General features: G+C 40.0%; 79 protein-coding genes (1 of these 79 cut by a window edge). 33 read left to right on the top strand and 46 right to left on the bottom strand.

The window, feature by feature from the left end; translation table 11 throughout:
• Positions 1-749 precede the first annotated feature (749 nt).
• Together O1D97_RS18315 and O1D97_RS18310 are read left to right on the top strand one after the other, a co-directional pair.
• Positions 750-1,712, top strand: coding sequence for an integron integrase (locus tag O1D97_RS18315; protein WP_269127638.1), 963 nt, complete (start codon positions 750-752; stop codon positions 1,710-1,712).
• 962 nt (positions 1,713-2,674) lie between these two features.
• Complete coding sequence (locus tag O1D97_RS18310; RefSeq protein ID WP_269127637.1) at positions 2,675-3,523, top strand: MOSC domain-containing protein; 849 nt, start codon at positions 2,675-2,677, stop codon at positions 3,521-3,523.
• A gap of 86 nt (positions 3,524-3,609) precedes the next feature.
• Here the strand turns inward: O1D97_RS18310 and O1D97_RS18305 are convergent, their stop codons facing one another.
• From O1D97_RS18305 to O1D97_RS18255, 11 genes are all read right to left on the bottom strand, one after another.
• Positions 3,610-5,196 carry an ABC-F family ATPase gene (locus tag O1D97_RS18305; protein WP_269127636.1) on the bottom strand — a complete coding sequence of 529 codons (1,587 nt, stop codon included), beginning with the start codon at positions 5,194-5,196 and terminating at the stop codon, positions 3,610-3,612.
• 174 nt (positions 5,197-5,370) lie between these two features.
• Positions 5,371-5,979, bottom strand: a complete 609-nt coding sequence (gene cobO / locus O1D97_RS18300) for a cob(I)yrinic acid a,c-diamide adenosyltransferase (protein WP_269127635.1) — start codon at positions 5,977-5,979, stop codon at positions 5,371-5,373.
• Positions 5,980-6,432, bottom strand: coding sequence for a hypothetical protein (locus O1D97_RS18295; protein WP_269127633.1), 453 nt, complete (start codon positions 6,430-6,432; stop codon positions 5,980-5,982).
• Positions 6,419-10,153 (bottom strand): methionine synthase, encoded by a 3,735-nt coding sequence (gene metH / locus O1D97_RS18290; protein WP_269127632.1) that lies wholly within the window; start codon positions 10,151-10,153, stop codon positions 6,419-6,421. Before metH ends, O1D97_RS18295 begins: the two co-directional genes overlap by 14 nt.
• Positions 10,154-10,342: 189 nt before the next feature.
• On the bottom strand, positions 10,343-12,217 hold the full coding sequence (locus O1D97_RS18285; protein ID WP_269127631.1) for a coiled-coil domain-containing protein: 1,875 nt from the start codon (positions 12,215-12,217) through the stop codon (positions 10,343-10,345).
• 162 nt (positions 12,218-12,379) lie between these two features.
• Positions 12,380-15,013, bottom strand: a complete 2,634-nt coding sequence (gene pepN, locus O1D97_RS18280; protein ID WP_269127630.1) for an aminopeptidase N — start codon at positions 15,011-15,013, stop codon at positions 12,380-12,382.
• A 12-nt stretch (positions 15,014-15,025) separates the two neighbouring features.
• Entirely contained in the window at positions 15,026-15,850 is an 825-nt protein-coding gene (locus tag O1D97_RS18275) for a DUF2797 domain-containing protein (protein WP_269127629.1), read from the bottom strand.
• Entirely contained in the window at positions 15,850-16,131 is a 282-nt protein-coding gene (locus O1D97_RS18270) for a YeaC family protein (protein ID WP_269127628.1), read from the bottom strand. The genes O1D97_RS18275 and O1D97_RS18270 overlap by 1 nt, the downstream gene beginning before the upstream one ends.
• A 50-nt stretch (positions 16,132-16,181) precedes the next feature.
• A complete protein-coding gene (locus O1D97_RS18265) occupies positions 16,182-17,057 on the bottom strand; it encodes a rhomboid family intramembrane serine protease (RefSeq protein ID WP_269127627.1) in 876 nt (291 codons plus the stop codon).
• 49 nt (positions 17,058-17,106) lie between these two features.
• On the bottom strand, positions 17,107-17,988 hold the full coding sequence (locus tag O1D97_RS18260; RefSeq protein ID WP_269127626.1) for an NAD(+) kinase: 882 nt from the start codon (positions 17,986-17,988) through the stop codon (positions 17,107-17,109).
• 150 nt (positions 17,989-18,138) lie between these two features.
• On the bottom strand, positions 18,139-19,044 hold the full coding sequence (locus O1D97_RS18255; RefSeq protein WP_269127625.1) for a 1-aminocyclopropane-1-carboxylate deaminase/D-cysteine desulfhydrase: 906 nt from the start codon (positions 19,042-19,044) through the stop codon (positions 18,139-18,141).
• A gap of 264 nt (positions 19,045-19,308) precedes the next feature.
• Between O1D97_RS18255 and ydiJ the strand changes: the two genes are divergently transcribed.
• Complete coding sequence (ydiJ, locus tag O1D97_RS18250) at positions 19,309-22,386, top strand: D-2-hydroxyglutarate dehydrogenase YdiJ (RefSeq protein ID WP_269127624.1); 3,078 nt, start codon at positions 19,309-19,311, stop codon at positions 22,384-22,386.
• Positions 22,387-22,474: 88 nt separating this feature from the next.
• Positions 22,475-23,215: a fused MFS/spermidine synthase gene (locus tag O1D97_RS18245; protein WP_269127623.1), complete on the top strand. Its 741-nt coding sequence runs from the start codon at positions 22,475-22,477 to the stop codon at positions 23,213-23,215.
• A 79-nt stretch (positions 23,216-23,294) separates the two neighbouring features.
• On the opposite strand, the gene pgm is transcribed toward O1D97_RS18245, so the two are convergent.
• Positions 23,295-24,935, bottom strand: a complete 1,641-nt coding sequence (gene pgm / locus O1D97_RS18240; protein ID WP_269127621.1) for a phosphoglucomutase (alpha-D-glucose-1,6-bisphosphate-dependent) — start codon at positions 24,933-24,935, stop codon at positions 23,295-23,297.
• 127 nt (positions 24,936-25,062) lie between these two features.
• Positions 25,063-26,193, bottom strand: coding sequence for a beta-ketoacyl-ACP synthase III (locus tag O1D97_RS18235; RefSeq protein ID WP_269127620.1), 1,131 nt, complete (start codon positions 26,191-26,193; stop codon positions 25,063-25,065).
• Positions 26,194-26,400: 207 nt separating this feature from the next.
• Between O1D97_RS18235 and O1D97_RS18230 the strand changes: the two genes are divergently transcribed.
• Entirely contained in the window at positions 26,401-27,558 is a 1,158-nt protein-coding gene (locus O1D97_RS18230) for a patatin-like phospholipase family protein (RefSeq protein WP_269127619.1), read from the top strand.
• A gap of 53 nt (positions 27,559-27,611) precedes the next feature.
• Here O1D97_RS18230 and hpf read toward each other — a convergent pair whose 3' ends face one another.
• Positions 27,612-28,010, bottom strand: coding sequence for a ribosome hibernation-promoting factor, HPF/YfiA family (hpf, locus tag O1D97_RS18225; RefSeq protein ID WP_269127618.1), 399 nt, complete (start codon positions 28,008-28,010; stop codon positions 27,612-27,614).
• A gap of 315 nt (positions 28,011-28,325) precedes the next feature.
• On the opposite strand from hpf, the gene O1D97_RS18220 reads away from it, so the two are divergent.
• Positions 28,326-30,464, top strand: a complete 2,139-nt coding sequence (locus O1D97_RS18220; protein ID WP_269127617.1) for a dihydrolipoyl dehydrogenase family protein — start codon at positions 28,326-28,328, stop codon at positions 30,462-30,464.
• A 276-nt stretch (positions 30,465-30,740) separates the two neighbouring features.
• Here the strand turns inward: O1D97_RS18220 and O1D97_RS18215 are convergent, their stop codons facing one another.
• Positions 30,741-32,318 carry a coiled-coil domain-containing protein gene (locus O1D97_RS18215; protein ID WP_269127616.1) on the bottom strand — a complete coding sequence of 526 codons (1,578 nt, stop codon included), beginning with the start codon at positions 32,316-32,318 and terminating at the stop codon, positions 30,741-30,743.
• 342 nt (positions 32,319-32,660) lie between these two features.
• Between O1D97_RS18215 and O1D97_RS18210 the strand changes: the two genes are divergently transcribed.
• The 5 genes from O1D97_RS18210 to O1D97_RS18190 all read left to right on the top strand — a co-directional run bounded on the left by O1D97_RS18210 (position 32,661) and on the right by O1D97_RS18190 (position 36,791).
• The gene (locus O1D97_RS18210) at positions 32,661-33,530 is read left to right on the top strand and encodes an SMP-30/gluconolactonase/LRE family protein (protein ID WP_269127615.1); all 870 of its coding nucleotides are present in this window, start codon (positions 32,661-32,663) and stop codon (positions 33,528-33,530) included.
• Positions 33,531-33,578: 48 nt separating this feature from the next.
• Positions 33,579-35,315: a proline--tRNA ligase gene (locus O1D97_RS18205; protein ID WP_269127614.1), complete on the top strand. Its 1,737-nt coding sequence runs from the start codon at positions 33,579-33,581 to the stop codon at positions 35,313-35,315.
• Between the two features lie 102 nt (positions 35,316-35,417).
• Complete coding sequence (arsC, locus tag O1D97_RS18200) at positions 35,418-35,762, top strand: arsenate reductase (glutaredoxin) (protein WP_269127612.1); 345 nt, start codon at positions 35,418-35,420, stop codon at positions 35,760-35,762.
• Positions 35,762-36,361, top strand: a complete 600-nt coding sequence (gene wrbA, locus O1D97_RS18195; RefSeq protein WP_269127610.1) for an NAD(P)H:quinone oxidoreductase — start codon at positions 35,762-35,764, stop codon at positions 36,359-36,361. Before arsC ends, wrbA begins: the two co-directional genes overlap by 1 nt.
• 22 nt (positions 36,362-36,383) lie before the next feature.
• Positions 36,384-36,791, top strand: a complete 408-nt coding sequence (locus O1D97_RS18190) for a DUF2069 domain-containing protein (protein WP_269127609.1) — start codon at positions 36,384-36,386, stop codon at positions 36,789-36,791.
• A gap of 88 nt (positions 36,792-36,879) precedes the next feature.
• On the opposite strand, the gene cysB is transcribed toward O1D97_RS18190, so the two are convergent.
• Positions 36,880-37,854: an HTH-type transcriptional regulator CysB gene (gene cysB, locus O1D97_RS18185; RefSeq protein WP_269127608.1), complete on the bottom strand. Its 975-nt coding sequence runs from the start codon at positions 37,852-37,854 to the stop codon at positions 36,880-36,882.
• 107 nt (positions 37,855-37,961) lie between these two features.
• Between cysB and O1D97_RS18180 the strand changes: the two genes are divergently transcribed.
• Both O1D97_RS18180 and O1D97_RS18175 read left to right on the top strand, forming a co-directional pair.
• The gene (locus O1D97_RS18180; protein ID WP_269127607.1) at positions 37,962-38,729 is read left to right on the top strand and encodes a sulfite exporter TauE/SafE family protein; all 768 of its coding nucleotides are present in this window, start codon (positions 37,962-37,964) and stop codon (positions 38,727-38,729) included.
• A 46-nt stretch (positions 38,730-38,775) separates the two neighbouring features.
• Positions 38,776-39,849: a 3-deoxy-7-phosphoheptulonate synthase gene (locus O1D97_RS18175; protein ID WP_269127606.1), complete on the top strand. Its 1,074-nt coding sequence runs from the start codon at positions 38,776-38,778 to the stop codon at positions 39,847-39,849.
• Between the two features lie 75 nt (positions 39,850-39,924).
• On the opposite strand, the gene nfuA is transcribed toward O1D97_RS18175, so the two are convergent.
• Positions 39,925-40,506: a Fe-S biogenesis protein NfuA gene (gene nfuA / locus O1D97_RS18170; RefSeq protein WP_269127605.1), complete on the bottom strand. Its 582-nt coding sequence runs from the start codon at positions 40,504-40,506 to the stop codon at positions 39,925-39,927.
• A 231-nt stretch (positions 40,507-40,737) separates the two neighbouring features.
• Here nfuA and O1D97_RS18165 point away from each other — a divergent pair, with 231 nt between their 5' ends.
• From O1D97_RS18165 to fusA, 6 genes are all read left to right on the top strand, one after another.
• Positions 40,738-42,399 (top strand): nitrite/sulfite reductase, encoded by a 1,662-nt coding sequence (locus O1D97_RS18165; protein ID WP_269127604.1) that lies wholly within the window; start codon positions 40,738-40,740, stop codon positions 42,397-42,399.
• A complete protein-coding gene (locus O1D97_RS18160; protein ID WP_269127603.1) occupies positions 42,383-42,850 on the top strand; it encodes a DUF934 domain-containing protein in 468 nt (155 codons plus the stop codon). Before O1D97_RS18165 ends, O1D97_RS18160 begins: the two co-directional genes overlap by 17 nt.
• A gap of 139 nt (positions 42,851-42,989) precedes the next feature.
• Positions 42,990-43,658, top strand: a complete 669-nt coding sequence (locus tag O1D97_RS18155) for a TIGR04211 family SH3 domain-containing protein (protein WP_269127602.1) — start codon at positions 42,990-42,992, stop codon at positions 43,656-43,658.
• A 1-nt stretch (position 43,659) separates the two neighbouring features.
• On the top strand, positions 43,660-44,829 hold the full coding sequence (locus tag O1D97_RS18150; protein ID WP_269127601.1) for a cation:proton antiporter domain-containing protein: 1,170 nt from the start codon (positions 43,660-43,662) through the stop codon (positions 44,827-44,829).
• Positions 44,830-44,964: 135 nt separating this feature from the next.
• A complete protein-coding gene (locus tag O1D97_RS18145) occupies positions 44,965-45,741 on the top strand; it encodes a ferredoxin--NADP reductase (RefSeq protein ID WP_269127600.1) in 777 nt (258 codons plus the stop codon).
• A 468-nt stretch (positions 45,742-46,209) separates the two neighbouring features.
• Positions 46,210-48,294, top strand: a complete 2,085-nt coding sequence (gene fusA / locus O1D97_RS18140) for an elongation factor G (RefSeq protein ID WP_269127599.1) — start codon at positions 46,210-46,212, stop codon at positions 48,292-48,294.
• A gap of 78 nt (positions 48,295-48,372) precedes the next feature.
• Here fusA and O1D97_RS18135 read toward each other — a convergent pair whose 3' ends face one another.
• The 7 genes from O1D97_RS18135 to O1D97_RS18105 all read right to left on the bottom strand — a co-directional run bounded on the left by O1D97_RS18135 (position 48,373) and on the right by O1D97_RS18105 (position 54,154).
• A complete protein-coding gene (locus O1D97_RS18135; protein WP_269127598.1) occupies positions 48,373-49,425 on the bottom strand; it encodes an aldo/keto reductase in 1,053 nt (350 codons plus the stop codon).
• A 90-nt stretch (positions 49,426-49,515) separates the two neighbouring features.
• Entirely contained in the window at positions 49,516-50,589 is a 1,074-nt protein-coding gene (locus O1D97_RS18130; protein WP_269127597.1) for a cytochrome-c peroxidase, read from the bottom strand.
• Positions 50,590-50,792: 203 nt separating this feature from the next.
• Positions 50,793-51,047 (bottom strand): cell division topological specificity factor MinE, encoded by a 255-nt coding sequence (minE, locus tag O1D97_RS18125; RefSeq protein WP_191600242.1) that lies wholly within the window; start codon positions 51,045-51,047, stop codon positions 50,793-50,795.
• A 1-nt stretch (position 51,048) separates the two neighbouring features.
• On the bottom strand, positions 51,049-51,858 hold the full coding sequence (gene minD, locus O1D97_RS18120; protein ID WP_269127596.1) for a septum site-determining protein MinD: 810 nt from the start codon (positions 51,856-51,858) through the stop codon (positions 51,049-51,051).
• Positions 51,859-51,930: 72 nt separating this feature from the next.
• Entirely contained in the window at positions 51,931-52,653 is a 723-nt protein-coding gene (minC, locus tag O1D97_RS18115) for a septum site-determining protein MinC (protein ID WP_269127595.1), read from the bottom strand.
• A 241-nt stretch (positions 52,654-52,894) separates the two neighbouring features.
• On the bottom strand, positions 52,895-53,221 hold the full coding sequence (locus tag O1D97_RS18110) for a hypothetical protein (RefSeq protein ID WP_269127594.1): 327 nt from the start codon (positions 53,219-53,221) through the stop codon (positions 52,895-52,897).
• 36 nt (positions 53,222-53,257) lie between these two features.
• Positions 53,258-54,154, bottom strand: coding sequence for an EamA family transporter (locus O1D97_RS18105; protein ID WP_269127593.1), 897 nt, complete (start codon positions 54,152-54,154; stop codon positions 53,258-53,260).
• Between the two features lie 138 nt (positions 54,155-54,292).
• Here O1D97_RS18105 and O1D97_RS18100 point away from each other — a divergent pair, with 138 nt between their 5' ends.
• Entirely contained in the window at positions 54,293-55,753 is a 1,461-nt protein-coding gene (locus O1D97_RS18100) for an aminotransferase-like domain-containing protein (protein ID WP_269127592.1), read from the top strand.
• Positions 55,754-55,827: 74 nt separating this feature from the next.
• On the opposite strand, the gene O1D97_RS18095 is transcribed toward O1D97_RS18100, so the two are convergent.
• Entirely contained in the window at positions 55,828-56,547 is a 720-nt protein-coding gene (locus O1D97_RS18095) for an SIMPL domain-containing protein (protein ID WP_269127591.1), read from the bottom strand.
• Between the two features lie 354 nt (positions 56,548-56,901).
• Between O1D97_RS18095 and O1D97_RS18090 the strand changes: the two genes are divergently transcribed.
• The 4 genes from O1D97_RS18090 to O1D97_RS18075 all read left to right on the top strand — a co-directional run bounded on the left by O1D97_RS18090 (position 56,902) and on the right by O1D97_RS18075 (position 61,381).
• The gene (locus O1D97_RS18090; protein WP_269127590.1) at positions 56,902-57,852 is read left to right on the top strand and encodes a sugar ABC transporter substrate-binding protein; all 951 of its coding nucleotides are present in this window, start codon (positions 56,902-56,904) and stop codon (positions 57,850-57,852) included.
• 199 nt (positions 57,853-58,051) lie between these two features.
• A complete protein-coding gene (locus tag O1D97_RS18085; RefSeq protein ID WP_269127589.1) occupies positions 58,052-58,873 on the top strand; it encodes an ABC transporter permease in 822 nt (273 codons plus the stop codon).
• Position 58,874: 1 nt separating this feature from the next.
• Positions 58,875-60,383 (top strand): sugar ABC transporter ATP-binding protein, encoded by a 1,509-nt coding sequence (locus O1D97_RS18080; RefSeq protein WP_269127588.1) that lies wholly within the window; start codon positions 58,875-58,877, stop codon positions 60,381-60,383.
• A complete protein-coding gene (locus O1D97_RS18075; RefSeq protein WP_269127587.1) occupies positions 60,380-61,381 on the top strand; it encodes an ABC transporter permease in 1,002 nt (333 codons plus the stop codon). Before O1D97_RS18080 ends, O1D97_RS18075 begins: the two co-directional genes overlap by 4 nt.
• A 92-nt stretch (positions 61,382-61,473) precedes the next feature.
• Here the strand turns inward: O1D97_RS18075 and O1D97_RS18070 are convergent, their stop codons facing one another.
• From O1D97_RS18070 to O1D97_RS18055, 4 genes are read right to left on the bottom strand one after another with little or no spacing between them, the layout of a single operon-like run.
• Positions 61,474-62,757: an ATP-binding protein gene (locus O1D97_RS18070; RefSeq protein WP_269127586.1), complete on the bottom strand. Its 1,284-nt coding sequence runs from the start codon at positions 62,755-62,757 to the stop codon at positions 61,474-61,476.
• A 13-nt stretch (positions 62,758-62,770) separates the two neighbouring features.
• Positions 62,771-63,469, bottom strand: coding sequence for a response regulator (locus O1D97_RS18065; protein WP_269127585.1), 699 nt, complete (start codon positions 63,467-63,469; stop codon positions 62,771-62,773).
• A 58-nt stretch (positions 63,470-63,527) separates the two neighbouring features.
• Positions 63,528-63,929, bottom strand: coding sequence for a DUF3019 domain-containing protein (locus O1D97_RS18060; RefSeq protein WP_269127584.1), 402 nt, complete (start codon positions 63,927-63,929; stop codon positions 63,528-63,530).
• A 15-nt stretch (positions 63,930-63,944) separates the two neighbouring features.
• Entirely contained in the window at positions 63,945-64,793 is an 849-nt protein-coding gene (locus O1D97_RS18055) for a MipA/OmpV family protein (protein ID WP_269127583.1), read from the bottom strand.
• A 228-nt stretch (positions 64,794-65,021) separates the two neighbouring features.
• Here O1D97_RS18055 and O1D97_RS18050 point away from each other — a divergent pair, with 228 nt between their 5' ends.
• The 4 genes from O1D97_RS18050 to O1D97_RS18035 all read left to right on the top strand — a co-directional run bounded on the left by O1D97_RS18050 (position 65,022) and on the right by O1D97_RS18035 (position 67,399).
• The gene (locus O1D97_RS18050; protein WP_269127582.1) at positions 65,022-65,459 is read left to right on the top strand and encodes a hypothetical protein; all 438 of its coding nucleotides are present in this window, start codon (positions 65,022-65,024) and stop codon (positions 65,457-65,459) included.
• 62 nt (positions 65,460-65,521) lie between these two features.
• Positions 65,522-65,971 carry a hypothetical protein gene (locus O1D97_RS18045; protein ID WP_269127581.1) on the top strand — a complete coding sequence of 150 codons (450 nt, stop codon included), beginning with the start codon at positions 65,522-65,524 and terminating at the stop codon, positions 65,969-65,971.
• A 478-nt stretch (positions 65,972-66,449) separates the two neighbouring features.
• On the top strand, positions 66,450-66,752 hold the full coding sequence (locus O1D97_RS18040) for a hypothetical protein (RefSeq protein ID WP_269127580.1): 303 nt from the start codon (positions 66,450-66,452) through the stop codon (positions 66,750-66,752).
• A gap of 59 nt (positions 66,753-66,811) precedes the next feature.
• Positions 66,812-67,399 carry a CBS domain-containing protein gene (locus O1D97_RS18035; RefSeq protein ID WP_269127578.1) on the top strand — a complete coding sequence of 196 codons (588 nt, stop codon included), beginning with the start codon at positions 66,812-66,814 and terminating at the stop codon, positions 67,397-67,399.
• Between the two features lie 174 nt (positions 67,400-67,573).
• Here O1D97_RS18035 and O1D97_RS18030 read toward each other — a convergent pair whose 3' ends face one another.
• Both O1D97_RS18030 and O1D97_RS18025 read right to left on the bottom strand, forming a co-directional pair.
• The gene (locus tag O1D97_RS18030) at positions 67,574-68,614 is read right to left on the bottom strand and encodes a diguanylate cyclase (protein WP_269127577.1); all 1,041 of its coding nucleotides are present in this window, start codon (positions 68,612-68,614) and stop codon (positions 67,574-67,576) included.
• Positions 68,615-69,283: 669 nt separating this feature from the next.
• The gene (locus O1D97_RS18025) at positions 69,284-70,159 is read right to left on the bottom strand and encodes a LysR substrate-binding domain-containing protein (protein WP_269127576.1); all 876 of its coding nucleotides are present in this window, start codon (positions 70,157-70,159) and stop codon (positions 69,284-69,286) included.
• A gap of 98 nt (positions 70,160-70,257) precedes the next feature.
• On the opposite strand from O1D97_RS18025, the gene O1D97_RS18020 reads away from it, so the two are divergent.
• Positions 70,258-70,671, top strand: a complete 414-nt coding sequence (locus O1D97_RS18020; protein ID WP_269127575.1) for a VOC family protein — start codon at positions 70,258-70,260, stop codon at positions 70,669-70,671.
• A complete protein-coding gene (locus O1D97_RS18015) occupies positions 70,668-71,636 on the top strand; it encodes a 2-hydroxyacid dehydrogenase (RefSeq protein WP_269127574.1) in 969 nt (322 codons plus the stop codon). The genes O1D97_RS18020 and O1D97_RS18015 overlap by 4 nt, the downstream gene beginning before the upstream one ends.
• Positions 71,637-71,837: 201 nt before the next feature.
• Here the strand turns inward: O1D97_RS18015 and O1D97_RS18010 are convergent, their stop codons facing one another.
• A complete protein-coding gene (locus tag O1D97_RS18010; RefSeq protein ID WP_269127573.1) occupies positions 71,838-72,434 on the bottom strand; it encodes a protein-methionine-sulfoxide reductase heme-binding subunit MsrQ in 597 nt (198 codons plus the stop codon).
• A gap of 105 nt (positions 72,435-72,539) precedes the next feature.
• The gene (locus O1D97_RS18005; protein ID WP_269127572.1) at positions 72,540-73,307 is read right to left on the bottom strand and encodes a nuclear transport factor 2 family protein; all 768 of its coding nucleotides are present in this window, start codon (positions 73,305-73,307) and stop codon (positions 72,540-72,542) included.
• An 85-nt stretch (positions 73,308-73,392) separates the two neighbouring features.
• On the opposite strand from O1D97_RS18005, the gene O1D97_RS18000 reads away from it, so the two are divergent.
• On the top strand, positions 73,393-74,304 hold the full coding sequence (locus O1D97_RS18000) for a LysR family transcriptional regulator (RefSeq protein ID WP_269127571.1): 912 nt from the start codon (positions 73,393-73,395) through the stop codon (positions 74,302-74,304).
• A 95-nt stretch (positions 74,305-74,399) separates the two neighbouring features.
• On the opposite strand, the gene O1D97_RS17995 is transcribed toward O1D97_RS18000, so the two are convergent.
• Positions 74,400-75,293 (bottom strand): LysR family transcriptional regulator, encoded by an 894-nt coding sequence (locus tag O1D97_RS17995; RefSeq protein ID WP_269127570.1) that lies wholly within the window; start codon positions 75,291-75,293, stop codon positions 74,400-74,402.
• A 145-nt stretch (positions 75,294-75,438) separates the two neighbouring features.
• Between O1D97_RS17995 and O1D97_RS17990 the strand changes: the two genes are divergently transcribed.
• Positions 75,439-76,161, top strand: a complete 723-nt coding sequence (locus O1D97_RS17990; RefSeq protein ID WP_269127569.1) for an outer membrane protein — start codon at positions 75,439-75,441, stop codon at positions 76,159-76,161.
• Between the two features lie 114 nt (positions 76,162-76,275).
• Here O1D97_RS17990 and O1D97_RS17985 read toward each other — a convergent pair whose 3' ends face one another.
• From O1D97_RS17985 to O1D97_RS17960, 6 genes are all read right to left on the bottom strand, one after another.
• Positions 76,276-76,872, bottom strand: coding sequence for a PqiC family protein (locus O1D97_RS17985; protein WP_269127568.1), 597 nt, complete (start codon positions 76,870-76,872; stop codon positions 76,276-76,278).
• A gap of 20 nt (positions 76,873-76,892) precedes the next feature.
• Positions 76,893-78,536, bottom strand: a complete 1,644-nt coding sequence (gene pqiB, locus O1D97_RS17980; RefSeq protein WP_269127567.1) for an intermembrane transport protein PqiB — start codon at positions 78,534-78,536, stop codon at positions 76,893-76,895.
• On the bottom strand, positions 78,536-79,804 hold the full coding sequence (locus O1D97_RS17975) for a paraquat-inducible protein A (protein ID WP_269127566.1): 1,269 nt from the start codon (positions 79,802-79,804) through the stop codon (positions 78,536-78,538). Before O1D97_RS17975 ends, pqiB begins: the two co-directional genes overlap by 1 nt.
• Positions 79,805-79,934: 130 nt before the next feature.
• The gene (locus O1D97_RS17970) at positions 79,935-80,312 is read right to left on the bottom strand and encodes a PH domain-containing protein (protein ID WP_269127565.1); all 378 of its coding nucleotides are present in this window, start codon (positions 80,310-80,312) and stop codon (positions 79,935-79,937) included.
• A gap of 68 nt (positions 80,313-80,380) precedes the next feature.
• The gene (locus O1D97_RS17965) at positions 80,381-80,812 is read right to left on the bottom strand and encodes a secondary thiamine-phosphate synthase enzyme YjbQ (RefSeq protein WP_269127563.1); all 432 of its coding nucleotides are present in this window, start codon (positions 80,810-80,812) and stop codon (positions 80,381-80,383) included.
• 90 nt (positions 80,813-80,902) lie between these two features.
• On the bottom strand, positions 80,903-82,147 hold the full coding sequence (locus tag O1D97_RS17960; RefSeq protein ID WP_269127562.1) for a uracil-xanthine permease family protein: 1,245 nt from the start codon (positions 82,145-82,147) through the stop codon (positions 80,903-80,905).
• A gap of 525 nt (positions 82,148-82,672) precedes the next feature.
• Between O1D97_RS17960 and O1D97_RS17955 the strand changes: the two genes are divergently transcribed.
• Entirely contained in the window at positions 82,673-84,031 is a 1,359-nt protein-coding gene (locus O1D97_RS17955; RefSeq protein ID WP_269127560.1) for a hypothetical protein, read from the top strand.
• A 100-nt stretch (positions 84,032-84,131) separates the two neighbouring features.
• Here the strand turns inward: O1D97_RS17955 and O1D97_RS17950 are convergent, their stop codons facing one another.
• The 6 genes from O1D97_RS17950 to O1D97_RS17925 form a co-directional block, all read right to left on the bottom strand.
• Positions 84,132-84,404: an SbcC/MukB-like Walker B domain-containing protein gene (locus tag O1D97_RS17950; RefSeq protein WP_269127558.1), complete on the bottom strand. Its 273-nt coding sequence runs from the start codon at positions 84,402-84,404 to the stop codon at positions 84,132-84,134.
• A gap of 7 nt (positions 84,405-84,411) precedes the next feature.
• On the bottom strand, positions 84,412-87,885 hold the full coding sequence (locus O1D97_RS17945) for an AAA family ATPase (RefSeq protein WP_269127557.1): 3,474 nt from the start codon (positions 87,883-87,885) through the stop codon (positions 84,412-84,414).
• Positions 87,882-89,330, bottom strand: coding sequence for an exonuclease subunit SbcD (gene sbcD / locus O1D97_RS17940; protein ID WP_269127556.1), 1,449 nt, complete (start codon positions 89,328-89,330; stop codon positions 87,882-87,884). Before sbcD ends, O1D97_RS17945 begins: the two co-directional genes overlap by 4 nt.
• A 42-nt stretch (positions 89,331-89,372) precedes the next feature.
• Entirely contained in the window at positions 89,373-90,236 is an 864-nt protein-coding gene (locus tag O1D97_RS17935) for a 2Fe-2S iron-sulfur cluster-binding protein (RefSeq protein WP_269127555.1), read from the bottom strand.
• A 102-nt stretch (positions 90,237-90,338) separates the two neighbouring features.
• Positions 90,339-91,814 carry an aminoacyl-histidine dipeptidase gene (locus O1D97_RS17930; RefSeq protein ID WP_269127554.1) on the bottom strand — a complete coding sequence of 492 codons (1,476 nt, stop codon included), beginning with the start codon at positions 91,812-91,814 and terminating at the stop codon, positions 90,339-90,341.
• A gap of 45 nt (positions 91,815-91,859) precedes the next feature.
• Positions 91,860-92,649, bottom strand: the 3' portion of a protein-coding gene (locus O1D97_RS17925; protein WP_269127552.1) for a carboxypeptidase M32. Its footprint extends 701 nt past the window's final position; only the last 790 of its 1,491 coding nucleotides appear in the window; its start codon lies off the right edge, out of view; the stop codon is at positions 91,860-91,862.

The raw sequence follows: 92,649 nt of genomic DNA, 5'->3' as shown, positions 1-92,649 counted from the left end.
TAATGGGGTCATCACTGAATCCTCCAATTATGAATAGAGAATTAAGTTTGGTAACGAATCATAAAATTAGAAAGGAAATAATGAACCGCTCCGCGAAGCGGCTTAGTTCAACGCTTACATAAGCGGAAAATTAAAGTTGGCTAAAATTTGAAGCGAAGCGAAAAAAGCCAACTGTAATTTTTCCGTTTGATGTTCTTGTTATGTGTTACCTAACTTGCGCGGTTACGCTAATAACCAAAAGCTGATAAATAACACACTTGTTAAAATTTAAAATTAAACCTGAAGAATTAACCAAGAAAAGAATACTTAATGTGAATTCAATCCCTGAACCTGAAAGTTTAATACCATTTAATTGCGCCCTACTTTAAATTCTTAATCACGTTTTAACAACGAATAATTTTAAGAATTAGCACTGACACATAACATTTTAATAATGCGCACGCTCATTTAGACAATTTGGAAAACCTCTGAAAAACTTTATAAACAATTGAATATTATAACTTTTATAAAATTATTCACAAAATCCAAAACTGGAAAAACGAGCGTGCGTGTTTACACATTTATCCACGGCCTGTTATTTCTGCTGAGGATAGTATTATCCATTGATACTAAAAGACTTTCTGAATTCTTGCTAGTACAAACGCGCAACACCTTGAGTTTTTTAGACAAAGCGAGCCAATTATTGGCAACCCAAAAAATAAACTGTATATTTGTACAGTTTATTTTAAATTATCCACAAGGAGTGTGTGATGTCATCTAGTCCGTTTCTTAATTTTATTCGCGGTGAACTTAGACTACGCGGCTACAGCCTTAAGACAGAGAAATCTTATCTATATTGGATTAAATACTTTATTCGTTTTCACCATCTTAAGCATCCTAATAGCATGGGCGCTGAAGAGGTAAGAGACTTTCTTTCGTTTTTGGCTGTTAAAAAACACGTTTCTATTAATACCCAAAAATCCGCATTGAATGCTTTAGCTTTCCTGTATAACAAACTACTTGATCAACCATTGGGAGATTTAGGGTTTCAGCATGCTAAACAAGGTAGACGATTACCTATTGTTTTAGAAGTTAAAGAGATTCAAAAAATACTAAGTTGTTTAAATGAACGAGACCACTTAATTTTTTCATTATTATATGGATCAGGACTTAGGATTAGTGAGTGTTTGAGAATTCGTATTCAAGACATTAATTTGGAACAAGGCAGTTTGGCGGTACGATGCAGCAAAGGTAATAAAGACAGAACAACCATTTTAAGTCGTAAACTCGCTGAGGCATTAAATAAGCAAAAAGTTTATGTTCAAAAAGTTCTACAAGAAGATAATCAAAAGGGCTATGGCCCATCATTGCCTTTTGCACTTGCTAAAAAATACCCTAATGCATTTCGGCAGTTAAGTTGGATGTTCTTATTTCCTTCTACGTCAATCAGCCCCCATCCTTTCACGGGTGAGCTCTGCCGACACCATTTGCATGATTCAGTACCTCGTAAGGCCTTAAAAAAAGCCGTTTATGCCGCTAAGATTATAGATAAAAGAGTCAACTGCCATACGTTCCGTCACTCTTTTGCAACACACTTATTAATGGCGGGTAGAGATATTCGAACCGTTCAAGAACTTCTGGGTCATAACGATGTATCAACCACACAAATTTACACCCATGTTATAGGCCAGCATTTTGCTGGCACTGATAGCCCAATTGACTTAATCCTATAAAAGCTTGTTCTTAAATAAAAAGAATAAGTCGGTATTATCAAAAAACACTTTGTTGGCTTAAAGACCAACGTTTTGTACCCTCTAAGAGAGTTTGGATGACTCGAAAGCGCTTTGTCGGCCTAAAGGCCGGACCTACGTTTTATGTTCCAAGAGAGTTTGGGTGATTCAAAAGAGTTTTGTCGGCCTGAAGGCCGGACCTACGTTTTATGTTCCAAGAGAGTTTGGGTGATTCAAAAGAGTTTTGTCGGCCTGAAGGCCGGTATCTACAGAAGATTCTCATTTTTAGGTGTGATGTGATGCTACATAAAAAGTCTGCGTTTTTTCTGCGCTGACGACGACAGTGACGCAAGCAGAAAAGGCGCAGGCTTTTTGTGTTTACGCGCTCTTAGAGAGTTTGAATGACTTGAAAGTGCTTTGTCGGCCTGAAGGCCGGACCTACAGAAGATTCTCATTTTTAGGTGTGATGTGATGCTACATAAAAAGTCTGCGTTTTTTCTGCGCTGACGACGACAGTGACGCAAACAGAAAAGGCGCAGGTTTTTTGTGTTTACGCGCTCTTAGAGAGTTTGAATGACTTGAAAGTGCTTTGTCGGCCTGAAGGCCGGACCTACAGAAGATTCTCATTTTTAGGTGTGATGTGATGCTACATAAAAAGTCTGCGTTTTTTCTGCGCTGACGACGACAGTGACGCAAGCATAAATGGCGCAGGCTTTTTGTGTTTACGCGCTCTTAGAGAGCTTGAATGACTTGAAAGTGCTTTGTCGGCCTGAAGGCCGAACCTACGTTTTGGAAGGCGCGAAGCCGTTCTTGAAATTCTTTTGTTTTTATATGGGCTTTGATATATTCAGGTGACATGTAAAACCAAAGTTTCATTGGTATGAATGTCCCAGCAATCCCAGTCTGTTCTTCACTAGGTTAAAGGGCGTGACATTTATGCAACACCTCTCAAATTAAGGAAGAAAATGCCAGCTACTGTTAGCGAACTCGCCATTTATCCAATTAAATCTATTCAAGGAATCAAGCTGACTCAAGCGGTCGCCACTGATTCCGGCTTCTTTAATGATAGACGCTATATGCTTGTAAAGCGTTCAGGCGAGTTTATTACAGGCCGCGAGAACCCATCCCTGACCTTGGTTCGATGCATCATTCACCCAGACGACACGTTGGAATTAAGCCATCCAAATACAGACATTAAGCTTGTCATTGACCCTAATTCATTTAGTGACCGCAGGATAACGGTGACCATTTGGGAAAACGAAGTGGAAGCACGGATTTGCGGGAGCCAATTCGATCAGTGGTTTAGTTCAGTATTGGGTGAAGAAGTGTTATTAACCTTCTTTGACCAAGATTCTAAACGAGTCACTAAGCGCAGGCCAGAGATGCCTGTAGCTTTTGCGGATGGATACCCTTATTTGATTACCTCAAAAGCCTCTTTAAACGCACTGAATGATCGCTGTTCTGAAGCAATGAGCATGGAAAGATTTCGCAGCAACATCGTTGTCGATCACTGCGATGCCTTTGAGGAAGACACTTGGCAAACCATTAAAATCGGGGAAGCCATCTTTGAAGCCACAAAACCTTGCTCTCGCTGTATTTTTACTACCTTAGACCCAATAACAGCACAAAGAAGTCGTAAAGGCGAACCCATCAAAACGTTGGCGAAGTTCCGCATGACAGCGGAGAAAGAAGTCACCTTTGGGATGAACTTTGTCTGCATTCAAGAAGGGATCGTAAAAGAAAACGATACGATTGAAGTCATCTCATACAGAGTAGCTGAGCAGTATCAAGATAAAACCGCCACTAAAAGCTAACCTATCGCGCTGAGGGTTCTGCAACAAAATACAATGAAAAAAGCCAGCTATAAAAGCTGGCTTTGAAAAAACAGTACGGCTGCGAACTATACTTCTTGGCTCTTTAGATAATCATCATATGAACCGTGGTAATCGACTATGCCTGTTGGCGTCAATTCAATAATACGGGTTGCAAGAGAAGATACGAACTCACGGTCATGGGAGACAAACATCATGGTGCCTGGGTAGTTTTCTAGAGCCAAGTTCAAAGATTCAATCGATTCCATATCCAAGTGGTTAGTTGGCTCATCAAGTAACATGACATTGGCTTTTTGCAACATCATTTGACCAAACAACATACGGCCTTGCTCACCACCAGATAGGACTTTTACGGACTTTTTAATATCCGTTTGTGAGAACAATAAACGGCCTAGCACAGCACGAATGTTCTGCTCTTCTTCGCCTTCTTTAGCCCATTGCCACATCCAGTCTACTAAATCCATGTCTTTTTCGAACATGTGAGCGTGGTCCTGAGCATAGTAAGACAATTCAGCATTTTCAGACCATTTTACCGTGCCTGCCGTTGGTTCTAAGTCGCCAACAAGACATTTCAATAGCGTGGATTTACCGATACCATTTGGCCCGATAATGGCAATTCGCTCACCGACTTCAACCATCAAGTTAAAACCACTGAACAATTCTTCATCAAAAGTTTTTCCTAAGCCTTCAACTTGTAACGCCATACGATGCAATTTCTTTTCTTGATCAAAACGGATAAATGGGTTTTGACGGCTTGAAGGTTTCACTTCTTCTAATTGAATCTTATCAATCTGTTTCGCACGCGATGTGGCCTGCTTAGATTTAGAGGCATTTGCAGAGAAGCGGCTGACGAAGGCTTTTAATTCATTAATTTGCGCTTTCTTTTTAGCATTATCCGCTAATAAACGTTCACGAGACTGAGTCGCTGCTGTCATGTATTCATCATAGTTACCTGGGAATAAGCGTAATGCGCCGTAATCCAAATCCGCCATGTGAGTACAAACACTGTTTAGAAAGTGACGGTCATGGGAAATAATGATCATGGTGCAGTTACGTTCGTTCAGTACGCCTTCCAACCAGCGGATAGTATTAATATCCAAGTTGTTTGTTGGTTCGTCTAAAAGCAAGATTTCTGGATCAGAGAACAAGGCTTGAGCAAGCAGGACACGCAATTTCCAACCCGGTGCAATTTCTGTCATCGGGCCATAATGCTGGTCTAATGGAATGCCCACGCCCAACAACAATTCACCCGCACGCGCTTCAGCCGTGTAGCCATCCATTTCCATGAATTCTGCTTCTAAATCACCCGCTCGTAAGCCATCCGCTTCGGTCATGTCAGGGTTAGCATAAATAGCGTCTTTTTCTGATTTTACAGCCCATAGCTCTTCATGGCCCATAATCACAGTATCAATAACAGAAAAAGCTTCATAAGCGAACTGATCCTGCTTCAGTTTACCCAAACGCTCATTCGTGTCTTTAGAAACGTTGCCAGACGTTGGTTCTAAATCGCCCCCTAAAATTTTCATAAAGGTGGATTTACCACAGCCATTGGCTCCGATTAAACCATAACGGTTCCCTTCGCCAAATTTAACTGAAACATTTTCAAATAACGGCTTAGGGCCGAATTGCATGGTGATATTTGCGGTAGTAAGCAAGGTGATCTTCCGAATTAATGTAATGAATTTATTCCGTAATGATAAACGTCTGTAAACGCTTAAAAATCATACACAGATAGAATGGCGGTATTATGCCATAATTTTCTGGCTGAATCAGAGAAAGGCGAAGAAAAAAACATCAAATAATGGATTCCTAGTGAATCCATTCACTCTTTAAAACTCCAGTCCTTTTTGAGCTTTAATACCACGCTTAAAGGCATGTTTAATTTCTTTGATTTCACTCACGGTATCCGCTAACTCAATGAGAGACTCTGCCGCGCCACGACCAGTAACAACAAGGTGTTGATGTTCTGGACGTGCCAGAATGGCTTGAATCACCTCATCCTCATCTAAATAATCGTAATGCAACAAGTAGGTTAATTCATCCAATACAACCAGATCAAGGCTTTCATCTTTTAACATTTTATGGGCATGCTGCCATGCTTCTAAAGACGACGTTACATCTTGTTCTCTATTCTGAGTTTCCCAAGTAAAGCCGGAAGACATGATTTCCCATTGAACATTGGGCTGGGCTTTAAAAAACTCAATCTCACCTGTGTCCCAATCCCCTTTTAGAAATTGCACAACGCCTACTTTCATACCATGGCCCAAGGCACGCGCTACCATTCCTAATGACGAACTGGATTTACCTTTACCATTGCCTGTTAGCAAGACAAAGGTACCCTTGTCTGTTTGAGCTTTAGCAATGCGCTTATCCACATGAAGCTTAATCTTTTTCATACGTTCAGCGTGCTTTTCTGGATCTTGAATGGTTTTTGCCATTTATTCTTCTTCCAATTTCTGTTTAAGGGCATGTAAAAAAACATCGCAAGCCACATTCATTGCCACAGACTCATGTTGCCATGTCGAAGCACTAAACCAACCGGAATAGCCAATTTGAAGTGACACTTCAGTCGCACCATCCGCTGTCTCTTTTAACTCAATTTGCCAATTTTCACTACACAATTTGTGATGATAACGATAAAAAGAAAAACCAATCATGCTGTGGTCTTCTACTTTATTTATCCGCCCCTTCTTTTCTGATTCACCAGTGAATATAGAATACTTAGCAATAATAGGATCACAATAAAGTAAACCGTTTGGTAAACGTACATCCTTTAATATTGGATTCCACTTCCAATAAGAATGCATGTCTACCAAAGCCAACCAAATTTCATCAACGGGTTGATAAAAAACCATTGATGTTTGTGTAAAAAAACGACTAGATTCGGTCATCTTCAGGGTCGTAGCCTAAGTTAGGAGCTAACCAGCGTTCTGCATCGTCTTTCGACATGCCTTTACGGTTAGCGTATTCCTCTACTTGGTCTGGGCCAATTTTACCCACACCAAAATACGTGCTTTCTGGACGAGCGAAATACCAACCGCTGACCGCCGCTGTTGGCCACATAGCGTAGCTTTCCGTAATACTGATGCCGGTGTTATTTTCTACATCCAACAACGACCACAATTTTGCTTTTTCCGTATGATCGGGACATGCCGGATAACCTGGGGCAGGACGAATACCTTGATATTTTTCTTTAATCAATTCTTGGTTTGTTAATGCTTCGTTTGGAGCATATCCCCAGATCTCTTTACGAGCTTTTTCATGTAGGTATTCAGCACAGGCTTCCGCTAAACGGTCAGCAATGGCTTTAATCATAATACTATTATAGTCATCATGATCTTTCTCATAGGCTTCAACCAAAGGATCAATACCAAATCCAGTTGAACAAGCGAAGGCACCAAAGTAATCTTCAGCCCCACTGTCTTTAGGTGCAATAAAGTCCGCTAAACTGTGATTGTATTTACCTGGTGCTGTCAATTCATTCTGGGTTCGTAAGAAAGATAAAGTCTCTAGTACCTCAGTGCGATCTTCATCAGCATAAAGCTCTACGTCATCATGGTTAACCTGATTTGCAGGAAAAACGCCAATAACCGCTTTCGCTTTTAATGACTTAGTTTTTATCACATCGTCCAACATCGCCAATGCATCTTCATACACACGAGTAGCTTCAACACCTACGACGGCATCCGTCAAAATTCTCGGATAGGCCCCCGCTAACTCCCATGTTTGGAAAAAAGGAGTCCAATCAATATAATCCTTAAGATCCTCTAGATTAATGTCGTTTTCATCAAACACTGTAACACCCAATTTATTCGGCTTCGCAACAGGTACGCTCCAATCAATAGGTTGTTTATTTTGGCGCGCTTTAATAATGGAAACCCGGCGTCCAGCACTGGCTCTGTCTTTATAACGTTTACGCGTTTTTTCATAATCCAGTTTCACTTCGTCAACAAATTTTTGACGTCGTTCACCTTTTGACATTAGTGCGCTGGCTACCCCAACACTGCGGGAAGCATTGGTCACATGCACCACTTGATTGCGTTTATAATTTTGTTCAATCTTGACAGCAGTATGCGCTTTTGACGTGGTTGCACCGCCAATCATTACGGGAATATCAAAACCTTGACGCTCCATTTCTTTGGCCACATGTACCATTTCATCCAATGAAGGAGTAATTAAGCCAGACAAGCCAATGATATCGGCACCAACCTCTCGAGCCGTTTTCAGAATTTTCTCCGACGGTACCATCACCCCAAGATCTATCACTTCGAAGTTATTACACTGCAACACCACACCCACGATATTTTTACCGATATCATGCACATCGCCTTTCACTGTGGCCATGACAACCTTGCCATTACTCGAAGACGCCGTATCTTTATTACGTAACTTTTCTTCTTCAATAAAAGGCATTAAATAGGCGACCGCTTTTTTCATGACTCGAGCAGATTTCACCACTTGGGGTAAGAACATTTTACCGGATCCGAATAAGTCACCAACAATGCCCATACCATCCATTAGTGGGCCTTCTATCACTTCTAAAGGGCGGTCAAAAAGCAATCTCGCTTCTTCTGTGTCGTCATCAATAAACTCAGTAATGCCTTTCACTAGCGCATGGCTCAATCGTTCACCAACGCCTAAAGAGCGCCATTCTTGGGCCGCCTTTTCTACTTCTTGTGCGCCACTACCAACATATTCGCCTGCAATTTCTAATAAATTATCCGTGGCGTCCGGCGTTCTATTTAAAACCGCATCCTCTACTGCTTCACGTAGTTTTGTTGGTATGTCTTCATACAGTGCTAATTGCCCTGCATTTACTATCCCCATGGTCATGCCATTTTTAATCGCATGGTAAAGGAAAACGGCATGAATCGCTTCCCGTACATGGTTATTACCACGGAAAGAGAAAGACACGTTGGAGACGCCACCTGAAATTTTTGCGTATGGTAGCTCTCTTTTTATGTCGCCACAGGCTTCAATAAAATCAAGGGCATAGCGATTATGCTCTTCAATCCCCGTGGCGATAGCAAAGATATTCGGATCAAAAATAATGTCTTCTGGTGGAAAACCAACCGTTTCGGTAAGCACCTTATAAGAGCGTCGACATATTTCGATTTTACGCTCCCTAGTATCTGCCTGACCGACTTCATCAAAAGCCATAACAATAACGGCCGCACCGTATTTTCTGACTTTATTCGCTTGCTCAATAAATTTTTCTTCACCTTCTTTCAAGCTGATGGAGTTCACCACACCTTTACCTTGAATCCATTTCAAGCCAGTTTCTAAAATTTCCCATTTAGAAGAGTCCAGCATGATAGGAACTCGAGAGATATCTGGCTCGGAAGCAATCAACTTTAGAAAACGTTCCATGGCCGCTTCTGAGTCCAACATGCCTTCATCCATGTTGATATCAATTATCTGAGCCCCATTCTCTACTTGTTGTCGAGCCACATCTAATGCCGTGTCGAAATCGCCCTCCTTAATTAGTCGTTTAAACATAGCGGAGCCCGTAACGTTCGTTCTTTCACCGACGTTAACGAAGAGTGATGACTCATCTATATTAAATGGCTCTAGCCCAGATAAGCGGCACGCTTTTTCAATTTCTGGAATCACTCGAGGCTGACAGGATGCAAAGGCATCAGCAAAGGTTTTTATGTGTTTTGGTGTCGTACCACAGCAGCCACCAATAATGTTAATAAAGCCATCATCCACCCAACCTTGGATTTCTTCTAACATCTCTTCTGGTGTTTCATCGTATTCGCCAAATGCATTTGGAAGTCCGGCATTTGGATGCGCAGAAACATAAGTATCCGCGATTCTTGAAAGTTCACCCACATATTGACGTAGATCTTTTGGGCCCAAAGCACAGTTAAGACCAACACAAATCGGTTGTGCATGGGAAATTGAATTCCAGAAAGCCTCCGTCGTTTGACCTGATAATGTTCGACCAGAGGCATCCGTTATAGTGCCAGAAATCATAATTGGGTAACGCACACCGGTTCTTTCAAAATATTCAAGAACCGCATAGATAGCCGCCTTAGCATTTAAGGTGTCAAAAATGGTTTCAATTAAAATCAGGTCCACGCCACCTTTAATCAAACCATCCACTGAGACAAGGTAGGCAGCAACCAACTCATCAAATGAAACATTACGATAACCAGGGTCATTGACATCAGGGGAGATAGAACAGGTTCGACTTGTGGGTCCAACGGCTCCCGCCACAAACCTCGGTTTATTTGGATTTTGCGCCATAAACTCATTCGCCACTTCTCTTGCAAGGCGTGCCGACTCAAAATTCAATTCATAACTCAATGTTTCCATATTGTAATCCAACATGGAAATGGAATTTGCATTAAAAGTATTGGTTTCTATGATGTCGGCGCCAGCGGCAAAGTAATCGCTGTATATCGCTCTAATAATGTTCGGTTGAGTAAGGGAGAGTAAATCGTTATTTCCCTTAAGGTCACTAGCCCAATCAGCGAATCGCTCTCCACGGTAATCACTCTCTTCCAATTTATAATCTTGAATCATAGTGCCCATAGCACCATCAAGAATTAAAACGTTTTGCGCGAGTCTTTGCTCAATAATGGAATATGAATCCGACTTTACCACTGGGTATACCTCTGAATATGTTAATGCACATCTACTATAACGAATTGCTAAAGACGAACGCTTGAAAAATAATAATGTGAAAGTGAATTTTTTAAGATTAACAATGAAATAGGCATAAAAAAGCGCTCAATAGAGTTTCCTTTATTAAGCGCTTGTAAGCATTGTCTCAATCGCCCTAGCCTTAATTCATTATTCTTTACTTTTACCTAAACGGCCAACGAAAAAGCCACCGAGTAAACCTGCAAAAATAGCAAAACACCAAAAGCCGTATTTTTCCCAGAAATCATCATTTTCAAGGGTCACTAAAGTTTGATCTCGGTAAACTTGTCGACTAAAACGCTGATCGTGATATTGAATTTGTTGGTGTATAAAAAGATCCGCTCTAGCCGCCTGATGTGCGCTTAAACCGCTAATTCTCCAGCGCCACGTTAATTTTCCATTTTCAACAACCGCTTCCGCTTCCGTTGCGCTAATAAGGTCAAAAGCGGTATCAACCACTAATTCAGCAACATAGACCTGTCCAGGAACCACATTTTCTACGTCGGCGGTGACAATCACTTCAAAAGCACTGTTCAAAGGCATGGCCGTCGGACGTTGCCAACGCACATTCGCGATGTTACTTTTTAACTGATCTTCAAGGAAATTCACTTCGGCCTCAAAAGGAATGAGAGCGTTAATTTGCTTTTCTAAAGCAGACTTTTCTGCCGTTAATGCTTTTTCTCTGAGTGACAATTTTCTTAACTCAGATTCAATTCTATTACGTTCATCCTTTAGCTCAGTCATCTCTTTATTTAACTTAGACTCTTTAACTTTATTGAGATCCAACTCCGAGCGCACGGCCGCTAAAGATAATTCAGTATTACGATTAATTTTAGATAGGTTTTCTAAATTTCTTTGTAATTCGGCTAATTCAGCATTGTTTACTGGAGCCAATTGCTCTACTGCGGAACGGGTATGTGCTTGGTACTTACTCAGTAAAGTTTGTTGTACCTCTAACATTTTTTCTAATTGATCAATTTTAGATTGTAATCGATTATTTTCTTGACGGAGAGATTCACCACTAAATCCTTCTGACTCTACAGTTGTCGCTGCGTTTCGAGCCAAAACCAGATCGCCTGTAACTTTCCTTTCGGACTTAAAGTTCGCATCCGCTTGTAATTCTGCGATAATTTTATCTTGTACTGATATACGATCCCACAATACTTGATGTTGGGCTCTAGAATCCGCTATCGCCCCTCCTAAATCAAAGTTTTTTTGTTTAATCTTAAGATACGAATCCCTTAAACCTTGATTGTCTTTCTCTAATGATAAGTACTGTTGTTCTAAGGTTTTGTGGCGATCTGTCAATAGAGCATGTCTATCCACAAGCGTTTTTTGCTTATTTAGTAAATCTAACACCGTTTTACTATATTCATCATTTAAGGCCTGCAGATTAATCACATTTTCATAACCTGAATCCGACTCCATTAAACACTCTTCTGTTAAAGGACGTTCAGGTGAAACGACAATCTGAGCATTAGGTGTGCTATTAAACTCAAGACTCTCTGTACACTCTTTCGTGGCTTGATGTACAAGATTTTTTTCTTTAAGCGTATGTGATAAAAGGTCAGTTAATCGAAGATTTTCCGCCTCTAATACCGCTAATTTATTTCTTAGTTCATTGTCTTTTAATTTTAATGCAAGGTAACGTGCTTCAAAGTGTCGATTATCCGACTTTTCATCTTCCAGCAATTTTAATGAGGTAATACTTGAATGATTAGAACTGTTTTGCAGAAAAAGGATTTTTTCCTCTTGCTCATTTAACTTAGTATTCAATTCAAACAATTCAGCATTATTTGACTCAATCTGTTTGAGTAAAAGTGTAATTTCTGACTGGTTTTTTTGTAATGTATGCTTTAATTCAAGGTTTTCATTCGTTAGCCGCTCTTTCTCGGCATCCGTTTTCGTTGGCAATGGCGCCGTTATTTCAATCGTACTTTCTTGAATCTCTTCACGAGTCGTTGAACACGAAGAAATAACAAAACTAAAGGCGATCGTACCTATCAGTATTTTCCACCTAACCATCTTTTGCTCCTTTAAAACAAGCCAAGACCACTTAACAAGGTTTATCTTATGACAGATTATCCATTAGATTGCAAAAAATCGTCACTAAAAACGTCATTTCAAGAAGAAGCGTTAACACTAAATAGGGTAACGCTTCTTTAACTAATCTAGTTTTATTATAGACTAAGCAAGACTTTTCGATACCACTTCAAAGACATCTTTCGACAATTCTTCTGACAAAATTCTTTCTAGTTGCTTTTGCATAAGAACCGAAAGATTTGGTTTCATTTTTCTCCAACGTGTGAGCGGAGTACATAGTCTTGAGGCCAATTGAGGGTTGCGCTTATTAAGCACAATGATTTGATCTGCAAGAAATGCGTAACCCGCACCCGTTTCATTATGGAATGTACTGACACTGCTTCCCAATCCACCGAGTACCGCTCGAACTTTATTCGGATTTTTCAAGTCAAAAGCATCATGTTGCATAAGCTGTTTAACCTGTTCCAATCCATTATCGGCCTCTTGTGCCGCGATTAACATTAGCCATTTATTCACAACTAAGGCTTCATGGGACCACTGGGAATAGAAACTGTCTAACATAGATTGAAATTCAGGGTGCGTCGTATTCACAGCAATAGACAACGCCGAAAATTGATCCGTCATATTGTCAGCAGATTGAAACTGCGATAACACCGCCCTTTCAGCCGCCACGGAATTCGTTTCACTCCAGTAGGACAAAGCGGCATTCTTTAATTGACGCTGAGAAATTTGTTGTGCATCCGGTGAGTAATCCACATCCACATTATTGGCTTCATAACAATTAGCAAACTCTTGCTCTAACGCACGAGCAATGAGCTGCTTAAGATAGGTTCGCGCCTGCTTAATGGCTTGAGGGTCTACTTCTTCAGAGATTTCAGACAAGTAAGCTTGACTAGGCAATGATAAAATAAGTGAGACCATGGATTTATCTAATGACTGATCGTCCAGCAAGGCTTTAAACCCAAGCAACAATTGAGACTCAATCGATAAGACTTCGCCACGTCGAGCTTGCGAGATTAAAGTATTTAATTCTCTTACGGCCAATTCTTGAGCCGCATTCCAGCGGTTAAAGCCATCCTCATCAGACGACATTAAGATACTCAATTGCTCAACCGTGTAATCATAAGATAATTTAACCGGAGCGGAAAACCCTCTTAATAGGGAGGGAATCGGTGCCGTATCAACCTGCTTAAACTCAAACACCTGCTCACTCAAGTTCAATGTCAATACGTGACTAGTGTCATTTTTGCCATTCAGCTCAGAGGTAAGAGCCTTACCGTTCTCATCAAGTAAGCCGACTCGAATAGGCATCAACAGTGGTAATTTTGTTGGTTGATTTGCCGTTGGAGGTGTCGCTTGAGTCAAGGTTAACTGATAGGTCTTAGTGACTTCATCATACGATCCTACCGCTTCTACTCTTGGCGTACCCGCTTGAGAATACCAACGTTTGAATTGAGACAAATCAATACCACTCGCGTCCTGCATTGCTTGCACAAAATCATCACACGTAACCGCTTGACCATCATGTCGCTCAAAATACAGATCGGAACCTTTACGGAAGCTATCCTCACCTAATAAGGTGTGTATCATGCGCACAATTTCAGAGCCTTTTTCATAAATCGTCAAGGTGTAAAAATTGGAAATTTCAATAAATGAAGACGGCCTTACTGGATGAGACATAGGACCCGCATCTTCAGCAAATTGCGCTGTTTTCAAAAAAGAAACATCCTCAACACGCTTCACTACAGGTGAGTTCATATCCGCTGAAAACTGCTGGTCCCTAAAGACAGTAAAGCCTTCTTTTAAACTTAATTGGAACCAATCACGACAAGTAACACGATTACCTGACCAGTTATGGAAATATTCATGAGCGACAACCGCTTCAACTCGTTGGTACCCGTCATCGGTTGTGGTTTTTGGGCTCGCTAGTAAGCAAGAGGAATTAAAAACGTTCAAGCCTTTATTTTCCATTGCGCCCATATTGAAATCATCAACAGCCACAATCATAAATATATCAAGATCGTATTCACGACCGTATTTTTCTTCATCCCACTTCATTGAACGCTTCAACGCATCCATTGAATAATCTACTTTGTCGATGTTATGAGATTCCGTAAATATTTTTAGTGTAACAGCACGATTACTTAGAGTAGTAAACTGATCTTCAATAACCTCTAAGTTCCCTGCCACTAAAGCAAATAGGTAAGCCGGTTTTGGGAAAGGGTCATGCCAAACAGCCACCGTTTTACCTTCTTCATTCAGGCTACGACTCACTTCATTGCCATTTGATAGCAGTACCGGGTACTTATCTCCATCAGCAATAATAGTGGTAGTAAACACGGACATGACATCAGGACGATCTAAATAATAGGTGATATGACGAAAGCCTTCCGCTTCACACTGAGTACAAAACATGGACGAAGAACGATACAAGCCTTCAAGTCTAGTATTGTTTTGCGGTTCTATAAGCGTTTCACAGGTTAATACAAATTCATCCGCCGTGGCCGTAATAATAATTTGATGATTACGTAAACGATATTCTTCTGGCGGTAATTGATAGTCGTCCATAGCTAGGGCGATTAACTTAACATCCTCCCCTCCATCCAAAACCAAAGGTGCCGTTCTAAATTTTGATTTAGGGTTACGTCGCATGTGCAAGCGTGAAGTAACAATAGTGACAGATTCATCTAAATCAAAAGTAAGTTCTGTCTTATCTATTAAAAACGCAGGAACTTGATAGTCTTTTAAATAAATCGCCGAAGGTTGGCCGTCTTTCATAGTATGCGTGTCCTATACAGTAAACTTTGCGTGATAACCGGTGTATTTACGAATGTTGATCACGCCCGTGTCCAACATCCAATATTGCCCTTTAATGCCCAATAACCGTCCCTCTACAAGGGGTGTTTTTTCGGCATTTATACTGACAACTTTTGTGGGGTATTCAATTACAGGATAAGTAAAGGTATGGGTTTCATTGTGGTCTGACAGGTCAGTAATGGACTGCAGCCCAAATTCGTGCTGTAAAGAATCTAAGCTTTCATAAACAAGCTCAATCAATCGCTCTTGCTCTTGCTCTAAATCCATTGCAGGAGCATCACCTTTGAGCATGGTTCGCCAATTCGTTTTATCCGCTACAACCTCTTTAAAAAGCGTCTCCACCAACCCAGATATACGCCGGTTACTAACACTAAAAATAGCCCGGCCTTGGGTTGCACCCTGATCTATCCATCGAGTCGGTAATTGATCGCCACGGGTAATACCTACTTTCAATGAAGAAGAGTTGGATAAATACACGTAATGACTTTGCATACAGTATTTTTCAGCCCATTCAGGCTCACGACAAGTACCTAAATGATGATGGCACTTTTCAGGGCTCATAATACAGGTATCGCAAGCGGCCAATTTAGTAAAGCAACGATAACAAAAACCCTGGCTAAACGACTTCTTTGTTGCCTTTCCACAATGAGTACATTCAATTGTGCCATCGAATTGAAGCGCTACTTTTTGACCAATCAATGCATTGAGTGGGATCTGTTCATTTCCCATTTTCAAATTGTACTGAACTTGACCATCGAGCACGTGCACCGGCATTTTCCGGATTAGACCTTGTAACATTAATGTTTTACCTGTGTTGAGCTATCTACCCATTTTACGGTCTCATGCTCAAGGGTTTCAGTTTTGCTCTCACACCCTGTATGTGCATTTCGATCGATAAAGCCAACGCGCTGCTCTTCGCTTTTATTGGCATAATCATAGGCAATGATCGCCTGCAGACACAATTCTGTTTGTTCCGCCGTTAAACGTACTCCATTTGACCATTTACCCAATTCAACGGCGTATTTCAACTGTTCGTAAACTTCAGGAGTCAAATTATTAATCATATCGTTAAAATTCATTACATATTCTCTTAAGCTTTTATCATCACGGTCTGCGTTGACCAAATTTATTAACGTCGTTTTATGAGTAAACCATACACAAGCGCACAGACTAAACCACTCACCAGCCCCACTAAATGGGCCGTATTCGCCATATTACCTAGACCTAATGATGAGGGTAAATCCGTATAACCAATACCCAACCATATTAAAAAGAACATCATTAGCCCTTTACTAATCAACCTTGGCCACTTTGAATCGATATAAGGCATAAGCCAAGCAAAACCAATACAACCATACACCACGCCAGACAGACCACCAAAAAGCGGTGATTGCACATCCCAATATTGGAAGGTATTGCTGGCCACCGCCATGATTAGCACACCGATTAACCAAACAAAAGCGCCGACAAGTTTCTCTATCTTACGACCGATTTCCCACACCCAAAGCAAATTGAACACCAAGTGCATCATACTAAAATGCACAAAAGCAGGTGTTAATAAACGCCAATAGGCATGAGTGTCCCACATACTTGATAAGGGCATACTGTATAACAGGTTATTTTCAACAATGATGGGGGTAATGGTAAACCAGCCTAAAGAGGCATAACTTGTTCCCAATTGTGTTATTAAAGAAACCAGAAGCGTGATCGCAATAAGAAATAAGGTAACGGGGTACTGCTTGCAGGCTAAATATAGGGTATTTTTATTTAGGACTGCGTTTTTTTGCTTAGCGTGGGAAGAGTTGATTACCACTTCCTCTTGTGGGGCATGGCCTTCATAAATAGCAATCAAACGATGTACTTCAGTCGCGTAGGCTTTGTCTACAACCCACAGTTCATGCACACCTTGGTTAAAGGTAATTTGATGTCCTATCTTATGCTGCCATAGCATTTTACTAAGCGCTTCCGGCGATTGGTGCTCAAGAAATCGATACGCTAAAAACATTGTCTAATATAACCTATTATTCTTGAACCCATTCGCTTCAAGATAAAGTTTACGATGAATAGCCTGTTTGCCAGCCTAACTTGTTACGACATACATCATAAAAATCATGGCTTTTCGGATGGATTAGCCGAATTCCACCAGCCTTACGATTAATGTGTATCTCATCTCCAGGAGCGGCCGTAATATGTAACTGGCCATCACAACTCACACTTGGATAAGTCAAATTCGACTCACAGACAACAATACGTATACGTGCATTGGAGTCAATAACAATAGGACGGTTACTTAATGTATGTGGGTGCATGGGGACCAATACTAAAGCATCTAATTTTGGCAACATAATAGGCCCACCAGCGGAGAGTGCGTAAGCCGTCGAGCCTGTTGGCGTAGCCACGATTAGACCATCTGACTTTTGATTCATGACGAATTGATCATCAATAAACAGATCAAAACGAATCATTCTTGCCGATTTACCTGGGTGCAATACCAAATCGTTTAAAGCAACGCCATCACCACTTGGACGGTTTTGACGCTTTATTTTAGCCTCTATCATAAAGCGCTTTTCTTCAAAAAAATCGCCGTTAAAAATAGGGTCTAACTCTTCTGCCAAAGCATGAGGAGAAATATCAGTTAAAAAACCAAGCGTACCACGATTTATTCCTAATACTGGAATGTCGTAATTACAAATCGCTCTTGCCGCCCCTAGAAAGCTACCATCCCCACCCACTACCATGGCTAAATCACATTGATTACCTAGCTGCTTTAATGGAGCCGTATCGACTTTGATACCAGGCAACATAGACGATAGATCTTCTTCAAGAACCGCTTCTTTACCAATTTGTTGCAGATATTCTAATAACTTTTTAACGGTATCTAATACTTGAGGCTTATCTAATCTTGCTATTACCCCGACACGTTTAAAATGGCCCATCTGCTCTACTCTTTTCTAGTCAATTAACACTAATAGATAACACTCTCTGTAATTGAGCGTGCCATAGAATGGAACTTTAACATGTTCCTAATGTGTACCGCTATGCAGTGACTTGAATTCACAACATTTTATATTTGCAGACAGCGTGCTTTAATTTAGAAATGGATACCCTCGACGGCCTTGAAGACCACCTGTATGGATCAACAACGTTTTCTCTAACGGCCAACGACCTAATGTCATTTCATTGATAACACCAAACAGCACTTTCGCAGTATACACAGGGTCAAACTCCACATCAGGGTTCAAAATAGAGAAAACCGTTAGAAAATCCTTTAACTCCACTGTCATTCTTGCATAACCTCCAAAATGATAACGATCGTCTATAAGTAACCTAGAATCATTTTTGTCTATACTAAGGTCTGCATTTACGTTATGGGCATGAAAAAGAATGTCCTCTCTCAAACCTTTGCCGCCCTTGATTGCGGGAATAACCGTCAATTTTTCAATGAGGTCATTTGCAAGAAAACCGGCACAGGTCGTTCCAGTACCAGCACTCATAACCCAATGAGAGAATTCAGCGCCACCTGCATTATAAATAGTACACGACCAGTCAAAGCACCCTTGCGCTCCTAATGCATTCGCCCCTCCCTCAGGAATCCAGTAACACCCCTCAATATAATGATCGATCTCTGCTTTGACCGAGGACGCCATGCCTTGACGATAATCGTACCGTGAGCTGGGCCAAAGCATCCCTCCCTGATTGACGAAATCCACTAACGTAGGGGTCAAGTTTGGCTGCAACTCACCTCGGATAACCGCCACCGCTTGCATTTTTTTGGCAGCACAAATATTCCCTAAAGCATGTACATGATTAGAAAATGGCCCGCCAAAGCTGGCTATCGCTTTGGCCCCCTTCGCCTTAGCCTCTGCTAGATTATATTTTAATTTGTGCCATTTATTACCTGGGGCGCCTTGATGTTCTAGGTCCCCACGATATACGGTTAATTGATAACCTCTTTCAGAAAGCAATTCTGGAAGGACAATTTTTTGAAACAATGCTCACCCCTCTAGTTTGTTAAATACGAGCACAATTATTTTGAATACAAGTGCAACAATATCACAAAGGGAAAATGAGACGCACATTAAACAAGATGACACTCTCAAAATGATTTTCCTCTCCCCTTTCAATCAAAAACACCCACGATACAAGAAGTTATGAATTTAACCTGTGACCCCATTCAAAAAATTCATATAAAAACATCACTTCTTATAACAAGTTTTTGTTAAAATATTGGACGCTAATTCATGTGGAGAAAGAGAATGATTCCAAAGTTAACTGAAGTCTCGCCAGTTCAGACTCAATACCTCAACTTTATTGAGAACCTGAAGGCTTCAGGATTCTCAGGGGACACTTACCCTGACTATGCCAATCGTGTTGTTTTATCCACTGATAACTCTATTTATCAAGTATTACCTCAAGGGGTGATCTACCCAAAATCAGTAGAGGACATTCAAGCATTAGTAACACTTGCGAATCAAAAAGAATTTCAAGACATAGTATTAAGCCCTAGAGGCGGTGGTACAGGAACAAATGGCCAATCACTTACAGATGGTTTAGTTGTTGATTTATCGAAATACATGAATCAAATTTTAGAAGTCAATGTGGAAGAAGGTTGGGCTCGCGTTCAAACCGGTGTGGTAAAAGATCAGCTAAATAAAGCGATCAAAGAGCAAGGTTTATTTTTTGCTCCGGAATTGTCTACCAGCAACAGAGCAACTATAGGAGGCATGATCAATACCGATGCCAGTGGCCAAGGCTCTGTAATGTATGGTAAAACCCGTGACCATGTGCTGGCGCTAAAAACCGTCCTACTCGATGGAACAACATGGGATTCCAAGCCAATAGCCGATGAGGAACTCCAACAAATCACACAAAGAAGTGATTATGTAGGGACTGTCCATAGAACCGTAGATCATGCCTTTTCTCACAACAAACAAGCCATAGAAGACACCTTCCCAGAACTGAATCGTTGCTTAACGGGTTATGACCTAGCGCATATCCGCAACAAAGACGGCCTATTCGACCTCAACTCGATCCTATGCGGTTCAGAAGGTACGCTGGGATTCATTGTTGAAGCCAAAATCAATTTGCTTCAGATTCCTAAATTCGCCGCTCTAGTAAATATTCGCTATAACAGCTTCGAATCCTCTTTACGTCATGCAAAAGAACTACTTTCAGCCCAACCAACTTCAATTGAAACCGTCGATTCTACCGTTCTAGGATTGGCTAAAAACGATATTATCTGGGAAAGTGTTGCCGATTTTTTCCCTTATGTGGAAGGCGAAGACGTTCAGGGTATCAACCTAGTTGAATACACAGACAACGATGAAACCACACTCAAACAACGTATTAAAACACTAACAAATCAGTTGGATCGAATTAATAAAGAAACATCCTGTACACTTGGATACACCATTGCTGCAGGGCATTCTAATGTCAATAAAATTTGGGGAATGCGTAAAAAATCGGTAGGACTTCTGGGAAATGCATCGGGTGAAAAACGCCCCATTCCTTTTGTGGAAGATACCGCCGTGCCACCAGAGAACCTTGCAGACTTCATCATGGAGTTTCGAGCAGTACTAGATAGCTATAACGTAAAATACGGGATGTTTGGCCATGTTGACGCTGGCGTTTTACATGTCCGCCCTGCCATCGACTTAAAAGACGAATCTCAAGAACCGCTTATCAGAGAAATAACCGATAAAGTCGTCGCCCTTACTCAGAAATACCATGGACTTCTTTGGGGAGAACACGGTAAAGGTATCCGTTCAGAATATTCACCGGCATTTTTTGGTGACCTTTACCCAGTAATTCAACAAATAAAAGCCGCCTTTGACCCATTTAATCAGCTTAATCCAGGAAAAATAGCCACACCACTTGAACTCGGTGTAGAACTATTAAAAATTGATCAAGTACCTCTTCGCGGACAATTCGATCGTCAAATCCCAATCGCGAACCGAGATCAATTTAAAGAAGGTATGTATTGTAATGGTAATGGCGCTTGTTTTAACTTTGATCCAGATGACGCTATGTGCCCTTCTTGGAAAGGTACAAGGGATAGACGTCATTCACCGAAAGGCCGAGCCTCACTCATACGGGAGTGGGTACGAGCATTAAGCGCCCAAGGGATTAACACTCAAAGCGCAAGCAAAAGCGTTAGAAACCGCCATTTTTTAACGTCTTTTCTTCCAAAACTGCGAAATACAATAGCAAAGCGACGAGGAGAATATGACTTTTCTCATGAAGTTCACGAGTCCATGATGGGCTGCTTGGCCTGTAAATCTTGTGTGGGTCAATGCCCTATTAAAGTGGATGTCCCTGAGTTTCGTTCAAAGTTTTTGGAAATCTATTACGGTCGTTATTTACGTCCAGCTAAAGACTACTTTGTCGGTTCATTGGAGTTTATTATTCCTACATTATCAAAAGCCCCGATGCCTTATAACTGGATAGTGGAAAGACAATGGATCAACCATCTAACCAGTAAATACATGGGGTTAACAGACACCCCAAGTTTAAGCAGAATCAATCTTAAAAAAGAAATGGCCCATAGAGGCATTCGGTTAGCAACCCCCATGTCACTAGAGGCCTTAAACCCTAGAGACAGACGTCGAGCCGTTATTGTAGTCCAAGACGCGTTTACCAGTTTTTTTGAAACCGAACTCGTATTAGACACCATGGAAATGCTGAATCGCCTCGGATTTCAAGCGTTTCTTGCACCTTACCGTCCAAATGGCAAACCACTGCACGTCCATGGATTTCTGAAAGCATTTAATCGGGCTGCAGGTAAAAATCTAGATATGCTACAGAACCTTTCATTTTATGGACTGCCTTTTATTGGTATCGAGCCCTCTATGACCCTAGCTTACCGATCTGAGTACACGAAGGCATTTGGCGACTCAAGAACCATCCCTAAAATCCAGTTATTACAAGAATGGTTAGCACAACAAACCGAACACCTAGAAAAGCAGCAACTGTCTCTTGGCCATGATACTTACCATTTAATGGCCCACTGTACGGAAAAAACCAATGCGGCCCCGTCAATCAATAATTGGGTGAGTATTTTTGAAAAACTTGACTTACAGCTCAAGGTAGAAGCGGTTGGTTGCTGCGGAATGGCTGGCACCTATGGTCATGAAGCTCAAAATTTAGAGACATCAAAAGCTATTTATGAACTTTCATGGCAATCTAAAGTTCAAAATGATGACTTGCAACTCAAATTATTAGCAACAGGCTATTCTTGTCGCAGTCAGGTGAAGCGAATGGACCATATTAATTTGCCGCACCCCGCTCAAGCACTCTTAAAGCACATACGTATTGCTCAAACGCAATCTTCTTAAGCCATTACTCCGCCATCCGTGCGATATCAGAATTATCACACGGATGGCGGAGTCTGAGCTATTTCACCTAACATAATAATGAGCTTTCATGACAACTTCTAACATCCTTTATAGCTGTAATGACGAATACGGTAATATTCATGTCTTGGACGATGGACAGTATCGCATTCTGTCTTTTGCAAAAGGCGACGAACAAAGCAAACAAAAACTATCGACTCCTTTTGTACTGCAACATGAATACACTCAAGCTATGATGCTTGTGTTGTTATTTAAACACCCCAAACGCATAACATTATTAGGACTGGGAGGCGGGTGCTTACTCACAACACTGCATAACCATATTGCAGGAGTGAATTTAACCGCCGTTGAACTGCGCCCACACGTAATAGACATTGCCGAACGTTTTTTCCGGCTGCCAAAAGGGAAAAAAGTACAGATCATTGAGCAATCAGCTAACGATTATCTAGACAGAAAAGACCAAAAAAAAGTCGACATTCTGTTCACTGATATATACAACACTAAAGGAATGGATGAATCCGTTCTGCAGCAACGCTTTATAGAACAGTGCAATAGACACATAAAAGATGATGGCTGGTTAGTATTAAACTGCTGGTCTGAGCACACAAATCACCCAGAATTAATTGAATCTTTACGAGCGTATTTTCTGGACATTAGAGCATTAGATACGGGTTGTGGAAACTGGGTGCTTTTGGCCAGTAAATCATTCCAAGAACCGTCCGAAAAACACCTAAAAATGCAAGCTCAGAAGCTTTCTTCTGATTTAGGGTTCAATTTAACCAAATGGCTTAGTCGGCTAAACGAAGTGTAACCCCCTTTGGATCGCCTGCCAATACTCAGGCGGCCAAAGGGGCGTTTTAAAAAGCAGTCTCTTTAAAAAATACGCTCTTTCACCCAAGAACTCGATTCACCAATGCCTTAGCATCTTCTTCAAGCTCCGAGAGGTGTGCTAAAGACACAAAGCTTTCTAAATAGATTTTATAGACATTCTCAGTACCTGATGGTCTCGCCGCAAACCAACCATTCTTCGTTTCCACTTTCAGTCCACCAATGGACGCACCATTACCTGGAGCCTCAGTTAGAATACGAACAATCGCATCACCTGCCAAGGTATCACTGGCAACTGAACTGGCACTTAGGCTAGACAATAGCGCTTTATTTTCTGACGTGGTTGGTACATCAATACGCTTATAGTAAGGCTGACCGTATTTTTCAACCTGTTCACGATAAAGTTGTTGCGGGTCTTTTCCAGTTACCGCAAGTATTTCCGCGGCCAACAGAGCAAGAATAAAACCATCTTTATCCGTTGTCCAAACGGAACCATCTCTCCTTAAGAAAGAGGCACCGGCGCTCTCCTCTCCACCAAATCCCATGGAGCCAGAATAAAGCCCATCAACGTACCATTTAAAGCCAACAGGCACTTCACATAAATTACGACCTAAACCACCAACAACACGGTCAATTATGGCGCTCGATACAAGCGTTTTACCAAACTGCACATCACGGCTCCATTGAGGCCGATGTGTGGCTAAATATTCAATAGCAACGGCCAGATAAGCATTCGGATTCATCAACCCTGATGAAGCACAAACAATACCATGACGATCAAAGTCTGGATCATTACTTACCGAGATATCAAACTTGTCTTTTTGTTTTAGCAAATTCATCATGGCGTATTCAGAAGAACAATCCATACGAATTCGACCGTCTTTATCCAATGGCATAAAACCGAAAGTAGCATCCACTTTCGTATTGACAATCGTAATATCCAGTCCGTATCTATCAGCAATAGGTTTCCAATAATGAATACCGGACCCACCCATAGGATCAACACCAATTTTAATACCGGCTTTAGCGATAGATTCCATGTCAATTACACTCTCTAATTGAGAGACATAATGTTCGATATAATCAAACGCTTCTAACAGGTTAGACTCAACTGCGAGGGTAAGATTCTGTCTCTTAACCCCTTGCAGTTGATCTAATAAAAGTTCATTTGCTCGCTTTGCGATCCAATTTGTGGCTTCTGTTTCTGCAGGACCGCCTTTAGGAGGGTTATATTTTATGCCGCCATCTTCTGGAGGATTATGAGATGGTGTGATCACAATGCCATCGGCCACATCTTGTTCTTTGGCATTATGCGTCAAGATTGCATTCGATATGACAGGGGTTGGAGTATAACCACCATCTACAGGAACTCGTACCCGCACATCATTTGCCGTAAAAACCTGTATTGCCGTTTGATAAGCCGGTTCTGATAGTCCATGGGTATCTTTACCTAAATACAGAGGACCATCTACACCAATGGTTTTTCTATATTCAGCAATAGCTTGGCAAATGGATAGGATGTGATGCTCATTGAAACTGGTCTGAAGAGCACTACCTCTATGTCCGGAGGTGCCAAAACTCACTTTTTGATTTGGAAAAGTCGCTATATTCGGTATCTTAGTGTAATACGCGGTTATCAGTTCAGGTAGGTTAACTAAGCTCTCATGATTACATGGTTTACCGGCTTGGGGGTGAAGCGCCATAGAATGATCCCTTTAACTATTAATAGAACGCCTCTAATACTCCATCATATTGATTTGACATTCAATCGGTTAAAAACATAAGCGCTCATTAATGTGTGAATATTGAACACTTATGCCTTTTTATATACTAATCCCTCTTTTGAATTACTAAGCTTCCAATAGAATAGCCTGCTCCAAAAGAGCAGATCACCCCAATATCCCCAGCGACCAAGTCTTTATGATGCTCAGAAAAAGCAATAATTGACCCTGCTGAGGCGGTATTAGCAAAACGATCTAAGACTATTGGCGCCTCATCTAAAGTGGCCTCTCTTCCTAATAGGCGCTTACTAATTAATAAGTTCATATTAATGTTCGCTTGATGTAGCCACCAACGACGTAATTGAGTCACGCCAATATCTAAAGAAGATAAGTGTGATTCAATATGCTCTGCCGCCATTGGGCACACTTCTTTAAAAACCTTGCGACCATTTTGATGAAACAATTTATCCGCTTCATAAGGATCTTCATCGGTCACTCGCGTTGTATAACCAAAATTCGAACGAATATTATTTGAAAATGACGTAACACACTTACTACCAAGAATCGTGTAACTGTGCTCTGATTGACAGGTTTTAGCCGCTTCCAATACGATCGCAGTAGCCACATCCCCAAAAATAAAATGCGAATCTCTATCGGTATAATTTACCTGAGGAGACGTCAATTCTGGATTAATGACCAACACGCCACGACTACTTCCTGAAGCAATCGCGTCATGAGCTCTTTGCAATGCGAACGTTGCCGCTGAACATGCCACCAACATATCAAACGCTTGCCCATTAATGCCTAATGCCGCTTGAACCTCAATGGCAATGGCTGGGTAAGAGCGCTGTGTATAAGCACATGCCACAATAACCATATCAATATCAGCCGCCGTTTTATTGGCCTCTAGTAGCGCTTTCTTAGCCGCGTTCACAGCCATTTCAGCCTGATGAGAAAGTTCATCATCGGCTCGCACCGAAAGTTTAGGCCTCATCCGATCAATGTCTAGTACACCGTTTTTACAATAAATATAACGGCTTTTAATACCTGAAGCTTTGGCAATAAAATCAGCACTCGAAAAAGGTTTTGCCAGCAACTCACCTGTTTTAATTTTAGCCTCATTATCATCGTTATACACTTTTGCCCAAGCGTTATAACTTTCCACCAACTCTTCATTGGTAATCGTATTTTGTGGTGTCCACAACCCCACTCCACTAATTACAACAGATCTGTCCTGCATCGTTTATCTCTTCTTGTAATACTTTAGATCCTATCTGTATGATCTAAGTTCATTCTTCATGAGTAATATAATTATTGAAATCAACATTACCTATAGTTATATCAATAAAATGTCTTTTAATGCCAGTAATTAAACAACTATATTTAAAATGTTCCTCAAGTACAGTAAACAAGGTCAGTCATGTTTGAGCAAATAAAGAACAACATAATGAGTAACGATCAACCTCCATCTCAGCCTAAAGCAGATACTCATGCTTTAATTTTGTCCGGTGGTGGTGCTCGAGCAGCCTATCAAGTGGGTGTTTTATCCGCCATCGGGAAAATGCTACCTAAAGGCAGCAAGCTCCCCTTCCCTATTCTATGTGGTACGTCTGCAGGCGCACTAAATGCCTGTATGTTGGCGACCAATGCCCATGATTTTACAAAAGCGGTCAGTCGACTCAATTATATTTGGCGACACTTAACTCCAGATAATGTCTATGAAACCAAAAGTACTGAGCTGTTTTCGTCAGCATCAAAAGTGTTTTCATCAATGATAAAAAACAACAGTGATGAACAAATCGTTTCGTTGCTTAATAATGCGCCACTAGAAAAATTGCTCCAGCGTTTTTTACCACTCAATCAAATTGAAGACGCCATTAGCGAAAAAGAGCTACACGCTCTCGCTATAACCTGCATGAGCTATACAACAGGGGAAACCACAACCTTCTTCGAAGGAAACAAAAGTATAAAAGAATGGTCTGGATTTCGTCGAAATGGCAAGGCATCGAAAATTGATTTTGCTCATCTACTCGCTTCAAGCGCAATACCCACAATTTTTCCCGCACAAAAGATTGGACAACACTTCTATGGTGATGGCGCAATGAGACAAAGGTCACCTATTAGTCCAGCAATCCAACTAGGAGCCAATAAAATTATGGTGATTGGTGTAAGCGGAAATCGTAACCCAAAATCATGGACAGACTCTCCTGAAACACCAACATCCCCCTCTATGGGGCAAATTACTGGACAATTACTAAATAGTGCTTTTATTGACAATCTCGAGGGGGACATTCAACAACTAGAATACATAAATACTATTCTTTCTTATGTTGAGGATGATGTTGAAGTGCCTAAAATAAAGCATATTGACTCGCTGATCATTTCTCCATCGCAAGCGATTGATGAAATTGCGGATAAGCACATAAGTACATTACCTAAGAGCATTCGTTTTTTACTTAATATAACAGGGAATAACAATGATTCATCAGGTAATTCCGCAGCTAGTTATTTGCTGTTTACACCTGAATATTGCCAAGAGCTCATTGAGTTAGGTCAACAAGACGCTATGTGGGAAAAAGATAAAATACTGGCGTTTTTAAAGTGAATAAGTAACGAAAAAAGCAAGGCCCAAGATGTCGAGCCTTGCTTTAAAGAAATCTAGTTAATAACCTCTCGTTCAACTAATTCGTTGAACTCTGCTTGATATTCCTTCTCAACAGAACTCTCTACATCTTTGGCATTCACATGATGTACTCGTCCAGAAGGGTGACGGGGTTTATGTTTTACCAGTTGTTTCTCTAGTTTGCTAACCAGCATATCTAGTGCCACAGACAACTGTTTGTCGGTTTTGGCTGTTGCAAATAAATCATGGCCAGGAATATGAACACTCGCCTCTGCAATTACTTCATTTGTTGCATGTTTTTCAGAATTCAAAATAACATTGATCGTGGTTATCTGATTATTAATACGTTGAAGATGATCCATTTTTTCTTTCACTATTGCCTGTGTTGCATCTCCAGACTTTACGTGATGACCACTAATATTAAGAGTATACATAGATAATTATTCCTTATTCAATTTACAAAACGATATTTTAAATATACGTACCATTACCTCTCTTTTTTATTTAACCTAATTAAAACTTATGGCCTAATCACCAAAAATTCAACCTTAATTATTGTTTTTTTCTGATTCCGAACAATAATTAGACAAAATACTGAACAAATACGTTTCTATAAAGTTTTTCAATAACTTACTGAACTAAATTTATGGAGATATGTCCTATTCAATACACATCGCATTTAAGAGAATTTAAAACCACTATGATCAAGATTACCCCTCTCAATAAGCAGAAATCTATGGAGAGCGCCCATGAAAACATCTAAAATCATTATTTTAGCTATTGTTGCTATCGTGGTCGCTTTGTTTTTCACTTATGACTTACATACTTATTTAAGCTTGGCCTCTTTAAAAGAACAACAATCATCATTTGCTGAACTCAAAGCGGCGCAACCCTTCTTAGTTACTGGCGTTTTCTTTATTGGATATGTCCTCATAACGGCCCTTTCTTTACCAGGAGCGGTCATATTAACTTTAGCGGCTGGCGCTCTATTCGGGTTATTTCAAGGGTTATTGATCGTATCTTTTGCAAGCTCAATGGGGGCAACACTTGCCTTTTTGGTTTCTCGTTACCTATTCAGAGAGTCAGTGCAAGCGAAGTTTGGTCAAAACTTGAAAGCGTTTAATAAGGGCATGGCGAAAGATGGGGCCCTGTACCTCTTTACCTTACGATTGGTACCAGCCTTTCCTTTCTTTTTAATTAATCTGCTAATGGGATTAACGCCCATTAAAACCTGGAGCTTCTACTGGATTAGTCAAATTGGTATGCTGGCCGGTACAGCGGTATTTGTTAATGCAGGTACACAGCTGGCACAAATCGACAGCTTACAAGGTATTTTATCTCCGGGTCTCATTCTCTCCTTTGTTTTACTCGGTATTTTCCCCCTCATTGCAAAGAAAATTATCGCTATGGTTAAATCACAAAAAAGTTTAAAGCAGTTTAAAAAACCTCAATCATTTGATTACAACATGCTGGTCATTGGCGCGGGGGCTGGTGGGCTTGTTAGCTCTTACATCGCCGCGGTTGTTAAAGCAAAAGTCGGCCTTATCGAACGCCATAAAATGGGTGGTGACTGTTTAAATACAGGCTGTGTTCCTAGTAAAGCGTTAATTCGTGCTGCTCATACTGCACATGATATGCGTAATGCCGCTAAATTAGGCATATCTAACGTAGAACCGAATGTTGACTTTAAAGCGGTTTTTCAAGGTGTCCACAAAGTGATTAAAGAGGTTGAACCTCATGACTCTATTGAACGCTACACGGACTTAGGTGTGGAATGCATCACAGGAGACGCTCGCGTTATCTCTCCCTATGAAATTGAAGTTGATGGAAAAATCCTCACAACAAAAAATATTGTGATTGCTACAGGAGCCAGACCATTTATCCCTAATATCAAGGGACTTGACCAAGTTAACTACCACACCAGCGACACAATTTGGGGACTCACTGAAAACCCAGGTAGATTGATTGTACTTGGTGGTGGCCCTATAGGTAGTGAGCTAACTCAGTCTTTCGCTAGGCTAGGAGCTAAAGTAACACAAATAGAACGTGGTCCAAGAATCATGCCTCGTGAAGACGAAGATGCCGCCAAGTGGGTATCAGATAATTTCATTAACGAAGGTGTTCAACTGCTTACGGGGCATGCGGCTGAAGAGGTCGTAGTCAAAGAAGGTGAACAGTTTTTACGCTGCACCCACGACAATGGAGAAACCCTTGTCCCATTTGACACGCTTCTCATCGCGGTAGGCCGCACGCCTAATGTGCGCGGTATTGGTTTAGAAGAGATTGGCGTAGAAATTAATGAACGTGGCGCCCTTGTGGTTGATGATTACTTAAGAACCAATATTCCAAACATCTACGGTGTCGGAGATGTTATTGGCTCGTATCAATTCACTCATACTGCCGCTCACCAAGCATGGTTTGCCGCCGTCAATGCGTTATTTGGTAAATTCAAACAATTCACCGTCGATTATCGAGTCATTCCATGGGCCACCTTTACTGATCCAGAGGTTGCGCGAGTCGGGTTAAGCGAAGATGAAGCGAAAGCACAAGGCATCCCTTATGAAGTGGTTAAATTTGAAATTGAAGAGCTAGATAGAGCCATAGCGGATCGCAACACGGCTGGTTTTGTTAAAGTGCTTACGATTCCAGGCAAAGACAAGATCTTAGGAGTTACCATCGTTGGTAGCCACGCTGGAGACCTGATTGCCGAGTATGTACAAGCCATGAAATATAACCTTGGCTTAAACAAGGTGCTTGGTACTATTCATATCTACCCAACCATGGCTGAAGCCAATAAATACGCAGCGGGGGAATGGAAACGTGCTCATGTACCTCACAAATTAATGACGTATGTTGAGAAATTCCATCGCTGGGGACGAGGAAAATAAAACCTGACCTTGGGGTTTAAACCGTCTAGATTCAAGCACTACTCAACTTGTTGTACCGATTGTAGAGTAGTGCTTGAATCCATCTAACCTCACTCATTTCCGTCTCTTTTATATGAAATAGAGCGATAAGTTTATATTTCTATCAACCCATAAACGTCTTAGTTTGATAGTCTGAAGAAGTTATGCCTAATAAAAAAGGCTCAATCACAATCGATTGAGCCTTTTTCTATTTACTTATTTCCTGCTCACTGAGTAATACATCAACAGTGGAGCATTTTAAACCGTTTTCTTTGCCGCGGGTTTTTTCGCGTCACCAGCATCAATGGATAAGGCAACATAATTTTCTAGCACGCCCGCCGTAAAACGCTCGCGCTCAGTAATGGAAACGATCTGTTCAGCTTCCCAATTGAGCAATCTCACGAAGACAGAATATTTAGAAATCACCGCTAGGTTCACATCTTTTATACTAATACCATTTGACGACATTAAGTGGAAAATTTGATCCAAGCTTTTTTGCGCTTCAAACTGACTACTCACACTAGCAGAAGCCAATAACTCTTCAATTTTAAGGAGCGGATTGACAACTTTCTGTTGTGCCTTAACACCGACAGTTGATGTTAAAAACTTAGTTAACATATCATCCGTATAGTTTTCGCGGGCATCAATATCGTCTATTTTGGCCGTCTCTCTTTCTAACAGCTTGATAAACAAACTTTTGCTTTTAATATCTGAAAACTCCAAATCTCTCAAAGACAAATCATTACTGGCCATAATATCAATAACGCTATCAAAAGAAGTGCGCCCTTCTTCGCCTTGTTTAACAGCATTCGATAACTGTTTCCTTAGCTCATGCATAATTTTCGCAGCACGATACTCCTCCTTTAGCTGTATATGACGCTGATAATCCGAGGTAATTTTATTATAATCTTCAACTAACTCCTCAAAGCCAGCTAAGGCATCGCGCTCTTCTCGCAAACAATGCATACGAATGTCTGAGCGACGTTTCTCCCACGCTTCATAGGACTGAGCCCGCAATTGAAACGCTTTCTCAATAGCCTCTTCAAAGCTACGTTCAATTTTTGCTCTTTCACTTCTTTCTGCTTGTTCTTCTTGCTCTGTTAGCAATCGTTCATTGCGCTTTTCTTTTAATGACTCTTCCGCTAATTTTTGCTGTAATGCAAGAGCATCCAATTTGGATTGGACATCGGCTTCATTAAAGTCCGCCAATTGCGTGTATATTTTATTCCAATATTTATCTTCTTCGAAGGGCATATCAGGGTTACTAGAAGCATACTGCCCTCGTAACCTATCAGTGAAAGCAACAGCATCAGGACGGAAAGCGTTTGCCGCATTAATAACATTATCTGCCGCGTAATTCATGGTCGAAACGTTTTCCTGTGATTTTTTCGTATTGGGTTTGAAGTCAGTAGATCTGTCAGCAGTGGCATTCAAATCGCTTCCAAAAGTCGCCTTATCATCCACACCTTTGTCTTTAGATTCATTTGCTTCACAATAATCATCAAGAATGGTTTTGCTATTCGCATAGGATCTATTTGTGTCTACAGGTTTCTCACTAAAACGCCTTGTAGAAAAAGACTCTGTCACTTTAGGCTTCTGGGGCTCTGATTCTGTAGAAAAAGCCCTAGACGGCAGACTCCAATTGACTCTAAACAGAGTATTCACATCACACAACATGGATTGAGGGATTTCATATTTTTTCAAGGCGTTCTGATGAATCACAGACTCAGCGTGGCGTAATGCCATTTTTGACTCACTTGAATTAGAAGAAGTTGCCAAGTTTAATAGTTTTACAACCTTGCTAATGGCTTTCTTTTTTCTACGTATGCTCACCATAATTGCCTTCCGTATGTAGCCTATTCTTTTGTATTTAAAAGTATCATTATTTGCTCTTTTCATTTGTAACAGGAGCAAATAACCTACTGCATAAAATTATATAGCAAAAGACCTGCCAACTAACTCCAACCTACAAAATCTGCACTTTGACACAAACGATCAAAAAACACGCAAAATAATATCAAACAGGGTTTTCCGGTGACAGGGCTAATACCATTAAAATGCAAATATTTACGCTTACTTCGCCATATTCAATGCAAAGCCAAGCTCAAACATTTACAATTAACCAAATCCTAAGCACTATTATACCGATATACCTAATTCAGTTTTTATGGAGAGTTCATGCCTAACGTACAGTGTTTGATTGACGCTCAAGCAAAACTTGCAGAATGCCCTCGATGGGACGAAAAAACAGATACTCTGTATTATGTTGACATTGACTCGTTTCAATTATGTCGCTTCAATCTGTCTACAGACACGCTAGAAACGCGTCAATTTGATGAAGAAATAGGCTGTTTCTCTCTCACTGAATCCGGCGGATTTATCGCTGCATTTCGTTCTGGGGTATATACTTTTACAGATTTTAACAGTGAGCTTATGCCTTACTGGATCGCTAACTACGATAGACAGACCACCCGTTTCAATGATGGTCGCTGTGACTTTAATGGGCGTTTTTTAGCTGGCACCATGTATTCTCCCAAAGATGCGTTTAAAGGTGCACTGCATCAGTTTTCGAATGGTGACCATACTGTTTTGGATCAATCTGCTTGGACATCAAACGGCCTAGCATTCTCTCCAGACGGCAAAACCATGTATTATTCAGATACACCAAACCATGTTGTTTATACTTTCGATTATGACATGGACACAGGCAAAGCCTCGAACAAAAAGGTTTTTATAGAATTCCCTAGAGGCCTTGGTAGGCCCGACGGCGCGGCCGTAGACACAGATGGAAATTATTGGTCCGCACTTTATGCAGGGCAACGAATCGTCAAAATCAGCCCACAGGGTGATATTTTAGAGGAATTTCCAATCCCCGCTATTTATCCTACAATGGTTGCTTTTGGTGGACCTCAAATGAAGACTCTTTTTGTGTCAACATGCAGAGCCGCTCACTCAGAAGAAGAGCTGGATACCTACCCTCAGGCTGGCGGCATTTTTGCGTTAGAAACATCGGCTACTGGTCTGATCGAGCCCAGATTTAAAAACTAAAATCGCTTTACATAATCTTATCCCACTAACAAACTAGATGAATTAACAATGCGCGCAAGTAATTATTTATTTTCAACATTACGTAACTCCCCAACTGACGCGGTTGTCGTTAGCCATCAATTAATGATTAGAGCTGGCATGATACGACAGGTATCTAAAGGTCTATACACTTGGCTACCAACTGGCATAAAAGTATTACGTAAAGCAGAAAAAATCGTCAGAGAAGAAATGCAAAACGCAGGCGCTCTTGAAGTTTTAATGCCCGGTGTTCAGCCTTCGGAACTATGGATGGAAACAGGAAGATGGCAGAAATACGGCCCTGAATTGTTGCGACTAAAAGACAGGCACGACAGGGACTATTGTTTAGGCCCAACACACGAAGAGGTCATAACAGACCTAGCGAGAAATGAGCTTACTAGCTACAAGCAACTGCCGTTGAACTTCTTCCAGATCCAGACAAAATTCCGTGACGAGGTTCGCCCACGATTCGGTGTTATGCGTTCACGAGAGTTTTTAATGAAAGACGCCTATTCCTTTCATGCAAACCAAGGATCATTGCAAGAAACTTATGATGTCATGCATCAAGCCTACTGCAATGTATTTGATCGCATTGGATTAGATTACCGCCCAGTTCGTGCCGATACAGGCAGTATCGGTGGTGCATTCTCCCATGAGTTCCATGTATTAGCAGAATCGGGTGAAGATGACATTGCATTCAGCGACTCTTCTGACTTTGCCGCTAATATTGAATTAGCCGAAGCCATAGAAGCAAAAACCGTCGCCGATCCAGCGACACAAGACATGGAAGAAGTATTTACGCCTAACTGTAAAACCATACAGCAGGTTGCCGATTTCTTAAAACTTCCTGTTGAAAAAACCGTTAAAACCATGCTTGTTAAAGGCCTAGATGAGAATGGAAAAGCCACTATCATGGCGCTTGTCTTACGAGGCGATCATTCTATTAATGAAATAAAAGTGGAAAAACTGGCTGGCGCACTTACACCATTTGAATTTGCTGAAGAAAGCGACATTATTAATGCGGTCGGTTGTGGATTAGGCTCTATTGGTCCGATCGGCCTTAAAGAAAAAGGCATTCAAGTGATTGTAGATCGTTCCGCGGCGGTAATTTCTGACTTTTGTGCTGGCGCCAATAAAGACGATTATCATTATATTGGTATCAACTGGTCAAAAGACTGTCCTAACTTTGAGGTTGCTGACATCAGAAATGTGGTTGAAGGTGATCCATCACCTGATGGCCAAGGCCATATCGTGATCAAACGAGGCATTGAAGTTGGCCACATTTTCCAGTTAGGTCAACAATATGCTGAGTCAATGAACGCCAGTGTTTTGGACGAAAATGGTAAAAGCCAAATTATGTGGATGGGGTGCTATGGCATTGGTGTTACCCGTGTAGTCGCCGCTGCAATTGAACAAAATTACGATGATAAAGGCATTGTTTGGCCTGAGTCTATTGCACCTTATGATGTGGCTATCGTAGCCATGAACTACGATAAATCCGAAGAAGTTCGTGCGGTTTGTGATGCATTATATGCGGACTTAAATAAAGCCGGTGTAGACGTTTTGCTTGATGACAGAAAAGAGCGCCCTGGTGTTAAATTTGCCGATTGTGAATTGCTTGGCATACCTCACCGCATAGTGGTTGGGGATAAAGGACTAGCAAATGGCACTCTAGAGTATAAGCATAGACGTTCTGGCGAGAGTGAAGATATTCCATCTGCGGATGTCTTACAAACACTACAAAGTAAAATGAATAAGAACGCATAAAGAGTATACCTAGCCCTAACCGTTATTTACCGCTAGGGCTAGCAATGTTTTATTTGTCGGCACCATTAATAAACTCACACCAAATATTACCTAGGACCTCCAATGACAACGATTTATCACAACCCAAGATGTTCAAAATCCAGAGAAACTCTAGCTCTTTTAGAAGAAAAAGGCATTAAACTGACCATTCGCCTGTATATGGAAAACCGCCCAAAGGTTGACGAATTAAAAAATGTACTGCATTTTCTATCTCTACAGCCTATTGAATTAATGAGAACAAAAGAAGCCATTTACAAAGAACTTAATCTACACCTTCCTGAAACAACGGACGCCCAAAGATTATCCGCCATGTGCCAATACCCTAAACTGATTGAGCGCCCTATCGTTATTCACAAAGGCAAAGCAAAAATAGGTCGTCCACCAGAGCAAGTTTTGGAATTGTTTTAATGTCACTCCCTTATATTCTGATACTTTATTATAGCCGTCACGGCTCTGTCGCAGAGATGGCAAAATACATTGCCCGCGGCGTAAAAAAACAAACGGCTATTGATGTTAAAGTGAGGCAAGTTCCTGATGTGGCAACCACCACCACATCACTCTCACCTTCCATTCCTGAAGAAGGAGTGCCCTATTGCACTTTAGATGAGTTAGCAGAATGCAGTGGCTTAATTCTAGGAAGCCCCTCTTATTTTGGAAGCATCGCCTCACCACTAAAGTTCTTCCTTGATCAAACATCTACTCTTTGGATGACAGGAAAACTCATTGATAAGCCCGCATCCGTGTTTACCAGTGGCAGCAGTATGCATGGGGGTCATGAAATGTGCTTACAAGCCCTAGCGACGCCACTTTTCCATCACGGAATGATTATCCAGAGTCAGTCCTATAAAGCAAAAGAGCTAATGCAAACCCAAACGGGTGGCACGCCTTATGGTGCAAGTCATTTAGCCAGTAGCACAAATAATACAGAACTCAGTAATGATGAATCTGCATTATGCGAGATACAAGGCTATCGCTTGGCTAAATTAGTAATGCAACTTAATAAGTAAATCATCAAGGCTCAGTCTAATCATGGCAAAAAAAGAAAGCGTCACCCGAAAAGAGAAAGCCAAAGCGACATCTCTTTATTTAAAAACCTATCCCTTAATGGTTCTCAATTTAATCTCACTTATTGTGGTAATAAGTGTGCATCATCTTTTTTTACAAAAAACCGTCTATGAGCACCCTTATGCCTTCCTTATAGCAACCATTCTACCATTACTCATGGTGGTGCCTGGCGCCATAAAAGGCAGTTATCGCGGCGCCATTTGGATTTGTTTTGTGACACTAACATATTTCATTGCGGGTGTTTTGAACTGGACTCAGGGCATTAATTGGGCGTATGGCATGAGTGAAACACTACTGGCATTATTACTATTTCATCTAGCCTTAATGTACGCACGCTGGAAGGGGCTCAGTGAACTGCCAGTAAAAGACTAAACATCGACCATTTTCTAAACAGCATTAAAAAGGCGCAAAAACGGTCTTAATAAACCCGATAGCGCCTACTTGCCTCAATAGGAGCCGTTTAGTAATGCGGCAGCTCAATTCCCTCAAACAAAGCATCAACCTCACTTCGATTTGAAATCGCCATCGCTTGCGAAACAATGTCTTTCGTCAAATGCGGTGCAAAAGATTGAATGAAGTCATACATATAACCACGAATAAAGGTGTTTGAACGAATGCCAATTTTTGTCATACTGTTTTCAAATAAATGTGACACATCAATCGCCACCAAATCATTATCAAGATGGTTATCGTAAGCCATGGTCGCCACAATACCAACACCCAAACCTAAACGCACGTACGTTTTAATCACATCTGAATCGGCTGCAGTGAAAACCACATTCGCATCTAAGCCGGCTTCACGGAATGACTCATCTAATTGCGAGCGCCCGGTAAAACCAAATACATAAGTAACGATTGGATGCTTAGACAACTCTTCCAATGTTAAGTGGTCTATCGAAGCAAGAGGATGATCTTTTGGTACTACTACAGAACGATTCCATGTGTAGCAAGGTAGCATAATCAAATTACCAAATAACTCAAGAGCCTCCGTTGCTATAGCAAAATCAACACCACCGTCGTTTGCCATTTCAGCAATCTGCATAGGCGTCCCTTGATGCATATGCAAACTGACTTCTGGATAATCAGCTATAAAGTCATGAATAACTTTAGGCAATGCATAACGAGCTTGTGTATGCGTTGTAGCAATATCCAAAGATCCTTTACGCTCATCACTAAACTCTTTTGCAATACGTTTAATATTGTGAGTTTGATTTAAAATTTCACCCGCTAACTCAATGATTTTTTCACCTGCTGGCGTAATATGAGTTAAATGCTTACCACTGCGGGCAAATACCTCGACTCCAAGCTCATCTTCAAGCAGACGAATCTGTTTACTTACTCCTGGCTGAGAAGTATATAAAGTCTGCGCTGTAGCAGATACATTTAGGTCATTACGCGCAACTTCCCAAATATATCTTAATTGTTGAAGCTTCATGAACGCCCCTTATTCTAAAAAGGTTTAAAAAAATAATAAAATATTACTTTATAGAATAGTAAAAAACCTCTAACGTTGCCACAACAATTCGCATTAAGAAGCAAAAGATGGATTTCATTTGGTATATTATGGCTGGCTCTCTAGTTGGCCTTGCTGTTGGCATTACTGGTGTAGGTGGTGGTTCTATTATGACGCCGCTACTGCTTATGTTTGGTTTTCCGGCTCACATCGCCATTGGCACAGATCTTATGTATGCAGGAATAGCCAAAAGTACTGGCGTATATATGCACGCTAAGAAAAAACATGTCAACTGGAGAATCATGGGGGCTATGGCGGCGGGCAGCTTACCCTCCTCTCTAATTACTGTTTTTTGGCTATCTCAATACGATACGCCCGATTTTTACCAAGACATTTTAACCTCAACCTTGGGCGTTATGCTGGTCGCAACCGCCTTCGTGATTATTTTTCGAAAAAAACTACTTTCGTCACGACCAAATACAACACTAGAATCACACCATAAGAGTTTGAAATACATTTTCTTTGCAGGCATAGTGCTTGGCGCATTAGTAACATTAACATCGGTAGGTGCTGGAGCATTAGGAACGGCATTGCTTATGCTCCTGTTTCCGTCCATGGCTGCCAAAAACATCGTCGGCACTGACCTTGCCCATGCCGTTCCACTCACATTAACCGCTGGAATTGGCCATGTTTTTTTAGGCAATGTTGACTATTCACTCTTAGTCGCTCTTTTAATTGGTTCCATCCCTGCCATTTATGTTGGCACCCACATATCAACTTATGTACCAAATAAGGTTTTACAGCCAGTTTTAGCTACAGCATTAATGGGTTTTGGCGTAAAATACCTGTTCTTTTAAACATAATAACGACTTAGTCGACCAGCAAAAGCATTTAGGATAACAAATGAGTGACTCAAAACTAGAAGATTTAAACATCGCTTCATTCTCAGAACTAATGACACCAGAGAATATGAAGCAAGCATTTCCTGTAACAGATGAGATTAGAGCAACCATCACAAAAGCACGTGAAGACATCAAAAATATACTCGATGGTAAAGATCATAGGCTGGTTGTCGTCATTGGCCCTTGCTCTATTCATGACACTGAAGCCGCGTTAGATTATGCTCGTCGTTTAAAAGAACTCTCTAAAAAAGTTGAAGACACTTTATATATTGTTATGCGTACGTATTTCGAAAAACCACGTACAACAGTTGGCTGGAAAGGCTTAATCAATGACCCGAATCTTGATGACACATTCGACGTAGAAAAAGGTATGGGGATTGCTCGTAAGCTATTAATCGATCTTTCTGAGATGGGACTACCATTAGCCACAGAAGCACTGGATCCAATATCCCCTCAATACATTCAAGATCTTATCAGCTGGTCTGCCATTGGCGCCAGAACCACGGAATCGCAAACTCACCGAGAGATGGCCTCTGGCCTATCTGGTCCGGTTGGTTTTAAAAATGGTACAGACGGATCCATGACAGTGGCGGTTAATGCCATGCAATCCGTTTCTCATTCTCATTCTTTCCTTGGTATTAATGAAGCAGGACAGGTTAGCGTCGTAAATACTAAAGGAAATGCATACGGACACCTTGTCTTACGCGGTGGCAATGGTAAGCCTAACTATGATTCAGTCAATATTGCATTGAGCGAACAAGAGCTAACTAAAGCCAATTTGGCACACAATATCATGATTGATTGCTCTCATGAAAACTCAAACAAAAAACCTGAAATTCAGCCGCTTGTTGCTAAAGACGCAACCAAACAAATTTTGGAAGGTAATAATTCAATCATTGGGTTAATGATCGAGAGTAATATTGGCTGGGGCAACCAAAAAATAAACTCAGATAAAAGTAAACTTGAATACGGTGTATCTATAACAGATGCCTGTATTGATTGGAAAACAACAGAAGAAACTCTGCTTGAAATGGCGGATAAACTACGAGATGTACTTCCTAAAAGACAGCGTTAATAAACGGAATACAACAATAAAATGAAAAAAGGGGCGCCCAATTAAATTGAGCGCCCCTTTTTAGCAAATCAAACACTACATAAAAGCGTTGTCTGTCACAGAGTGGTCAGTTGAATCTTTTACTGCGGTTAAACCAGGTACTTTCTCAATTAAGGTTTTTTCGACGCCTTCTTTCAAAGTGAGATCAACAGCGCTACAACCTTGACAACCACCGCCAAATTTCAAGACAGCAATTTGACCATCAATAACATCAATCAAGCTCACTTCACCACCATGAGCCGCTAAGCCAGGATTAATATCAGAATACAAAACGTAATTAATTTGGTCTTCTATTGGGCTATCAGCAGATACCTTCGGCATCTTAGCATTCGGCGCCTTAATGGTGAGTTGACCACCCATTTTTTCTTTTGAGTAATCAACAAATGCTTCATCCAAGAAAGCCACAGAGTTTTTCTCTATAAGCACTCTTAATTTTGGTAAATTTAATACCTCATCAGATTCTACAGACTCTTCGGGACGGCAATACGCTAAGCATGTTTCCGCATAAGGGGTGCCGGGTTGCTGGATAAACATTCTCACAGACATACCATCAACATCTTGCTTTTCTAGCAAAGAAGACAAATATTCCTGTGCACTATCTGTAATTGTAATATTCATATAAAACCTTATGTCAAACTCTAGGCAATTAATGGGGCTATAGTAACTCAAAACAACCCCCAAGAGAAAGACCAAGTAAAAAAGTAAGGTATTAATTCCATACCCTTGATTGATCAATATGCCTTATTAGAAAAAACCCTAAACATATAGGTAAATATTCATTTTTAGAATAAGAGATTTTTGCTACAGTAGGGCAACTTTTTAATACCATCTAAAATAACGGTCCATTATATGTATCAATATGACGCCATTGATCACCAACTGGTAGCAGAGCGCGTAGCGCAATTTCGCGACCAGACTGAACGATTCCTTAACAAAGAATTAAGTGAACAAGAATTTCTACCTCTACGATTACAAAACGGCTTATACGTTCAACGTTATGCACCTATGCTACGAGTGGCTATCCCTTATGGTATGCTTTCTAGTAATCAGCTAAGAACTCTTGCCGATATTAGCCGCCGCTATGATCGTGGTTACGGACATTTTAGTACTCGCCAAAACCTTCAGTTTAACTGGCCAAAGCTTGAAGACGTTCCAGATATCCTAGCGGAATTAGCTGAAGTAGAAATGCATGCCATTCAAACAAGTGGTAACTGCATACGTAACACTACTACCGATCAATACTCTGGCGTTATAGCGGATGAAATTGTTGACCCACGCCCTTATTGCGAACTGATTCGCCAGTGGTCTACTTTCCACCCTGAATATGCATTCCTTCCGCGTAAATTTAAAATTGCGGTCAATGCCAACGAGAATGCGGATAGAGCCGCAACACAAGTTCACGATATTGGCCTACACATTAAGAAAAATGCAGCGGGTGAGATTGGCTTTAAGGTTATTGTAGGTGGTGGATTAGGTCGTACTCCTATGGTTGGTGTAACAATCAGCGACTTTATCCCTCGTGCTGATTTATTAACCTACCTTGAAGCAATTGTCCGCGTTTATAACCAACACGGGCGTCGCGATAATAAATACAAAGCTCGTATCAAAATCTTAGTAAAAGCATTAGGCATTGATGAATTTCGCCTGCGTGTTGAAGAAGAATGGAAACACATTAAAAACAATGAAAGTACGGTTCCAGCCGCTGAATTTGATCGCTTACAGAGCTTCTTTACTGAGCCTGAGTATCAAACGCTTACAGACAACCCAAGCAATTTGACAGAAAAGCTAGCAGATAGCACAGGCTTCTCTCGTTGGTTTGAACGTAACACTTTTCCGCACAAAAAAGCTGGCTATCGCATTGTCACACTGACGCTGAAAAAAGCAGGCCAGGCGCCTGGTGACGCGACAGCAGAGCAGATGGAAAAAGCAGCGGACCTTGCCGATAAATACAGTTTCAATGAACTTCGCGTGAGCCATGAGCAAAATTTGGTACTGGCAGATGTACAACAAGATCAATTAGTTGACCTTTGGAATGATTGTAAAGAAGCAGGCTTCGCCACACCTACTCTTGGCTTATTAACCGATATGATTTGCTGTCCTGGGGGTGACTTTTGTGCCCTAGCCAATGCAAAATCCATCCCAATCGCTGAGCAGATTCAAGCCGAGTTTGATAATCTAGATTACTTATACGACATTGGTGAACTTGACTTGAACATCTCAGGTTGTATGAACGCCTGCGGCCATCACCATGTTGGTAATATTGGTATTTTAGGCGTAGACAAAAAAGGTGAAGAGTTTTATCAAGTTTCCATTGGTGGAGCATCTGGACACGATGCCAGTATTGGTAAAATATTAGGCCCTTCCTTTGCACAAGAAGAGATTAGCCGAGTGATCCGCAAACTAGTCGACGTTTATGTTTCTCAGAGAACAGCGGAAGAACACTTTATTGATACTTACCGTCGAATCGGCATCACACAATTTAAAGAGGCTGTATATGCAAAAGCTAATTAAAGACGGCGCCATTGTCGATAATCAATACGTCTTGGCTCAAAACGACGACACCGTCCCTGACAAGAACACTATTGTAGCCGTCGATAAATGGCTGGAAAATCCGTCAGCCGTTGCTGGCATTTGGTTAAACAGCGACCAAAACCCAAGTCTATTAAAAGATGTAGACCTGGATCAATTTGATGTTATTGGCATTAATTTTCCAGCCTTTGTTGACGGTCGTGGTTTTACTTATGCTCGCCTTTTAAGAGAAAGGTTTAACTTTAAAGGAGAGCTTAGAGCCTTAGGTCATTTCATTCCTGATCAACTTGGCTACTTATTACGCGTTGGTTTCAACAGTTTTGACTTTGCTGAGGATGTAAATCTCGAAAGCGCACTAAAATTACACAAACCGTTTAATGTAAAATACCAAGGTGACGCTAACGACCCTAGACCAATTTTCTTGAGAAGATAGTTAATTAGCCCAATACATTGAACAAAAATCTTTGTAATATAAGAAAAAGGCCCTTTAAGGGCCTTTTTCTATTGCGTATTTCTCCACTCATCTTTATCGTATGTTTTGATTGAAGCTATTGATTGTTAAGGGTCTTATTGTGTTTTATAAATTTATTGCTGGTTTTTTTATATCTGTAGCGCTTTCTTCGTCTTTAATGGCGGCAACAGTTTATGTGTCTGACATACAGTTTGTTGCCATCAGAGAAGGACAAAGCAACAACTCAAGAGCAACAGAAAGAGGCATAAAAAGCGGAACGCCTCTTGAAGTTTTATCTAAGTCTGAAAACTATACTCGAGTCAGAACGCCATCAGGTAATATTGGCTGGGTGGCAAATTACTTTTTAAGTGATGATAAAGTAAGTCGAGATGAATTAATCGACCTACAAACACAAATAACATCATTATCCGAAACCAAAATTACCTTACAAGATAAATTAGATGATGCAACGGCACTTGTTGACACACTAAAAACGGACGTAACCACTCTTGCCACTGAAAAAGAGGCTATTGAAAAACGCTTAAACGAACTTAATGAACTTACGCAAGAGGCGCAAGAAATTGTTAGTCGTAATGATGAAAATGTTTTTGCCATTGCCTCTCTTGAACAACGCTTGATAAGCGCGCAAGAAAAAGCAGACCGACTGCAGTCTTCTCATGAACAGAAATGGTTCATGATTGGTGCAGGAACCTTATTAGGTGGGTTAGTCATTGGTGTTCTAGTTCCATTAAATCGTCGAAAAAAAGTAAACAATAGCTCTTGGTCTTAATATGGAAGCATCCATAGTTCATTCGTTCTTTCTCATCTTTGCAGGTGCAGCGGTTATTGCAACCTTTGCCCTGTATACAAGACAACCTCTTATTATTGCTTACATTGCCCTAGGTGCTCTTCTGGGGCCATCAGCATTAGGTTTAATAGATGAACCAGAATTGATGAATGACATGTCTCACGTAGGAATTATATTCTTATTGTTCCTATTAGGCTTAGACATGCAACCAAGCCACTTAATTAACATGCTTAAAAAAGCCTCTTGGATTGCCTTACTGTCATCAATTGCTTTTGCAAGTTTTGGTTACGCTATTGCATTAAGTTTCGGTTATACCCAAACAGAAAGCATTATTGTCGGGATAGCCATGATGTTTTCAAGCACAATTGTCTGCATTAAACTATTACCAACTACCGTACTTCACCATAAGCATACTGGTGAGCTTGTCGTTGGTTTATTACTATTACAAGACATTATCGCCATCGCCGTGCTGTTGGTTTTGTATAGCATTGATGGCAATAGCGATGCGGGCATCAGTCAGTTTTTATTACCCGTTTTAGGACTGCCTATTTTAATCGGCATTGCCTTTGTCTTTGTAAAATATATTTTACTTAAACTCATCACTCGCTTTGATCGCTTCCATGAATATATCTTTTTGGTATCCATTGGATGGTGTCTAACGACGGCGATCACAGCTGAAATGCTTGGTTTATCGGCTGAAATGGGAGCCTTCATCGGCGGTGTCGCGCTAGCTACCAGCCCTATCTCTCAATACATTGCCACCAACTTAAAACCGTTACGCGATTTTTTCCTGATATTATTCTTCTTTACCATTGGAGCCAGCTTCGACTTAAGTTTACTTGGTGCCGTGATTATCCCAGCCATTGCGTTAGCTATCAGCAGTGTATTACTTAAACCTGTAGTCTTTCGATTTTTATTAAAAGGCCTCAAAGAAGACCCGCAGACATCATGGGAAGTTGGCTTTCGTTTAGGTCAAGTGAGTGAATTCTCTCTTTTGATTGCTTATTTAGCAACCAGCATAGGACTAATTGGAAACCTCGCATCTCATGTTATTCAAGCCACAGCCATCCTGAGTTTCGCTTTATCAACTTATGTTGTCATTTTGAACTTCCCCTCCCCCATCGCAATATCTGACAGATTACGCAAAGATTGAATAAAAGTAATAAATATATAGAAAGAAATATGAATAAGTAATTCCTATTAAGGATATCCGAACTATCCATAGGATTTTTATCGTCTATCGCATTATAGTTACCTCAATTATTTACCATATTTGGAGTCAACTCGCATGGCAAACCTTAGTTCAGCACAAGTTACCTCTGTTCATCATTGGAATGATGGGCTATTCAGCTTTAAAACCACAAGAGACCCAGGCTTTCGATTTAAAAACGGTCAGTTTGTTATGATTGGGCTGGAAGTAAACGCTCGACCATTATTAAGAGCATACAGTGTAGCCAGCCCTAATTATGCGGATGAATTAGAATTCTTTAGCATAAAGGTACCTGATGGTGCACTTACTTCTCGCTTACAAAACATTCAAATTGGCGACGATGTCATCATCGGAGGTAAAGCAACTGGAAGTCTGATCGCTGACGATTTACTACCGGGAAAAAACCTCTTCCTATTATCGACAGGGACAGGGTTAGCGGCCTTTATGAGCGTTATCCAAGACCCTGAAGTATACGACCGCTTTGATAGAGTAATTCTAGTTCATGGTACTCGTCATATTGCCGATCTCGCATACAAAGACTTTATCGAGAACGAATTACCTAATAATGAGTTTTTCGGTGAAGAAATTAAAGAAAAACTCACTTACTATCCGACTGTTACCCGTGAAACGTTTAAGCACCAAGGCCGAGTTACTGAACTTATGCGTTCAGATAAACTGACTCAGGACCTAGGGTTACCCCCAATGAACCCTGAGACAGACAGAGTTATGATCTGCGGCAACCAATCTATGCTCGCAGAGTGCCGAATGATTCTTGATGATCGCGGTTTTAAAATATCTCCTAAAATTGGAGAAGCTGGGGACTATGTTATTGAACGAGCATTTGTAGAGCAATAATTCGAACCCATTCATTAAAAAACTCCTATCTTGGCCCATTTTCAGGCTAAGATAGGTTAACATTTCTCTTTATACGAAATAGACAATCTCTATTCTTCACCGTTTTATCTTCAGCTTACTCAACACACTCTCCTTTACAAAAGGATACATGTAATCGCCTTCTGTAGAATTGCATCAAATTGATTACAACAGTCGCCTTATACACTCTGTTTTTCACTTAAAATCAGGAATAAAATGCGAAGATTGCAAATCTTCTTAAAGACTAAGTGAAGGATAGCTTTTTCATTTGACATTTTTACTCTATAATCCCCCGTGAATTTGCATTATCAATTTCTTTACTCTCTATAAAAGTCGATTTATCGCTTTTGGAGGTAAGAAAATAATGGAATAACCAACGCGCGAGATGTGAGAGAAAGGCTTATGTCTTTATCGCGAATTTTTTTGTCCTTCACTTATTAGAGTAAAGTAATGGCTGACTTATCAAAATACAGAAACATCGGTATTTTTGCCCACGTTGATGCGGGTAAAACTACTACTACTGAACGTATTCTTAAACTTACCGGTATGATCCACAAGCTTGGTGAGGTTCATGAGGGTGAATCTACTACCGATTTCATGGAACAAGAAGCTGAGCGTGGTATAACCATCCAGTCTGCTGCGGTTAGTTGTTTCTGGAAAGATCACCGTTTTAACGTTATCGATACTCCTGGGCACGTTGACTTCACTGTAGAAGTATACCGTTCTCTAAAAGTACTTGATGGTGGTGTGGGTGTGTTCTGTGGTTCAGGTGGTGTTGAACCACAATCTGAAACTAACTGGCGCTATGCCAACGAGTCAGAAGTTGCACGTATTATCTTTGTAAACAAATTAGACCGTTTAGGTGCTGATTTCTATCGTGTAACTAAGCAAGTAGAAACTGTTCTAGGTGCAACGCCATTAATTATGGTATTGCCAATTGGTACTGAAGATGAATTCTGTGGTGTTGTAGATCTACTTACACGTAAAGCTTACATCTGGGATGAAACAGGTCAACCAGAAAACTACAAAATTGAAGATGTTCCTGCTGACATGGCAGACAAAGTCGAAGAATATCGCGAAATGTTAATTGAAACAGCGGTAGAACAAGACGACGAATTAATGATGGCATACATGGAAGGCGAAGAGCCATCTATTGAAGACGTCAAACGTTGTATCCGTACGGGTACACGTGATCTTGCTTTCTTCCCAACTTACTGTGGTTCTGCCTTTAAAAACAAAGGCATGCAGCTGCTTCTTGATGCTGTTGTTGATTATCTTCCAAACCCTACAGATGTTGTGCCACAAGATCTTACTGATGAAGAAGGTAATCCAAACGGCGAAAAAGCAATCGTATCGGCTGATGAACCATTTAAAGCACTTGCGTTCAAAATTATGGACGACCGCTTTGGAGCACTAACTTTCGTACGTATCTACTCAGGTGTTCTTAATAAGGGTGACACTATCCTTAATAGCTTCACTGGTAAAACTGAGCGTGTTGGCCGTATGGTTGAAATGCAAGCAGATGACCGTAACGAAATCAGCACGGCTCAAGCAGGTGATATCATTGCCATCGTAGGCATGAAAAACGTACAAACGGGTCACACTCTTTGTGATGTTAAGCACCCTTGTACTCTTGAAGCAATGGTTTTCCCTGAACCAGTAATCTCTATTTCTGTTACACCTAAAGATAAAGGTGGTAATGAGAAAATGGGTATTGCAATTGGTAAAATGGTTGCAGAAGATCCAACATTCCGTGTTGAAACTGACCAAGAAACAGGTGAAACAATCCTTAAAGGTATGGGTGAGCTTCACCTTGACATTAAGGTAGATATCCTTAAGCGTACCTACGGTGTAGATTTAGTGGTTGGTCAACCTCAGGTTGCGTACCGTGAAACCATCACTCGTGAAGTTGAAGATTCTTATACCCACAAGAAACAATCAGGTGGTTCTGGTCAATTCGGTAAAATCGATTACCGTATCAAACCAGGTGAGCCAGGTTCTGGCTTCAAGTTCTCTTCTTCTGTTGTGGGCGGTAACGTACCGAAAGAATTCTTCCCAGCTGTTGAAAAAGGCTTTAAGTCTATGATGGGCGAAGGTACTCTAGCAGGCTTCCCTGTATTGGACCTTGAAGTTGAACTATACGATGGTGGCTTCCACGCAGTTGACTCCTCTGCCGTTGCCTTTGAAATCGCCGCTAAAGGTGCTTTCCGTCAATCTATCCCTAAAGCTGGCCCTCAATTGATCGAGCCTATCATGAACGTTGACGTCTTCACTCCAGACGATCACGTAGGTGATGTAATCGGTGACCTTAACCGTCGTCGCGGTATGATCAAAGACCAAGAGAAAGGCGTAACTGGCGTTCGTATTAAAGCTGACGTACCTCTATCTGAAATGTTTGGTTACATCAGTACTCTACGTACGATGACTTCCGGTCGCGGTCAGTTCTCTATGCTGTTCTCTCATTACCTACCTTGCCCGAATTCCGTTGCAGAAGTAGTAATTGAAGCACAAAGAGCGAAAAAAGAAGAAAAATAATTTTCTTAACGCTTGCTAGATAACAAAAAGCCGATTCATTTGAATCGGCTTTTTTTGGCCTTTTTTTATTACCTACCTTTAAAAAGGCATTGGATAACGCTTGAATACAGCCATAACATCCGCTAAAGCCTCTTCAGAAAGCGGCGTCTTAAATGCATCTATGTTTTCTTTTAATTGCGATAAGCTGGTTGCACCAATAATAGTAGACGTAACACCATCAACCTGATCACACCAAGCTAACGCTAACTGAGCTGGAGATATTGCATGTTTTTTAGCCACATCCATATAATCAGATACAGCCTGATTAACCAGCTCAGTATCTCGAAATAAGCCATGTCTCTGAACAAGACCCCATCGACTTCCTTCAGGTCTAGCACCATCTAAATATTTACCGGTCAACGCCCCCGTAGCCAAGGGTGACCATGGTAAATAAGCCACACCTTGATGCACGCAGTTTTCAATTAAATAAGGCCAATCTTTAGCATGTAATAAACTAAACTCATTCTGAATAGAAATAGGTTTTGGTAGATTGTGTTTCTCACTTAACCTAATATACTCATTAATTCCCCATGGCGTATCATCCGATAATCCAAAATGACGAATTTTTCCAGCTTTAATGCACTCGTCTAACCCTCTTAAAATATCAAGCATGCCGGCACTTTCTTGAGTTGCATCCACATCGTTAAATTTCAACATATTAGGATGGTGCTTCGCAAAATGAGGGCTCGTACGGTTAGGCCAATGCAATTGATATAAATCGATATAATCTGTTTTAAGACGTGCTAAAGAAGCATCAACCGCTTCAATAATCGTTTTACGACTTATCAGAGCACCATCACGAACATAGGATAAGCCTGGACCTGCAATTTTTGTCGCCAAAATAAACTCACTACGACGTCCAGGGTTTCTTTCGATCCAATTACCGATAATTGTCTCAGTTTTACCATATGTCTCTTGTGTAGGAGGTACTGAGTACATTTCAGCCGTATCCATGAAGTTAATACCTTCACTTAACGCGTATTCAATTTGCTCATCAGCATCCGCCTGGCTATTTTGAGTGCCCCAAGTCATCGTTCCCAAGCAAACTCGTGAAACAGACAGTCCACTAGTGCCTAATGGAGAAAATTTCATTTACAACTCCTGTGTTATCGTTACTGAAAGTATACTATTTTTAATGATATCGAAAAAAAATATAAACAACAATATACTCTTTAATACGTTTTATTGAGTAGTTTTTTCAAACCTTTTATCAGTCAAGGTACTTAAAAATGCCATAAGCGCATCTATCTTGTTATCTGTTAGTGCAGGCCCTTTTTCAAGCTCTTCAAAATTAACGGTGGCAGGCCATTCCGCTTGCTCCCACTCTTTACCAGTTTCAGGGTTGATTGTACGACTAGGGTTATTATAATGATCATAGAACTCAAGCACTGTTCTTAACTCTTGAAAAACGCCATTATGCATATAAGGCCCTGTTACCATAATATTCCTCAAGGTTGGTACCTTAAATTTACCACCGTGCTCACTTCCAGAAACCTTTGGGTTCAACAACAACCCAGCGTCCTTTTCTTCTATTATTTCTGTTTTTGATCGAACATATGTATTTTCTGGAACCCCTATATTCTCATAATGATAGTTAGTAAAAGTCTCTTTACTATAGAAAGGAGATGTATTTAATTGATGACATGCATTGCAATTGGTGAACTGCTGAGAGAAAAACAAGGTTTTGCCTAACTCTTCTTCTGGAGTAAATTCCACTTCACCTCTTAACATCCTATCGTATTTTGAGTTAAATGGCATAAACAGCTCTGTCTCTTCAAAAGCCATAATACTTTGCGTCATTGCTGCATATAAAGCATCGCTACTCTCAGTCACGTTATTCCCAAAGATCTGCTTAAATTGCTCTATATAAAAGACATTTTCTTTTAACCTAGAAGCAACCTCTTCTTTACTCTTCATTCCCATTTCAATCGGGTTGAGTGGAGGACCTCCGGCCTGATCAGCTAATGTGGATTCACGACCATCATGAAACTGTCCACCAACAAAGTTACCCTCTGCATTTTTATGAAACACTGGAGTAAGCGCGGCATAAGAAGCCGTTGGAGCATTCCGATCACCTAAAGAATGGTTATCCGAGCCTAATGAGACTGCACCAAACACACCATTATCTCGATCATCAATAAAGCCTTTTTGTGGGTTATGGCAAGTGGCGCAAGATTGATTACGATACTTTGATAAATTCACATCGAAATACAAAGCCGCACCCAACTGAGATAAGGATTTTTGTGTTGAAGCCACACTATCAGACACCTTAACATGACCACTTTGCTGCAAGCTTCCTTCACACCCCCCAGTACCAGAGCCCCAATAATAATTAAGTTCTTATTCATTCTTAACATCAACACTCTCTAGAAACAAATGAAAATCATTACTACTTATTTTATAAGAAAAAAAACGCGAGTTACCGCGTTTTTAGAATTCTTGCACTTATTTGACGCTCATCATTTTTCAGGTAACGTCACATTCAACTCTAAAACAGAACAATCATCGGTATTGTCTAGCTGAATCTGAACATCATTATCATCTACATGAACATATTTACGAATCACCGCAATAATTTCTCTTTGCATTTGCGGCAAATAATCAGGCTGTTTACGACGGCCTCTCTCGTGAGCAACAATGATCTGTAATCGCTCCTTGGCTACAGACGCCGAATTGGCCTCTGATTTGCTTTTAAAATAATCGAAAATCCCCACTCTAACCTCCAAGCAGTCGTTTAAAGAATCCCTTTTTTTGTACATCAAGGAAACGTAATGGTAGTGTTTCACCCAGAAGCCTTTCTACAGCATCACCATAGGCCATCCCGGCTTCAGACTGGACATCCAATATAACCGGCGTACCTTGGTTTGATGCTTTTAAGACCGCTTCAGACTCAGGAATAACACCCAATAAAGGAATCGCTAATATTTCCTCAACATCACTAACACTAAGCATTTCACCTAACTCGACTCGCTCAGGATTATATCGAGTTAATAATAAATGCTCTTCAATAGGATCATCTCCTTGCTCAGCCCGGCGAGATTTACTTTGAAGAATACCTAAGATGCGATCAGAATCTCTAACAGATGACACTTCCGGATTAGTTACAACAATAGCAATATCCGCAAAGTACAAGGCCATTTGCGCGCCTCTCTCAATGCCCGCAGGTGAATCACATACGATATAATCAAACTCTTTTGAGAGCTCATCTAAAACAGATCTTACCCCTTCTTCGGTTAGTGCATCCTTATCACGCGTTTGAGAGGCAGGCAGAATAAACAAATTCTTTGTTCGTTTATCTTTAATTAACGTCTGACTCAATGTCGCTTCTTTATTAATTACATTAACAAAGTCATAAACGACTCTACGCTCACAACCCATAATTAAATCAAGATTTCGTAAACCAACATCAAAATCAATAATAACCGTTTTATGTCCCTTCAACGCCAATCCGGTACCAATTGCCGCACTGGAAGTGGTTTTACCAACACCACCTTTACCTGATGTGACCACAATAATTTTTGCCAATGCCTTATCTCCCAATGACTTTCTACAAGTCTATTTTTAAGGGTTTAAAATAAAGTTCTTTTACTCGCAACGTTAAAGCGCAAGTATTTCTAAATTATCTTCAATTAATAACACTTGAGCGGACTCTTTCCAAATAATTTCTTGCAAAGCATCACTTAACATAAAGTTTCCAGCAATTGAAACCAACTCTGCTTCCATACTTTTACAGAAAATACGAGCACTTGTATCGCCATTCACTCCAGCTAAAGCTCGACCTCTAAGCGCACCATAAACATGTATATTTCCTTCAGCTAGAACCTCAGCACCGGCTCCAACTTGCGCAAGAATAACTAGATCTCCTTCAGAATACACTTGCTGACCTGAACGAATCGGTTTTGATATTACTTTTGTTGGTTGAGTTACCATTCTTTCTTGCACAACCGTTTTGACAACCACATCTGGGTTTTTATCGGTTTCAGCAATTGGTGGTGTGATCGAACGCGTTTTACTTGGAGGAAGCATAGGTAAATGGAAATCATCATGCCATGATGGTAATCCCGCTCCCACACTACGCCACCCAATTGGTCTAAAGCCCAACTCTGTTACTTGAGAAACTAGCGTATTTAATTCAATTAACGTAATTTCACCTTCAAGCTTCGACACATCAATGATAAGTGGCGCCTGACTGAAAAAATGCGGTGCTTGATTAATTTTTTCACTAATTTGATTAATTACACTAGGAGATGAAAACCGGTGTAGTTCAAGTAAAACGGTTGTAACGACACTTCCTTTTAAATGGAAGTCTGTTTCTTTCATGCACACGTTCCTTTTATCTTGCAAGAATGCATTAACTTTTAAAGAATTAGCTGCTTATTTTAGCAAGCTCAAAAATTAATGAAAGCATTACTCCTTTCGAAGTTAAAAAACACTTCATTTTCATATAACTGACAATATTTACAGCTTTAAAACTGACATTATTTAATAATCGAATAAATTACACACTGTAATCTTATAAAAGAATTGTTCTTTCTTATTTAATTAGTGTTGGCGGCTTAATTCAAACACGATCAAGAAGGTATGCCGGCTTAAGAAGCCTTACATTAATTGATTCTTCAAATATCATTTCGAATATTTTTGGTCTTATTTCTTTGACCCACCAGTCATCATAAGTTTTTACATATAAGGCCTGTCGTTGTGATTCACTCTCAAATGAACGCAACCAAACAAACCATAATTCACCATATTCATCTTCATAGGTATAAGTCTCAAGCACGACCATTCCTTGAGACAACTGATAAGGCAAAAGTTCCAGTTTCATCCAGTTAAGCCACTCTTTTGCCTTACCCGGTCTTATTTTATACTCTCTTAATTCAACCAAACTCAAAGCAATACCTCAATAAAATCTAAAATTAGGATCGAGTCATAGATCCTTGTTTTTTAAAAACAATCTATGACTCACTTTTTCGAAAAAAGCCATTCGTCCAATCAAAAGCCCTAATAAAATCAGCACAGTTGCAATGATATGTGTTGGCTCAATCGCCTCATTATAAAATACCACGCCTCCAAAAATCCCGAAGACAGGCACTAATAAGGTCATCGGTGCCACACGTGAAATAGAATACTTCATGATCATCTTATTCCAAAACCAATATCCCAATAAAGTTGTGGGGTAAGCTTGAAACAGTGCCGAAATAATAGCCAACTGATTCAAATGCTGAGGTAGTAATGTAATAGCTTCTACTCCATGACTTATTACGGCTAATAATAAAAGAAGCACGGGAGCAAAAAGCATTGCCCATATGTTAAAAGCGAATATTGACTGCGTATTGGCTTTTTTTACAATCAATCCATTTACGCTCCAAAATAAGGAGGCAATCAACACTAACCCAACACCTTCTATTGTTATTGATCCATCTTCTAGCTGCAGAATCAGCACTAACCCTGACAAGGCCAAAAATGCACCGATTAGGTTGCTACTGGTAATTTTCTCATCTAAAAAATACCAGCCAACAAATAAACCACTTACCACACTCATATCTAATAGTAGAGAGGCCATCCCTGAAGATAAGCCAGCATCGATTGATAATGTTGTCATCCCCCATACACCAACGCCAAAACTGACACCATACATAATAAGGTAACGCCATTTCACATCGGGCTTTTTAATAAAAAACACCAATGGTATTACAGCAAAAAAGAAACGCATTGCAGTCAAAACCAAAGGATCAATATTATTTACGCCCAGTTTAATCACGCTAAAATTCAGCCCCCATAACGCCATTAACAATACCAGCAACACCACGTCAAATCGTTTCATACCGACCCTTTTATTCGTCATCACAAAGATGCCAGTATGCTTTAATTGAAATTTAGAATGCAGATTCAATTTTAAAGAAAAAAAGAGTACAATTGACCTATATTGAAATAAAGCCAAACAAAGGCCAAATAAATCATCATGACTTTATATAAAAATCTAGCTCAGCACTTTATCAATGAAATACAAACCAAACAAAGGGCTATTGGGTCTCGTTTACCCCCCTTACGAACCATAGTGCTGCAGCATCAAGTAAGCATGACAACGGCAATCAAGGCATACTATTATTTACAGCAAACAGGGTGGATTTTTGCAAAGCCTCAATCTGGCTATTTTGTTGCGAATCACCTTCAAAAACCCACCTTTCCAACACTATCCTCGACAAGAGCAGAAAAAAGAGACCCTAAAGATTTTGTACCTCACAAAAGATACAATCAAACCTCCGAGTTTTTTAGTGAATTAGGTACGGCTATGATAGCCCCCATATTAGCGCCCAACCTCAATCTACAAAGGTGCTTAAAACGAGTCACTAAACGTGCAGTTGAAGGTCTTTTTTTCTATCCTGAAAACCGAGGAGGTCAGCAATTAAGACGGGCATTATCACATCATTTTCAGAAAGATAATTTGGCATTTTTTGAAGACGATCTGATCATTACGCATGGGTGTTTGGATGCCGTCAAACTGGCCATAGAAACTACTACCAAAATAGGCGACACCATTGCTATAAATTCTCCTTGCTACAGTGGCTTATTGGACCTACTAACTGGGCTTTCACGTAATATTATTGAGATCCCATGCCATGCTGACTCGCTAGATCTCGCGTTGCTGGAAAAATTAATGCAGAAACGTAATATTCAAGCGGCACTATTCAGTACTAGCCACATCAACCCTACTGGCGGCAACTTATCTGTAGAACAGAAAAAACAGCTCGCCTTTTTAGCAGAAACCTATAAAACACCTATTATTGAGGATGATGTCTATTTTGAGCTATCTCATCATAAACACACCCCCTTACCGGCAAAACTGTGGGATAAAGAAGGTTACATACTTTGGTGCAGCTCTTTCTCTAAAACCTTAGCACCCGGTTTACGTCTCGGTTGGTGCTTGCCAGGGAGGTTTATCAATCAATACATGAGTCAACAATCCCTAACGGACAGTGGCGTCAATGGGTTAACCCAAAGTGCACTCAGTGAATTTCTAAATACAGGAGATTATCGTACCCATCTTAATAAACTGCGTATCACCTTAAATCATCAAATAAATCAATATAGACAATTACTGGTCAAAAAACTGCCTAATAATGCCACCGTCAGCACACCGGATGGCGGCCTAGTTTTGTGGATACATGTTCCTAATCTAGATACCGATCGTCTAGAAAAGCTCGCAGATGAATGCCAAATTGATATTCGAAGTGGAAATCGATTTAGCACAGAAAATACTTACAAAAACTGTTTAAGAATAAATTGTGGTTGGCCTATTGCGACCGCAGTAGCTGAGACGGTAATTGAAGAAGAAAACCATAAAGTGAGACAGCAAATAGAAACTCTATGCCAAATAATCAACAGAGAAGTCTCGATAAAGACATCGTCTAATTATGGCTAACGTAAACCTACGTGATTGGGTACGGCTTTCATAGACTCACACCTAATACTAAGACATCGATTTAACTCCTCCCCTCAATCGGATAGATAATAAGAGACGGTGGAGACAACACGCACTTTCTTAATATGAGGATTATTCTTATCCCTGGCACTAATGCTAAATTGACCTTGAGAGGCGGTACGTATTTTTCCTAATGTGCTTTTAGAATCTGAGGCGAATTTCTCCGCCACCTCTCTGGCCTTCTTCGTTGCCTCTTCGATCATCTCTGGTTTAATTTCATTCAGACGTGTGAAAATGTATTCGGTTTGATAAGAATAATCATTGCCATTAAAAACAATCCCTTGCTTGCCTAAAACGGATATATTTCCCATAACCCCCCTCACAACGTCAATGTTTTTGGAGTAAACCGTCACTGTTTGGGTGGCCGTATAGCGAAACAAGGCTTGCGCTTGCCCCCCGTACTGCTGTGCCGATTTATCAATGATGGATGGCCCAGTAAACGAGATTTCATCCGCATTAAGACCTGCATCTTCTAAAAATGCGCGAATTTTACCCGTGCTTGCCTCTATCGTTTGATAGAGTGACGACAAATTGTTATCTGCTACGGTAAATTGAATTGGCCATATCACAATATCCGCTTTGTACTCTCTTTCGGATAATCCTTTCACTGTGACTTGCCGCTCATATTCTTTATATCGAATCGCTGATTCTCCCAGCTGATACCCTAAGGACACCAAGCCTAGCAAAAGACAGAGTCCAATAAACACTGAATTAAATCGATTAATATTAGCCATATTATTCCCTTATCTTTACCTAAACATGTTTTTATTAGCGTTTATTTTATATGTCAACGATATCATCCACGGTTAATTTTTTACATTATTACTCACAGAATTTTTCCATTAAACCCCTCTATCTACGTGAACTATAGAGAAAACCACGATTTGATAGAAAAATTCATCTTCTCCTGCTGACACTTCTACTATAAATATCAAAATAAATTCATCAGACCTATTTGATAAATTGGTTAACCTATGACAATATCATCTCAAACGAACAAAAATTAAATCGTTTTAAATTTCATTAAAAAATGCTATTAATGTTTAAACCTTTGATAAAAACAATAACCCGAAAAGGATCTAATCACTATGAAAAAACTATTAGCTCTACTCTTTTCACTCACATTTGTGATGAACAGTGCTACCGCAGCTGAAAAAATAACTATTGGCCTTGCTGTTGATCAGTTATTTGAAAGTCGAGTTGCTGAAAATGATGCGATTAAAGATGAAGCGGCTAAAAGAGGCTACTCTGTTATTGAAGTGGTCGCGGATGGCGACGCCCAAACTCAAAACCAGCAAATTCAGTCCCTCATTACACAAGGTGTTAAAGCAATATTAGTTTGTGCCGTCGATCAAAATACCATTGAGCGCGCCCTAATGGCAGCAGATAGAGCGGGTATTGCCATCGTTGCATACGATAGAAGCCTTGCTAAAAGCCGAGTGGTAGACACTTTCGTCGGCCCTGATTCTTTAGCTGATGGTCGCCTTGCTGGTGCATATACAGCAAAACAATTAGCGAAAGTAAAAGGTGAAAAAGTGATTGTCGAATTAATTGGTGCTTTAAACGATCAAAATGGCATTGATCGTAGCAAAGGTTTCCGTGAAGCCATTGAGGGGTTAGATAACGTAAAACTGATTGAAGTCCCAACTGATTGGGATTCTGCTCGCGCACTTTCAGGAACTCAGAATGCGTTTCAAGCCAACCCTATAGTGCATTCCGTATTTGCCGCCACAGACACGCATATCCCTTCAGTAGAAACAGTCCTTACTGATCTTGGCAAATTAAAGCCAGCAGGCACGGATGGTCATGTTGTTATCACGGGTATTAACGGATCATTAGATGGTTACCAAGCAACATCTAAAGGTATCGCAGATGGTATCGTTGTCATGAATCTTGACAAAATTGGTCGCACGGCTGTGGACCTGGCTGAAAAATTAATAAATGGAGAAACGGTTGAACGTCGCAATGTTGTATCAGGTAACTTCTATACAACAGATAACATTCAGCAGCATAAAGATGCTATCTGGGGCGCAAAATAACCTTGCACCATTAACAATAGAATCAACATTACCGCATCTAATGTAGATGCGGTAATTTAGACATAAGGTGAAAACAACCAATGCTAAACGGAATCTCGACAGTCGCTAAATCTTACCCTGTCGCACCCATATTAGTTGCGCTTTTTACTGCCTTCTCATTATTCTCTCCTTTTTTCTAACCTCTGGCAACATTGAAGCCATGCTCGCGGCTAACTCTGTGGTGCTCATTGCGTCAATTGGCATGACCCTTGTCTTTCTTATTGGTGGTATCGATCTTTCAATATCCACGGTAATCAGTGCAAGTGCCGTTATATCTGGGCTAGCCATGGCGGCTACAGACAGTATTTTTATTGGTGTGTTGACCGCAATAGGAGTGGGTTTTAGCTTTGGTTTAATTAACGGTATCTTAATTGGCTTTTTTGGGTTGACGCCCTTTATTACAACCATGGCTACTCAACTTATTGCTCGTGGTATTGCGTTTGTTTTATCCCAGGGTATTGCTGTTCAAGGAACACCTTACGGGTTAATGGACTTTGGCTTTCTTTCATTTTTAGGAGTCCCAGCCGTAACATGGATCGGTTTAGCCATTGTCATAATATGCATTATTTTGCTGACTCAAACTCAATGGGGGCGCCATCTCATGTTAATTGGCAGCAACCGTAACGCGGCTCGTTTCTCTGGTATCAATGTAAGGTTTACAGAAATCAGCGTGTATTGCTTATCGGGACTGCTTGCTGGTATTGCAGGATTCATTAGTATTTCAAACTTAGGAAATGCCATTCCTGGCGTTGGCGATACCCTATTACTCCTTGTTATTGGAGCAGTAGTACTTGGTGGTACAACAATGAACGGTGGTGAAGGGTCTATCGCCCGAACAGTACTAGGGATTGGTTTACTTTCTGTGCTAATCAGTGGATTAAACCTAATAGGGATTCCATTTTATGATCAACTCATCATTCAAGGTGTACTTATTTTTATTGGTACTTGGCTCGCAATGAAACTCAGCGCAAGGAGACATTAATGTGCTAAACGACAACAACACTCCCTTACTTTCATTTCGAGGTCTAACCAAGTCTTTTTCTGGAAAAACCGTCGTCAATGGCGTTTCATTTGATTTGTATCCAGGTCAAGTCGTTGGCTTAATCGGTGAAAATGGTGCGGGGAAATCCACTACAAAAAACATGTTATGCGGCCTTCTCGAGCCCACTGCAGGGAAAATATTTGTTAACGGGCAACTTGTCGAGAAAAATGAGGGGCATGTCCATGGTATTTCAGCGGTGCATCAAGAACTCAGTCTTTTCGGAGCATTAACCGTTGCAGAAAACATGTGTATCGGCCAATTACCAGGCTCTGCAACGAAAATTAACTGGAAAAAAGTTGAAGAAATAGCCCAAGAGCAATTAGATTTTTTAGGTATTGAAATAGATACCTCTGCCACTGTCGAATCCTTAGGTGCTGGCAAGCAGCAAATTGTTGAGATTGGCAAAGCCCTATTACATGCAGATAAAGTGTTAATATTGGACGAGCCAACCACGTCTCTAACCGCTGTTGAGCGTGAGAAGTTGTTTGTTCTAATCGACAAATTAAGCACTAGAGGCATCGCTATTATATTTATTTCTCATTTTTTAGAGGAAATCTATCGGGTATGCGACCACTACATTGTGTTGAGAGATGGCACTCAAGTCGACAGTGGCCTCCTCGCTAATGTCCCCCAAAGAAAACTAGAAGAAATGATGGTAGGAAGAACCATTGATAATGCCAATGTTCAACACAGTCAACCCCATGGAGGTGAAGCGTTACGGGTAGAACAGCTTTCTTCCGCGGATTTCAAAGATGTTTCTTTTAATGTTAAACAAGGTGAAATACTTGGGATTGCAGGATTAATGGGGGCCGGTAGAACAGAAGTGGCGGAGGCTATTTTTGGGTTACGACCTTCAACCGGTTCGGTTTACATTAATGGCGTCAAGACCGAGAACAGAACGGTAGATTCAATGAAACAATTGAGCGCTTGCTACCTTCCTGAAGATCGCCGAACAAATGGTTTGTTTTTAAATCGCCCCGTTCGGGAAAACTTATCAGCGGCGGCGATTTATCGATTTATCAAACAGGGCATCACTAAATTGGGTTTTGCCGGAGAAAGTCATGTTTCTCAGAAAATAGTCAATGATATGGGAATTGCCATTCCTCATATAGAAGTTCGAGTCGATGCACTAAGTGGCGGCAATCAACAAAAAGTACTTCTCAGTCGATGGATGGCAACAGAACCTAAATTGTTTATTTTGGATGAACCAACTAAAGGTGTAGACATTGGTGCCAAATTCGATATTCATACAAAAATTATTAATTTAGCTAAAAACGGCGCCGCTATCGTCATTGTCTCTTCTGATCTACCAGAATTACTCAATGTGTCCCAACGTATTTTGGTGATGCGCCGAGGAAAAATGGTCGGAGAATTCCAAAGAGAAGCGTTTGACTCAGTGAAAATCATATCCTTAGCCGCCAGCAGTAACGACAAAGGAGAAGGACGATGAAATCCACTCTTAACAGCATTATTTCCAAACAAAAATGGTTACCCATTGCATTAGCGAACATGGTTTTTGCCGCTTTACTCGCCATTGTATCCCCTGTCTTTCTAACATTATCAAATTTCCAGTCGATGCTCATTCAGTCTGGAGTAACCGCTATAATGGCTATTGGAATGACATTTATTATCATTACCGCAGGCATTGATATTTCAATGGGAGCCATTTTATTCTTTTGTTCTGCTCTATTTGCCCAGTTATTACAGGACACACAAAGTTATTGGTTGGCTTTTTCAGCGGCCATTGCGTGCGCTACCTTACTAGGAACCATTAACGGTGTATTAGTAACACGCTTTAAGATTTCACCCCTTATTACTACGTTAGCAACTTATTCTATTTATCGTGGGATGGCGATTCATTTAACGGGGGCCCAAAACATCCCCGTACCAAGAGAAATGGGTTTTCTTGGTAATGGAAAGCTATTCGGTCTACCCGTTCCAATCATTTTGTTAATTGTTATCTTCATTCTCGGTGTGTATCTACTCAACCATACTCGTTTAGGGCTGTATGCAAAGGCTATTGGCAGCTCAGCAAGGTCCGCTAATGAGTCTAACCTACCCGTCACTAAAGTAACCGTAGCGGTTTACGCCATTGGAGGCATGGTAACAGGAATTTCGGCTCTTATTCTTTTAGCTCGCGTAGGAGGGCTACAATCAGGCATTGGTATTGGTATTGAATTTACCGTTATCGCCGCCGTTATTTTGGGAGGAACAAAACTTACTGGCGGATCAGGCACCATTGTTGGCAGCGTCTTTGGTGCTTTCTTTTTGGTATTAATCGACAATGGATTAAACCTAGTAAACGCATCTCCTTACATTTACGACATTGTTAGAGGCAGTGTTTTATTGGCCGCTGTTGCGGTTGATAGACTATCGGCTAAAAGACAAGAAAGTAGGCTGATTCAAATAAAGAAGCAGCGCTTAGAGCACAACCATGCAACCAACTAACCTGAAAGGTTAATATCACTTTCCCGCATAAAGCCAGCTATTTCTGGCTTTATGCTTCTTGTATGATTTAACATTTTGCGATTATTAGGACTTTATACTTTTCTCTCCCTAGTGAAGCAAAGCACTACCTTGGCACCACCAAGAGAATACGATGTTTCAATTATAAAAGTCGCAGCAACCCATTCTGATATGCGTGACACAATGGCGAGTCCCATACCATGACCTTTTATACCATGATCACCACGCCAAAAAGGCTTAACGACCTGATCCCTATGCTCCTCGGGAATACCGATCCCATCGTCTTCGATAGAGAACCGAATACCTTGAGTCTCAAGTTTAATGCTAATGTGTATTTTGGTTTTCGCATGTTTAATGGCATTACTCATTAAATTATTCAATAACATCGCCAAATAACGTCTATCGGCTTCAATGATCACATCACTTTGATCAAACTGATACTCAATATCAAGCGCTGAAGATGTGTGAATAGCAAACAATGAGGTCACAAAAGACGTTAATTCGATTTCCTCACTGCGAAGCTCCACATTAGATTCATCTAAACGAGCGTATCTTAATAAAGTATCGACTAACGATTCCATTTCACATAAGTCATTACTAATACGATCTAAATATTTAAACCGTGTTTGAGGATTTTCTACCTCTTCAAGAGCATCAATACCAAAACGCAAACGAGAGAGTGGTGTTTTTAAGTCATGAGAGACCGCTCGACTTAGCAATTTATTATCACTCACTAGAGTTTCAATACGCTCAGCCATACGATTAAACTCTGCTTCAATATCTGAAATATAAGAAAAACGTGTACTCGCCACTCTTGAAGACAGATCCCCCTTACCAAATGCTCTCGCAGCACTACGTAAAATAATTAACCTCCCTATTAAAGGGTATAACCAGGCAAGAAGAATCACGATAACACCTATATAAAACGTCAGTGTTAAGATTAGATTAAGATTAAAAATAGATGTTTCTACTGCTTTTTTAACAAACAATAACGTCATGACCTGATGAGAGTTATGCATATAGAAATGCAAAGATACGTCGTTCTCAGACTCAAGAATCAACGGAGTTCCCTGTTCAAAACGTTCCGCTAAGCTGTCTGGTATAGGGAAATTAATGCGGTTTTGTAAACTAACCGATAAATCACTTTTCTGTTGCCATTGAGTTAAAAATTGTTCCCTACTTGTTTGATTCATGCCATCAAGAGTGAGAGCTAAATCATTGCCAATCGACTGATAAAAATCAAATTCTCCAACGGCGGATTGATCATCGATACTATGGTAGACTTCGTTAATCAACCAGCCCAAGCCAATCACAGCCGATATCACTACAAGAATAAGGGAAATGGTTAGTTGCTTCATTTAAACCGACCTATTATTGCCATGCATCTGTCGCAAATAAATACCCTTTACCCCAAACAGTCTTGATTCGATAAGGTTGATTTGGATCGTCTTCTAGTTTTTTTCGCAAACGAGAAATTCTAATATCGATAGATCGATCAAAACCATCATAATCAATTCCGCGCAGTCGACTAACCAGCTCACCACGACTAATCACTTTTCCAGCTTCAGCAGAGAGAATCCATAACATGTCAAACTCATTACTAGAAACGGACACCACCTTGCCATTTAAAAATACGCTTTTCGAAACAGAATCCATTTTCAATTCTCCAAATAGGCGAGTTGTTAAATGATCCGTTTCACCTCCTCTTCTAAGTAACGCCTTAATTCTCGCTAATAAAATTCTCGGTTTTATTGGCTTACTTAGATAATCATCCGCACCAAGCTCTAAGCCCAGCACTTCATCACTTTCTTCTACACATGCGGTCATCATCAAAATAGGGGAAGCATAAAATCGACGTATCTCTTTACATACATCAAAACCGTTTTTTATTGGCAACATAATGTCTAATAATACAAGGTCTGGTTGATCCGCTTCTACTAATTCTACTGCTACATCACCACGATTAGCGACACTAACTTCATACCCATGATCCACTAGATAATCGCTTATCCATTCAGACAAAGAAGGGTCATCTTCAACCACTAAGATATGTTCATTTTTTACAGACATCGCCACGCCTTTATCTTTTTTAAGAAATACATCAATATAGCTGGTGTTCAATAAACAGTTAAAATAACCGCCATTCACTGTAGTTTTTTCGATCTGTTTTATAGACCCAAGCAACCTTCACCTTTGTTTCCAGCACAGACACATCTTTATCTTTTATTCGAATTTGATAAACAGTACTGCGATCTAATTCAAAATTTCCCTTATATGACAAGACACCACGTCCATACCAACAGGTTAAAGGACGAGAGTCCGGTACTTGAAAAAAACAATACTCTTTCTCAGCAGGAACAGACCATTTAAAAACTAATGTTTGATAACACGTTTGTCCTTGCCTCAATGCAATACACCGGTTTGGCTCTACTTTTAAATACCAAGGTTGATTATCTGCCACTAACTGTGAAGGCATCAATATTAAAAGTAGACTCAATAATGTGACGCTTCGCGTGAATTTAACAGCCACTCTTAAACCTCCCAATTAAAAAATGTAACTAATTGAAGTAACTAATAAAGTTTCATTATCGTCTTCCATTAGTGGACTGTTTTCTATATTTTTTGGTAAATCTGTGTATCGCAAAAAAGATTTAAACACGCTGTGTTCGGTCAAGGGATAAGTGACGCCTACTTCACCAGAAAAAATGATGCTTGAGCCTAAATCATACTGAGGAAAGCGGCCAGTAGCTTCTTCTGCCGTTACGCCATATAAAAAGTTATTTTTATCCGAAGAGCTGTACTCCATGCTCAAAATACTGTGTAAGTTCCAATTTTTCACTTGCCAGCTACGTCCGATGCGGGCCGTACTAGAAATACCATTTCCTTCATGTGTATCGGTTACCAAACGATACTGAAAAATATAACTATCAAAATGCGCGGTTGCTCTCAAACCCGCCCCATTATAAAAAGTATTACGTTCTAAAATTGCGGCGTTACGCTCATCTTCAATGGTACTTTTGAAACGTTTATCTTCCTCTATCTCTAATCGCCCTTGGAAACTAGAAAACAACACATCAAAAGACCAGTTTTCTTTATTTAAAAAATTATACCCAAGATTTAAACCATCAAATGTCCCTTGAGAGGCTTCTATAAAAAATCCATTATAATAATAATCACCACCGATATTAATGCCGAAAGAATCCCCCTCATTTTCTTTTTCTGGATAAATTCTCCCACCATCCAGATAAGATGCAAATAAACCGATACCAAAATAGCCTCCATTCTCTTTTCCAGAAACATTGCCTGTTCTTATGTCTTTTGCAATATCCCCAGCAAAAACAAGCTGGCAACCAGCAACGATGACTAAACATAATGCCCTTAATATCGTTTTCATTTTGAATATCTCTTAATCATCTTATGAATATTTAATATTGATGCTATTTAAACAAATTTTCTAGAATCAAGTTGTAACAACTTATGTCACTTCTTTTCGGCATTTATAGCTATTTTAATTCCTACGGAAACATTTTGTTACAGCATGAAAAAACTTGATACAACCTCTTCTCTGCTTTCCTTTTATTGTGTCCTTTGTACAAAAACACTTATCATTAGGAATAGTATTATGTCTAAGCAATTTTATATATTAAGCACATCTTATTTTATTACTATAATCAGTTTTCTTTTGATTAATACTTTTTTAGATTTGGACAGGAAAAACATAACGGCAGCTCAGGGAGTCTGGAAATCGAAAAATAATAGTTTACTTTACATAACAGAAAATGAGGTTGCTTTTTATGATTTTAGTCATTCAGAGTGTCGAATAAGAAATCACTTCCCGTCAATCAATCAAGCAAATAAACATATCGAAAATATTCGTTTAAATAAAATACATCCAAAAGGATGGCTATTATCTACCTCTCCCTCTCGTTGGGTTTTATCCTTTGATTTAATCCAAAAAATGCCCTCCAGAACATCTAATTTTGAACAAATCAAGTCGCTTCCAACGAACTGCCCAACGGTAGCAAATCAGGATACAGAACAGTTAAACCGTAATGTTTAACGCTCATTCCATTAATTTGACTTTGCAAATTTGCTCATCATGTAACCTTAGGTATTGATCAGATGAGAAAAACATTTATACGCTTTATTTTCCCTGTCCTAATAACCGTAGGAAGTAGCGTGCTCATAAGTGCTTGCGAAGGCAGAGACAGAGAGTTTAAAACAATCACTTTACCTGAAGGTATATGGCAGGAGGAAGGGACAGGCTACACACTCTATATAACCAAAAACGATACAACAATATATCGTACATCAAAGCAGACTTGCTCCCAGACAGAGTATTATGATTCCTTAGATAAAGCACTCAAGGTGCTCACCTATCCAAAAATTTCTTTTACTCTCAACGATATAACTACTTTATCTATCTTACCTTTAGGAGGAACTGTAACAGATAGAAAACGTTTCCGTAGATTAAAACAGCTTCCGTTAAGTTGCCAAATAGCACTCGATCCGGATGTGTTTGATACTATTTCATTATTTGAACATTCTTGGCATGTATTCAATGCGTATTAATCTGGTTTCAAGTTACGTATTCTGGATTGACCATTTCCGTATGATACTTATCTACCTCAGATCACTAAAGGCATATCACAGAAGCCACTACTGCAAATTATCAGTTAACACTCAGCTCAAAGGTAAAGGTGTAGACCTCCCCATACTCTTATTACTCAAGACGACAAACATCCCTGCTCTTTTTCTAACTACTTTCTTCTTTTTCTAACTACTCTCATCGCTCAGTAATATAAAGAAATCAAGTAAGTGTTCAAAAAACGTACTAATATTTTTCAACCCAAATGATAATAGAAATCAGTAAAGATGATCCAAATGATCTAAAAATAAGGAAAAAGCAAGAACAGTCTCCTTTTTGTTCAAAAAACAATCAAAAATAAAGATAAATTGATTGAATTAAAAAAATTTATACTCATTATGGAAAACTTAGCCTAATATGAAATGAGGCTTCGTTAGAAAGAGCAGAGGTTTACTACTTTCGATGCGTTATATTTTTCTTGTTACTTTTTTATCACTGTTATTTTTACTTGAAAAAGAAAAAGCTTTTTCAAGTACAGATCGTCCAGCGGTGTTATTTGCTTGGACTGAGCTTGATCAAACGGTAACAAACTCGCCTGACTCTCTTGATGACCCTGCCGAAGATCAATTCGATTACTTTATTGAAACACCCCCCACTTTTTCTTTTTTTACACATGCTCCCTATTCAATAAATATTCAGCCTGATTTTTTCAGCAACTCGTATCCTGAGCAACACCCAAGAGCTCCTCCTTACCAATATTCATAAATTACATAATTTTAAAATGAAAATTTACATTATCGTATTAATGAATATAGGTACATTTTATGAAAAACTTTAGCCGTCTTACTGTAAAACCAACTACTACTCTTTCTTTTCCAGATCAACATACCCAAGAGTTTTATCTTGATTCTCCAGCCATTAGTGTGATGACTGATTTTCAAAGAACTCAACCCGTCATGATTGAATTCACAGCAAAAGCAGATGAATTAATTCGCTTAATGAAAAAAGAACATGTAAAACTTAAATTAGTCGTTGATGCAGAAGAAACCTTTATCGGGGTTGTCACAACCGATGATTTAGCCGAACAAGAGTTTATTAGACACAGTGCGAAAGGGTTCGAAAGAGAAGAGCTGCTGGTTAAAGACTTTATGATTCCGAAACACGCTTTGCATGCTTTTTCTTATTCAGAAATATCAAAAGCGACTGTCAGGGACTTATTGCACAACTTACGTGACTATGAAAGACAGCACTTTCTAATAGTAGATGAAGGAGCAAATAGAATAAGAGGGATCATTTCAGCTAGTGATATCTGCCGAAAACTAAAAATTGAGATTGATTTATTTAACAACTCTAATTTCTCTAATATTGCTCAAATGATTGTCGAAGATCATAAACATGCAAACGTAGCTTAGTCTCTAGATTCAAAATAAAAGACAAACAAAAAGCCAGATACTATAAAATTCTCTATTAATTGGATAGTCCAACTATTGGAGATATTATATCTATCTGGTTTTTTTCTTCCTAAGAGACTCTTTTTGTATCATATGTACGGATATAAAAATATTTGTCTTAACTTCATGTACACATTAATCATAAGATACTTTAAGACAATTTTTTCCAGAAGATTTTGCCTCATATAAAGCGCTATCTATCGTGAGTAATGATGACTTATGATTATCAGGGTGAAATATCCCAGCGCCGACACTTACAGTAATATTACGGGGTAACTTAAAATCATAGCTCTCAATACGTGCTTGCATAGCACGAATTTTATCTTCAAAATTCTCTTCTAATGAACCAGAGAATAATAGAGCAAATTCTTCTCCACCCCACCGAGCTACCACACCTGAAGACCCGATAGAATCAGACATAAGTTCTGCTATTTTTTTCAAAACAGCATCACCTTCATCATGCCCATACTGATCATTCACTTTTTTGAAGTCATCCACATCCACCATAGCAAAGAATCGATTCTCAGATTCATTCAATAAAATATCTTCAAGATAGCGGCGATTCCGCAACCCCGTAAGGGCATCCGTCGACGCTAACTCAGCCAATTTTTTATTTGATTCTCTAAGCAATCGATGAGATGCGATACGACTAAATTCGTAAAAACATGCAAGAATAAAAACGATCACATATATCATCGTCATTTGAATAAAGCTTATGGTATTAAATGCCGCTTCTTTCCATACTCCAATATGAGAGATGCAGAGCCAAGAAAACGCAATAAGGTACAAAAGACTAAATAAAGAACCTAGGCGAAACCCTAAAAGAAACACACTAAAAATAGGTGCAATAACAGACAAAGCGAGTGAATAACTTCTATTACCCACAAACATCATAACTAGAAAACAAATACCAGTTACCATGAATAAAAACATAAAAGAGGCAAGTTTAACCTGTTTTTTAATCAATAAACTATAAAGACTTGCAAAACATAATATTACCCCAACAGACTCGGCAACGATTAATATTGGGTAGCGACCAGTATTAATATTGAAGCCTAAAAAGCCTATCATACAAACAGTGACGGTGAGGATTGAAGCTAACAATATTGTTAGATGACGATATTGCTCATGTGATGCGTCTACATTAAGATAATGTTGTAATATTTTATTAATCAAAGAAACACCGTTAATAACCTATAAAAATGACCATTCCTTTAAGTTATAACACCATATTATTAATCATTCCATAAATGATTTGACCACTTGTTCCATTATTTATGTACGCTCTAGTTTGTTGCGTTTTAGAGTATTGCTTCGCTTCAACATAGTGCAGAAGAGCGGCCATTACAACCAATGAGTTATTTATCTGTATTTACATGGAAGCATTCTAAAATACCTAATTCACCTCACCTAAATTCAACGCTTAAGTAAACTATAAACTCATGACCATTATATTACGTATTGATTAACGTGGTTTATATTGAGCTCGACAATATCCTCACTTCATTAAAGGACTACAACACTTTCAATGTTGAGTTTGACTCCCTATGACTCGCCTCTTCCATAATTTAAGACTGCTCCTTAAAAGGCTTGTTCACATAAATACGATCACGTTAGCTTCACTCAAACCAAATAGTTTATCCATCACCTCAAAAAGGAGCTCAGTCTACCCATGCAATTTCTATAGCACAGGATGTTTCACCTTCAGTAAAATTTATCCTATCACCTATAGTGAATTTATAGTCCATGTAAGGAGAAACGTTACTAAGTAATAAAAAAATCAAATAATTTCAATAAGTAATTACGATAAAATACAGTAAATACAATGCGAACTAAAAATTCTCGTTACATAATAGACTGCCAAAGTGCCTGCTCAAATGCGGCAATTAATTTGTCTTTACCTGATTGCCTGTGGCTAAGAAGTGTAATATTACGGGCATAAATAGATTCTGTAATTTCAATTTTCTCAACCGTTGGTGCTAAAGAGTCAAGTCCCTCCCAATTTGGGATAAGAGACACCCCCATGTTTTGTTTCACCATTAATACAATAGATTCCAAAGAATCAATTTCACACAATGTATTAACCTTAAAGTCATATGATTTTTTTATTTGTTCGACATATCGATACGCAATAGCGCCTCCCCATGAATGCTTATCATATTGTATATAAAGGTTGTTGTTGAGAGCATGTTCGACCGAAGCGTATTTAGCATAACTAATTAAACATAACGGTTCTGAAAAGAGTCTTTGTTCACTAACTACTTTGGGTAACTCAAACGTCGGCGATATGACAATGGCTAAATCTAACTGTTGAGCTATCAATTTTTGATATAGCTCTTGCGAGGAGCCGGGCACAATTTTTAACAATAGATTAGGTGTGTGAATAGCTAAATATTGAATACTTCTCGGCAGTAAACCACTAAGAACACTTGATACAACGCCAATATTTAGCTTCCCTGACAACCCAGTTGCATCAAGGTCGTACCAGATTTTCTCTACTTCTAAAGCCACTTTTTTAAGTCGTGGTAATATCCGTAAGCAATCATCTGTTGGTTTTGCTGTATGGCCAATACGAGTTAATAATTGACAATCTAGAGTATTCTCCAACGCTTTAATTCTTTGACTCACTGCCGCCGCCGTTAGATTTTCTTTGCGAGCCGCTGCGGCAATCGATCCAGTTTCAATGACGGCCAGTAAACTTTTTAAAAACCGTGTATCCAATAGAAATCCTTATGAACTAAACAATAAAAAGATAGTATCTCTTGTGAACTAATATTGCTAGTTTAGCTAGACTTAGCCACGATATAAGGAAACATACTATGCATTCTATTTTTCATTTAGCCTTTAATGTCACCGATTTGGACACTGCTTGTGAGTTTTATTCAAATATTCTTGGTTGTCAGCAAGGCAGAAAAACAGACTCATGGGTCGACTATAATTTTTTTGGACACCAACTTTCATTGCATTTAGGCCAACCATTTCATGTTGAAGCCACAGGTAAAGTTGATAATATTGCGGTGCCTATGCCTCATTTTGGCGCTATTCTGTCTTTTCCTCACTGGAATCAACTGGCTCAGAAACTACAAAACTTACAACTCGACTTTATTATCGCCCCGAGTATTCGCTTTGAAGGCCAAGCAGGTGAACAACATACTATGTTTTTTACTGACCCTTTTGGCAATCCCATTGAACTGAAAAGCTTTGCCGATCCAGAACAGGTATTTAACGTATGAGCTCAATCGTGTTTATCCATAATATGGATGCTCATAATCAAGATCTATGGCTTAAGAGGTTTGATACCTTACTACTAAACGAAACCTTGGTCTTACCAGAAACATTATCCGACTCTCAAGCCGCCAATATTGAACTCGCGATTGTCGCCAACCCCAACCCAGAAGTACTCAAGCGTTTCCCTAATCTCATTTGGGTACAAAGTCTATGGGCCGGAGTTGAAAGCATGGTCAAAAGCTTTCGCGCTCTCAATGTCAACAAGAGCAGTGATCAACAACCAACTCAACTCGTCAGACTCATTGACCCCTACCTGGCAAAAACAATGGCTGAAGCGGTACTTACCTGGAGCTTATACCTGTATCGGAATATTCCTAGTTATATAAATCAGCAAAGCCAGAAAGTATGGCGACCGATTCCTTGTCCTGCAATTGAAACCATAGAAGTCTCCGTCTTGGGTACAGGAGAACTCGGTATAGCCTCTATGAATGCATTAATCCATCAGGGTTTTACAGTGAATAGCTGGAGTCGAACCCCTAAAAAAATGACTGATGTGGCTCATTATTCAGGAGCCGAAGGACTAGTTACTCTATTGAATAAAACAGATATTTTGATTTGTTTACTTCCACTAACAGATGCGACTCATCAGCTAATCAACAAAGACACATTATCTCTATTGCCTAAAGGAGCGAAGCTAATCAATTTTGCTCGCGGAGGGATTATAAATCATAATGATTTAATGGCAGCGCTTGATGAGCACCATCTTTCTCACGCCGTACTCGATGTTTTCGAACAAGAACCATTAAACCGCAACAGTCCGTTGTGGTCGCACCCAAACATTTCAATATTACCCCACATTTCTGCCAGTACGAATATAGATACCGCATCCAAAATCGTCGCAGACAATATTTTACGCTATCGGCAGGATGGCACGATTCCTACCGCCGTTGATTTGAGTAAAGGCTATTAAGTTACTTTAAACACTATCTGGATACGCCATATCACACTTGATAAAGTCTTAACTTTTAAATGAGCCTATGCATTACAGAGGAGAAACTGACAGAATTAAAGATTAATAACGTCTATACATAAAGGCTTGATCGCTAGCATCAATCAAGCCTTTCACACTGGATTCTCTTTTCATCGGTCACTAACAATCGAATAACGGCAATTATTTAGCGGATTTACGCGATTTTTCTGAATAAACACAGTAAATTCGGAATAACTCCAATATAGCTAAAGGTACAAAATGTACCAACGCTGGACCATAATTATTGTGTACGAATAACCAATGCAACAAAGTAAACACAGCCGCAGGATAAGCCCAACGTTGCAATTTTTTCCAAGCTGACCGTAAATAGCGTTGCGAAGCATCATTAGAGGTTAATCCCAAAGGAATAAAAATCAAAAAGGCCAACCAACCTGTCCAGATTCCTATTTCGATAAAATCACTCATAATGGTACTTAAAGCACCAACATCAATAAGATAGAACAGAGTATGTAATATTGCATAGACAAATGCGGCCACACCAAAAGCACGACGGTGACGTAGTAACCATTTAGGGACAGTGAGAGACCAGCCACATTTTCGAAATATTAAGTTCAATGGCGTCGCTATCATCGCAATAATCATAAAACGAGTCGAAAACTCACCACTGGGATGCAATAGATCGCCGCTCAGAGCATTCCCCGACATGACCCCGTAAATCATTCCGAGTGCTGGTATGGATAAAATTAACCAAAGTATTTTTTTCATTTGGAATGACATAACGCCTCCTAAAGATTAACTGCTTAATTACTTTTGTGTGGTCGATTTATGATAATGCGACTCTTTTATCGTACTCTGCGTCATATTTACTTTCATACAGGAACCTTAAAATTTACCGGAGTTATTCCATTGGTCTCTAGGTGCTATAGCTTCAACATTATCCCAGCACTCAACAATAAGCCCTTGTTCTAATCGGTAAATATGAAACGAAATGTTCTCTTTTCCTTGGGCATATGTTTTCCCAATAGTCGCAACAAAATTACCTTCACCGACTAATTTAAATAACATGTCGTACTGTCCAAATTCATCCGACTGAAACCAGGATACCAACCCCTCTTTTCCCGCTTTAGCTTTGGGGAAATGCGTCACGCATGTATCCGCGCAGAATTGATCTATTAGATGAAATTGTTTCTCTTGAAGGATCTGTTTAACAAATTCATGTACCTGTGCTTTATTATAGTTTGTCTTGTCTAGATCAATGATTTCATTTGGGCCTGCAACCATATCCTCTCCAGAAAGTGTCACGTCTTGATAAGGCGAAATAGCATCCCAATGCTCAACAATAAGACCGTTTGTATCTGAATCAAATAAATCCGTTGTCACCCATTTTGCACTACCACCATTTAGAGATTGATAAGCATGACAAAATACATATTGGCCATCTTCAATAAAGCGAATAATTTCTATCTCTCTATCTGGGTTACGAGCAACAAAAGGCTCAAAAAACGCTAAAAAACCTTCCACTCCATCGGCGACACCAGTTGAATGCTGGGTATACCTATCCCCTGTGTACTTTTGCACAGCAGATCTTGCATTCCCATCTCGGATACCTTCTAGGTAAAGTTTACGAACATTATCAAGTACCTTGGCCATTGGAGCCTCTTTTTATAAGTGGTTGTATGGCCGGACTATAAACACTACAATTTATCAAATCAACTAATAGAAATTCATTATATATATGAACAAAATCGATTATTTATCTCTTAGTGGTCATAGCTTACGCACATTTTTAATTGTGTTAGAAGAATTGTCAGTTTCTAAAGCGGCTGCACGATTAGGTGTTTCACAATCGGCTGTGAGTCATTCATTAGAGAAACTTAGAACCACCTTTAATGATCCTCTTTTTGTTCGATCTGGGAGAAATATTGATGCCACAGAACGGGCCATCTCTTTGCGTGAACCCATTCAAATAATTTTAGATGGTCTCAAAGGACTAACGGATGAAAGAGCATTTGATCCAAAAACAGGAACATTAGAATTTAAAATAGCCGCCAATGACTTTCAACGCTCCTTAATTTTTCCAACATTATTAAATCGTCTACATAAGTCAGGAGTCGATGCTCAACTGCACTTCATCGCTTCAGGAATACCTGACGCCAGTCTGCTACGACAAGAGAAATGTCAGCTTATGGTGACCCCCTTCCCTCCTGAAGGACCCGATATTTACCAGTTAAAGTTATTTGATGACCATTTAATGTGCTTTTATGATGCCACTATGAGAAAAGCACCAAAAACATGGAAGGAGTTCTATGCTAGTGACCTTATTGAAGCCAAATTTTCCGATCAACAAAGTGCACTTACCGTGTTATTTAACCAAGATAAATCGAAACTTAGTACACCCATTGTATCCGTTCCTAATTTTGAGGCATTAGAACCCTTTATTTTAGGAAGTAAAAGAATTACCGTCGCCATGAGTTTAATGAAAAACGGCTGTTTAAAACAGCTTGATACAGCGACGCTTCCCTTTAAGACTAAGACGCTTCCCATGTACCTAATATGGCATAAACGCGATCATACTGACCCTGCCCACCAATGGTTTAGAGAACAAATTCAACTGACTCTTAAGACTGTTTTGAAGTCCTCATTGTAGCTTTATAAAAAACACACTGCCTTCTTCAAAGAGCGACAATTCATAGGAATACATAATCAGTGTCGCAGATTGGAACAACGCCTATTCAAACACCATCACTTCGTAGACATCAAATTCTGCTCAGCCAAAAAACGAACCAACAGTAGCGTTAGGTTTTCTCTACGAGATTTATCCGGCCAAACCGCATAATAGCCCAATGATTTCAATCTCCAATCTGGTAGAACATTAACCAAGCCTCCTGTTGCCAGAGACTCTCTCACAAGATCTTCTGGCAAAATAGTAAGCCCTAGATTTTGTTTCGCCATGTGACATAGCGCTTCAGCACTATTCACGCTCATCCGAGAGTGTTCGGACACACTAACGGTTTCACCTACACTTGAAACGAACTCAACGGTATTCGATCTCATTTGAAAACTGATCCAGTCCCAATCTTTTAAATCGCTAGGATGTTCAGGCGAGAAACGCGCTTTCACATACTCCTTACCCGCGACAAGCAGGCGTTTACTTTCTCCCAGTTTCCGTGACATCATGGAACTATCTTCTAGCCAACCGACTCGGATGCTCAAATCAAGCCCTTCATCTAAAATATCCATAATTTGATCCGTATAACTTACAGACAGTCGAATTTTAGGGTGCTGCAGTGAAAACCTAGCAAGATAAGTAGAAATTTTTGAAGCCGCGAGAAATGCTGGTAAGGATATTTTTAGCACGCCCATAGGCTCTTCAGACAGATGATTAAGCTCATTTAATCCAGCTTCTGCATTACCAACCATATCGATGACATGCGCATAAAATTTTTGGCCTTCACTTGTCAAAAGCAATTTTCGCGTTGTCCGATACAATAACGTGACTCCCAAATATTTCTCAAGATCAGAAATGGTATGACTAATTCGAGAGGGTGCAAGACCAAGCTCTTTGGCGGCGGCACGAAAAGAACCCACATCAACTACTTTTGCAAAAACGGCCATGTGTTTTAGATAATTTATCATTGTTCTGAAATTCGGACTTATAAAATACGATTATCATATATATTCAGAACAATTTGTAAACGATATATTACCACCTCATCCATCTTTATGAGTCCCATCAGGCAAAAACGTGTTTTGATGGGCTAGAATTTTTACAGGAAATATTATGAGAAGTTGTAATAAAAATTTGGTTTTAGGTATTGCCATTAGCTTAGCGACTCCTTCTATCGCACTCGCTGAAGGTTTTTATGCAACAGCCCAGCTCGGGGTTAGCCAACACGCCAATGATTCTGAAGCGTATGGAAATAATATTGCTGTCGATTCCGATTTTCCCAGTTCATTCGATACTGAAAGCGGTCATGTCAGCGGTGTAGGTATTGGTTATCTATTCAATGATCAGCTCCGTATTGAAGGGCGTTTAGGCTACCGTGACAGTAATTTTAATGACAGACAAATGGGTACTGGCGCTCGCGAAGGGGAAGAATACTACCTCAATGGCAATATAAAAAGTGTGACCGTTACCCTTGAAGGTTTTTATGATTTCGTCAATGACTCCTCTTTTACACCCTATATTAAAGCAGGTGTCGGTGTTTCAAATAATGATTACTCCGCTCGTTTAGGTGGCACAGGCATAGCCGCATTCGATCCATTTGATGGTAAAGCCGATGGCTATTATGATGATTACGCAGATGGAGATTCAACAGAATTCTCGTGGAACCTTGGTTTTGGCGGTACTTTAGAAGTATCGAAGAACACATCAATATATGGTGAATATCAATACGCTTCGTTTGGTGATGTCAAGACCGGCCAGGATGCTTTTACTGACGGGTTCAAAGTAAACGATGCAGCAAGTCATGAAGTGGTGATTGGGGTTCGTATAGCAATCTAAACTCTTTCGACTCATGTGATGAAACCGATAAGGGGAGCCTACTTTGCGTAAGTGATTCCTCTTATCGTCATTAGTCCTATAAAAATTTAGTGATTACCGGACTCTAGATTACATCTATTCATTAAACATCCTAGCGATATCATGGGACATTGGCATCACTACTTTTTCAAACCAATTCTTCGCCAAGGTTTCTGACATAGCGCCATAACCGTCTTTCTTTAAGGTATCTTCAACCGCAAACGCTTTCGACAAAATTAACTCTCCTTCTGAAGAAATTAACTGCCAACGGCCAGAAATATGAACTACGCCATTTAAATCCGCAAAAAAACTATCTACTTCTATATCAAGTTGGGCTATTGAATAACTTGGTAATCTTTGTCTAACGAACCAAGTGAGATTGGGAAGACTTTTTTCTAATCGTTGCTGAGTAAGGCGGGTCAATTGTGGAGATAAAGGCTCTGCCCACAAATTGAGCTGTGATCGATGCACCTCACCACGGCTTGTGACTAATACAATTTCATTACCGGCTAGGTAGTTCGCTACAACAATTGGCATCAGTTGCACAGAGATACGTTTAGTTGCTTCTGTTTCAATTTGAGCATTGCTATTATCCATTAAAAGATATTCATAACTTGAATCAACGGGTGTGGCGCAACCAGATAATAAAGTTACAGCGAACAACCAAACACCTAAAAGACGTAAATTTTTCATAACACTATCTTTCCTTTATATTATCTTGCCGCTTTCGGTTGCACTTCTAAGCGGGGCTTACTATCAAAAATCAAGGTATTTGGCTTTTCTCTTAACTGCCGTAATAACGGCTGTAACTCATTTAATGATCGCCCTAGTGACAACATATTTTCTCGTAATGGACGCCCTATCTGACCATTAGCTTGGTAACTTTCTAGCGTTAAATTTAACTGCTTCATGACCTCGGCAATATCATCGGGAATCTGCTGTGTTTCTGATTTTTCTAACAACTGTTCGACACTGTTACTAAGTGACTGTAATTGTCGTAAAGTTTCATTCGCCTCGGCCATCGTTTGCCCAAGCTGTTCAAAAGTTTGCTTTAAAGGAACATCCGCAAAAGAGTCTAATAGCGTAGACACTTTACCACCGATATCGGCTAAAGAGTCTGGTGCCGTTGGAAAGACATCATAACCAGCAAATTCTGTCATACCCGGTGCTGGAGGATTGTCCATAAAATCAAGACTAATCACCCTCGCGGCATTCAAATAATTACCAATTTCTAGCTTTGCCCTTAACCCTTGCTTAATACGCGTATCCAGTAACTCTTTCCATTTCTCTACCGATTGTTCACCTGAAACAGACCAGTCATGCAAGCGCTGGGGCTCTATACGAGCCAATACCGGAATCACAGGTCGATCGAAAGAGGTTGTTGCATCCATAGCAATATCAGTAAAAGGTACCGCCATTACTGTACCAATACGAACACCACGAAATTCAACATCCGCGCCAGCCGCAAGTCCACTCACATTGGAATCAAATAGAAATAAATACTCGATCGTCTTATCATACAAATTATGATTTGCCTCTTCTTTGGAGGCAAATAAATGGAAAGAGGTTAAATCCTTAACGCTATTACCAACAAGCTTATCTTTTCCTAATCCAAACGAGATACCACCAGATACGAAAGTTTCCAATGAATCGAGTCTTACTTCAAAACCCTGCACCGAGCTTTTAAATAACAATCCAGGGGTAATCCAAAACTGGACAGCATCATTTACTAAAGCATCATAAGGCGCCTTAACAACAATTCGATAGGTAATAGAACCTGCAGCCGTATCAAATCCCACTTCTTCAACATAACCCACTTCATAACCGCGAAAATGAACCAAAGTACCCACATCTAATTTAGCGGTGTTATGACTATTTAATAGAATTCGAATACCTTCTGTCTTAGTCGACAAAGGAGGCTGGCTGAGTAAAGTAAATTCATCACTTTCTTTACCTTGCTCACCAGGAGACATATCAATATATGCCCCAGATAATAAAGTACTTAAACCACTCACGCCTTCCTTGCCGATTCTAGGTTTCACAACCCAAAACTGAGCGTCTTTTCTCAGCATTTTTTGCGTACCCTGATTCATACGAACCTTGATAATCGCTTTGTCGTAATCATTGCTTAGTCGGATATCAATGACTCTTCCTACGTCTACATTGCGCGCTTTAAGTTTAGTTTGTCCTGCTTCTAACCCTTCTGCATTAGAGGCAATTAAAGTAATGACAGGCCCCTGACTCGCCCAGTTCTGATACAACATCCATCCAGCGACAATGATCGCAATCAATGGGACTAGCCAGATAGAGTTAAAATGCACTCGGCGAAGGCTTTCAATATTTTTGTTCTCTTCCATTATTCTTTGTGCTCCAACACAGGCGCAGATATCCTAGTATCCCATAATAATCGAGGATCAAAGGATGCCGCAGCAAGCATAGTCAGAATCACTACGGCGGCAAAAGATAAAACAGCTGGGCCTGGGAATATAGAGATTAGGTTACCCAACTGCACAAGACCCGTTAAAACCGCTACGACAAAAATATCAATCATTGACCAGCGACCAACCACTTCGGTAATTCGATACAGTTTCATTTTCTGCAGAGTTTCTCTCTCGGTTGGATAATAACATTGCCAGCAAAGCCAGCTTAACGACAAAATTTTAGCTAATGGAATAACCACACTAGCAAAGAAAATCACTAAGGCTACAGGATAAGACTCCAAAGACCAAAGTAATAACACTCCTTCCATAATAGATGACGGTTCATTTCCACCTAAAAATGTAGTGTGCATAATAGGGAAAATATTGGCGGGAATAAACATAATGACGGCCGCAATCAGAAAGGCCATGGTTGTCACTAAACTTTGAGGATGACGATGATGAATAGTGTGCCCACAACGACTACAGTGACGATTCGTATCAGCAAGTAATGCGCCACAAAAATGACAACCAATTAACCCTTGCCTCTTAGCCTGCTGCGGTCGATCGCTTATTCTATGCTCAGGAGCTTGACCCGCAACCTTATTCCAAAGCCAACGCCTATCTACCAACATCACTGTCTGTAATAATAAAAGCACATAAGCGCAAAAAGCCCAAAAGGATAAACCCAGTTGAATATCCGCCATGCTATTCATCTTTACTAAAGCCACTAAGATACCGACTAAAAACACGTCTACCATCAGCCAAGGCTGAATAACAATCACACAACGAGCACCGTAGCGCTTTGTGGCAAGACTGATATGACGATTATGGAATGACCAGACTAATAGTACGATAGTTAGTAAGTAAGCGAGTGGAAAAACAAATAAAGCCAAACTAATCAGTATACTTAATATAAGATAGTCTTGAGTAATCAAAACATTAATAATATCGAAAAGGCTAATGCTTCGTTCTGCGCCATTACTTGAGAAGCCAAGAAAAGGGAAAACGATGGCAAACAAGCCCATCAACAAAGAGGATATACCGGCTGCAAAAATTCGTTTTTCTACGTGCTCACGAAAATTCACCAACGTATGTCCGCAACCTTCACAGACAAATCTTTCTCCTCTTTTCAGAAGTGGAATGTGGTGCACTAAATCACACTCCTCACATGCGGTGACACTTTCTTGGAACAGCGATGACCCCATATTTCCCCAATATCAATACAAAAACGTTCTGTTTATCAGTAACCGTCTTTAACAAATACATTATGGCATTCGATCAAATTACGTATTCAAAACCCATTACTTTCCACTAAATCTCTGTGTGTCTAAAGGGTTATGCCAATACATAGGCACTAATGAGTCGATTAAATTCTAACAGATCAAACGAACCTTTTACTTCAAATTTCACTTTTCCGAGCTCACTGAGGTAAAGCTCAATTTCACAATCTAAATCTAGCGTACCAGAGGTCTCAACAGAAAAGGCTTGAATCTTACTATAAGGCAGTGATGTATAATCTACTTTTGAGCCAGTAAGTCCTTGCACGTTAGCGGCAATAATTCTCTTATTAGTGAAAATGAGCTGATCTCGGATGGTTTTAAAAGCCGCAAAGATAGTTTCCCCTTCGATCAGGAATTTATGAAAATCTTCTCTTACTTTATCCATTTCGATGGGTTTTAACTTAAATACGGATGAATTTTCAAAATCGATCATGGTCACTTCCACCTTCAAATCATTAATAAAGAACCATCTTAGCAATAACCCAATAGATCAGAAACCAATTAATCTGCTCTTTCTTGGCCATTCAACGTTGCAACAATAGTTCTACCGCCATCATGGTCTCTATGCTCACAAAGGTAAACCCCTTGCCAAATACCGATATTTAACTGTCCATGAGAAATAGGAATTGATTGATTTGATCCAAGGATACTGGATTTAATGTGAGCAGGCATATCATCATCACCTTCATAAGTATGCTGATAATAAGATGCATTTTCCGGGACGTAAGTATTAAAGTGCTTTTCCATATCGCTTCTTACTGTCGGATCCGCATTCTCATTAATGGTCAATGAAGCCGATGTGTGTTTTATAAAAAGATGCAGTAAACCAATCTCAATTGACGCTATTTCAGGAACTTGTCTTAACACCTCATCGGTAATTAAATGGAACCCTCTCTTTTTCGAAGAAATCTGTATTTCGCGTTGTAACCACATAATATAAATAGACCGTTATTATATTGAAAAATAGACACCTAATACCGAAAATCAGCCAAGAAAAAGATATATACCCATCTTGGGAGAATTCTATTTCTTTTCTATTTGAGTGTTATCCACCACATGATTTTCACCAATATCATTCGGTAACACCAAATTTAACAAAATGGCAACAATACCGCATAAACTAATCCCTTGTAGGCTAAACTCACCAATACCAAAAGCCATACCGCCAATGCCAAAGACTAATGTCACTCCAACAATAACCAGATTTCGAGATTTATGAAGGTCAACTTGGTTTTTTATTAAGGTGTTTAAGCCAACGGCGGCAATTGAACCGAACAGCAAGATCATGATCCCCCCCATAACCGGTACCGGAATCGTTTGGAGCAAGGCACCTAACTTACCCACCCAAGCAAGAATAATGGCAACAATCGCGGCCCAAGTCATGATAACAGGATTGAACGCTTTTGTTAGCATCACGGCTCCTGTCACTTCACTGTATGTGGTATTCGGCGGCGCTCCAACCATTGCTGCCGCGATGGTAGCGACACCATCACCGGCAATCGTTCTATGTAACCCCGGCTTTTTGAGAAAGTCTTTTCCAGCTACATTAGAAATGGATAGGATATCACCCACGTGTTCGATAGCAGGCGCGATAGCAACAGGAATCATAAACAAAATAGCATTTATATTAAATTCTGGAGTCGTAAAATTCGGAATAGCAAACCAAGCCGCGTTCGTAACAGCCTCAAAACTAACCACCCCAAATCCCAAACTCAAAATATAACCGGTAAAAATACCGCCGAAAATAGGCAATAGTTTCAACATGCCTTTAGCAAAGACACTAATGAAAATCGTAATAAGCAAGGAGGCTAATGAGATCCAAATAGAGGCACTCGAATCCACTAACTGTACCGCGCCATCACCACTCTTACCTAAAGCCATGTTTACGGCAACTGGCGCTAACCCTAAACCAATCACCATAATAATAGGACCGATAACCACTGGTGGTAATAGTTTATGAATAAAACCGGAACCTTTTAAACGAATTAACGCGCCTAACAGGACATAAACCAATCCTGCCGCGATTAATCCCCCCATAGTTGACGCGATGCCCCATGTTTGGATGCCATATAAAATGGGAGCAATAAACGCAAAAGAAGACGCTAAAAAGATAGGCACTGTACGCCGTGTAATCAGTTGAAAAAGTAAGGTCCCCACACCCGCACCAAAAAGCGCGACACTAGGGTCAAGACCTGTAAGCAGCGGAACAAGAACAAGTGCTCCAAAAGCAACAAACAGCATTTGGGCACCTAAAATGGCATTTTTCATGACTATTCCTTGGATAAATTTATGCCATATTTTAAGCTATTTATTCGAAAAATAGGAATGAAAAAAGATTTTTTTATCTTCATTAAGAGTAATAAAAGCATTATAAATCAATGATTATCGAGCTTATCTTCAATGGATTATTTACTTTAATTTAATAACGACATCATTAATCTATTGTTCATTACTTTTAAAGATAGCCAGCAAACCAATACGCTTATAGAGAATAGAGAAAATTTATAGGTTAATATAATAATGATATTCATCATAAATAGGCCTCATCACCTATTGGTAAATTCATTTTAAATTAAAAAATAATGAACAAATCAGAATAAATAGATAGATGAATAGTCTTATTTGTAGGTATTATTTAAAGATACTATTAAATACCTATGGAAAATAAAATTCGAGACGTCTATTCATGTTCGGCGATGAATTTCTCGAATGTTATTTTCCTTATTTCAAGCTATAGCAATCCACAAAATTGCTTTAAAGCTCACGTTTATAAACGTATAAAAGGGGTAAGTAATGTCCAATGTCATGACCTACGAAGAATGGATGAAAAAAACAAAAGGTGGTTTTACTCAATCCAGAAGTAAAGCGTTAAAAGTCGTGGATGCAGCTCTAAAAAAATACCATCAAACTAAAAGTGAATACGACAAAGGTCTGGCTTTAAAAGCATTAATTGCTTGGCAGCAAACAAAGGGTAACGACTGGAAAAAAAGCATTAGGAACAAAGAGCACGTTGCCGAAAACCTTTATAGACAATTAGCTGGGCTAGAAAAAAAAGCCGATATGTTTGCCCTGTCTAATCTTCAAAATGAATCTAGAGCCATCATTACAGATCTATTTCAAGGTAAGCAGCTGGTTTTTAGACCTGGAATATTAACTAAAATAGCTGGAAACAGTAAAACTCTTGGGATAAATGTTAAAAAAATATCAACCGTTAACACGGCTAGAAGTGTTGTTCAAAATGCCCATACTCTAGTGCCTTCTTCTAGCTCGTCTTCTTCAGGTACAGCCGCAAAAGCCACAAAATTAAGTAATGATTTAATTAAAATCATTGTTCCAGCGGACCTTATGAAAGACGTTTTAGCCGCAATGATGGGGATCATGCCTAATTTCGTAACCGAACTGGTCGCCTCTTGCACCCCATTCGTGGGCGTTATTTTTTCTGGTGGTACAACGGTAGTATCAGGCTGTAAACTTGCTCAATCTGCATACGAACAAAACCGAGCAAAAATGCACGCCCAGCGTACATTAAGTATCGCAGAACCCGCCGCCGCATTTGCCGCTCTTATTCGTATGATTGAACGTGAAACACAACAAAAACTCGAAGGCTTTGTGAAAGGCTTAGCCGATTTCGGCTCTAAGCTTGCGTCAACGTTAGCCGATGGGGGGACCGCGACCAATGCGGCAATTGGCTTGGCTTCAGGTATGATTAAATTATTAATGATCCTAAGAGTTGTTGTAAGAGATATCCAAGAAAAAAACGCAGCGAACAAGTTATTAGCAAAACCGATTATTACCGTTGAATTATTTGAAGCAAACCCTTTAATGGGCGCATATTTTATCTGCTGCGCACCAACCAGTGTATTAGTCAATGTGATGCTAAGCAGTTCCAACTTCAATACACCTGGTATGATGGACAAAGTTCAATATGCGGTAAAAAAACACATCAAACCGTTAAAAGATACTGCGCGGAAATTGACTTCGGATCATAGAATGTATATCCCTGAACTGCAGAATTTTCCTGGCATGTTAAAACAAAACAAGAAAAAATTAAGCATTATGTTAGACAGAAAAGGAAAAACTGGAATGATAGGTCTTGGACCTGACGATTTCGATGCGCCAATTATCGCAGATGCGGCCGTATCTGAAGTTTAATAAAGTCATTATGTTTCCACTAGAGAAAAGGTAGAATAACCATTAGAAGCGTAAAGGTCATAGGTTTTTTCCTACATCCTTTACGTTAACTAAAGACGTGCTATTCTTCTACTGAATCAAGTTTGTACTCTTTTGCTAATCGACTCACACCCAACCCTGTCATTTTAGTCACTTTGACTTGTACTGGAATTCGGTCTTTTAATGCTTCAACATGACTGATAATTCCAATCATTTTTCCTGTCGCATGCAGATTATCCAACGCATCCAATGCCATTTCTAAGGTTTCACTGTCTAACGTGCCAAAACCCTCATCGAGAAAGAGTGTGTCTATACTGGTTTTATGAGAAACCAAATCCGATAAAGCTAACGCCAATGCCAAACTAACTAGAAAAGATTCCCCCCGAGAGAGTCTCAGTAGCACGCACCGTATCTGCTTGCCAAGTATCCATTACTTCTAAAGCTAGATTGTCTGACCCAGTGATATTTCTCTGTAAACGATAACGTTTATGCAACCCATTCAGTCGTTTATTTGCTAAATAGACTAGATGGTCTAATGTAAGACTCTGTGCAAAGCGCCTGAATTTTGCACCATCAGCTGAACCAATTAACTGATTTAGCTGAGTATAACGAATAAGTTCGGCTTCTTTTTGCTGAATTTCGACTTGTTTAGAACTGCTTTGTTTCTGGTTTTGGTCGTCAACTTTCAAGGCTTGAGACATTTCGCCAAGTTGCTGCAATAATATACTGCGATGAGCATCCAACTGCTGTGACTTTTCAAGCAATTCAGCTAAGAGCGCATTTGTATCTTGTCCATCCTCCGCTAGCTCTTGGTTATTTTCATGGTGGTGCTTCCATTGCTCTTGTATCTGCTGTAAACGCACGTCCGCATCACGGCTCGCTTGTAAAAGCCGCTTTTCCTTGTCTGACAAAGCATGCAACTCATCTAATTCAACTCGACTACTTTGCCAATCTTCAACATGATGAAATTCACTGGTTTCCAGCGCTTGATCCCAGGCTTTTTGAGCTTGAGCGTACTCTCCTTCAGCAATAACCTTTTCTTTTTTATTATTACTCATCTGAGTCGTATTACGGGTACTTTCCTGCTGCCATTGATTCAATAATTCTATGGCATCTTGTAACGGTTCTTCCGTATCTAAAGTCGCTTGTTTAAGCTGCTGTTTTTTCTCTGCAACCGTTTGACCCTCTAATAAAGAAACTAAAGCAACCTTAATAGAGTCAAGCTCTGCACTCGTAGCTAACTTGACCTCTTGCAGAGCCATATTTTTATCATTTAATTCTGTTAACGCCTCTTCCTTGTAGGTTTTGTCTCTTACTAATACGGCTACTTTTTCATCACGTTGACGCTGAGCATGCGTTGCCTGACGCCAATTTTCTAAGCGAGAATGCAGCTCATTAAATGCGATTAAATATTGATTATTCGTAATAACAAGTTTATGTGTGTGAACAATCTCTAACAAGACATTGTCTAATTTCTCAATGCGAACGGTCATTTCAGCCAGCTGAGAATGAAGTAGCTCAATACGTTGTTGATGCCAAACTAACGATTGCTCATGTTGCTGTTGTATTTTGTCCACATCAATAACTTTTCTTTCGCAGATTTTCTGCTGCTCGATATATTGCTGAAAAAGCACTTGCTGCTGCTCTATTTCCCCTAAAGATTCTCTTTGCGTTTGCAGCTGGTTCGCTATTCCATCAAGAACCTGTTGCAGCTCAGATTGACTACTTATCATCAAAGATGCGATTCGCTCATCTTCGAAACTATGGCTAAGCACATACTGTAAGCCTTGATCAAAGTCGGCTAGTACTGCCTGCATTTGCGCGGCAGTAGCCTCTTGTTGAGCTTGGCTATTTTTTAGGTTCGTTACGATTTCAACACGCTTTTCTGCGGCGGCCTTACCTTCTCGTTCAAGTAACGTCAGCTGTTTTTGTTTTTCTTCTAAAGCCTGCGCTGTTGCATCTATTTCAGGAGCCACTAACCCTTCCGCAAAAGGATGCTCTAATGATCCACACAATGGACAGGCTTCTTGATCTACAAGCTCATGTCGTAACACATCTAAATCTGCGATCTTACGTTGAGCATCTAATAAAAACTGTAAATCTCTTACATGGGCTTTAATTTGTTTATAAGTTTCACGTTTTTCAAGAATATATTGGTTTTGCTCATGCTCTAAAGCAGTAAATTCATAGGCTTTTTTTATGGATTCATCATTGAACTGCTTAATGTCTACATATTGTTTTTGTAAACGGCTGAGTGTATTCAACGCATTCTGCATTTCTTGTAGAGATAACAACGCCTGTTGCCATTGCCCCACATTCATACCATTGGCTAACGTTTCAAGTCTCGCTTTAATTTGAGACACTTTTTCTATAAGCTGATTTTTTTCTAGCTGAATTTGCTTTTGTTCAACGAGCACTTTATCGAGTGCAATGCGTTCGTTTTCACTGTCTTGTCGTAACTGTGACTCTTGCTGCAGTAATGCTTGGCGCTGAGAGTTAAAATCATTTAACTGTTGTGCTTGGTGAATCCAACCAGCAAGCGACTGGGTGATTATTTCGGGAGATTCTATACTGCGTAATAACGCTTCATTATTACGTTTTTCCTCTTGCAACTGGTCTAAGCTCGTTAAAATTATCGTAAGCTCTTGAGAGGCAGCCTCTTGCCTTTGCCTAATATCCGTTTCTTCTTTAAGAATACGCTGCCAATCTTGCTCTACTGAGTGTTGTTGATTCAACAATGGCTGAATGGTCTCTTGCAACACGTCTTCGAAAGAATCAAAAGCTTGAGAAGCCAGATTTTTTTGTGTTTTAGCCTGCTCTAACGCTTGCTCCAATAGTGTTTTTTGATTAATTAGATCCTCTCGAGCAAACTCTAGGTCAGCTGCAGTTTTATTCATCTCTGCAAATGTTTTTTCACAGCGCTTTAGTGTCAGATAAATAGGCTCAATAACATTCGCTTGTTTACCTTTATTGAGCTTATCTAAATAAGAAGAGAAATCTTTCCAAGCCAGATCGGTTTGAGTTTTTTGCTCTTGAAACTTTTGCCTTTGCTGATCTAATTGCTGCGAATGACGCAACCAATCCATATTTGTATTAACAACTTTCAATTCGTCAGCATAGGCGTCTTTATTTTTAATTAGCTCAGCTTGTAGCTCCTGCTGACGCACTCGTTCCTCTTGCGTCATTACTGACATAGAATCAAGAGACAACTTTAGCGTCTTCAGTTCTTGGTGCTTTTCTTTATGGGTCTCAAAAATAAAGCGAGAAATATCACCATAAATTTCAGTTCCTGTAAGCTCTTCTAATAAATCCGCTCTATCGTTTGGTTTTGCATGCAAGAAGGCATCAAAACTGCCTTGAGCAAGCAGCATGGATTTGGTAAAACGAGAAAAGTCCAACCCTGTTAGTTCAGTGGTAAGAGTAAGTTTATCTTGGATTTTATTCGTCAGAACTTTACCTGAGTCGTCATCTAGACCTGAACTCAGTTCACTTAGCTCTACACTAATAGGTTGTAATTTTCCGTCACTTTGACCTCGGGCTCTGCGCTGTCCCCAAAAAGCACGATAACGCTTAGATTTCACTTCGAATTCCACTTCAGCAAGACAAGAAGCGGTGTGTCGAGTCATTAGTTCGTTTGAATTTGGAGAGACCTTAATCCGCGGAGTTTCATGAAAGAGCGCCAAACAAATGGCATCTAACAAGGTGGTTTTACCCGCTCCAGTTGCCCCACTTATAGCAAATATTCCTGCATCACTAAACGGTGGTTTACTAAAATCAAGTTTCCATTCACCCTTTAAGGAGTTAATATTCTTTAACCTTACAGAACAAATCTTCATGCGTCCGCCCCTCCTACCACTTCCGTCCCTTGCTTATTAGGCAAGGTATTATCGTGCTTTGGCGGACTCACAGCGAGCTCTTCTTCATCCTTTATAACGCTTTCTTGCATGGATGAGACACATTGAGTAAAAATGCTTTTTAGCTCGGTAATTTCGGTTGAAACCGTCTCTTCAGATTCCGTTTGATCAAGTTTTCCTAATGTCGAAGCCGCCAAACAGCGATCAAAAACCTCTTCCACACTCAACTCTGACAGGGTTTCTTTGGCTTGATTACTATGGTCGACAACTTGCGTTTTCACTTGCCGAGTCACTCGCAATAAATCAATTAACGAACCTTGAATAACCTCTTGAATGTGCTTTTGTACATCACTCAAGTAAGCATCGGTAAAGACCTTCACTTCTAACCAAACAGACTTGCCATCATCCGCGGCACTTAGCTGAGTCACCAACTCTTTTAATTCTTGCAGTACGTCTTTAATTTCACCACGAATGGTTTTCATTGCCTGAAAGTTTGGCACAGGCAACAGTTGAGGTTTGAATTTTCCTAGATTGAGCATATTTTGAGTATCCAGCAGGACCATACTTTTATCCCTGTTTAACTCATCAAAACTTAAACAAATGGGTGAACCTGAATAGCGCTGGCAATCGTTTCCAGCAACCACTTGTGCTCTATGAATATGCCCTAACGCTAAATAGTCAAATGGTGGGAATGCTTGAGCAGGAACCGCCTCCAATGTACCTATATAAATATCTCTCACAGATTCCGATGTCTTTGCTCCTAATGTGGTTAAATGACCAGTACCAATAATCGGGACATCTAGATCAAACAAGCTCTTTTGAATTTCAATATTTTTATCATCTCGTTTACCATCATCTTGTTGATCCAACCATTCTTGATCTTGATTCGTTTTTTTTGCTAGGTTTAATGCCTCTTCATAGATATCAAAATAAAAAGATTGAATCTGATTTAACAAATCTCGCTTCTTGTCTGTTTCAGATTGGTTTGACTTACTCGATACTAAGTCTTTGGGGCGAATAAAAGGCACTGCACATACAATGGCTTCCAATTGACCGTGTTTATTTTTTACAGGAAGAATATGTTCGCTAAGACTCTCCGGTAATGTTTTCGCAATAACATTCACGTCCAAGCAAGCCAAAAGATTCTTTGATTCATTGAGCATGCTAACGGAATCATGATTCCCCGCCACGACGATTAACTGACAGGTTAATTGATTCAACGAAATCACTAATTCATTAAACAACTCTCGAGCATAACTTGGTGGTGCTCCTGTATCAAACACATCTCCAGCTAAAATAATCAACTCTATCTGATGTTCTTGTACCTGAAAAAGTAGCCATTCAATAAGTGCTTTATGCTCTGCTTGACGCGTACGACCCATGAAATGCTGACCAAGATGCCAGTCAGAGGTGTGTAAAATTTTCATTTTGTATTCATGCCTTACTGACGAATGAATCGAGCCAGTTTTTTATAAAAAGAAAGTAACTTTATTAGGGTTAAGTTGGAAATCGATAATGATTTGATTCCAGACGTTTGGACTTAACTGACTACCTTGTATAATCCATTGCCCACGAGAAAAGCCCTGTTTTGTTGATTGCGCGGATAACCATTTTTTAACTTTAATTAACTCTCCTCCAGCAACATCATCAACGATAACAGAGGAAACGTCTTTGATGGATTCTTTCATAAAATAGTCTTGCCAGGTATTGAGAGATATTTGAGACTGATTCACCAAAATCAAACCCAAAGCAAAGCGGTCCAATGTTAATTGTTGAAAACGGGAGACTGTTCTTACGTTTGCACTTTTGGCTACATTTACCTTTATCGTATCGCCTTCCTGAATGGAATCCAAAAAAAGTTGGTGCATTGGCGACAATAGTGGATTGATTGCAAAAATAAGAGGTTCTAATGCATCGGACTCTACATAAACACGGATTTTTTTTTGTTCTGAGCAATGCAAATCAACAGGCAAACCAAAAACATGATCTATTGGTCCTGAAATTTCTACTTGAAAAGCATAGTCCGAAAAGCGTTCAATCCGGTTAATTTTCATCGAAACCGTCGCCATTGGAACGTATGATCTCAGTGTCAAAGGCTGAATGATTTGAGTCTGGCAACACAATAAGGTCTCTTGAGTTGTTTCATTAAATACTTCACAGGCTCGACAGACACCCGCCCGACAACCATAGGGAACCTTTACTCCCTGCTCTAAAAGAGTCGAAAGTAAATTATCCCCCAAAGTATAGCGAACCGATTCGCCATTAAAAACAATACGTGAACATTCAACAGAAGAACCACTTGCTGAAGCGCTTACAAATAAGTGTGATTTCATAACCCTATCAGTTTTCTACAAACATGCTGTTTATGTATGATTAGATTGAGGTTATTGTCTCACACTTTGATTCACTTACACCGTTAGTTTTTAAAATTTCTCTCATTCATTCTCGATTGGAACTGAAACTAGCAAGGCAACTAATAACCGCCAAAAATCTTCTACCGAATCAATTTCTAACCTTTCTGTAGGAGAATGCGCACCACGGATATTTGGACCAAAAGACACCATTTCCATACCCTGATATTTTGAGCCAATAATACCGCACTCCAACCCAGCATGAATGACTTTCACACTGGCGGAATAACCCATTACCGATTTATGAACCTCTAGAAAATGTTTTAACAAACCCGCTTTAGGGTCAGGCCTCCATCCAGGGTAACCATGTTCAATAGCCACTTCTGCACCAATTAAAGCAAATGCCGCTTTCACTTTTCTTGCTAAGGCATCTGTTGCTGAGTCGATTAAAGACCGAACTAAAGAACAACCAGAGAAAACAAAGTGATCCTCTTTAAAAGTCAAATCAATGACCCCTAAATTACAAGAAGTTTCCGTTACACCAGCAAGTTCTGCGCTCATCCGAAAAACCCCATGAGGAGAACAATCTAAGGCATTCAGAAGATTCGCTTGATCTTCAGGGTTTAACCCTGCCGCCACGTCACACGGATCCAAACTAATCTGCAAATGTTTTTCTGTTACTTCGTACTGAGCGGTTAATTCCGCGCTTAATAAAGACAGCTTAGACATTAATGCCGTTACCTGTAAATCATTAACAATAAAACTTGCTGTCGCTTCTCTGGCAATGGCATTACGCAAAGTGCCTCCATTGAATGACATTAGTTGTATTTGAAATTGATCATTTAATTGTTGCAGCAAAGTCACTAACAACACATTGGCATTCGCTAAACCTTTATGTATATCTAAACCTGAATGACCGCCTTTTAATCCTTTTACCGCCAGTTTAAACGCCGCCGAACCTATATTCGAAGAGGATACTGAGAAGCTTTTTTTGAAATTTATGTCCGTACCGCCCGCACAACCAATATACACATCACCTCTGTCTTCAGAATCAAGGTTCAACAGTATCTTTCCCTTTAGAATCCCCTCCTCTAATTCCATCGCTCCACGTAAACTGGTTTCTTCTTCTATAGTGAAAAGAGCCTCTATTGGCCCATGGGGAATATTGGTTGATTCCAACACAGCCAACGCTGCAGCAACACCGATACCATTATCCGCCCCTAAAGTCGTTCCCGTTGCATGTACCCAACCATCAATAATTTGAGTCTGAATTGGATCTTTCTCGAAATCATGCTGAGTTTCTGCATTCTTTTGCGCAACCATATCTAGATGACCTTGTAAAACAACCGTTTGACGGTTTTCCATCCCTTGACTGGCAGACTTACGAATTAATAAATTGCCTGCTGGATCCAGATAAGTCTCCATTCCGAGTGACTGAGCCCAATCAATTAAGTGACTTCTTAGCGGCGCTTCATGATAAGAAGGCCTAGGCGTGTCGCACAGTAACTTAAAGTGTTTCCAGATAAGGGATGGAGATAACGCTAATAAATGTTCGTTCATTTCAATTCTCTACATAATTCTAAAAATATTAGGTGTCTATGGGGTTTATATGTCAGTGGGCATGTAGCGTTTAAACAAATGTTCTTTAAAATACGATGTATTTAAGGTTTCACCTGTTGCATTGAAAACCAAATCGTCAGTTGTGTCCAAACAGCCTTTTTCCCAAATATGTTGGCTTAACCAAGCCTGAATGTCAGTTAAGTCCCCTTTGGCAATCCTCTCATTTATATTAGGAAGGGCCTTTTTCATGGTTGCCATAAACTGAGCCGCGTACATAGCCCCTAAGGTGTAAGTAGGGAAATAACCAAAAGCCCCGATCGACCAATGAATGTCTTGCATACAACCATTAGTAAAATTACCTTCCGTATCAACACCAAGATAGGCTTTCATTTTTTCTTGCCATAAAAAAGGAATGTCATCGACTTCGATTTTAGCTTCGATCAAATCTTTCTCTATTTCATAACGCAGCATGACATGGGCAGGATAGGTTACTTCATCCGCATCGACTCGAATAAAGCTCGGCTCTACTTGGCGATACAGTTTCTGCAGGTTGTCTAAAGATAGCGCGTCTTGATCACCCAACTCGGCAATCAATATACGGTGGATACTTTCTAAAAATTCACTGCTGCGCCCAATCTGCATTTCCATAAATAAGGACTGGCTTTCATGTATAGCGGTTGAACGCGCTTTACCAACAGGAAGATGCCTTAATGATTCTGGCAGCCCTTGCTCATATTTCGCGTGACCGGTCTCATGCACAACCCCCATAAGCGACTGTGTAAAATCTTCTTCGCTGTAACGTGTGGTTAAACGTACATCTTCAGGGACTCCTCCA

It is taken from the genome of Marinomonas phaeophyticola (genome assembly GCF_026966905.1).
GTDB lineage: Bacteria > Pseudomonadota > Gammaproteobacteria > Pseudomonadales > Marinomonadaceae > Marinomonas > Marinomonas phaeophyticola.
Note: the sequence above shows the minus strand (reverse complement) of the source record. Positions and strands in the feature narration are given on the sequence as shown.

What these genes read in the sequence shown, in the direction of transcription:
- O1D97_RS18315 (WP_269127638.1), top strand. Translation starts at nt 750, where the DNA reads ATGTCATCTAGTCCGTTTCTTAATTTTATTCGCGGTGAACTTAGACTA.
- O1D97_RS18310 (WP_269127637.1), top strand. Translation starts at nt 2,675, where the DNA reads ATGCCAGCTACTGTTAGCGAACTCGCCATTTATCCAATTAAATCTATT.
- cobO (WP_269127635.1), bottom strand. Translation starts at nt 5,979, where the DNA reads ATGGCAAAAACCATTCAAGATCCAGAAAAGCACGCTGAACGTATGAAA.
- O1D97_RS18295 (WP_269127633.1), bottom strand. Translation starts at nt 6,432, where the DNA reads ATGACCGAATCTAGTCGTTTTTTTACACAAACATCAATGGTTTTTTAT.
- O1D97_RS18285 (WP_269127631.1), bottom strand. Translation starts at nt 12,217, where the DNA reads ATGGTTAGGTGGAAAATACTGATAGGTACGATCGCCTTTAGTTTTGTT.
- pepN (WP_269127630.1), bottom strand. Translation starts at nt 15,013, where the DNA reads ATGAAAGACGGCCAACCTTCGGCGATTTATTTAAAAGACTATCAAGTT.
- O1D97_RS18275 (WP_269127629.1), bottom strand. Translation starts at nt 15,850, where the DNA reads ATGTTACAAGGTCTAATCCGGAAAATGCCGGTGCACGTGCTCGATGGT.
- O1D97_RS18270 (WP_269127628.1), bottom strand. Translation starts at nt 16,131, where the DNA reads ATGAATTTTAACGATATGATTAATAATTTGACTCCTGAAGTTTACGAA.
- O1D97_RS18265 (WP_269127627.1), bottom strand. Translation starts at nt 17,057, where the DNA reads ATGTTTTTAGCGTATCGATTTCTTGAGCACCAATCGCCGGAAGCGCTT.
- O1D97_RS18260 (WP_269127626.1), bottom strand. Translation starts at nt 17,988, where the DNA reads ATGGGCCATTTTAAACGTGTCGGGGTAATAGCAAGATTAGATAAGCCT.
- ydiJ (WP_269127624.1), top strand. Translation starts at nt 19,309, where the DNA reads ATGATTCCAAAGTTAACTGAAGTCTCGCCAGTTCAGACTCAATACCTC.
- O1D97_RS18245 (WP_269127623.1), top strand. Translation starts at nt 22,475, where the DNA reads ATGACAACTTCTAACATCCTTTATAGCTGTAATGACGAATACGGTAAT.
- pgm (WP_269127621.1), bottom strand. Translation starts at nt 24,935, where the DNA reads ATGGCGCTTCACCCCCAAGCCGGTAAACCATGTAATCATGAGAGCTTA.
- O1D97_RS18235 (WP_269127620.1), bottom strand. Translation starts at nt 26,193, where the DNA reads ATGCAGGACAGATCTGTTGTAATTAGTGGAGTGGGGTTGTGGACACCA.
- O1D97_RS18230 (WP_269127619.1), top strand. Translation starts at nt 26,401, where the DNA reads ATGAGTAACGATCAACCTCCATCTCAGCCTAAAGCAGATACTCATGCT.
- hpf (WP_269127618.1), bottom strand. Translation starts at nt 28,010, where the DNA reads ATGTATACTCTTAATATTAGTGGTCATCACGTAAAGTCTGGAGATGCA.
- O1D97_RS18220 (WP_269127617.1), top strand. Translation starts at nt 28,326, where the DNA reads ATGAAAACATCTAAAATCATTATTTTAGCTATTGTTGCTATCGTGGTC.
- O1D97_RS18215 (WP_269127616.1), bottom strand. Translation starts at nt 32,318, where the DNA reads ATGGTGAGCATACGTAGAAAAAAGAAAGCCATTAGCAAGGTTGTAAAA.
- O1D97_RS18210 (WP_269127615.1), top strand. Translation starts at nt 32,661, where the DNA reads ATGCCTAACGTACAGTGTTTGATTGACGCTCAAGCAAAACTTGCAGAA.
- O1D97_RS18205 (WP_269127614.1), top strand. Translation starts at nt 33,579, where the DNA reads ATGCGCGCAAGTAATTATTTATTTTCAACATTACGTAACTCCCCAACT.
- arsC (WP_269127612.1), top strand. Translation starts at nt 35,418, where the DNA reads ATGACAACGATTTATCACAACCCAAGATGTTCAAAATCCAGAGAAACT.
- wrbA (WP_269127610.1), top strand. Translation starts at nt 35,762, where the DNA reads ATGTCACTCCCTTATATTCTGATACTTTATTATAGCCGTCACGGCTCT.
- O1D97_RS18190 (WP_269127609.1), top strand. Translation starts at nt 36,384, where the DNA reads ATGGCAAAAAAAGAAAGCGTCACCCGAAAAGAGAAAGCCAAAGCGACA.
- cysB (WP_269127608.1), bottom strand. Translation starts at nt 37,854, where the DNA reads ATGAAGCTTCAACAATTAAGATATATTTGGGAAGTTGCGCGTAATGAC.
- O1D97_RS18180 (WP_269127607.1), top strand. Translation starts at nt 37,962, where the DNA reads ATGGATTTCATTTGGTATATTATGGCTGGCTCTCTAGTTGGCCTTGCT.
- O1D97_RS18175 (WP_269127606.1), top strand. Translation starts at nt 38,776, where the DNA reads ATGAGTGACTCAAAACTAGAAGATTTAAACATCGCTTCATTCTCAGAA.
- nfuA (WP_269127605.1), bottom strand. Translation starts at nt 40,506, where the DNA reads ATGAATATTACAATTACAGATAGTGCACAGGAATATTTGTCTTCTTTG.
- O1D97_RS18165 (WP_269127604.1), top strand. Translation starts at nt 40,738, where the DNA reads ATGTATCAATATGACGCCATTGATCACCAACTGGTAGCAGAGCGCGTA.
- O1D97_RS18160 (WP_269127603.1), top strand. Translation starts at nt 42,383, where the DNA reads ATGCAAAAGCTAATTAAAGACGGCGCCATTGTCGATAATCAATACGTC.
- O1D97_RS18150 (WP_269127601.1), top strand. Translation starts at nt 43,660, where the DNA reads ATGGAAGCATCCATAGTTCATTCGTTCTTTCTCATCTTTGCAGGTGCA.
- O1D97_RS18145 (WP_269127600.1), top strand. Translation starts at nt 44,965, where the DNA reads ATGGCAAACCTTAGTTCAGCACAAGTTACCTCTGTTCATCATTGGAAT.
- fusA (WP_269127599.1), top strand. Translation starts at nt 46,210, where the DNA reads ATGGCTGACTTATCAAAATACAGAAACATCGGTATTTTTGCCCACGTT.
- O1D97_RS18135 (WP_269127598.1), bottom strand. Translation starts at nt 49,425, where the DNA reads ATGAAATTTTCTCCATTAGGCACTAGTGGACTGTCTGTTTCACGAGTT.
- minC (WP_269127595.1), bottom strand. Translation starts at nt 52,653, where the DNA reads ATGAAAGAAACAGACTTCCATTTAAAAGGAAGTGTCGTTACAACCGTT.
- O1D97_RS18105 (WP_269127593.1), bottom strand. Translation starts at nt 54,154, where the DNA reads ATGAAACGATTTGACGTGGTGTTGCTGGTATTGTTAATGGCGTTATGG.
- O1D97_RS18100 (WP_269127592.1), top strand. Translation starts at nt 54,293, where the DNA reads ATGACTTTATATAAAAATCTAGCTCAGCACTTTATCAATGAAATACAA.
- O1D97_RS18095 (WP_269127591.1), bottom strand. Translation starts at nt 56,547, where the DNA reads ATGGCTAATATTAATCGATTTAATTCAGTGTTTATTGGACTCTGTCTT.
- O1D97_RS18090 (WP_269127590.1), top strand. Translation starts at nt 56,902, where the DNA reads ATGAAAAAACTATTAGCTCTACTCTTTTCACTCACATTTGTGATGAAC.
- O1D97_RS18085 (WP_269127589.1), top strand. Translation starts at nt 58,052, where the DNA reads ATGCTCGCGGCTAACTCTGTGGTGCTCATTGCGTCAATTGGCATGACC.
- O1D97_RS18075 (WP_269127587.1), top strand. Translation starts at nt 60,380, where the DNA reads ATGAAATCCACTCTTAACAGCATTATTTCCAAACAAAAATGGTTACCC.
- O1D97_RS18070 (WP_269127586.1), bottom strand. Translation starts at nt 62,757, where the DNA reads ATGAAGCAACTAACCATTTCCCTTATTCTTGTAGTGATATCGGCTGTG.
- O1D97_RS18065 (WP_269127585.1), bottom strand. Translation starts at nt 63,469, where the DNA reads ATGTCTGTAAAAAATGAACATATCTTAGTGGTTGAAGATGACCCTTCT.
- O1D97_RS18055 (WP_269127583.1), bottom strand. Translation starts at nt 64,793, where the DNA reads ATGAAAACGATATTAAGGGCATTATGTTTAGTCATCGTTGCTGGTTGC.
- O1D97_RS18050 (WP_269127582.1), top strand. Translation starts at nt 65,022, where the DNA reads ATGTCTAAGCAATTTTATATATTAAGCACATCTTATTTTATTACTATA.
- O1D97_RS18045 (WP_269127581.1), top strand. Translation starts at nt 65,522, where the DNA reads ATGAGAAAAACATTTATACGCTTTATTTTCCCTGTCCTAATAACCGTA.
- O1D97_RS18040 (WP_269127580.1), top strand. Translation starts at nt 66,450, where the DNA reads ATGCGTTATATTTTTCTTGTTACTTTTTTATCACTGTTATTTTTACTT.
- O1D97_RS18035 (WP_269127578.1), top strand. Translation starts at nt 66,812, where the DNA reads ATGAAAAACTTTAGCCGTCTTACTGTAAAACCAACTACTACTCTTTCT.
- O1D97_RS18020 (WP_269127575.1), top strand. Translation starts at nt 70,258, where the DNA reads ATGCATTCTATTTTTCATTTAGCCTTTAATGTCACCGATTTGGACACT.
- O1D97_RS18015 (WP_269127574.1), top strand. Translation starts at nt 70,668, where the DNA reads ATGAGCTCAATCGTGTTTATCCATAATATGGATGCTCATAATCAAGAT.
- O1D97_RS18010 (WP_269127573.1), bottom strand. Translation starts at nt 72,434, where the DNA reads ATGTCATTCCAAATGAAAAAAATACTTTGGTTAATTTTATCCATACCA.
- O1D97_RS18005 (WP_269127572.1), bottom strand. Translation starts at nt 73,307, where the DNA reads ATGGCCAAGGTACTTGATAATGTTCGTAAACTTTACCTAGAAGGTATC.
- O1D97_RS18000 (WP_269127571.1), top strand. Translation starts at nt 73,393, where the DNA reads ATGAACAAAATCGATTATTTATCTCTTAGTGGTCATAGCTTACGCACA.
- O1D97_RS17995 (WP_269127570.1), bottom strand. Translation starts at nt 75,293, where the DNA reads ATGATAAATTATCTAAAACACATGGCCGTTTTTGCAAAAGTAGTTGAT.
- O1D97_RS17990 (WP_269127569.1), top strand. Translation starts at nt 75,439, where the DNA reads ATGAGAAGTTGTAATAAAAATTTGGTTTTAGGTATTGCCATTAGCTTA.
- O1D97_RS17985 (WP_269127568.1), bottom strand. Translation starts at nt 76,872, where the DNA reads ATGAAAAATTTACGTCTTTTAGGTGTTTGGTTGTTCGCTGTAACTTTA.
- pqiB (WP_269127567.1), bottom strand. Translation starts at nt 78,536, where the DNA reads ATGGAAGAGAACAAAAATATTGAAAGCCTTCGCCGAGTGCATTTTAAC.
- O1D97_RS17975 (WP_269127566.1), bottom strand. Translation starts at nt 79,804, where the DNA reads ATGGGGTCATCGCTGTTCCAAGAAAGTGTCACCGCATGTGAGGAGTGT.
- O1D97_RS17970 (WP_269127565.1), bottom strand. Translation starts at nt 80,312, where the DNA reads ATGATCGATTTTGAAAATTCATCCGTATTTAAGTTAAAACCCATCGAA.
- O1D97_RS17965 (WP_269127563.1), bottom strand. Translation starts at nt 80,812, where the DNA reads ATGTGGTTACAACGCGAAATACAGATTTCTTCGAAAAAGAGAGGGTTC.
- O1D97_RS17960 (WP_269127562.1), bottom strand. Translation starts at nt 82,147, where the DNA reads ATGAAAAATGCCATTTTAGGTGCCCAAATGCTGTTTGTTGCTTTTGGA.
- O1D97_RS17955 (WP_269127560.1), top strand. Translation starts at nt 82,673, where the DNA reads ATGTCCAATGTCATGACCTACGAAGAATGGATGAAAAAAACAAAAGGT.
- O1D97_RS17945 (WP_269127557.1), bottom strand. Translation starts at nt 87,885, where the DNA reads ATGAAGATTTGTTCTGTAAGGTTAAAGAATATTAACTCCTTAAAGGGT.
- sbcD (WP_269127556.1), bottom strand. Translation starts at nt 89,330, where the DNA reads ATGAAAATTTTACACACCTCTGACTGGCATCTTGGTCAGCATTTCATG.
- O1D97_RS17935 (WP_269127555.1), bottom strand. Translation starts at nt 90,236, where the DNA reads ATGAAATCACACTTATTTGTAAGCGCTTCAGCAAGTGGTTCTTCTGTT.
- O1D97_RS17930 (WP_269127554.1), bottom strand. Translation starts at nt 91,814, where the DNA reads ATGAACGAACATTTATTAGCGTTATCTCCATCCCTTATCTGGAAACAC.